The 115,343-nt window shown below is 57.0% G+C and carries 95 protein-coding genes and 2 pseudogenes (2 of these 97 only partly in view); 42 read left to right on the forward strand and 55 right to left on the reverse strand.

Annotated elements, in window-relative coordinates:
* The 5 genes from PspS49_RS13765 to PspS49_RS13785 all read right to left on the reverse strand — a co-directional run.
* A protein-coding gene (locus PspS49_RS13765; protein WP_160039782.1) for an MFS transporter crosses the window boundary here: on the reverse strand, window positions 1-829 show its 5' portion. Its footprint begins 470 nt before the window's first position; only the first 829 of its 1,299 coding nucleotides appear in the window; it begins with the start codon at window positions 827-829; its stop codon lies off the left edge, out of view.
* Between the two features lie 81 nt (window positions 830-910).
* Window positions 911-1,909, reverse strand: coding sequence for a sugar kinase (locus PspS49_RS13770; protein WP_160039784.1), 999 nt, complete (start codon window positions 1,907-1,909; stop codon window positions 911-913).
* A complete protein-coding gene (locus tag PspS49_RS13775) occupies window positions 1,902-2,684 on the reverse strand; it encodes a TIM barrel protein (protein ID WP_127927225.1) in 783 nt (260 codons plus the stop codon). The genes PspS49_RS13770 and PspS49_RS13775 overlap by 8 nt, the downstream gene beginning before the upstream one ends.
* 151 nt (window positions 2,685-2,835) lie before the next feature.
* On the reverse strand, window positions 2,836-3,864 hold the full coding sequence (locus PspS49_RS13780) for a LacI family DNA-binding transcriptional regulator (protein ID WP_127927227.1): 1,029 nt from the start codon (window positions 3,862-3,864) through the stop codon (window positions 2,836-2,838).
* A 141-nt stretch (window positions 3,865-4,005) separates the two neighbouring features.
* Window positions 4,006-4,647 (reverse strand): DUF1345 domain-containing protein, encoded by a 642-nt coding sequence (locus PspS49_RS13785; RefSeq protein WP_034154234.1) that lies wholly within the window; start codon window positions 4,645-4,647, stop codon window positions 4,006-4,008.
* Window positions 4,648-5,024: 377 nt separating this feature from the next.
* Between PspS49_RS13785 and PspS49_RS13790 the strand changes: the two genes are divergently transcribed.
* Complete coding sequence (locus PspS49_RS13790; RefSeq protein ID WP_108227338.1) at window positions 5,025-5,966, forward strand: transposase; 942 nt, start codon at window positions 5,025-5,027, stop codon at window positions 5,964-5,966.
* Window positions 5,967-6,004: 38 nt separating this feature from the next.
* Here PspS49_RS13790 and PspS49_RS13795 read toward each other — a convergent pair whose 3' ends face one another.
* Window positions 6,005-9,103, reverse strand: a complete 3,099-nt coding sequence (locus PspS49_RS13795) for an efflux RND transporter permease subunit (protein WP_150752087.1) — start codon at window positions 9,101-9,103, stop codon at window positions 6,005-6,007.
* 15 nt (window positions 9,104-9,118) lie between these two features.
* On the reverse strand, window positions 9,119-10,276 hold the full coding sequence (locus PspS49_RS13800; protein WP_160039786.1) for an efflux RND transporter periplasmic adaptor subunit: 1,158 nt from the start codon (window positions 10,274-10,276) through the stop codon (window positions 9,119-9,121).
* A 266-nt stretch (window positions 10,277-10,542) separates the two neighbouring features.
* Between PspS49_RS13800 and PspS49_RS13805 the strand changes: the two genes are divergently transcribed.
* From PspS49_RS13805 to PspS49_RS13815, 3 genes are all read left to right on the forward strand, one after another.
* On the forward strand, window positions 10,543-11,244 hold the full coding sequence (locus PspS49_RS13805) for a response regulator transcription factor (RefSeq protein WP_007912171.1): 702 nt from the start codon (window positions 10,543-10,545) through the stop codon (window positions 11,242-11,244).
* Between the two features lie 4 nt (window positions 11,245-11,248).
* Window positions 11,249-12,550, forward strand: a complete 1,302-nt coding sequence (locus tag PspS49_RS13810; RefSeq protein ID WP_150752088.1) for an ATP-binding protein — start codon at window positions 11,249-11,251, stop codon at window positions 12,548-12,550.
* A 161-nt stretch (window positions 12,551-12,711) separates the two neighbouring features.
* Window positions 12,712-14,976: a hypothetical protein gene (locus PspS49_RS13815; protein WP_160039788.1), complete on the forward strand. Its 2,265-nt coding sequence runs from the start codon at window positions 12,712-12,714 to the stop codon at window positions 14,974-14,976.
* A 239-nt stretch (window positions 14,977-15,215) separates the two neighbouring features.
* Here the strand turns inward: PspS49_RS13815 and PspS49_RS13820 are convergent, their stop codons facing one another.
* The 3 genes from PspS49_RS13820 to PspS49_RS13830 all read right to left on the reverse strand — a co-directional run bounded on the left by PspS49_RS13820 (window position 15,216) and on the right by PspS49_RS13830 (window position 17,050).
* Window positions 15,216-15,977 (reverse strand): transcriptional regulator, encoded by a 762-nt coding sequence (locus PspS49_RS13820; RefSeq protein WP_160039790.1) that lies wholly within the window; start codon window positions 15,975-15,977, stop codon window positions 15,216-15,218.
* Complete coding sequence (locus PspS49_RS13825; protein ID WP_238786354.1) at window positions 15,974-16,411, reverse strand: sigma-70 family RNA polymerase sigma factor; 438 nt, start codon at window positions 16,409-16,411, stop codon at window positions 15,974-15,976. Before PspS49_RS13825 ends, PspS49_RS13820 begins: the two co-directional genes overlap by 4 nt.
* Window positions 16,412-16,522: 111 nt before the next feature.
* On the reverse strand, window positions 16,523-17,050 hold the full coding sequence (locus PspS49_RS13830; RefSeq protein ID WP_160039792.1) for a tetratricopeptide repeat protein: 528 nt from the start codon (window positions 17,048-17,050) through the stop codon (window positions 16,523-16,525).
* A 159-nt stretch (window positions 17,051-17,209) separates the two neighbouring features.
* Here PspS49_RS13830 and PspS49_RS13835 point away from each other — a divergent pair, with 159 nt between their 5' ends.
* Window positions 17,210-17,983: a class I SAM-dependent methyltransferase gene (locus PspS49_RS13835; protein WP_160039794.1), complete on the forward strand. Its 774-nt coding sequence runs from the start codon at window positions 17,210-17,212 to the stop codon at window positions 17,981-17,983.
* Between the two features lie 120 nt (window positions 17,984-18,103).
* Here PspS49_RS13835 and PspS49_RS13840 read toward each other — a convergent pair whose 3' ends face one another.
* Window positions 18,104-18,442 carry a DUF2834 domain-containing protein gene (locus tag PspS49_RS13840; protein WP_160039796.1) on the reverse strand — a complete coding sequence of 113 codons (339 nt, stop codon included), beginning with the start codon at window positions 18,440-18,442 and terminating at the stop codon, window positions 18,104-18,106.
* Between the two features lie 249 nt (window positions 18,443-18,691).
* Here PspS49_RS13840 and ilvA point away from each other — a divergent pair.
* Window positions 18,692-19,681: pseudogene (ilvA, locus tag PspS49_RS13845) on the forward strand (threonine ammonia-lyase, biosynthetic); the annotation flags it as partial.
* A gap of 30 nt (window positions 19,682-19,711) precedes the next feature.
* Here ilvA and PspS49_RS13850 read toward each other — a convergent pair.
* Window positions 19,712-20,017 carry an NIPSNAP family protein gene (locus PspS49_RS13850; RefSeq protein ID WP_102901851.1) on the reverse strand — a complete coding sequence of 102 codons (306 nt, stop codon included), beginning with the start codon at window positions 20,015-20,017 and terminating at the stop codon, window positions 19,712-19,714.
* Window positions 20,018-20,039: 22 nt separating this feature from the next.
* Window positions 20,040-20,525: a serine protease inhibitor ecotin gene (gene eco / locus PspS49_RS13855; protein ID WP_150730142.1), complete on the reverse strand. Its 486-nt coding sequence runs from the start codon at window positions 20,523-20,525 to the stop codon at window positions 20,040-20,042.
* A 367-nt stretch (window positions 20,526-20,892) separates the two neighbouring features.
* Here eco and PspS49_RS13860 point away from each other — a divergent pair, with 367 nt between their 5' ends.
* A complete protein-coding gene (locus PspS49_RS13860) occupies window positions 20,893-21,162 on the forward strand; it encodes a DUF1652 domain-containing protein (RefSeq protein ID WP_160039800.1) in 270 nt (89 codons plus the stop codon).
* Here the strand turns inward: PspS49_RS13860 and PspS49_RS13865 are convergent.
* Both PspS49_RS13865 and PspS49_RS13870 read right to left on the reverse strand, forming a co-directional pair.
* Window positions 21,159-21,557: a hypothetical protein gene (locus tag PspS49_RS13865; RefSeq protein ID WP_077573050.1), complete on the reverse strand. Its 399-nt coding sequence runs from the start codon at window positions 21,555-21,557 to the stop codon at window positions 21,159-21,161. The genes PspS49_RS13860 and PspS49_RS13865 overlap by 4 nt on opposite strands.
* An 89-nt stretch (window positions 21,558-21,646) precedes the next feature.
* Window positions 21,647-21,916, reverse strand: coding sequence for a DUF2790 domain-containing protein (locus PspS49_RS13870; RefSeq protein WP_016985200.1), 270 nt, complete (start codon window positions 21,914-21,916; stop codon window positions 21,647-21,649).
* A 495-nt stretch (window positions 21,917-22,411) separates the two neighbouring features.
* Between PspS49_RS13870 and PspS49_RS13875 the strand changes: the two genes are divergently transcribed.
* The gene (locus PspS49_RS13875; protein ID WP_007912147.1) at window positions 22,412-22,708 is read left to right on the forward strand and encodes a hypothetical protein; all 297 of its coding nucleotides are present in this window, start codon (window positions 22,412-22,414) and stop codon (window positions 22,706-22,708) included.
* Window positions 22,709-22,798: 90 nt separating this feature from the next.
* On the opposite strand, the gene PspS49_RS13880 is transcribed toward PspS49_RS13875, so the two are convergent.
* The 6 genes from PspS49_RS13880 to PspS49_RS13905 form a co-directional block, all read right to left on the reverse strand.
* Complete coding sequence (locus PspS49_RS13880) at window positions 22,799-23,197, reverse strand: DUF3304 domain-containing protein (RefSeq protein WP_238786344.1); 399 nt, start codon at window positions 23,195-23,197, stop codon at window positions 22,799-22,801.
* A gap of 252 nt (window positions 23,198-23,449) precedes the next feature.
* The gene (locus PspS49_RS29830; protein ID WP_238786345.1) at window positions 23,450-24,376 is read right to left on the reverse strand and encodes a DUF6708 domain-containing protein; all 927 of its coding nucleotides are present in this window, start codon (window positions 24,374-24,376) and stop codon (window positions 23,450-23,452) included.
* 115 nt (window positions 24,377-24,491) lie between these two features.
* On the reverse strand, window positions 24,492-25,448 hold the full coding sequence (locus PspS49_RS29690; RefSeq protein ID WP_174245059.1) for a hypothetical protein: 957 nt from the start codon (window positions 25,446-25,448) through the stop codon (window positions 24,492-24,494).
* Complete coding sequence (locus PspS49_RS13895) at window positions 25,439-28,153, reverse strand: toxin VasX (protein WP_238786346.1); 2,715 nt, start codon at window positions 28,151-28,153, stop codon at window positions 25,439-25,441. The genes PspS49_RS29690 and PspS49_RS13895 overlap by 10 nt, the downstream gene beginning before the upstream one ends.
* Window positions 28,153-28,725: a DUF4123 domain-containing protein gene (locus tag PspS49_RS13900; RefSeq protein WP_160039802.1), complete on the reverse strand. Its 573-nt coding sequence runs from the start codon at window positions 28,723-28,725 to the stop codon at window positions 28,153-28,155. The genes PspS49_RS13895 and PspS49_RS13900 overlap by 1 nt, the downstream gene beginning before the upstream one ends.
* On the reverse strand, window positions 28,722-30,776 hold the full coding sequence (locus PspS49_RS13905) for a type VI secretion system tip protein VgrG (RefSeq protein ID WP_160039804.1): 2,055 nt from the start codon (window positions 30,774-30,776) through the stop codon (window positions 28,722-28,724). Before PspS49_RS13905 ends, PspS49_RS13900 begins: the two co-directional genes overlap by 4 nt.
* Before the next feature lie 374 nt (window positions 30,777-31,150).
* On the opposite strand from PspS49_RS13905, the gene PspS49_RS13910 reads away from it, so the two are divergent.
* A complete protein-coding gene (locus tag PspS49_RS13910; RefSeq protein ID WP_150751535.1) occupies window positions 31,151-32,452 on the forward strand; it encodes an OprD family porin in 1,302 nt (433 codons plus the stop codon).
* 131 nt (window positions 32,453-32,583) lie between these two features.
* On the opposite strand, the gene PspS49_RS13915 is transcribed toward PspS49_RS13910, so the two are convergent.
* The 13 genes from PspS49_RS13915 to PspS49_RS13975 form a co-directional block, all read right to left on the reverse strand.
* A complete protein-coding gene (locus PspS49_RS13915; protein ID WP_007912129.1) occupies window positions 32,584-33,204 on the reverse strand; it encodes a hypothetical protein in 621 nt (206 codons plus the stop codon).
* 45 nt (window positions 33,205-33,249) lie between these two features.
* Complete coding sequence (locus PspS49_RS13920) at window positions 33,250-34,188, reverse strand: carbohydrate kinase (protein ID WP_160039806.1); 939 nt, start codon at window positions 34,186-34,188, stop codon at window positions 33,250-33,252.
* Window positions 34,189-34,201: 13 nt separating this feature from the next.
* Entirely contained in the window at window positions 34,202-35,698 is a 1,497-nt protein-coding gene (gene xylB, locus PspS49_RS13925; protein ID WP_160039808.1) for a xylulokinase, read from the reverse strand.
* 249 nt (window positions 35,699-35,947) lie between these two features.
* A complete protein-coding gene (locus PspS49_RS13930; RefSeq protein ID WP_160039810.1) occupies window positions 35,948-37,420 on the reverse strand; it encodes a mannitol dehydrogenase family protein in 1,473 nt (490 codons plus the stop codon).
* Between the two features lie 15 nt (window positions 37,421-37,435).
* A complete protein-coding gene (gene ugpC / locus PspS49_RS13935; protein WP_150751530.1) occupies window positions 37,436-38,539 on the reverse strand; it encodes a sn-glycerol-3-phosphate ABC transporter ATP-binding protein UgpC in 1,104 nt (367 codons plus the stop codon).
* Between the two features lie 165 nt (window positions 38,540-38,704).
* Entirely contained in the window at window positions 38,705-39,535 is an 831-nt protein-coding gene (locus PspS49_RS13940; protein WP_160039812.1) for a carbohydrate ABC transporter permease, read from the reverse strand.
* An 8-nt stretch (window positions 39,536-39,543) separates the two neighbouring features.
* Window positions 39,544-40,470, reverse strand: coding sequence for a sugar ABC transporter permease (locus PspS49_RS13945; protein ID WP_095121016.1), 927 nt, complete (start codon window positions 40,468-40,470; stop codon window positions 39,544-39,546).
* A gap of 154 nt (window positions 40,471-40,624) precedes the next feature.
* Window positions 40,625-41,935, reverse strand: coding sequence for a sugar ABC transporter substrate-binding protein (locus PspS49_RS13950; protein WP_127927276.1), 1,311 nt, complete (start codon window positions 41,933-41,935; stop codon window positions 40,625-40,627).
* A gap of 343 nt (window positions 41,936-42,278) precedes the next feature.
* Window positions 42,279-43,184, reverse strand: coding sequence for an AraC family transcriptional regulator (locus PspS49_RS13955; protein WP_127927280.1), 906 nt, complete (start codon window positions 43,182-43,184; stop codon window positions 42,279-42,281).
* Between the two features lie 67 nt (window positions 43,185-43,251).
* Window positions 43,252-44,142, reverse strand: coding sequence for a phospholipase (locus PspS49_RS13960; RefSeq protein ID WP_160039814.1), 891 nt, complete (start codon window positions 44,140-44,142; stop codon window positions 43,252-43,254).
* Window positions 44,143-44,261: 119 nt separating this feature from the next.
* The gene (locus tag PspS49_RS13965; protein ID WP_160039816.1) at window positions 44,262-45,572 is read right to left on the reverse strand and encodes a glycosyltransferase; all 1,311 of its coding nucleotides are present in this window, start codon (window positions 45,570-45,572) and stop codon (window positions 44,262-44,264) included.
* Between the two features lie 127 nt (window positions 45,573-45,699).
* The gene (locus PspS49_RS13970) at window positions 45,700-49,524 is read right to left on the reverse strand and encodes a hypothetical protein (RefSeq protein ID WP_238786347.1); all 3,825 of its coding nucleotides are present in this window, start codon (window positions 49,522-49,524) and stop codon (window positions 45,700-45,702) included.
* A 173-nt stretch (window positions 49,525-49,697) separates the two neighbouring features.
* Complete coding sequence (locus PspS49_RS13975) at window positions 49,698-50,057, reverse strand: response regulator (RefSeq protein WP_160039818.1); 360 nt, start codon at window positions 50,055-50,057, stop codon at window positions 49,698-49,700.
* Between the two features lie 262 nt (window positions 50,058-50,319).
* On the opposite strand from PspS49_RS13975, the gene PspS49_RS13980 reads away from it, so the two are divergent.
* From PspS49_RS13980 to PspS49_RS14000, 5 genes are read left to right on the forward strand one after another with little or no spacing between them, the layout of a single operon-like run.
* Entirely contained in the window at window positions 50,320-53,811 is a 3,492-nt protein-coding gene (locus PspS49_RS13980; RefSeq protein ID WP_150751523.1) for a response regulator, read from the forward strand.
* Window positions 53,811-54,644: a protein-glutamate O-methyltransferase CheR gene (locus tag PspS49_RS13985; RefSeq protein ID WP_127927288.1), complete on the forward strand. Its 834-nt coding sequence runs from the start codon at window positions 53,811-53,813 to the stop codon at window positions 54,642-54,644. Before PspS49_RS13980 ends, PspS49_RS13985 begins: the two co-directional genes overlap by 1 nt.
* Window positions 54,641-55,234: a chemotaxis protein CheB gene (locus PspS49_RS13990; RefSeq protein ID WP_127927289.1), complete on the forward strand. Its 594-nt coding sequence runs from the start codon at window positions 54,641-54,643 to the stop codon at window positions 55,232-55,234. The genes PspS49_RS13985 and PspS49_RS13990 overlap by 4 nt, the downstream gene beginning before the upstream one ends.
* The gene (locus PspS49_RS13995; RefSeq protein WP_127927291.1) at window positions 55,228-56,442 is read left to right on the forward strand and encodes a hybrid sensor histidine kinase/response regulator; all 1,215 of its coding nucleotides are present in this window, start codon (window positions 55,228-55,230) and stop codon (window positions 56,440-56,442) included. Before PspS49_RS13990 ends, PspS49_RS13995 begins: the two co-directional genes overlap by 7 nt.
* A 44-nt stretch (window positions 56,443-56,486) precedes the next feature.
* Window positions 56,487-56,864 carry a response regulator gene (locus tag PspS49_RS14000; RefSeq protein WP_003225116.1) on the forward strand — a complete coding sequence of 126 codons (378 nt, stop codon included), beginning with the start codon at window positions 56,487-56,489 and terminating at the stop codon, window positions 56,862-56,864.
* A 103-nt stretch (window positions 56,865-56,967) separates the two neighbouring features.
* Here the strand turns inward: PspS49_RS14000 and PspS49_RS14005 are convergent, their stop codons facing one another.
* The 3 genes from PspS49_RS14005 to PspS49_RS14015 all read right to left on the reverse strand — a co-directional run bounded on the left by PspS49_RS14005 (window position 56,968) and on the right by PspS49_RS14015 (window position 61,325).
* Window positions 56,968-58,638, reverse strand: coding sequence for an ATP-binding protein (locus PspS49_RS14005; RefSeq protein ID WP_127927293.1), 1,671 nt, complete (start codon window positions 58,636-58,638; stop codon window positions 56,968-56,970).
* Entirely contained in the window at window positions 58,635-60,137 is a 1,503-nt protein-coding gene (locus PspS49_RS14010) for an ATPase domain-containing protein (RefSeq protein ID WP_038367629.1), read from the reverse strand. Before PspS49_RS14010 ends, PspS49_RS14005 begins: the two co-directional genes overlap by 4 nt.
* 132 nt (window positions 60,138-60,269) lie before the next feature.
* Window positions 60,270-61,325, reverse strand: coding sequence for a tetratricopeptide repeat protein (locus PspS49_RS14015; protein WP_160039820.1), 1,056 nt, complete (start codon window positions 61,323-61,325; stop codon window positions 60,270-60,272).
* Window positions 61,326-61,496: 171 nt separating this feature from the next.
* Between PspS49_RS14015 and PspS49_RS14020 the strand changes: the two genes are divergently transcribed.
* From PspS49_RS14020 to PspS49_RS14030, 3 genes are read left to right on the forward strand one after another with little or no spacing between them, the layout of a single operon-like run.
* Complete coding sequence (locus PspS49_RS14020) at window positions 61,497-63,632, forward strand: FUSC family protein (RefSeq protein WP_150774306.1); 2,136 nt, start codon at window positions 61,497-61,499, stop codon at window positions 63,630-63,632.
* Window positions 63,622-63,822 (forward strand): DUF1656 domain-containing protein, encoded by a 201-nt coding sequence (locus PspS49_RS14025; protein WP_016987298.1) that lies wholly within the window; start codon window positions 63,622-63,624, stop codon window positions 63,820-63,822. Before PspS49_RS14020 ends, PspS49_RS14025 begins: the two co-directional genes overlap by 11 nt.
* A 3-nt stretch (window positions 63,823-63,825) precedes the next feature.
* Window positions 63,826-64,809 (forward strand): HlyD family secretion protein, encoded by a 984-nt coding sequence (locus tag PspS49_RS14030; RefSeq protein WP_160039822.1) that lies wholly within the window; start codon window positions 63,826-63,828, stop codon window positions 64,807-64,809.
* Between the two features lie 59 nt (window positions 64,810-64,868).
* Here PspS49_RS14030 and PspS49_RS14035 read toward each other — a convergent pair whose 3' ends face one another.
* From PspS49_RS14035 to PspS49_RS14055, 5 genes are all read right to left on the reverse strand, one after another.
* Window positions 64,869-66,290 (reverse strand): efflux transporter outer membrane subunit, encoded by a 1,422-nt coding sequence (locus tag PspS49_RS14035; RefSeq protein ID WP_150751519.1) that lies wholly within the window; start codon window positions 66,288-66,290, stop codon window positions 64,869-64,871.
* The gene (locus tag PspS49_RS14040) at window positions 66,287-69,466 is read right to left on the reverse strand and encodes an efflux RND transporter permease subunit (RefSeq protein ID WP_160039824.1); all 3,180 of its coding nucleotides are present in this window, start codon (window positions 69,464-69,466) and stop codon (window positions 66,287-66,289) included. Before PspS49_RS14040 ends, PspS49_RS14035 begins: the two co-directional genes overlap by 4 nt.
* 15 nt (window positions 69,467-69,481) lie before the next feature.
* Window positions 69,482-70,735 (reverse strand): multidrug efflux RND transporter periplasmic adaptor subunit MexE, encoded by a 1,254-nt coding sequence (gene mexE / locus PspS49_RS14045; protein ID WP_127927306.1) that lies wholly within the window; start codon window positions 70,733-70,735, stop codon window positions 69,482-69,484.
* Between the two features lie 272 nt (window positions 70,736-71,007).
* The gene (locus PspS49_RS14050) at window positions 71,008-72,747 is read right to left on the reverse strand and encodes a dipeptidase (protein WP_160039826.1); all 1,740 of its coding nucleotides are present in this window, start codon (window positions 72,745-72,747) and stop codon (window positions 71,008-71,010) included.
* 244 nt (window positions 72,748-72,991) lie between these two features.
* Complete coding sequence (locus PspS49_RS14055) at window positions 72,992-73,507, reverse strand: hypothetical protein (RefSeq protein ID WP_160039828.1); 516 nt, start codon at window positions 73,505-73,507, stop codon at window positions 72,992-72,994.
* Window positions 73,508-73,734: 227 nt separating this feature from the next.
* Here PspS49_RS14055 and gcvA point away from each other — a divergent pair, with 227 nt between their 5' ends.
* The 3 genes from gcvA (at window position 73,735) to PspS49_RS14070 (ending at window position 76,334) form a co-directional block, all read left to right on the forward strand.
* Window positions 73,735-74,640 carry a transcriptional regulator GcvA gene (gene gcvA / locus PspS49_RS14060; RefSeq protein WP_160042530.1) on the forward strand — a complete coding sequence of 302 codons (906 nt, stop codon included), beginning with the start codon at window positions 73,735-73,737 and terminating at the stop codon, window positions 74,638-74,640.
* Between the two features lie 74 nt (window positions 74,641-74,714).
* On the forward strand, window positions 74,715-75,542 hold the full coding sequence (locus PspS49_RS14065; protein ID WP_160039830.1) for a DMT family transporter: 828 nt from the start codon (window positions 74,715-74,717) through the stop codon (window positions 75,540-75,542).
* Window positions 75,543-75,572: 30 nt separating this feature from the next.
* Window positions 75,573-76,334 carry an SDR family oxidoreductase gene (locus PspS49_RS14070; protein WP_127927320.1) on the forward strand — a complete coding sequence of 254 codons (762 nt, stop codon included), beginning with the start codon at window positions 75,573-75,575 and terminating at the stop codon, window positions 76,332-76,334.
* 21 nt (window positions 76,335-76,355) lie between these two features.
* On the opposite strand, the gene PspS49_RS14075 is transcribed toward PspS49_RS14070, so the two are convergent.
* On the reverse strand, window positions 76,356-77,324 hold the full coding sequence (locus tag PspS49_RS14075; protein ID WP_127927322.1) for an AraC family transcriptional regulator: 969 nt from the start codon (window positions 77,322-77,324) through the stop codon (window positions 76,356-76,358).
* Window positions 77,325-77,427: 103 nt separating this feature from the next.
* Between PspS49_RS14075 and PspS49_RS14080 the strand changes: the two genes are divergently transcribed.
* The 3 genes and pseudogenes from PspS49_RS14080 to PspS49_RS14085 all read left to right on the forward strand — a co-directional run bounded on the left by PspS49_RS14080 (window position 77,428) and on the right by PspS49_RS14085 (window position 81,039).
* On the forward strand, window positions 77,428-78,678 hold the full coding sequence (locus PspS49_RS14080) for an MFS transporter (RefSeq protein WP_127927324.1): 1,251 nt from the start codon (window positions 77,428-77,430) through the stop codon (window positions 78,676-78,678).
* 24 nt (window positions 78,679-78,702) lie between these two features.
* Window positions 78,703-78,927: pseudogene (locus tag PspS49_RS29835) on the forward strand (hypothetical protein); the annotation flags it as partial.
* Between the two features lie 168 nt (window positions 78,928-79,095).
* On the forward strand, window positions 79,096-81,039 hold the full coding sequence (locus tag PspS49_RS14085) for a methyl-accepting chemotaxis protein (RefSeq protein ID WP_127927326.1): 1,944 nt from the start codon (window positions 79,096-79,098) through the stop codon (window positions 81,037-81,039).
* 392 nt (window positions 81,040-81,431) lie between these two features.
* Here the strand turns inward: PspS49_RS14085 and PspS49_RS14090 are convergent, their stop codons facing one another.
* The 3 genes from PspS49_RS14090 to PspS49_RS29840 form a co-directional block, all read right to left on the reverse strand.
* Window positions 81,432-82,073 (reverse strand): hypothetical protein, encoded by a 642-nt coding sequence (locus PspS49_RS14090; protein ID WP_160039832.1) that lies wholly within the window; start codon window positions 82,071-82,073, stop codon window positions 81,432-81,434.
* Between the two features lie 148 nt (window positions 82,074-82,221).
* Window positions 82,222-82,569 carry a chorismate mutase gene (locus PspS49_RS14095; RefSeq protein WP_058426038.1) on the reverse strand — a complete coding sequence of 116 codons (348 nt, stop codon included), beginning with the start codon at window positions 82,567-82,569 and terminating at the stop codon, window positions 82,222-82,224.
* 88 nt (window positions 82,570-82,657) lie between these two features.
* Window positions 82,658-84,520, reverse strand: a complete 1,863-nt coding sequence (locus tag PspS49_RS29840; RefSeq protein WP_223271419.1) for an NAD(P)-binding domain-containing protein — start codon at window positions 84,518-84,520, stop codon at window positions 82,658-82,660.
* A gap of 119 nt (window positions 84,521-84,639) precedes the next feature.
* On the opposite strand from PspS49_RS29840, the gene PspS49_RS14110 reads away from it, so the two are divergent.
* Entirely contained in the window at window positions 84,640-85,500 is an 861-nt protein-coding gene (locus tag PspS49_RS14110) for a LysR family transcriptional regulator (RefSeq protein WP_056859940.1), read from the forward strand.
* A gap of 1 nt (window position 85,501) precedes the next feature.
* On the opposite strand, the gene PspS49_RS14115 is transcribed toward PspS49_RS14110, so the two are convergent.
* Entirely contained in the window at window positions 85,502-86,914 is a 1,413-nt protein-coding gene (locus PspS49_RS14115) for an MFS transporter (protein WP_223271418.1), read from the reverse strand.
* A gap of 267 nt (window positions 86,915-87,181) precedes the next feature.
* On the opposite strand from PspS49_RS14115, the gene PspS49_RS14120 reads away from it, so the two are divergent.
* A complete protein-coding gene (locus PspS49_RS14120; protein WP_056860326.1) occupies window positions 87,182-87,940 on the forward strand; it encodes an SDR family oxidoreductase in 759 nt (252 codons plus the stop codon).
* Window positions 87,941-88,019: 79 nt separating this feature from the next.
* On the forward strand, window positions 88,020-88,526 hold the full coding sequence (locus PspS49_RS14125) for a nuclear transport factor 2 family protein (protein ID WP_078828237.1): 507 nt from the start codon (window positions 88,020-88,022) through the stop codon (window positions 88,524-88,526).
* A 60-nt stretch (window positions 88,527-88,586) separates the two neighbouring features.
* On the opposite strand, the gene PspS49_RS14130 is transcribed toward PspS49_RS14125, so the two are convergent.
* Window positions 88,587-89,981 (reverse strand): heavy metal sensor histidine kinase, encoded by a 1,395-nt coding sequence (locus PspS49_RS14130; RefSeq protein ID WP_056859942.1) that lies wholly within the window; start codon window positions 89,979-89,981, stop codon window positions 88,587-88,589.
* Window positions 89,954-90,649 carry a heavy metal response regulator transcription factor gene (locus PspS49_RS14135; protein WP_056859943.1) on the reverse strand — a complete coding sequence of 232 codons (696 nt, stop codon included), beginning with the start codon at window positions 90,647-90,649 and terminating at the stop codon, window positions 89,954-89,956. The genes PspS49_RS14130 and PspS49_RS14135 overlap by 28 nt, the downstream gene beginning before the upstream one ends.
* Before the next feature lie 215 nt (window positions 90,650-90,864).
* Between PspS49_RS14135 and PspS49_RS14140 the strand changes: the two genes are divergently transcribed.
* The 4 genes from PspS49_RS14140 to PspS49_RS14155 all read left to right on the forward strand — a co-directional run bounded on the left by PspS49_RS14140 (window position 90,865) and on the right by PspS49_RS14155 (window position 94,278).
* A complete protein-coding gene (locus PspS49_RS14140) occupies window positions 90,865-91,476 on the forward strand; it encodes a hypothetical protein (protein ID WP_056859944.1) in 612 nt (203 codons plus the stop codon).
* Window positions 91,477-91,547: 71 nt separating this feature from the next.
* Complete coding sequence (locus PspS49_RS14145; RefSeq protein ID WP_056859945.1) at window positions 91,548-92,171, forward strand: cytochrome b/b6 domain-containing protein; 624 nt, start codon at window positions 91,548-91,550, stop codon at window positions 92,169-92,171.
* Complete coding sequence (locus PspS49_RS14150) at window positions 92,164-92,934, forward strand: molybdopterin-dependent oxidoreductase (RefSeq protein WP_056859946.1); 771 nt, start codon at window positions 92,164-92,166, stop codon at window positions 92,932-92,934. The genes PspS49_RS14145 and PspS49_RS14150 overlap by 8 nt, the downstream gene beginning before the upstream one ends.
* 951 nt (window positions 92,935-93,885) lie before the next feature.
* Window positions 93,886-94,278, forward strand: a complete 393-nt coding sequence (locus tag PspS49_RS14155) for a RidA family protein (protein WP_056860328.1) — start codon at window positions 93,886-93,888, stop codon at window positions 94,276-94,278.
* A gap of 154 nt (window positions 94,279-94,432) precedes the next feature.
* Here PspS49_RS14155 and PspS49_RS14160 read toward each other — a convergent pair whose 3' ends face one another.
* From PspS49_RS14160 to PspS49_RS14175, 4 genes are all read right to left on the reverse strand, one after another.
* Window positions 94,433-95,374, reverse strand: coding sequence for an AraC family transcriptional regulator (locus PspS49_RS14160; RefSeq protein ID WP_056859947.1), 942 nt, complete (start codon window positions 95,372-95,374; stop codon window positions 94,433-94,435).
* Window positions 95,375-95,400: 26 nt separating this feature from the next.
* On the reverse strand, window positions 95,401-96,234 hold the full coding sequence (locus tag PspS49_RS14165) for an oxidoreductase (protein WP_058426034.1): 834 nt from the start codon (window positions 96,232-96,234) through the stop codon (window positions 95,401-95,403).
* A gap of 974 nt (window positions 96,235-97,208) precedes the next feature.
* Window positions 97,209-98,381, reverse strand: a complete 1,173-nt coding sequence (locus PspS49_RS14170) for an MFS transporter (protein WP_160039834.1) — start codon at window positions 98,379-98,381, stop codon at window positions 97,209-97,211.
* A gap of 179 nt (window positions 98,382-98,560) precedes the next feature.
* Window positions 98,561-99,487 (reverse strand): alpha/beta hydrolase, encoded by a 927-nt coding sequence (locus PspS49_RS14175; RefSeq protein ID WP_174245060.1) that lies wholly within the window; start codon window positions 99,485-99,487, stop codon window positions 98,561-98,563.
* Window positions 99,488-99,608: 121 nt separating this feature from the next.
* On the opposite strand from PspS49_RS14175, the gene PspS49_RS14180 reads away from it, so the two are divergent.
* From PspS49_RS14180 to PspS49_RS14200, 5 genes are all read left to right on the forward strand, one after another.
* Entirely contained in the window at window positions 99,609-100,547 is a 939-nt protein-coding gene (locus tag PspS49_RS14180; RefSeq protein ID WP_027620513.1) for a LysR family transcriptional regulator, read from the forward strand.
* 655 nt (window positions 100,548-101,202) lie between these two features.
* Window positions 101,203-101,973 carry an SDR family NAD(P)-dependent oxidoreductase gene (locus tag PspS49_RS14185; protein ID WP_095129121.1) on the forward strand — a complete coding sequence of 257 codons (771 nt, stop codon included), beginning with the start codon at window positions 101,203-101,205 and terminating at the stop codon, window positions 101,971-101,973.
* Window positions 101,974-102,048: 75 nt separating this feature from the next.
* A complete protein-coding gene (locus PspS49_RS14190; RefSeq protein WP_238786348.1) occupies window positions 102,049-103,140 on the forward strand; it encodes a glycerol dehydrogenase in 1,092 nt (363 codons plus the stop codon).
* A 47-nt stretch (window positions 103,141-103,187) separates the two neighbouring features.
* Window positions 103,188-104,150, forward strand: coding sequence for a cyclase family protein (locus tag PspS49_RS14195; protein WP_027620510.1), 963 nt, complete (start codon window positions 103,188-103,190; stop codon window positions 104,148-104,150).
* Window positions 104,151-104,311: 161 nt separating this feature from the next.
* Window positions 104,312-105,328, forward strand: coding sequence for a substrate-binding domain-containing protein (locus PspS49_RS14200; RefSeq protein WP_007913182.1), 1,017 nt, complete (start codon window positions 104,312-104,314; stop codon window positions 105,326-105,328).
* A gap of 18 nt (window positions 105,329-105,346) precedes the next feature.
* On the opposite strand, the gene PspS49_RS14205 is transcribed toward PspS49_RS14200, so the two are convergent.
* Window positions 105,347-106,294, reverse strand: coding sequence for a nuclear transport factor 2 family protein (locus PspS49_RS14205; protein ID WP_150705639.1), 948 nt, complete (start codon window positions 106,292-106,294; stop codon window positions 105,347-105,349).
* Window positions 106,291-107,295 (reverse strand): LLM class oxidoreductase, encoded by a 1,005-nt coding sequence (locus tag PspS49_RS14210; RefSeq protein WP_027620508.1) that lies wholly within the window; start codon window positions 107,293-107,295, stop codon window positions 106,291-106,293. Before PspS49_RS14210 ends, PspS49_RS14205 begins: the two co-directional genes overlap by 4 nt.
* Before the next feature lie 352 nt (window positions 107,296-107,647).
* Between PspS49_RS14210 and PspS49_RS14215 the strand changes: the two genes are divergently transcribed.
* The 7 genes from PspS49_RS14215 to PspS49_RS14245 form a co-directional block, all read left to right on the forward strand.
* Window positions 107,648-108,184, forward strand: a complete 537-nt coding sequence (locus PspS49_RS14215) for a 2,4'-dihydroxyacetophenone dioxygenase family protein (protein WP_007913179.1) — start codon at window positions 107,648-107,650, stop codon at window positions 108,182-108,184.
* A gap of 84 nt (window positions 108,185-108,268) precedes the next feature.
* Window positions 108,269-109,195, forward strand: coding sequence for a LysR family transcriptional regulator (locus PspS49_RS14220; RefSeq protein ID WP_095129125.1), 927 nt, complete (start codon window positions 108,269-108,271; stop codon window positions 109,193-109,195).
* A gap of 391 nt (window positions 109,196-109,586) precedes the next feature.
* Window positions 109,587-110,975, forward strand: coding sequence for an MFS transporter (locus PspS49_RS14225; protein WP_127927342.1), 1,389 nt, complete (start codon window positions 109,587-109,589; stop codon window positions 110,973-110,975).
* Window positions 110,976-111,040: 65 nt separating this feature from the next.
* On the forward strand, window positions 111,041-112,261 hold the full coding sequence (locus PspS49_RS14230) for an alpha/beta fold hydrolase (protein ID WP_160039838.1): 1,221 nt from the start codon (window positions 111,041-111,043) through the stop codon (window positions 112,259-112,261).
* Between the two features lie 322 nt (window positions 112,262-112,583).
* Window positions 112,584-113,546 carry a 3-hydroxyacyl-CoA dehydrogenase gene (locus tag PspS49_RS14235; RefSeq protein WP_127927346.1) on the forward strand — a complete coding sequence of 321 codons (963 nt, stop codon included), beginning with the start codon at window positions 112,584-112,586 and terminating at the stop codon, window positions 113,544-113,546.
* 50 nt (window positions 113,547-113,596) lie between these two features.
* On the forward strand, window positions 113,597-114,523 hold the full coding sequence (locus tag PspS49_RS14240) for a 3-keto-5-aminohexanoate cleavage protein (RefSeq protein WP_095129129.1): 927 nt from the start codon (window positions 113,597-113,599) through the stop codon (window positions 114,521-114,523).
* Window positions 114,524-114,633: 110 nt separating this feature from the next.
* Window positions 114,634-115,343 carry the 5' portion of an MFS transporter gene (locus tag PspS49_RS14245; protein ID WP_127927349.1) on the forward strand. The gene runs 661 nt beyond the window's last position, so only the first 710 of its 1,371 coding nucleotides appear in the window; it begins with the start codon at window positions 114,634-114,636; its stop codon lies beyond the right edge, outside the window.

Here is a 115,343-nt window from a genome sequence, read left to right on the forward strand (position 1 = left end):
ACGGCAGCGCCGACAGCCATCCGGCCTCGATCATGTCCATTTGCGCGCCGGCCTTAAGGATCGACGGCAGCCACAGCACAAAGCCGTAAACACCGATGCTCCAGCAGAAAAACTGCAGCGCGAGAATGATCACCTTCGGCGAACGGAACGCCTCGGCGTAGTTTTTCACCGCTTTGATGCCGACCTGTTCGGCGGCGAGCGCGCTCTCCAGATCCTGCTTTTCCTGGTCGTTGAGCCACTTGGCCTCGGACGGACGATCATCGGCCAGGCGCCACCAGATAAATGCCCACAGCACGGCTGGCAGGCCTTCGATGATGAACATCCAGCGCCAACTGAAATGCTGCACCAGATAGCCCGAAACCACCGACATCCACAGCATCGTCACCGGGTTGCCGAGAATCAGAAACGTGTTGGCCCGCGAGCGTTCGGCACGGGTGAACCAATGGCACAGATAGACCAGCATGGCTGGCATGACAGCGGCTTCGACCACGCCGAGCATGAAGCGAATGACGATCAGCCAATAGGCGTTGGAGACCACGCCGGTCAACGTGGCGAGACCGCCCCAGAGAATCAGGCTGACGAAAATCAGCTTCTTCACGCTGTGCTTCTGCGCGTAGATCGCACCGGGTACCTGGAAGAAGAAGTAACCGAGGAAGAACAGCGCACCGAGCAGCGACGACAGGCCCGGGGTGATCATCAGGTCTTCGGCCATGCCCGATGCGGCGGCGAAGCCGTAGTTGGCGCGATCGAGATACGCCAGGCTGTAGGTGATGAACACGATCGGCATGATGTACCACCAGCGGCGGGTGGCGAGGGTTGCGGTTTTCATGGGTCTTGCTCCTGAGCTTGTTGTTTTTGTCGCAGCAGGTTCAAACAACTTCTCGTTCCCACGCTCTGCGTGGGAACGCCTCTAAGGACGCTCCGCGTCCTCTGTGACGCGGAGCGTCACGGTATGCATTCCCACGCTGGAGCGTGGGAACGATCGATCAAGTTCTGCCCGGGTCGGCAACCCCTCCATATCCCCGCGACTCTGCACCGCCCGACTGCCAATCCAGTTCGCCCGCTGCACTGCCTCGGCAAAACTCTGATGCTCGAGCAGGGCGCTGATCATCCCCACCGCAAAACCGTCACCGGCACCGACCGTGTCGACCACATTGGCCACCGGCACGCCGGCAACAAAACCCTGATCCAGTTGCGTGCGGTAGTAGGCGCCTTGCGGGCCAAGCTTGATCGCCACCGCTTCGGCACCTTGATCAAGATAAAACGCAGCAATGTCCGCAGGGTCTTCGAAACCAGTCAGCAAACGACCTTCACTCAACCCCGGCAACACCCAATGGGCGAGAGCGGCGAGGCGGTTGATCTCGGTGATCATTTCGCGCTCGCTGGCCCACAGGCTCGGGCGCAGATTGGGATCGAACGACACGCTACGCCCGGCATTGCGCATGCGCGTCATCAGTTCGAAAGACATCTCCCGCGCCGAAGCCGAGAGCGCCGGTGGAATGCCAGTGGCGTGCAGATGCCGAGCACTCAGCAAACTGGCCGTGATCGACTGCGGCGACAGATGACTGGCCGCCGAACCGCGTCGGAAATACTCGACCTGCGGGTCGCTGCCATCGTCGTTGCGCGATTTGAACTGGAAACCGGTCGGGTGCTGTTTATCCACGTCAACGTGGCTGCAATCCAGACCTTCCTTGATCAAGGTCTCGACCACAAAGCGCCCGAGCGAATCATTGCCGACCCGGCTCAGCCACGCGACGTTGAAACCCAGACGCGACAGCCCGATCGCCACGTTGCTGTCAGCCCCGGCGAGGCGTTTATGGAAGAGCTCGACCGCCGCTAGATCACCGGTCTGCTCGGCGACCAGCATCGCCATGGTTTCGCCGAACGAGAGAATATCGATCTCAGACATGAGCAGGCTCCAGACGCGATTGGCCGAGGCGGGCGAGGGCGGCGACGTGCTCGGTGGTCAACTGCACCAGATCATCGCCCTGCAAAGGGTATTCGGCCGCGCGCATAACGCCTTGGGCCATGTGCCGCAGCAGTTGTTCCCACAGGTGCAGGTCACTGACGGCCGGCGGCACCGCGACCAGTTTGCCGTCGGCGCGACGGGCCACCGCTTTGCAATGTACATAGCCGACATGCCGGCCGAGTAAACGCGCGGCGCTGGCAGCAGACTGGTCCTGCCACTGCCAGTTGCCGATGTCGAAGGTCATCTTGATCGGCAGGTTGTGCTGCTCGACGGCGGCGAAGAAGCGCTGAAATGGCTCGATGCGCCCGCCCTGTAAAGTCTGGTCGTTTTCCACCAGCAACTGCACCGGGCTGTGTTTCAAACGTTCGGCCAAAGCTTGCAGATCATTGTTGTCGGTGAAGTAGCCGAGGGAGACTTTCAGCCATTTTGAACCGAACGCTTCGGCCTGTTTCAGCGCGGTGATCAACTCGGGGTTCGGCTGCGCCTGACCGGCCAGCCACAGTTCGGTGGGCGAGGAATAGATGCTTTGCAGGCCCTGCGCCTGAGTGGCCTGAGCCAGTTGCGCTGGGTCTTCACGGGTCAGCAATTCCTCGCGCCATTCGATGCGGTTCGCTCCGGCGGCAGCCAGAACATCGATAAAAGAATCCTGCCCACGCTGGCGCACAAGCTCGGCGCCGTAGCTGGACAGACTGATGGAAACGGCGGGTTTATTCATTGTTATTGACCTCTGAAACCGGTTTCATTTTTGTTCAAAAAAATATCAGACCGTGATGTATTGTTTTTGCGGGCCCCTTCGCGAGCAGGCTCGCTCCCACATTTGGAACGCGGTCACCTGTGGGAGCGAGCCTGCTCGCGAAGGCGTCAGATCAAACACCACCAACCTCAAGGGTCGATCCACGCTCAACCAGCACCGGCGCAAAATCCACCACCCGTGCCACCTCCTCATCCCCACGCAAGCGCTTGAGCAGACACGCAAACGCCCGCGCGCCTATCTCTGCCGTCGGCTGAGCCAGCGCGGTAATCCCGCTGCCCACCAACGGATACCAATCCAGATCATCCAGGGCAATCAGCCCGACATCCTCGAACAACCGCGAGCCCATCGCCCGCAATGCCGTCGTGGCTGCCAACGCCGCCACGCCATTGGCGCAAAACAGCGCTTTCGGACCGTTGCCAGGAGTGTTTAAAAAGGTGCGAAGTTGGCTTTGCAGATCATCGCCGGTTTCCAGTACCGCCCCAGCCAAATCCGAACGCTGGGCAATCTGCGCCTGAAAACTGCTGACCCGCTCGATCCGCGAACTGGTGCCGTCATACGGTTCAGTCACCAACACCAGATCCCGATAGCCACGTTGCTGCAGATGCGTAAGCGCCATCTCGACAGCCTGCGGGTTGTTCAACCCAACCATGTCGCTGTCGAGTCCGTCGACCTTGCGGTCCACCAGCACCAGCGGCATCTCGCGGCGCAGTTCATGCAGTTCGTCACGGTGATGGCCAAGGGTGTTCACGATCAGCCCTTCGATGTTGTACGAGCGCAACAGCGCCAGATGCTGGCGTTCCTGCTCGTCATCGCGATCGGTGTTGCACACCACCAGGCTGTAGCCGTGCGCACGGCAGGCGGTTTCCACCCCGTGCATCACGGCAATCGAATAAGGGTTACGGATATCGGCCACCAGCATGCCGATCAGGCGCGTTCGCCCGCGCTTAAGGCCGCGAGCCATTTGGTTGGGGCGGTAGCCGAGTTCGCTGATGGCATGTTCGATGCGCAAGGCAATGGCATCGGAGAGCAGGGCGCGGTCATCGCCTATGAAACGCGAGACGCTGGCCTTGGACACGCCGGCGCGTTCGGCGACGTCGAGCATGGTCACGCGGCTGCGCTGGGCGGCGGAGAAGTCGTTCACGGTCTGAAACCTTGTTATTGGATTTATAGGTTCAATGTCTGCAAGCAGCGCTGAAACCGGTTTCAGGAAACACCAAAAACAAATCTTCCGTCAAGTGAATGATCGCCTGTCAGCGACTGGCAGCCGACGGGCGGGGCTCCGTCAGCCGAACAAACCGGCAGCGATGTTGATCGAAAAGCCCAGAATCGCGGTGTTGAACACGAAGCCGATCAACGATTGCGCCAAGACGATTTTGCGGATGTCGCGGGTGGCCACGCCGACATCGGCAGTCTGCACGGCCACGCCGATGGTGAACGAGAAGTACAGGAAGTCCCAATAATTGGGAGTGGTCAGCCCTTCGGCGAAGCGCAGCGCCGGTTCCTTGCCATCCCAGGTGTAATACAACCTCGCGTAGTGCACGCAGAAAATCACCCCGATCAGCAGCCACGAACCAATCACCGTCAGCGCGGTGAAACCGTAATGCATGAGCTTGCGCGTGGTTTCCAGGTCCTTGCTGCCGGCCAGTTCGAAGGTGATGGTCGCCAGACTCGCCAGCGCGGCGATGCAGACCACGAACAGCACCAGCCCGGCATTTTCGTCTTCGACTTCAGCGATGCGTTTGACGTCCGGAGCCTTGGCGCGCACGGTCAGCCAGAACATCAGGATCAGGTAGGTCCAGACACCGGCGTTCCAGCCGATGAGGATTTTACTGACGATGGAATCGGCGGGGACGAGGAGTCCGGTGGCGAGGCCGAGGAGGGCGGCGGCAGACAGGCGAGGGTGGGTGCGGGCGAGGAAGCGCATGGGGACTCGATGGGCCAAGGTGGTTCAGACACCTTAGCCCAGCGATGGCAGGTGTGACCACAGCGCTGGATGTTTGCAGAATCCCTGTGGGAGCGAGCCTGCTCGCGAAGGCGTCCGGTCAGTCAACATCGACGTTAAATGTACCGACGCTTTCGCGAGCAGGCTCGCTTGTATGGTAGGACTTGAAGGGAGGAGGAGGGACAAGGCTCGATTCTGACTGTTGACGCAGCACAGACCGTGGGAGATTTCGCCCCTCCTCCTTTCACCCAAGCGCCGATAAAGAATGCATCTGGCTAGACCGACGATAGGAACAAGCCTGCGCCTCTGGGTGAGCCCTTCAAGTGCTCAAACCTTATCCCGGAGGAAATCCTGTGGCAATGCCAGTCGCTCTATCAAATCCGATCGTTGGCGTGGATGTCGCCAAAAATGAACTGGTGATTTATCAGGCCGATAGCGATCTGCTTGAAGCGATTCCCAACACCAAAACATCCATCAAGCAGTGGCTGAAGGCCTTGCTCGGCCCCGTGTCTATTGCCATTGAGGCAACCAACATCTACCACCTGGAATTCGCTGATTTGGCCTATGCGGCCGGTTGCACGATTTACATGGTGGGCGGCTATGAACTCAAACATTACCGCGAAGGCGTGAAGATCCGCGCCAAAACCGACGCCTTGGACGCCAAGTTGCTGGCCCGTTACCTGAAGAACGAAGCCGAGGAGTTGCGCCCCTGGACCCCGCCATCACCGCTGTACCGCCAGCTCCTGAGCCTTTTCCGCCGCCGCGCGGCTTTGGTCCAGGCAAGGGTCGGCCTGGTGCAGAGCTGGTCGAATGAGCCGCTGTTGAAGGCAGCTTTTGCTGAACAAATAAAATCCATGCAGCGGCTTGAAACGATGATCGAAAAGACGATCAACGATCAGCTCAAACAAGCCGGTTTGCTCGGCCAATTGAAGCGTTGCCTGAAAGTTGAGGGCATTGGATTTCTGACCGGAGCGCGCCTGCTCACGGCGTTTCAGCGGGGGGAATTTAGCAACGCGGATGCGTTTATCGCCTTCCTGGGCATGGATTTACGGGTATCGAAATCAGGGCAAAAGGACGGTCGCCGCAGCTTGACCAAGCGCGGAGACCCCGAGGCCCGCCGACTTTTGCACAACGCAGCGATGTCGGCTAGCCGTACGATAGCCTGGAAAGGGTTTTACGAAGCCCAAAGAGCACGGGGTTTCAGCACCACGCAGGCGTTGGTGATGCTGGCTCGCAAACTTGCTCGGGTGGTATTCGCCTTGCTGAAAGGGCAAAGCGAATATCAGACAAAAGTCAGTTGAGGGCTTCCCCTCAACCATAGAATCTCCCACAATTAAGATCAGCGGGGTTTGGTGAAGCGTTGTACGAGTTTCATGACGACCACGAAGAACACGGGCACAAAGATCACCGCCAGCGTCGCGGTGATCATGCCGCCAATCACGCCAGTGCCGATCGCTTGCTGGCTCGCCGAGCTGGCGCCGGTGGCAATGGCCAGTGGCACCACACCGAGAATGAACGCCAGCGACGTCATCACAATCGGCCGCAGACGCAAACGTGCTGCCTGCAACGTCGCATCGATCAGATCGTGACCTTCGTCATACAGGCTTTTGGCGAACTCGATGATCAGGATCGCGTTCTTCGCCGACAGACCGATGATGGTGATCAGGCCGACCTTGAAGAACACGTCGTTGGGCATCCCGCGCAACGTCACCGCCAGTACCGCACCGAGTACGCCCAGCGGCACCACCAGCAACACCGAAGTCGGAATCGACCAACTCTCGTACAGCGCCGCCAGACACAGGAACACCACCAGCAACGACAGCCCAAGCAGGATCGGCGCCTGGTTGCCAGACAAGCGTTCCTGCAACGACAGCCCTGTCCATTCCTGACCCAGACCTTTCGGCCCCTGCGCTACCAGACGTTCGATTTCCGCCATGGCTTCACCGGTACTGTGCCCCGGTGACGGTTCGCCGGAAATCGCGATCGCCGGGTAACCGTTGTAACGGGTCAACTGCGCCGGGCCCTGAATCCAGTTGGCCTGCACAAACGCTGACAGCGGCACCATGTGCCCGGCGTTGTTGCGCACGTGCATTTTCAGCAGATCGGCGACCTGGCTGCGCTGATCACCTTCGGCTTGCACGACAACGCGCTGCATGCGCCCTTGATTGGGGAAATCGTTGATGTAGCTGGAGCCGACGGCAGTGGACAGCACATTGCCGATATCAGCAAACGACACGCCCAAGGCATTCGCCTGTTTACGGTCAACGATCAGTTGCACTTGCGGCGCTTCGGCCAGCGCGCTTTCGCGCACGTTCATCAGCACCGGGCTTTTCTCGGCTGCCGCGAGCAGTTCGCTGCGTGCCTGCATCAGTGTTGCGTGGCCAAGGCCGCCGCGATCCTGCAAGCGGAACTCGAAACCGCTGGACGTACCGAGGCCATCCACGGGCGGTGGCAGTACCGAGAACGCCATGGCGTCCTTGATCTCGCTCAGCGCAATGTTGGCGCGATCGGCAATCGAGCTGGCGGAATCATCACTGCCACGCTGCGACCAGTCCTTCAGCGTCGAAAATGCCAACGCTGCGTTCTGGCCGCTGCCGGAGAAGCTGAAACCGAGAATCACCACACTGTCGCTGATCCCCGGCTCGCCGGCGTTGTGCGCCTCAAGCTGTTCAGCCACGGCCACCGTCCGATTCTTGGTGGCGCCGGGCGGCAGTTGAATGTCGGTGATGGTGTAACCCTGATCTTCCACCGGCAGGAACGAGGAGGGCAGGCGCGCAAAGCACAGGCCCAGCCCGACCAGCAACACGACGTAAATCAGCAGGTAGCGGCCGCTGCGTTTCAGCGCATAGCCGACCCAGCCTTGATAACGATCGGTCAGGTGCTCGAAGCGACGGTTGAACCAGCCGAAGAACCCGGACTTCTCGTGATGCTCACCTTTGGCAATCGGCTTGAGCAATGTTGCGCACAATGCCGGCGTCAAGGTCAGCGCGAGGAATGCCGAGAACAGAATCGACGTGGCCATCGACAGCGAGAACTGCTGGTAAATCACCCCGACCGAGCCTTGCATGAACGCCATCGGAATAAACACCGCGACCAGCACCAGCGTGATGCCGATGATTGCGCCGGTGATTTGCGTCATCGCTTTGCGCGTGGCTTCCTTGGGCGACAAACCCTCGGTGGCCATGATCCGCTCGACGTTTTCCACCACGACAATCGCGTCGTCGACCAGAATGCCGATGGCCAATACCATGCCGAACATGGTCAGCACGTTGATCGAGAAACCCAGCGCGAGCATGGTCGCGAATGTGCCCATCAAGGCCACCGGCACCACTAGCGTCGGGATCAGCGTGTAGCGCACGTTCTGCAGGAACAGGAACATCACCGCAAACACCAGCAGCATCGCTTCGCCCAAGGTGTAAACCACTTTGGTGATGGAGACTTTGACGAATGGCGAGGTGTCGTACGGGATCTTGTATTCCACGCCCGCCGGGAAGTAGCGCGCCAGCTCATCCATCTTCGCCCGCACCAGCGTCGCGGTGTTCAGCGCATTGGCACCGGGCGATAGCTGCACGCCGACGGCGGTGGACGGCTTGCCGTTGAGGCGCGTGCCGAACTGGTATTCCTGACTGCCGATCTCGACCCGCGCGACGTCACCGATGCGCACGGTCGAGCCGTCGCGATTGGCTTTCAGCACGATGTCGGCGAACTCTTGCGGCGTCGACAACTGACCCTTTACCAGAATGGTCGCAGTGATTTCCTGGCTCGACGGATTGGGCAGGTCGCCGATGCTGCCGGCGGAGACCTGAGCGTTCTGCGCGACGATGGCTTCATTGACGTCAGCCGGTGTCAGGTTGAACGCGATCAGCTTCTGCGGATCGATCCAGATGCGCATGGCTCGTTCGGCGCCATACAACTGCGCCTTGCCGACACCGTCCAGACGCTTGATCTCGTTCATCACGTTGCGCGCCAGATAATCACTGAGCGCCACGTCATCGAGCTTGCCGTCACTGGACGTCAGGGTGATCAGCAACAGGAAACCGGACGAAACTTTTTCGACCTGCAAACCTTGCTGATTCACTGCCTGCGGCAGGCGCGACTCGACCACCTTGAGGCGGTTCTGCACGTCGACCTGCGCCAGTTCCGGGTTGGTGCCCGGCTGGAACGTGGCTTTGATCGTCGCGCTGCCGAGGCTGCTTTGCGATTCGAAGTACAGCAGGTGATCGGCGCCGTTAAGCTCTTCCTCGATCAGGCTGACCACGCTTTCATCGACGGTCTGCGCCGAGGCGCCCGGGTACACAGCGTAGATTTCGATCTGCGGCGGGGCGACGTCGGGGTATTGCGCCACCGGCAACTGCGGGATGGCCAGCGCACCGGCCAACAGGATGAACAACGCGACGACCCAGGCAAACACCGGGCGGTCGATAAAGAACTGCGGCATAGAAAAGCGTCCTGCTTACTGACCAGAGGTCTGGGCAAGTGGAAGAGGGGTGTCGTCGATCTGCACGGTTTCGCCGGGACGGGCATGTTGCAGCCCTTCGATGACGATGCGGTCGCCCGGCTTGAGGCCGCCGGTGACGATCCAGCGATTGTTCTGCACCGCGCCCAGTTGCACCGGTTGCTCGGCGACGCGCATTTGCTCGTCGACGGTCAGCACCTGAGCAATGCCGGCGCTGTCGCGCTGCACGGCGCGTTGCGGCACGGTAATACCGTTCTGGATCGTGGCCTGCTCCAGACGCACGCGGATGAAACTGCCCGGCAGCAAGTCGAGATCCGGGTTGGGGAATTCGCTGCGCAGAATGATCTGGCCAGTGCCCGGGTCGACGGTGATGTCGCTGAAGAGCAATTTGCCCGGCTGCGGATACAGGCTGCCGTCATCCTGAATCAGTGTGGCTTTGACCTGATCCTGGCCGACTTCCTGCAGCTGACCGGAACGAAACGCACGGCGCAATTCGTTAAGTTCACGGGTCGACTGGGTGAGGTCGGCGTGAATCGGATTTAGCTGTTGAATCAGTGCCAGCGGCGTGGTTTCGTTTTGCCCGACCAGTGCGCCTTCGGTGACCAGTGCACGACCGACACGGCCGGAAATCGGCGCGGTGACGGTGGCATAACCCAGATTCAGTTTCGCCCGTTCGACGGCCGCCTTGTTGGCTGCAACGTCAGCGGCGGTCTGCCGGGCATTGGCGCGTGCGTTGTCATAGTCCTGACCGCTGATGGCTTTGTCGTCGATCAACTGGGCGTAGCGCTGCTCTTGCAGTTTGGCCTGGAAGGCATTGGCTTCGGCCTTGCGCAGCGCGGCTTCGGCGCTGTCGAGGTCAGCCTTGAACGGTGCCGGGTCGATGCGGAACAGCACGTCGCCCTTTTTCACGTCGCTGCCTTCGCGGAAGGTGCGCTGCAAGACCACGCCGGCCACCCGTGCGCGCACTTCGGCGATGCGTGGCGCGGCGATGCGGCCGCTGAGTTCGCTGCTGATCGTCAGGGGGTGCGCTTCGATCGTCTCGATGCGCACCGTGGCCTGTGGCGTCTGATCCTCTGCCTTCGAGGACGAATCACAGGCGCTCAGCGTCAGCGCCATGGCGATCAGGCCGAGCCCGGCCAGCAGTTTGTTCGACATGTACAACCCCCAATATTGATGCCCGCATCCTACGGGCAGACGCCGAGATTAGCGGTGAAGCTTTGTAGGCGCTGTGTGAAATTGTGTAAGGGTTTTGCTCAGGGATGGGCGAGGGCGTATATCCTTCAGGTCTTGAAATTTATTGCGACAGATAGATAGCTTTCGCGAGCAGGCTCGCTCCCACAGGGGATCGCATTCCAAGTGTGGGAGCGAGCCTGCTCGCGAATGGGCCTTATCGGTCGCCACAGCACTTTCTGGATCACCCCATGCCCAACATCCTCCTGGTCGAAGACGACACCGCCCTCGCCGAATTGATTTCCAGCTACCTGGAGCGCAACGGTTATTCCGTCAGCGTGATCGGCCGTGGCGACCACGTGCGCGAGCGGGCACGGGTCAATCCGCCGGATCTGGTGATCCTCGACCTGATGCTGCCCGGCCTCGATGGCCTGCAAGTCTGCCGCTTGTTGCGCGCCGATTCAGCGACGCTGCCGATCCTGATGCTGACCGCCCGCGACGACAGCCACGATCAGGTGCTGGGCCTGGAAATGGGCGCTGACGATTACGTGACCAAACCGTGCGAGCCACGGGTGTTGCTGGCGCGAGTGCGTACCTTGTTGCGCCGCAGCAGCCTCGGCGAACCACTGACCGCCAATGACCGCATCCTCATGGGCAATCTGTGCATCGACCTGTCCGAGCGCACCGTGACCTGGCGCGATCAACCGGTCGAGCTGTCCAGCGGCGAGTACAACCTGCTCGTGGTCCTGGCCCGCCATGCCGGCGAAGTGTTGAGCCGCGACCAGATCCTGCAGCGCCTGCGCGGTATCGAATTCAACGGCACAGACCGTTCGGTGGACGTGGCGATTTCCAAGCTGCGCCGCAAGTTCGACGACCACGCCGGCGAAGCGCGCAAGATCAAGACCGTGTGGGGCAAGGGCTATCTGTTCAGCCGTTCCGAGTGGGAATGCTGAACTGATGTTTCGCATCCTGTTTCGCCTGTATCTGGTGACGATCGTCTCCTACAGCGCGGCGATTTATCTGGTGCCGGATCTGGTGGTCATGGCGTTTCGCGAGCGTTTCGTCACCTACAACCTCGACTATTCGCGCGGCCTGCAATCGCTGATCACCCGCCAGTTTCACGCCGTGCCGCACGAGCAATGGCCAGCACTGGCGGCGTCGATGGACAAGGATTTCCAGCCGCTGCACATCGTTCTGGCGCGGATCGACGATGCCGAGTTCACCGCGATCGAGCAGCAACGCCTGCGCCGTGGGGAAAACGTCGTGCGCATTGGCGATTGGGGCTGGCGCACGCTGGCGGTGACGCCGCTGGATGACACCACCGCCGTGCAAATGGTCGTGCCGCCGGACCCGATGGACGTCAATCTGTTGTACTGGAGCATCAACGTGCTGATCGGCGCGACGTTGCTGGCCTGCCTGTTGATGTGGCTGCGCCCGCACTGGCGCGATCTGGAGCGCCTCAAAGGCACCGCCGAACGCTTCGGTAAAGGCCATTTGAGCGAACGCACGAAGATTGCCCAGAGTTCCAATATTGGCAGTCTCGCCAATGTCTTCGACACCATGGCCGGTGACATCGAAAACCTGCTCAACCAACAACGCGATTTGCTCAACGCCGTGTCCCATGAACTGCGTACGCCACTGACACGTCTGGATTTTGGCCTGGCGCTGGCGCTGTCCGATGACTTGCCGAGCGCCAGTCGCGAGCGCTTGCTGGGGCTGGTCGCGCACATTCGCGAGCTGGATGAGTTAGTGCTGGAGCTGCTCTCTTACAGCCGTCTGCAGAACCCGGCGCAATTGCCGGAGCAGGTCGAGGTGTCGCTGGACGAGTTCATCGACAGCATTCTGGGCAGTGTTGATGAAGAACTGGAATCGCCGGAAATCGTCATCGACGTGTTGCTGCACGGTCAGCTCGAACGCTTCTCCCTCGATCCACGCCTGACTGCGCGGGCGATCCAGAACCTGCTGCGCAACGCCATGCGCTATTGCGAAAAGCGCATTCAGATTGGCGTGCAGGTCAATGCCGAGGGCTGTGAGATCTGGGTCGATGATGACGGCATCGGTATTCCCGATGATGAGCGGGAGCGAATTTTCGAGCCGTTCTATCGACTGGATCGCAGCCGCGATCGCGCCACCGGCGGGTTTGGCCTGGGCCTGGCGATCAGCCGCCGTGCATTGGAGGCGCAGGGCGGCACGTTGACGGTTGAGTCTTCGCCGTTGGGCGGCGCGCGGTTTCGGCTGTGGTTGCCATCACTCGTCTGATCGAGTGTTGCCCAGCGCTGGCGATCCGATGAATGGTCGCAGTTTCGCTAAATACCTGTCAGATCTGACAGTTGCGGCTGCCAGTGCGGAGGTATCAGATGTCAAGGACAGGTTTCTTGTCCTTTTCAATCACGGATACCTGCACACCAAAGGACTGACTCATGGCCGCACCAACCCTCGAAAAGCCTGTGGTTCCAGGCATGAAGCAACCGGTTTCTACTCCTCAGGCTGCCGAGGCGGGATTGCCTCTGGCGCTGACGTATCTCTACCCCGAAGGCGTCAAAGTGGTCATTGACCCGCCGCCCACTGCGCAGGCGGACGACACACTGGTCCTGCGCCTGAACGGTGATGCAGTTGCCACTAAAGTCATCATGGCGGGCGAGGAAAATCAGCATGCCAGTCTTTACGTGCGTGCAAAGCTTTGGCAAGACGGGCTCAACACGCTTGAGTACGGACTTGAGCGAGCCACTGTCGAGCTGGAAACCTCATATCCGGTGCGGATCTGGTTTCACAGCAAGCGCCCGGGCCTGGTGGATCGGTTTCCGGAGCAGGACGGGCACTCGGAATTGGCGCTGGAGATTGCGCAGTCGATTCGCGATGAAGGCGTGAATGCCAAGCGAGCCCGCGAGGGGGTCGAAGTCGCGTTGTTTTATCCATTGATGAGAGCGTTCGATACGCTGCTGCTCGATTGCAACGACGTAGTGTTGAGCCGTGTCGTGACCCAGGCTGAAGCGGACCTCGGTCAACCGCTGGTGATCACAATTGATGAGGCAACCTTTATCGCGGCGGGAGACAGCCCGGATTTTCGTGTGAGTTACACCGTGCTCGATTGTGTGGGCAATGGCCCGGATACGAACAGTCCAGACTCGGCGAGTCAGTTCCTTTACGTCAACCTCAAGGGCAATTGGTTCGAAGCGCCGATTATCAGTGAGGATCCCGCCGACGCCGAAGATGATCCGGATACCATTGACCTGCAAAAGCTCGATGGCAGGGCCGCCACTGCCCAGGTTTATGTATCTCGCAACTGGTTGAAAGGCGATGAGATCCAATTGCGCGCGCGCTTCCGTGATGCGAAGGGTAGCGAGGAGTCTTTGACACTGACCGAAACAGTGAAGAACACACCATTCATGTACTCGATTCCGGTGCCAAACAAGTATTTTGCTGATGCCGCGGGTGGCGCGGCAGTTTTTTATTTCACGCGGGTGAGTGGCGATATTTCACTGGATCGTTCAGAGGCGATCACCGTCAGTATTGTGGGGGCCGCGACATCAGACCTGCCGCCGCCGACATTGGTCGGCAGTGGCTACGAACTGGATCCGTTCGGTTTTGCAGAGGGCGTCTATGCGCGCGTCGAGTTTACGGATGCGCGCAAGGGCGATATGGCCAGGCTTGTGCTTGATGGCGTTCCAGGGCTTGGTTCGCCGCTTTTTCAACCGGTCAGGTTCAACAACAATCAACGTGCCAACTTCCTGATCAAACCGCAGGTGCTGGCGGCTAATCACGGTAAAACGCTGAAGCTGTCGTGGGAGTTGATACAGGCCGGAGGTACTCGAATGTCAGCCGTACGCAATGTCATCGTGCGGCGCATTGAACCCGCCGACAGGCGTCTGCCAAGCCCCGATATTCCTCAAAGTCTGGGTAATACGCTTGATCTGGGCGCATTTACTGGCCCCGGTCAGGCGACCTGCAAACCTTGGCCGGCAATGGCTGTCGGGCAATTGCGCTGGTTTCGCGTGTATGGCATCGGGCACGATAATTTGCCCTATGAAATTCCGATCGCCCGCGAAGCCCCGGTGACGGAGCCCGAAGTCAATGCCGGCCTGGACAATACCCTTCCTCGAGAACTGCTGCTGAAGTTCAAACCGGGCAGCATGCTATCGGTAGAGTTGATGGTTGCGTTTGCGGGGAACAAGGACGACAGCGACGCAGTGCTGTTCCAAAGGGTTGAGTACGAGGTTCTGAACCTGCCTGCCACGCTGTTGGAAGATTTCGCCCTTGCCCCGGCGCAAGCCGTGAAAAAGGGCGGTGTGATGGAAACCGCAAGCCTGCAGTTCACTTTCGTCTCAGGCGACGGTGAATGCGCAATCATGCCCCGTGACGAAATCGGTGAGTCGTTTGCGGGGCGGATTGACGGCCAGGTATTGAGCATTGGTCGCGATGCCTTCGGCACAGAACCGGTCGTGGTTGAGTTGGAACTCAAGAACGCCTGTACGCGAATCAGCTTCTGGCAGGTGAGTGTCAACTACGAGAACAGCGTTGTAGAGTATTTTTCTGCCGACAAGACATTGCTCGGCAGCAAGAAGCTGGGCTCGTCCTACGGCGTGCCGATGAGTGTGCTGTTTGCTGCGCCTGCAATCAAATCGATCAGGATCAACTGTCCCACTGCCGACTGGTTCTCCGTGGACCGCATCAAAGTTGATTACTGATCAGCCTCTGGGCCATGCCTTGCAGCAGTGATGGCGGGTTGTAACCGATCAGCACCAGGCTTTCGCCTTGACCGACGCGTTTGCGGGCAAGCACGCTCCCACAGGTTAGGTGGTTTTCACAAATTTCGTGTACGACACCAACATTGTGGGAGCGAGCCTGCTCGCGAAAGCGCTGGGTCAGTCGCCATCTTCTGCGCTCGGTGTACGCGATATCGAGACGGCGAAGGTCTGCAGCTTTCTTACGCTTTCAGTAGTTGTGAGCGCAGCAGTCCCGCATGCTGTTGCAGTTCCGGCGCAGAGTTACGTCCGATCAGCATCCACGCGTGCTCACGTTCAGTCCAATACACCACGTTCATCTCTCGACGACGCTCATGGGCCAACGGCTGACTGCCGCTGTTTGAGCGCGTGACACACAGCGCCAGTGGCCCGTGTTTCGCATCCAGATAAACGATCTGCGCAATGGGCACGCCGTCGTACTCAAGCATTTGTGCCCGTTTGAATTCGGCGCCCGGCAACTTCAAAGTGGCTGGCGAAAGATTCAGGCCAAGACGCGTATCGACCGTACGCAGTTGCGCTCGTTGGGAGGCGTCGTCGGTGGGCAGATGATCGAGCGTCTGCGGCACATACAGCGCCATGTAATCGCCCACCAGTGCGCGCCAGTTGTTCGATTGCGTGGCATGCCAGCCGAGGAATAACCGGTCGGCCAACACGCCACCGGCCAACAGCGCAGCGGCGGCGCCACCGATAAACCAGCGGCGATTGAAGCCCGGAGGCTGCGGCGCTGGAATGGCGTCCAGCCGCGCTTGCAGGCGATCCAGCGGTGCCTGTTGCGCCAGTTCGTCATAGGCGTTCTTGTACGGCAGGTTGCTGCGGCTGAGCCATTGCACGCGCAGACTGAGCAACGAGTCTTCGGCAATGGCGCTGTCGAGTTGATGGCGATATTCCTGCTCGAGTTCTCCGTCGAGGTAGGCGACCAGTTGCTCATCCGAAGGTGTGTTCATGAGCGGTCTCCTTCGGTGGGTTTCGGCACTGCCTGCAACGGCGGGTATTCGGCGAGTTTGAGGCGGGCGGTGGCCAGACGGCTCATCACCGTGCCGATCGGCACTTGCAGGATTTCGGCGACTTCGCGGTAGGACAAACCTTCGACATAGGCCAGATAGACGGTTTCGCGCTGGGTTTCGGGGAGCGCATCGACGCGGCGGATCACTTGCGCGGCCATCACGTGAGTCTGCGCGGCGTATTCACCATCGAACGCCAGTTGGCCATCGGCATCCACCTGGCCCGCGCCCTGACGCACGCGACGAGCGCGCACTTCGTTGAGCCAGATCGAATGCAGAATACTCAACAGCCAGCGATCCATGCGCGTGCCGGCCACATATTGAGCCGAACGTTCCAGCGCCCGCACACAGGTAGCCTGCACCAGATCCTCGGCCACATGCCGATTGCGCGACAGCAGCAAACCGTAACGCCACAAGCGCGCCAGATGCTGTCCGAGTTCTGCTCTGAATGGCTGATCGTTGACGATGATGGCGGCCCTTATAAGTGCTCAGGTTTTCGATGAATCGTTGATGGCTTCGGCCAGGTCCTGGTATTCCTCGCAAGACGTGCCGCAAATCGATTGGATCTGCTGCAACTGCTCCTGCGCCAGATCGACGCGACCTTTGATCACATAGGCCTCACCGAGGTATTCGCGCACTTGCGCGTACTGCGGATCGAGTCTCACCGATTGCAGGTAATAACCGATGCCCTCGTCAGTGCGCCCCAGTTTGCGCGTGGCGTAACCGCGATAGTTGAGAGCCTTGGCGGTGCTCGGTTGCTTCAGTGTGTCGAGCAGCGCCAGGGCTTCTTCGTAGCGACCGGCCTTGGCGAGGCGGTAGGCATAATCGGTACGGTCGGCATCCGAAAGAGCTTTGCTGACTTGCATCACACACTTCTGCGTTTTGCTGTCCCAGACCTGGCCTTTCGGGCATTCGGGCTTCTGCACTTCTTCATCACCATTGGCCAAGGCCAACTGGCTGGCCATCGCCGCGACCAGCAGCAACGGGGCGGCGAACATAACGGAACGGATAGTCATGGGCAAGGCTCCACAGGGGCTTATGTTTCACTTTGAACACCACAGGGTGAATTTTTATTCATTGCTTTATCAGTGACTATTCAAGTTCAGCGTAAATTCAAGCGCTATGCTCGGGAGCGTCTGCCGTCGATCCGATGTTTTGCCGTAAGGAGCGTTGCCATGACCGACCACGTCCACCACTCAGCCGCTGTCGGCTACAAAACCGCCGCCGATACCTACGTCAAAGGGCGGCCGGACTATCCGCCGCAGGTCAGTGAGTGGTTGACTGCGACGCTGGGCCTGGATGGGCATAAAACGGTGATCGATCTGGGCGCCGGCACCGGCAAGTTCACCGGACGTCTGGTGGCGACGGGGGCGCAAGTGATCGCCGTTGAACCGGTGGCGCAGATGCTGGAAAAACTGTCTGACGCCTGGCCCGATGTGCTGGCTGTGAGCGGTACGGCGACCGACCTGCCGTTGCCGGACGCTTCAGTGGATGTGGTGATTTGCGCGCAGGCGTTTCACTGGTTCGCCAGTACCGAGGCGCTGAGCGAAATCGCTCGAGTACTCAAGCCGGGTGGCAAGTTGGGGCTGATCTGGAACTTGCGTGATACCGCAGTCAGTTGGGTGCCGAAACTGGATGCCATCGTCAACGCACTGGAAGGGGACACGCCGCGCTATTACACCGGCGCCTGGCGCACAGCGTTTCCGCACCCGGGATTTGAGAAATTGCAGGTTGAACAGTTTCATCATGGTCATACCGGCTCACCGGAAGATGTGATCTTCAACCGCGTGCGCTCCACCAGTTTCATCGCCGCACTGCCGGAGGCGCAGCGGGCAAAGGTCGATGAGCAGATTCGTGCGCTGATTGCCGCCGAGCCTGGGTTACGCGGCAGGGACGTGGTGACGGTGCCTTACGAAACCGCCGCGTTCGTCGCCGTAAAAAAGGGCTGAATGCCACGACATTCCAGTGTAGGAGTGAGCCTGCTCGCGATAGCGGAGTGTCAGTCACCTCATCTTTGGCTGACACTCCGCTATCGCGAGCAGGCTCACTCCTACAGGGGTTTCAGGTGTTCATAGTATCTGGCTGCACTTTGCCACCGCCTTCCGACGTTCGCGAACCCCACGCACCACCAGATACAACAATGGCCCGCTCGACACAAAAACCGCCGTCAGCAACAAATAAGGCAGCACCGACCAGACCGACTGCCCGTGCGACCGGGCATCCTTGACCATCCACACGCCGGCCAGCGTGGCCAGCAGATACAGATCAATCACCACCTGCGCGGTGTCGGGCCGCGACATCAGGCTGATGCCGAAGTCGATCAATGATTGTTCAGTCTGAAGCATCACCGAAACGGTATAACCACTAAACACGAGCAAAGCCGCGAGGGGCATGGCGATAGACATCATGCAATCCTTCCTTGGTGTGATGAGAGAGTCGCCAGACTAACGTCACCACGCAAAATTGGCCATTGACTTGCCACCAGCCTGCAGGCTAATTTCCAGCCCATGACTTCGACTGTATCGCGTTGCCAGCCAATGATTATTACCGCCATTCCTCATTTGGCGGGCTAGCTCACGACTGCAGCACCCAACCCGCCCTAGAGGCGGGTTTTTACTTTCTGTCTCCGGGGTTTTGAAAAATGTCAGGAGACGACCATGCCGCACAGCCCCGATCAGCAAACCCTGCTTGAGCACTACGTGAAAAAGATCCTCGCCGCGCCGGTCTACGACCTCGCGGTGCGCACGCCGTTGCAAGCGGCGCCGGCGTTGTCTGAGGCGCTGGGCAACCGGATTCTGCTCAAGCGCGAAGACCTGCAACCGACTTTCTCCTTCAAGATCCGCGGCGCCTACAACAAACTGGTGCAACTCAGTGACGAGCAAAAGGCGCGTGGGGTAATCACCGCATCGGCCGGCAATCACGCGCAAGGCGTGGCGCTGGCAGCGCGCGAACTGGGGATCGCGGCGACCATCGTCATGCCGGCGACGACGCCGGAACTGAAAGTGCTGGGTGTGCGCAGTCGCGGTGCTGAAGCGTTGCTGCACGGCGAGAGTTTCCCGTTCGCGCTGGCCCATGCGCTGCAACTGGCGGAACAGACCGGATGCACCTTCGTGTCTCCGTTCGATGACCCGGAAGTGATCGCCGGGCAGGGCACTGTGGCGATGGAAATCCTCCGCCAGCATCAAGGCACACTGGATGCGATTTTTATCCCGGTAGGTGGTGGCGGTCTGATCGCCGGCATCGCAGCCTACGTCAAATACCTGCGCCCGGAAGTACGCATCATCGGCGTCGAATCAGAACACTCCGCGTGCCTGAAGGCTTCGCTGGAAGCCGATCAGCGTGTCGTGCTGCCCAATGTCGGCACCTTCGCCGATGGCGTGGCGGTAGCGCAGATCGGCGCGTTCGGGTTTGAGGTTTGCCGCCTTTGCGTCGACGAGGTAATCACCGTCAGCAACGACGACCTCTGCGCGGCGATCAAGAACATTTACGACGATACCCGCTCGATCACCGAGCCTTCCGGCGCTCTGGCCGTTGCAGGGATCAAGCAATACGTAGCGCGAACCGGGGTGCGCGAGCAGACATTCGTGGCGATCGACTCGGGCGCGAATATCAACTTCGACAGCCTGCGCCATGTTGCCGAGCGCGCCGCAGTCTGCAGCGTCTCGGCGTGATGAAGCTTACGGCAGCAATGGGCGCAGGAAGCTGCGCTCGTAGCTGACGATGAACTTCTTCTCGACCAGGCTGGCAACCAGTGCGGTGCTTTCCGGATCGGTCAGCGCGATGTGCCGATAGCTTTCGTAATCCGCCAGCGACGGAAAACTGAACAGGCAATAAGCGATATTATTCGCGCCTTCGGACGGCAGGAAGTAGCCATGATGGGTGCCGCCCAAGCGCTCGACGATGCCGAGCCAGGCCTTCGCGTAGGCCTCGAACTCAGGCAATTGGTACGGATCAATGACATATCGGACGTGGCAGGTAATCAAGCAACGCACTCCTTGTTCGGGTTTATTCCTGCAGGGCTGTCCCGACTTTGTCCGACGCCGACCAGATGCGATAGCGCACTTCGACGTCCGACGGCGCGTACACCACGACCGGCAACTTGCTGTTGTACCGCAGCATGAAACCGTCACCAACGACCGGCACGAATGCGCGTTTCTTCTGGCTGCCGGGCGGGCAGGCCATCATCGTGCTCATCGGCCCGATGACTTTTTCCAGTCGATAGAACGGATAACCCCAACCTTCAAGATTCTTCTCATCGAGAACGCCGCCCAAACGCTGGCGATTGCAGTCCACTTCAAGAGTTTTGCCGGCGAGGATTTCCACCTGGAAGTTTTCTTCCTGCTCTTGCTTGGGCAAGTGAATGACCTGGCGGGTGAACCCGGCTTCAGCCTTCGGGTACGGCGCGACGTCTTCAAGCTTGGCGGCGTGGGCGAGGGTGGACAGGCTGGCGATGAACAGCCCGGTGGTCGCGTAAACGCGGAAAGAACCCATGGAAGCCTCCGTGCGGGTGTAGGGTGGATAACGGGCATTCTTACCGTCATGGGCCGTGATTGCAAACCAGCGTCGAGTTGCAAATTGCAGTACCCGTCGAGGCCATTCTTGCAATTTGCAAGTAGCCAAATACTGGCACCGCCGCCAAGTGCTTGATTTCATGAGGGTGAAAATGAACCGATGAAAGGCACGCTTTATGCGTCTTTTCAGTGCGGCGCACCGGCCTTGGGCGCCTACACTCCAATGGGCATTTCGCAGTACCACCGCTTGTCGCACCAGGGAAACAGCGGGGACACACCCGTGCAGGGGCAGCAACGGTCAGCGTGAATACTTGATTGGCATCTCACAGTAAGGAGAGGGTTTCGCCATGTTTCTGTCTGCCTTGGAACTACGCAATATCATTGAAAGCAGTTTTCTGCCGAAACGCTGCCAGTGCACGCTGTCGCCGGACTTGTCAATGACCGTCAAGGTTTTCGGCGATCATCAGACCGATCAGGTCTATCTGCTGGTCAGTGGCATCGACGCCAGCCATCTCAATGGCTGTCGTGAAATCAACGAACTGATCGCCGGGCTGCGATCGGATCTGAACCAGCAAACTGTGCAACATCACTACAGCCCACGCTCCAGAGTCGTCTAACGCACCGTTTCACCCAGTTCGACCGTCACGCGCCGGGCCTGCACAAAACCAAGGCCCAGCGCGAACTCGACCAGCACCGCGAGCAAAATCCCGGGGCCGGCATGACCGTTCAGCCATTCCGCAAAACCCAGCACCGCCAAACCAAAACAACCGACGATAAACCCGTTGCTCAGCGCATTGCGCCCCAGCGACGGCGGTGCATTGCGCACCAGATAAAACATCACCCCCAACGCCGCAAACAGCACCGCACTGCGCCGCGCGACAAACCCGGCAGCGTCGGAGTACTCGATGCTCCAGATCGCCAGCAGCCTCTCCGGGAAAATGCCCCAGGCCAGTGCCAGCAAAAAACACAACGAACACGTGAAGCCCGACAACGAGCGAAACGACAACTGCATGGCGAATCCTTGCGGCAGTGAGGAGGGCTCCGAGCATAACCGCCGAAACTCCCCACGCCTACCGCAAACCCGCAAATCAGACGTTTCTGTCAGTTCTGGAAGTTGCACGCGTCAGATAATTTCCGGTAGCTGATCTCCTCGGGCTTACCGGCATTGTCGATGTACTTCATATCGGCCGTGACCACCTTGCACAGTTGCGTTGGCGGCTCGGTCAACGACACCACTTTGGCCACATGCAGCGGCATGCCGTACTCATACGGAACGGCTTTGGACGTGGCGGAAGTGTCATTGGCCTGGGCCAGCCCGGCGAACGCGGTGCAGGCGAGGGCGGCGGTGAGCAATAAAGGACGAATGTTCATGAAAGGACTCCCGAGTGACGGTTCTAGCGTTCGGCGTGATGCACCCGAACCTGCCGCACTGGGCAACAGCCAGAATGGCTGAGGGCGTGCGGTTCAGTAGAGTTTTTGACCACGGCGTTAAGGGATGGTTAACCAAGCTGAACGCCGGCTGTCAGGGAGCGGGGTGGTTTTCTTAGGAAGGTTTGGCGAATTCCTACAAAGGCTGGTGCCTTGTCTGCTTTCGGCGGCTGGAGTAGGGCGGTTATTGTCGGTTGCCGCTGCAAAATCAGTGGTTCGGGTTTGGTCACCTGAGAAAAGTTCATTGCATATGTGCCATCATTTGCATCGCTCGGATTTCACGATCCGTGAAGTGCATTGCTGTGGCGGCTGTGTGCAGGACGCCTTCGGGCGAGCTGAGTTTGAACTGTTCTCGGTTGACCAAGCCTGTACACGGCCGCCTCCCACCGTTTGGTCACGGCTATGGCGGTTACCTTCTAATACAGTTGAGTAATCAGAATGCCAATAATTAAACTGCTACAAAACCGCTATCTCCCTCTCAGCAGCAACGTCACCGAAACGCCGACGCTGCTCATCGACACCCAAGCCAACCCGAAAGACATCCTCGAAGCCGCCGTCCAGCGCATCCGCGCCGCCGCCGACCTGCTAGAAACCCTGCATTGCCTGTGCTTCAAGCACGCCGACGTGCAGGACATTCCACACATCACCCATGCGCTTTACCTGCTGACGCAGGATGGCAATGATTTGCTGCAGGTCGCGCAGCAGCAGATGTTGAGTTGGAAGGCGCCGGTTTGATCTCTGTTTGAATTGTCTAGCACTCACGGGCAGAGGCATTTTCTGCCCGTGCTTGATGTTTACAACAGCTAGTTAGAGAAGAGACTCTGCCTAAGGAGCAGGAGCAAACGGGCTGACCAAGTCTGGACTCCATTTTAACTCAACAATATTCCCAGGTAAAAAACGGACGTGCAGAAATTCGTCACTCCGTGTCCGGCGAGGGAGAGGCAATATCAACTCATGGTTTTCTTTCTTCATACCCTGTCTCAACTGTTCGCCTGTCCGGCTGAGAATCCATGAGACACGAACCGTTTTTCCTTCAATTCTCCGGCAGCACATGGTGCCGCCACCGCTCATGGCAGCAAGATTCCCGCCCCAAAAATCGTTGATCCAAAAACTCAAAATTGGACGATCCGTATAGTTTGACGAGGTCAACATGGCGCCGGGCGTACGAAATAGGTCAACTATTTTTGGGGTGGCGTAGCTAAGCAGCAAAGCCAGTACAGCCAAGGCTATTCGCCTTCTTCGCCATGTTCGTTTTCGACGTGCGTCCGCAGCAATATCTATCAAATGACTAAAATTCCAAGGTAAGAGGTTACATTCCGGCTTTATGCCTGGAGAGGACTTCACCGATCGCGAACCGATGAGTCACACTTAAATTTTTCCTGGATTAGAATCAAGAGGGTTGCTTTAACTTGGATTCAGTAAGCTTATGAGGAGGCTGCACATGCCGCTACCAAGCTGAGGATCTCCAACATTTAATCAAACAGTGAGACCACGCTCGCGTTCTAAATCAATCAATTTTGTCGTTGGACCATCCGCTTCCAGTCGTTCAGTCACGACAGTGGGCCAACGGTTACGCGAGCGATGCTTTGCTCTTTCATAAACAAAGTCTTGAATCTTGTTTGATGGGTAGAAGACTATATTGTTTAGTAGCATTAAAAAATCAGTGCCAGTTAAGTAATTGCTTCCATCTCCAGCTTCTTTTTTTTCACGAATGATTTTTCTCCATGCGCCTAAGTATTCAGATTGTTTTAATTTTAGGTCTAACTGGCTTTTTACAAAGTCATCCGATTCGCTATGAGCTCCAGTGTGGTCGAACCATGGGCCGTTGTTCATATAAGAGCGAATGTATTCCCAAAATCCTTTCTGCATTTCTAATGACTTTCCCGCCGGCGTACCAATGCTGACCATAATTTCGTTTTCAGGCTCTCCCAAGCGCTTCATTAATACTTCAAGCGAGGCGTTTCGGATGCTCCCAGAATAAAGGCCAACCATGTCGAACTCGCAAGCTACAGCCTCTATTCCCTTCCAAGGAGTATGATAGAGCTCTCCTTCGTTGTCGAAATAGACTTCCTGTGTTCGTCGGTTGAAAATTATGGGAAGTGGTAAAGAGCGTCTTGTTTCGATGATGATTGGAACAATGAACAACGGTATCCCGAAAAGTAACATCCAGCCCACTCCGTCCCACTTGCCCAGTAAAGCCATCCAAACGCCAATGATGAGTGCGATCAGAGCTGAAACTCCCCCGAGAAGTCCGCTAAGCAAGCCGCGGTTTCGATCACTGCCAGCTTTTAGTGAAAGATAGTGTTCTGTGTGTTCCTCAGTTATAAAAAGCTCAAGTGGTTGCTCTCCCGTAGACTCGTCGTCACTAAGAACTGCGGTAGGAGCATCACCATATTTCGCCATGATTTTTTCATTGCCGTTCTTAAAGCCATGCCATTTCCTTGACTTCGATGGGCGGTAGTGCGTGCCTTCAAGTAAGGAGTAGTAAGCTATTACCTTTCGGTTTCGTGATCATAAGTCAAACAGAAAAACCGCGCTCCCGTTCTAAGTCTATGAGTCTAAGTGTGGGGCCGTCTTGATGTAAGCGTTCTGTAACTATTTTTGGCCATAAGTTTCGTGTTTTTCTCTGTACATAATTGTATGTGAAGTCTTGTATAGCATTGGTTGGAAAAAAAATTAAATGTCCAATAAGCATAAAGGCGTCAGATGCGGTTAAGTAGTTAGAGTGTCCGGATTTGACTTTTTTATCTGTGATCGTTTTTTTCCAGTATCCCAAAAAGTCTGACGGTCTAATATTGCTCGAAAGCGTTTTCTTTATGAATTCATCGGATTCTGCGTGGTTGCCATTTTCATCAAACCATGGGCCATTATTCATGTAGCTGCGAATGTATTCCCAAAACCCTTTTTGCATATCAAGTGTCTTGCCCATTGGGGAACCCAAACTAACCATAAGAGCATTGTCAGGGTCGCCTAGACGTTTTACTAGTATTTCGAGAGAAGCGTTATTTATACCGCCCGTATAAATGCTTGTCATTTGAAATTCACACGCGATAGCTTGAATGTTGTCCCATGGCGTATGATACAAATCACCATTTTGATCAAAATAAACTTCTTTTGTTCTACGATTAAATAATACAGGTAAAGGCAGTGGTTTTCGTGTTTCAAAATAAAACGGAATAAGGAACATGGCCGCGGCAAGGAAAATACAAAGGCCTACAAGATCCCAGCGGCCTTTTATTATCATCATAAATGCCAATGCAATACTTGCGAGAGATCCTACGCCTGCCGCTATACCTGTTATACCTCCTCTATCTGCATCTCCTGCCATCTGTAAGGTTAAGTAATTCTCTGTATGTTCATCGGTGATGAATAGTTCGCATGGAGGTTGTCCGGTGCTCTCGCTGGCTTTCAATACGACGTTCGACGTGTTGCCGTACTTCGACGCTGCTTGGGCGATAAGGTTTTTTAGATCCATGCTATTTCCTTGATATCAATAGGGGGGAGGTTCAAACCCTCTAGAGGTGAATAAGTCAGTTTTCCGGATATGCTATTCAATGCCCGACCCTCGCGATCTACGTGATATACGCGTCTATAGACTGCCGTTTCGGATTCTTTTGAAATTCGCGTGCCCGAGTGGACGTCAAAATCACTACTCGTCCAGATAACTTTTTCACGCTTTCCACCAAGACCAAATATTCCGCCCCAAATCTCCTCTCCCTCAAATTTAACCATATTGGGCGTGAGTTTTTCTTTGCCTGGTAATTTCAGTAGGAGATATGTGCTCTCAATTACGCCCTTGTATGGGTTCATTTCATTTAAACGATAAGCATCAAAACTAATTGGGAAAACAATTTTATAAAATTCATTCATTGTTTTTTTATAGTCCCCGGACCAGTCAGCGGGGCTAATTCCAAATTTAGTTCCCTTTATCCATTTTTCCAAGGGAGTGTCTTGTGTGTATAGTCTTGCAACAATGCCGCCGACAATTAATATGCTGAGCCCTAATGCTTTAAAGCCGATATGAGGGACCTGTGTCACGCCTCGTCCAATCGCGGCAGCGTCTCCAGCAATAACTGCCGCCCGAGCGGCACGTACTGCACGGAATGTTTTTACATAAAGAGAGATATTTGCTGACGAGGCAGCAGTTAGTCCTGCATTGACGCTTGCAGTGTCATAATCACCCGCCTGATATGCCTCAAAAGTGTCTAATCCATATGCGAGTACGTCCACGGCCGCCGTAAGAGTCTGTAGTCCTGCGGCTTTCCAGCCAAAACCTAATGCGTCAGCCAGTGCGACACGTGCTACAGAAGATTCTTTGCCTGATGCGGTTAGTGCTGCCTCCCAGTTAGTTTCCGCGACTTTTTGCCAAATCGCGGCAGACGCGGCCGCCATACCAAAAGCTCCACCTATAGAGCTGAGAATTGTTTTCGCAGAAGGTGTATTCCAAGCATCATTAGCAGCTGATCTGAGATTTAGTGCTGCAAAAATTGCAACGAGGCATTTGATTGGCGCTTTATCTAGTGAGGCCTTGCTTAGGCTTAATAGGTTTGTTAAGTTTGTTTCATTTTTAACTATGTTGGAAACAGAAGGAAGCTTGATTTTTGATGCGTCAGCGCTTGCAGTTGGCGCTAAAGAGTAAAATGGAAGTCCATCTTCTAATGCCATTGAAGAGGAGGATGCACTTTTCTCTAGGGAGTGGGAGGGCGTTGTTTCGAGTAGGTCGCTAATCCACTTCCCGATTTGTCTTGAATTAACCTTTTCGATATTTAATTTTTGTTGGCTGCGGCCAAGTGCAGCGCTCAAATAAATTTTTGATATTTTTTGTTCTGCTGGCGCAGGGTTTTGTAAGTTTGAACCTAGTATTGGTGAAAGTGCTAGTAGTAAAGCTTCTTGTGACTTCGCAGGGTTGTGCGTTGTTAAGTTTTTTGCGGCGTTATTGATTGCGGCTGCTAGAGCTATCGCTTTGCTTGTTTTTACTGAAGCGCTGGCAAGGCCAGGTATATTATCTCTAGCTGCATCTGCGAGATCTACGATAGATTTAATTTCCGCAATTGTTAAGCGCTGACTCAGTCCCAGTAACGCCCACAGCAACCAAGGCTTCCCTGCCCCTTGTTTATCAGGATCAAGCGCTTCACTCAATGCTTTTGCGCTAAGACTGCAACTAGAGGGGCCAAGGCATGCAGAAGCGAAATTTATCTCAAGAGTTGTTCGCGAGTCTGGAATGGTGATGTCGAAGTGACCAGCTGCCGTGTCTAAGGTCGAGGGGCCTTTCGCCTCAAATGTTTTTAACCAGTCATTCCATAAAATAGAAAGACGGCGGCGATCATCATTGTAACGAACCTCTTCAGTATCCAGCTCTTCCCAGGCTGTTTTCAGTTCTTTGTAGCGTGTGATTGAGGGGAGTTGCTCTTTGATTTTGGCATCATTATCAGCAAGAGACTTCAGTGCTCCCGCCATAGCCCAGTCTTCTGAACGTTTTTTACGACGTTGGTCAAAGGCGTCATGCTGAGAACGCAACATAGCAGCCAAATCAATCCAAACCCCCCATGGGTCATCAGCAATAACATAAGCTTGCTGCTCGCACCGCTTCATGTCATCCAACATTGATGACCAATTAGGTTTGTTTTTGGTTTCCGGCACGCAACTCCATTTGAAACCAATAGGCTCCATGTAATCGCCGATGCGCTCATGGATGCTGGCTGCCTTGCCGCTAGCGGGTGCGGCACCAGGAGTGAAGTTTCGCATGACTCTCGTGCGGACTTTGGCTTGATCTTTCGCTGCGGAGAATTGTTTGTCGCTCCACTTGGCGGGAGACCACGAGATCATCGCGGGTGTCCCTGCGGGCAACATCAAGTAAGGTTTGGAGGATGCGTCGAGTACTTTGCCGCCGCGAGAGGTCTCCTTCAGCATCGCTGCTTCAACACTAAACTCAATCAGCTTTTCAGGAGATGATTGCCAAACGTACAACCAACCATTACGTAGTAATCGCGCTGTGTAGTTCAGTGCCTTATCGCGGGTGGAATCGTTGTCATCTCCCAACTCTGGAAACGTTCCATTTACAGGTGGCAAGTCGAACGCGCTGACATCAATGGCGTGAGAAGGTCCAATAGCATAACGCAACGGTACGACCGCGGTAATCAACGGACACGCAGCGGGTTTGATAGTCGGTTTGTCAGTCATTACACCGCCTCCTGCGGAGTGTCTGTATCTGTTGCCAGCGCTTGTAACAAAGGCCAGTCGAGCACAATCTGCGCATCAATGCCGGTATCAGCTGGAGCGCTATCTAGATCAGGGAAGTTGTTGGTCCATGCGAGCTGCACTTTTCCTTCATGACGTAACCAGACGCTTTCAATTCCGAACCAAAAACCAGCCGGCCAGCTTGCTCCTGATAGCCATGCCTGACGCAGTGGTAGACCGTCGGCCAGCCGTAACCAATATTCTTGGCGGTCAGGAGAGTAGATCCGGGTGCGGCGCTGAAGGAGCTTAAAAATTTCAACCATTGGCTTCTGAGTTTGTAGCCATACAGCGTCATTTAAGTTTGCATCGCCTTGCAACCAGTCGTTCCGAGCTGTGCTGTCGCTAAGAGCGTCGAGCAAGATGGGGCCTGCTTCAGCTATCGGGGCGTAAGGAGTGGCTTGCAGTAGTGGCATGAAGCGATGGCCAGGATAATTTTTAGGCAGCCATTTCAACGCGTCATCAAACCTTGCGCCATCTATCAAAAGGAATCCTTGAGAATTCGGAAGCGTGGTCATTGCTTCGCTCCTTTGGCTGCTTTAGCTGCCTCACAAACTTCGCATACCCCGGATCGGGTGCGGCGGAACAAGATATTTTGTTTTATCAATGCCAGAAGCGGTAACCCGGGTTTGTCTGCATCAGCTATTTTTAGTATCCCCGGCAGTAACGGCGCAGCAGGCGTTCCAACCCCTGGCGCACCACCGGTATTGATCTTCACTTCAGCGCCACTGATGGTCACGCCTCCAGCATCGACCTTCACAAAACTCCCACCAGCCTTGGCCGTGAGTTCCATGCCACCCTCAACCACCACCTTGTCGCCGGCGTGGTAGTGAATCTCCGTCCCGGCCTCGACAAACTGCGCAGTCCCGACCTTCACATGCTGAGTCACCGCCACCGTCAAGTGATCATCCGCACGCATTTCGCTAATCCGATCCAGATGCGTAATCCGGTGTTCTTCAACCTTGAATTCGCTCAGCGTGTTGGCTTCGACAGTGTCGTGCCGTTCGTTGCCCACCCGGATCTTCTGGTCGTGCTCGATGTTTTCGTCCCAGTCGCGCTGGGCGTGGATGTAGATCTGCTCGGCGCCTTTCTTGTCTTCGATGCGGAACTCGTTGTAGCCCTTGCCGCCCGGTGAGCTCAGGGTTTTGAAGGTGCTGCGGGTTTTGTTTGCCGGCAGGTCGTAGGGGACGACGTTTTCCTTGTGGTACAGGCAACCGGTGACCAGCGGCTGGTCGGGATCGCCTTCGAGGAAGGTGACGAGGACTTCCATGCCGATGCGCGGGATGGCGATGCCGCCGTACGCTGCGCCGGCCCAGCCGCTGGCGACGCGCATCCAGCAGGTGGTTTTGTCGTTGGACTGACCGTCGCGATCCCAGTGGAATTGCACTTTGATGCGGCCGTACTGGTCGCAGTGGATTTCTTCGCCTGCGGGGCCGGTGACGACCGCGGTCTGGCTGCCGAGGACTTTTGGTTTCGGGTGTTCGAGGGCAGGGCGGTAGTGTGCGTCCCACGGGGTGGCGAGGAAGCTGTTGCGGTAGCCCTGGTGGAAATCGCTTTTGTTGTCGGTGACGTCGCTGGTGACATTTTCGCCGAGGACTTGCGGTTGTTTGCCTTCGTGGAAGACTTCCAGCAGCAGCCACAGGTCGTTCCACTCGGCGCGCGGGTGTTCGGCGAGTGTGAGGAAATGGCCGCTGGTGAGGGTTGGTTCGTCACCTTTGCCTTCGGCGAGTTTGTAGTCGCTGCGATGGCGTTCGAGGGCGCGGGTGGAGAGGAACTTGCCGCGCTCGCGGGTGGTGAAGCGGCCGGGGTAGTCGTAGTCCTCAAGGTCCGGGGCGAACTCGGTTTTGACCGCGCCTTCGGGGAGGATCTTTGGTTTTTCGAAGTCGTAATCGCGGCGGCTGACGCGGGTGGTGCGGGTTTCCAGACGCAGGTTGAAGCGTTTGATCACCGGTTTGTCGGCGGCCATGCCGGAGTCTTGCTGGTAGCTCACCGGTTTCAGCTTGCGGAACACGGTCTGGTCGTCGCCAAACACCAGTTTGTGGCCGCTGCTGCTGTGCTGGAAGTGGAAGTGAATGCCTTCTTCTTCGCACAGGCGCTGGATGAAATGCAGATCGGATTCGTCGTACTGCACGCAGTATTCGCGTTCCGGGTACTCGGCGCCGAGCTGGAAGCTGTAGGCGTCGGCGAGGATGCCGCGATCCTCCAGCACCTGGGCGATGATCTTCGGTACGGTCAGTTGCTGGAAAATCTGCTGATCGTGGTTGTGCCGCAGGTAGGCCAGTTGTGGCACCAGGCTGAGGCTGTAACGGGTCAGGGTTTTGCCGGAGTCGCCTTGCTCGATGCGATAGACCAGACCGTGGATCTTGCCTTCGCCGGTCGGGCCGAAAGTCAGGACGCCGGGCTTGTGCAACAGCTCTTCGAGTTTGAGGTCGGGGCGGGCGCTGACGAGTTCGAGGTCGAAACGGAACGGTTGGTTGAGGGCTTCGCGACCGGTGAAGCTGAGGACTTGCAGGTCGGCGTTGGCGCCTTCAAGCGTGAGGGTAATGTGGGTTGCGTTGGCGTCCAGCATGCCTTGAATTCCGTCCGTTGAATAAGCAGGTGACGGATGATGGAGGATTAAGCGGCCTCGTTCAAGGCACAAAAGCCGTAGGTCTGGCAGGTTTGCGGTATAGGGAAAACCCTTAGATGAGGTGTTTGGCCCAATGAAACCGGGTGTTTAGTGCGAATTGGCGTTGATCGCCGGCAACTTTTCCCACGACCCTGGGTTGAAGAATCCGCAGTCAGATTCAGACTAAAGTCGCCTGTAGCACGTCAAAGCCATCTGCCATCATTGCCGCTCACCCCTGCGTGTTCACTTTCTCCTGGTTCAATTCGACCCGGGACGGGAGCTATTTTTCTGGCTTGTTGCGCGCTTGCGCAAACGCTGCATTGTTGGAGTTTTTCATGCGTCCCCCATTTCCCCTCATCACCCCGCGCCAGTCGTTTGGCTTCGGAGCCGTTGTGCTGTGCGCAGGTTTTACCGCACAGGTTCAGGCCAGCGGATTCTTTGAAGACACCACCGCGAAAATCGAATCGCGCACGGTGTACTTCAACCGCGATTTCCGTGATGGGAGCACCTCGAACGCTCAGGGCGCCTCCAAGCGTGAAGAGTCGGCACAGGGCTTTATTCTCAACCTGCAATCGGGCTATACCGAAGGTACGGTGGGTTTTGGTATCGATGCGCTGGGCATGCTCGGCTTTCAACTCGATTCCAGTCCGGACCGCAGCAACAGCGGCTTGCTGCCTTCCAGCGGCAACGATCCACGCGGCTCGAAAGGCCAATACGCGAAAATGGGCCTGACCGCCAAGGTCAAGGTCTCGGACACGGTGCTGAAGTACGGCGCACTGCTGCCGGATCTGCCGTTGCTGAAATACAACGACGGTCGTTTGCTGCCGACCATGTTCAACGGTGCCATGCTCACTTCTAAAGAGCTGAAAGACCTGACCTTCATGGCCGCGCGTCTGGACAAGTACACCGCGCGTGATTCCACCGATTCGCAAGACATCCGCGTGCACTGCAAGAACAAGCGCTACGCCTGCAACACCACCGCCGACCATTTCGACATGTACGGCTTCGATTACAAGATCAACGATCGCCTGACCGCGCAGTATCACTACGCCGAACTGGAAGACATTTATCGTCAGCACTTTGTCGGGCTGTTGGGTAATCAACCGTTAGCTGGCGGTGTACTTAAAGCGGATCTGCGTGTGCTGAAAAGTGCCGACAGCGGTGATGCCAAGGCCGGTTCCATCGATAACCGCGCGTTGAGCGGCATGTTGTCGTATGCGCACAGCGGTCACACGTTCAGCGCCGGTTGGCAGCGCATGAACGGCGACAACTCGATGCCGTACCTCGATGGCAGCAATCCGTATCTGGTCAACTACGTGCAGGTCAACGACTTCGCCGCTGCGCAGGAACGTTCGTGGCAGTTGCGTTATGACTATGACTTCAAGGCCATTGGTATTAATGGTTTGAGCTTCCTGACCCGTTATGTGAACGGTGACCACATCAAGGTGTTGGGCAGTGATCAGGAAGGCAAGGAGTGGGAACGTGACAGCGAGTTGAAGTATGTGATTCAGACGGGCACGTTCAAGGATGTGAGTCTGCGTTTGAGGAATGCTACGTATCGCACCAATTATGAGAAGTTTGCCCGGGATGTGGATGAGACACGGTTGATTGTGAGTTATAGCTTTTCGGTGTTGTAAGGCGTGGAGTTGTAGCGTCTGATCGACTGCTTTCGCGAGCAGGCTCGCTCCCACATGGGTTCAATGCCGGACACAACATCTGTGTTCACTGAAGATCTATTGTGGGAGCGAGCCTGCTCGCGAAGGCGTCCTTACAACCAATGCCAGAACCGGCTCCAGAACCCCCGATTCAAATCCTCCTTGCACCCGGCATACTGCCGCGCATACACATCCGAACGGTTCTGCACTTTGCGCGCTGTCGGCATCAGCCAGGCTTTGCTCGCGTAGGTCTTGTTGCGGAAGCCGCCCCAGCCTTCGTGGTAGTTGAGGTACTGGTTATAGGCGTCGTACTTGTAGACGCCGTTGATCGAATAGGTTTTGTCCATGTACCAGCCGACAAAGTCGATGGCGTCGTCGAAGTCTTCGCGATCGGCGCCGCTGCGGCCGGTGCTTTTCTGGTAATCGGCCCAGACTTCATCTTTGGCTTGCGCATAACCCGAGGCGGTCGAGACGCGGCCCCACGGGATCACCCAGAGCAAGTATTTGCGCGGGGTCTTGGCGTCGTAGCGGTAGCCGGATTCCTGATACATGATCGCGAAGGGCACCTGAATCGGTACGCCCCAGCGTTTTTGCGTGACTTGCGCAGCGTCGTACCAGTCGCTTTTTTCGCGGAAGATTTCGCAGATGTCTTCCGGCGAGCGGGGCGGCGAGGTGCCGCACCCGCTCAGTAGCGTTGCCAGTGTCAGTAGTCCAAGCGTCTGCCTGTAATTCAAAAGCCGTTATCCCGTCGTGCGCAAAAAGGCCGACAGTTTACGCGCTCAGCTCAATTGATGACGATAGGGCAAATCCGGGCCAGTCTTGCTGCAGGTCAGTGCGGCGGCTTGTACGGCGAACTTGAGCATGGCGTCGATCTGCTCGCGCGCGAGTTGCTGCACGCCTTCGACCGAATCCAGACCGTTCTCGGTCAGCCAGGTGATCAGCGCGGCCTGGAAGGTGTCACCGGCGCCAACGGTATCGGCGATCTTCACTGAGGCCGCCGGCACCGACCAGTTGCCATGCTGGCGGCTGAACACACTGGCGCCGTCGCCGCCGCGGGTGAGGAAGACGACTTGGCAGCGGTGTTCGAGCCAGCCTTCGATCACGCGCTGCGGGTCCTGTTCGGGGTAGAGCAGGCTCAGGTCTTCGTCGCTGACCTTGATCAGATCGGCCAGTGGCACCAGCGTCGCGATGCGTTCGCGCCACAGGTCGATGTTCGGCTCGGGATTGAGGCGTACGTTCGGGTCGAGGGTGATCAGGCGTTTGCCGCTTTCGCGCTGTACCAATGTCAGCAAGGTGTCGCCGATCGGCTGCACCACCAGCGAGAATGAGCCAATGTGCAAGCCGCGCACCTCAGGGCCCAACACCGGCAGATGCGCAAGATTCAGTTGCCGATCGGCACAGCCTTCACCACGAAAGCTGTAGTGCGGCGAGCCATTGGCACCGACGGCGACCATGGCCAGCGTGGTCGGCGCGGCGAAATCCACCAGATAGTCCGGGCGCACACCTTCATCCTGCAGCACTTGCTGCAAGCGGCGGCCAAGGTAGTCGGTGGACAGTCCGCCAAACAGGGCCGAGTCCACACCCAAACGGCGCAAACCGACGGCGACGTTGAACGGCGAGCCGCCAGCAATCGCCTTGAAATTCACTTTCGAGGCCAGTCCGCTGGCGTCGTCTTCGCTGAAGAAATCAAACAGGGCTTCGCCACACACCAAATACATAATTGTTTGCTCTTTATAGGGTTGCGACATGCTGTTGATAGCGTTCATAGGCCTGCTGGAACGCCGCAACGTTGGCGGCAATCGGCAGGGTTTCACTGCTGGAATCGAGTTTCACGCAGCGCTGGCACAGGTCGGAGAGGGTGTCTTCGTGGCCGTTCGACCAGGATTTGCACCACGCCGCTTGAATCGCTGCGCCCAAGGCTGCGGCTTCACTTTGTTCGGTGCAGATCACCGGGGTGTTCATGATGTCGGCGACGATCTGCCGCCACACCGCGCTTTTCGAACCGCCGCCGATCAGGCAAATGCTGCGGCTTTGTAAACCATTGTGGCGGAGTAAATCCAGCCCGTAGCGCAAACCGAAGGTGGTGCCTTCGACGGCCGCGCGGCACAGATTGGCCTGAGTCAGGTTGTCCAGCGTCAAGCCGTGCAGGCTGCCGGTGGCGTGGGGCAGGGCGGGCACCCGTTCACCGTTGAGGAATGGCAGCATGCTCACGCCATCAGCGCCGATGGGTGATTGCGCGACGAGCTGGTTGAATTGCTCCAGGTCCAGATTGAACAGCTCGCGAATCGCGCCGGTGGCGTTGGTCAGGTTCATGGTGCAGATCAGCGGCAACCAGCCGCCACTGGACGAGCAGAAGGTCGCGACCGAGGCGTCCGGGCTGACTTTCGGCACCTCGGAATAGGCGTACACCGTGCCGGAGGAGCCGAGGCTCATGGTGATCGCGCCGGGCTGAATATTGCCGGTGCCGATGGCGCCCATCATGTTGTCGCCGCCACCGCTGGAGACCTGCGCATTGGGGTTGATGCCGAGGTGTTCGGCAATCGCCGGGAGGATGGTGCCGACAGATTGATGTGCATCGATCAGCTCAGGCAGGGCGGCTTGCAGGCGCCCGCTGGCGTCGATGTCGCGCAGCAGTTGCAAGTCCCATTGGCGGGTGCGCACGTTGAAATAGCCGGTGCCGGAAGCGTCGCCGTACTCACTGCACGCGCGGCCGGTGAGCCATAAGTTCAGGTAGTCGTGGGGTAGCAGAATGCGTGCGATGCGTGAGAACACCACGGGGTGCTGTTCTTTGGTCCAGAGCAGTTTCGACACCGTGTAGCCCGGTGCGATGACCACGCCGAGGCGTTCCAGTGAGCCTTTTTCACCGCCCAGATGAGTGAGCAGACGGTCGTTCTCGGCGCTGGTTTCGGTGTCGCACCAGAGCTTGGCCGGACGAAGCACTTCACCTTGGTCGTCGAGCAGGACCAGACCGTGTTGCTGGCCCGAGACGCCGATGCCGAGGATCGACTGGCCATCGACATCCGCCGCCTGCAGTGCGCGGCGGGTGGCGAGGGTGAAGGCTTCCAGCCATTGCTGGGTGTCTTGCTCGCGACGGCCGTTGGCGCCGCTGATCATCGTGTGTGCGGCGGCGCCCTGGCCGAGGACTTGACCGCTGGCGGCGTCGAGGATGATGGCTTTGGTGCCTTGGGTGCCGCAGTCGATGCCTAGGAACAGTTGTTGTGTTGTCATGTGTGAACCCGTTGGGTTGCGGTGAAGATCAAGAGCTTACCCCCTCACCCCAGCCCTCTCCCCCAAGGGGGCGAGGGGGAAAGGGAGCCGATCGGGGGGCTGTTCAAAAGCTGAGTTCGACTCCGGTTCTCTCAAACCAGGGCTGTTCAAATCCTGAGTTCGACTCCGGACGTTCAGGTCGATGTAACTTGCACAAACCACTCGGTCAGTTCCCTCTCCCTCCGGGAGAGGGCTAGGGTGAGGGGCTTTTCAATCCAGAATCCGCTGCAAAGTCCGCGTCACACCTTCTTCACGCAAGCTGTTGCAACACCACTCAAACGCCGCCACAAACGCCGCCGAACGCGGTATCGCCGTGCCGAAAATCTCTTCAACCGCCAACAACCGCTGCGTAATTAAAGCATCGTCCGCCACCAACGCCTGACAAAACGTCGCGCGCGGATCCGGGATCGAATAGCTATCGCCATTCTCATCCACCCCCTTCAAATACAACGCCCACGCAGCGACCACCAGAGCCGCACGCTTGGTCTCCTGCCCATCAGCAATCAAGCGATTGATCGTCGGGATGGTGAACTTGGGAAACTTCGACGAACCGTCCGAACACACCCGCTCCAGCTGATCGGCAATCGCCTGATTGGAAAACCGCGCCACCAATGTGTTTTTGTAATCCGTCAGATCAATGCCAGGCACCGGCGCCAGTTGCGGGGTCACGTCCAGGTCCATATAAGCGCGCATGTAGCGCACGAACAGCGGGTCGTTCATGGTCTCGTGCACAAACCGGTAGCCCTTCAAAAAGCCCAGATACGTCAGCGCGAGGTGGCTGCCGTTGAGCAATTTGATCTTCATTTCTTCGTAGGGCGAAACATCATTGGTGAACTGCACGCCAACCTTTTCCCAGGCCGGGCGACCGTTGCCGAATTTGTCTTCCAGTACCCACTGCACAAACGGTTCGCAGACCACCGGCCAAGCATCGTCGACGCCGTGTTTGTCGGCCAGTTGCAAACGGTGCGCGGTGCTGGTCATGGGGGTGATGCGGTCGACCATGGCGTTGGGGAAACTGACGTTGGCGTCTATCCAGCTGCACAGATTGCTGTTGCGCAGTGTGGCAAAGGCCAGCAGCGCCTTGCGCGTCACGGCGCCGTTGTGCGGCAGGTTATCGCAAGACATTACGGTAAACGCCGGAATGCCCGCTGCCCGGCGCTTTTCCAGGGCTGCACACAAGAAGCCGAACACGGTTTTCGGGTCGTCTGGGTGGGCCAGGTCGTGTTGAATCTGTGGCAGGTGCGCCATGAATTCGCCGTTGCTGTCGTCGATGCAGTAACCGCCCTCGGTGATGGTCAGCGAGACGATGCGGATTTGCGGGTCGGCGAGTTTGTCGATCAACGCCTGGGCGCCGTCCTCGGCCAGCAGCATGTCGCGAATAGCGCCGATCACGCGCACTTCGGTGTCGTCGCTGTCACCGAGTTCGAACAGGGTGAACAGGTAATCCTGCTCCTTGAGGTCGTCGCGTGCGCGGCGGTCCTCAGTGCGCAGGCCGACGCCGCAAATCGCCCAGTCGAGGGCTTCGCCGGTATTCATCAGCGCGTCGGTGTAATACGCCTGATGCGCGCGGTGAAAGCCGCCGACGCCAATGTGGGCGATGCCCTGGCGCGTGTCGCTAAGGTTGTAGGCCGGTAGTTGCACTTCGGCGGCCAGACGATGGAGGTTCTGTTGGTTGAGTTTCATCGGGAATTCTCGAAATCAGGCCGCAGCGCGCAGCGGACGGGTCAACGCGACACCTTCGGCATCGAATAAATGGCAATGAGCAGCATCGAGGTGCAGGCTCAGTTGTTCGCCGTAACGGCTGGCCAGATCCCCGCGCACGCGCATGGTCAGGGCTTCGCCGGCGTTGGTGGTGACGTGGCAGAAAGTGTCGCTGCCCAGGCGTTCGCTGACGTCGGCAGTGACTTGCAGGCTGCAGTCGCCCGGTTGCGCCAGTTCCAGATGTTCCGGGCGAATGCCGAGGGTTACGGCGCTGCCGACACTGAGGTTGGCAGCATTGAAGGGCAGGGTGATGCGCGTGCCGGCGTCCAGCGACACTTCGCAGCTCTGGCCGTCGACGCGGGCGATCTTGCCTTTGAGGAAGCCCATTTTCGGCGTGCCGAGGAACCCCGCGACGAAGAGGTTCGCCGGGTTGTGATACAGGTCCAGTGGCGAGCCGACCTGTTCGATCTTGCCGCCATTGAGTACCACGACTTTGTCGGCCATGGTCATCGCTTCGACCTGATCGTGGGTCACATAGATCATCGTCGCTTGCAGGTCTTTGTGCAGGCGCAGCAGTTCCAGGCGCATCTGCACGCGCAGTGCGGCGTCGAGGTTGGACAGCGGTTCGTCGAAGAGGAAGATTTTCGGATTGCGCACGATCGCGCGGCCGATGGCGACGCGCTGGCGCTGGCCGCCGGAGAGCTGTTTCGGCTTGCGCTCAAGCATCGGCCCGAGTTCGAGAATGCGCGCCGCTTCGCCGACTTTCTTCTCGACTTCGGCTTTCGGTACGCCGGCCAGATCGAGGGCGAAGGACATGTTTTTCTTCACGGTCATGTGCGGGTACAGCGCGTAGGTCTGGAACACCATCGCCAGATCGCGCTTGGCCGGGCTGACTTCGGTGATGTCACGGCCATCGAGTTCGATGGTGCCGTCGCTGACTTCTTCCAGACCGGCAATCAGCCGCAGCAGGGTGGATTTGCCGCAGCCCGACGGGCCGACGAAGACCACGAATTCCTTGTCGTTCACTTCAAGGTCGATGCCTTTGATGATGGAGAAGCCTTCGAAGCCTTTTTGCAGATTCTTGATTTTCAGGTTGGCCATGATGATGGGCCTCCGCAATTTATTATTGGGTTAAACCAGATCGGCTTTTCTGTGGGATCGAGCCTGCTCGCGAATGCGGTGTGTCATTTACCAATGATGGTGACTGACACGGCCTCATCGCGAGCAGGCTCACTCCTACAGGGGAATGTGTTGGGTTCGGGATGTTCATTTCACGGCGCCGAAGGAGAGGCCGCGTACCAGTTGTTTCTGGCTGATCCAGCCGAAGATCAGAATCGGCGCACACGCCAGGGTCGACACCGCCGACAACTTGGCCCAGAACAACCCCTCAGGACTTGAGTACGAAGCAATCAAAGCGGTCAGTGGCGCGGCTTTCGACGAGGTCAGGTTCAGCGACCAGAACGCCTCGTTCCAGCACAGAATCAGCGACAGCAGCACGGTCGAGGCAAGGCCACCCTTGGCGATCGGCAGCAGCACGCGGACCATTTCCTGCCACAGGGTGGCGCCGTCGAGGCGGGCGGCTTCGAGGATGTCTTTGGGGATGTCCTTGAAGTAGGTGTAAACCATCCAGACCACGATCGGCAGGTTGATCAGCGTGTAGATCACGATCAGTGCGATGCGCGTGTCGAGCAGGCCGAAGCTTTTCGCCAGCAGGTAGATCGGCATCAGCACGCCCACCGGTGGCAGCATCTTGGTCGAGAGCATCCACAGCAGCGTGCCTTTGGTGCGCTGGGTTTCGTAGAACGCCATCGAGTACGCCGCCGGTACCGCGATCAACAGACACAAAGCGGTGGCGCTGAAGGAAATCAACACCGAGTTCCAGGCGAAACTGAAGTAATCGCTGCGGTCATTGATGTGCAGGTAGTTCTCCAGTGTCGGCGTGAAGATGAACTGCGGCGGCGTGGCGAACGCATCGATTTCGGTTTTGAAACTGGTCATCACCATCCACAAGATCGGGAAGAAAATCACGATCGCGATGGCCCAGGCCAGGGTGCCGAGCAGCAGGCTTTGCAGCCGGCGGGATTGTTGAAGAGTCATGGCAGGCCTCAGGCTTTGTCAGTCAGGTTTTTGCCGATCATCCGCACCAGAATGATCGCGGCGATGTTGGCGATGACCACGGCAATCAAGCCGCCCGCCGAAGCCATGCCGACGTCGAACTGCACCAGCGCCTGGTTGTAGATCAGGTAGGCGAGGTTGGTCGAGGCGTAGCCGGGGCCGCCGTTGGTGGTGGTGAAAATCTCGGCGAACACCGACAGCAGGAAGATCGTTTCGATCATCACCACCACGGCAATTGGCCGTGCCAGATGCGGCAGGGTCAGGTGCCAGAAGATCGCGATCGGTCCTGCGCCGTCGAGGCGCGCGGCTTCTTTTTGCTCCTGGTCGAGGGACTGCATCGCGGTCATCAGAATCAGGATCGCGAAGGGCAGCCACTGCCACGAGACAATGATGATGATCGACAGCAGCGGGTAGTGCGCAAGCCAGTCCACCGGTTGCGCGCCGAACAGCTTCCAGATGTAGGCGAGGATCCCCGAGACCGGATGGAAAATCAGGTTCTTCCAGATCAGCGCACCGACCGTGGGCATGATGAAGAACGGCGAGATCAGCATGACCCGGACGATGCCGCGACCAAGGAATTCACTGGCCTCCAGCAATGCGCTGATCAACACGCCCAACACCACACTGATCAGCAATACGCTACCCACCAGCAGCAGTGTGTTGGTGGCGCCGGGCATGAAACCCGAGTCGGTCAGGAAATAGCTGAAGTTCTCAAGCCCGACGAATTCGTTTTCGCCGGGGTACAGCAGGTTGTAGCGGATCATCGAGAAGTAGATGGTCATGCCCAGCGGCACGATCATCCACAGCAGCAACAGGGCCACCGAAGGGCTGACCAGAAACCAGCCGGGATTGCGTACGCGGACCTTGCGCGCAGGTTGCGACAGGTCGAGGTGGGCTTTGGCAGTTGAAGTATTCATGGTGATCACAACCGAGTCATACAGACCTATGGAGATCTAATGCAGGAGTGAGCCTGCTCGCGATGGCGGTGTGTCAGTCACCGTCTGTTTCAGATTGAAAACCGCCATCGCGAGCAGGCTCACTCCTACAAAAGGCAGGAGCGAGCTTTGCGGGTTACTTGGGATAACCGGCGCGCTTCATCTCGCGTTCAGTGGTTTGCTGCGCGGCAGCCAGGGCTTGATCCACCGTGGTCTGGCCGATCAGCGCCGCCGAGAACAGCTTGCCCACCTGGGTGCCCACGGCCTGGAATTCAGGAATGGTCACCAGTTGAATGCCGATATAAGGCACTGGTTTCAGCGTCGGTTTGCTCGGGTCAGCCGCTTTCAACGATTCCAGCGTGACCTTGGCGAACGGCGCCGCGCTCATGTAAGCGTCGCTGTAGGTCGAGGCGCGAGTGCCTGGCGGTACGTTGGCAATGCCGTCGGTTTTGGCGACCAGTTCGCCGTACTCTTTGGAAGTCGCCCAGGCGCTGAACTCTTTGGCGGCGTCTTTGGCTTTGGAACTGGTCGGAATCGCCAGCGCCCATGAATACAGCCAGGCCGAGCCTTTGTCGGTCACTTGATGCGGTGCGAAGGTGAAGCCGACGTGATCGGCGACCTTGCTCTGGGTCTTGTCGGTGACGAACGAACCGGCGACGCTGGCATCGACCCACATTGCGCATTTGCCGCTGTTGAACAGCGCGAGGTTTTCGTTGAAACCGTTGCTGGAGGCGCCCGGCGGGCCGGATTTCTTCATGGTGTCGACGTAGAAATTCAGCGCGTTTTTCCACTCGGGGCCACTGAATTCCGGTTTCCACTGCTCATCGAACCAGCGTGCGCCGTAAGCATTGGCGACGGTGGTGATCAGCGCCATGTTCTCGCCCCAACCGGCCTTGCCGCGCAGGCAGATGCCGTACTGCTCTTTGTCTTTGTTGGTGAGTTTTTCGGCGAAGCCGGCGAGCTGCTCCCAGGTCGGCCGCTCGGGCATGGTCAGGCCGGCATCCTTGAACAGGTCGGTGCGGTAATAAGTGATCGAGCTTTCTGCGTAGAACGGCAGGGCGTACAGCGAACCCTTGACTGACAGGCCTTCACGCACCGACGGGAATACGTCGTCGAGGGCGTAACTGGCCGGTAGATCCTTCATCGGTTCCAGCCAACCCTTGGCACCCCACAGTGCCGCTTCGTACATGCCGATGGTCAACACGTCGAACTGACCGCCCTGAGTGGCGATGTCGGTGGTCAGGCGTTGGCGCAGGACGTTTTCTTCCAGCACCACCCAATTGAGCTTGATGTCCGGATGCTCGGTCTCGAAGGTTTTCGAGAGCTTTTGCATGCGGATCATGTCGCTGTTGTTGACGGTGGCGATGGTCAGGGTCTGGGCGCCAAGGCTGACGCTGCTGAGGGTCATGCAGGTGAGGGCAAGCAGAGCTTTTGCAGTGGGTTGCATCGTGCACTCCTTTTCTGCACCCAAAGGGTTACAGAAGGACAGTTATTGTTTTTGTGTCTTCCGACGACTGGAAGAATGTGCACTGATTACAGCCTTCAATCGCAGGGCTGACAAATCATCCCTAACACTTTTATCGATACTTTTTTGCACTGGGCTTTTGTGGGGGCAACGCAGGGCAGGGCTTTGCAGCGGGGAAACGCTATCGAATGCGTACAGGTTTCCGGAGTGGCATCGCAACTTGTAGGAGTGAGCCTGCTCGCGATAGCGGAGTGTCAGCCAACATATCTGCAAGCTGTCACACCGCTATCGCGAGCAGGCTCACTCCTACATGGATCAATGGGTGTCAGTGGTGGTTTTGCTCGGTCAGGCGCTGCACCGCGAGCCGGCGGTAATGCGACGGCGTCATGCCCTTGAGCTGCTGAAAGCGCCGATTGAAATTGGAAATGTTGTTGAAGCCGGATTCAAAGCAAACCTCGGTCACCGGTTTATCACCGTCGGCCAGCAGCTCGCAGGACTTGCTGATACGCAGGCGATTGACGAACTCGATGAAATTGCGCCCGGTGGCCTGTTTGAACACCCGGCTGAAATAGGTCGGCGTCATGCCCAGGTGCTCGGCGACTTCCTCCAGCGAAATGTCCCGGGCGTAGTGACTGAAGATGTAATCGACCGCCCGGTTGGTGCGATCGATATTGTGCTCGTCGGCCAGTTGCGGGGTGTTGGCGCCGGACAACAACTGGAAATCATCGCTGGCCGCGAGCAGTTCCATCAGGATGAAAAAGTGCCCGAGTCGAGTGATGCCTTTGCTGTCGGCGATGCGTTGCATCAGCGTCATGGCCTGGCCAATAGTGCGTTTGCAGCGAAACTCGATGCCGTACTGCGCGCGCTCCAGCAACGGCGCCAGGGTCTTCAGTTCGGCAAACACCTGGTGGCCACTTTCGAACAACTCGTCGGTGAAGTTGACCAGCATGTCGCGCTTTTCTACCACCTCGTCTTCCGCCACCTGACTGATCCAGTTGTGCGGCAGGTTGGGGCCGGTCAGGAACAAGGTCTCGGGGTGAAAATTGCCGATATAGTCACCGATGAATACCTTGCCGGAGCTGGCGACGATCAGGTGCAGTTCGTATTCCTTGTGAAAATGCCAGCGCACCAGCGGGCACGGAAAGCCATGCTGGCGGTAGATGATGGACAACCCGTTGTGGTCATCCATCAACTCGTATGAAGGATCGGTCACGCGCGCGGTTCGGGTCATGGCGAGCTACTTTTTTGTTATCGCCTGCCGATCATGCCTCGTTTATCGGGACTTGCGCCAGCTTCACTCAAACGGTCTGCTCGCGGACGCTGCTTCTGGACTTCTCGATGGCTTTTTCCAGATTGGCCATCTGGCAAAAACGTACAATCTTCGAGTTTTTTATAAAGTCGAAATTGATGATGTTGCACTTTTTAGCCCAGTCGGATCGGGTCGGGTCAAACCAGTTGTCGAGTTCTTCCAGAATTCGCTTAGGACCGCCGCCTAGCGAAAAACTGGTCGCCGACAGCGACCACGGGCGAAGTGTGCTGATGGGCGTGCTCAATACTTTTGTGATGTACACCTGCAGCTCGAGCGGAGTGACAAACCTTTGGTCTATCCACTTGTGGTGGATTTTTCCAAGAATCCGGTGGTCCTCGGTTTCCCAGGTCATGGAGGCTGCCACCATGATTCTCTGCAACGGGCTGATCGCCTTGAGCTGGCCTAGAGTCAGGTGCAGATTGCGGGTAGGGATCATCCGTTCACCCAGATGCTCCAGCATCAATGCCTGAAATTCCGAATGATCGAAGGCGACCTTGTCTTCTCCCAGTTCATGAAAGTCCAGAATGATGAATTCATCGATGTTTCTTTCATAGAAAGCTTTTACGTCACGGACAAGATCTGCAAGCGTACGGGAAGAACGGTAACCGCCATGATGGAAACTGAACCTGGCGAGGCCTTGTGCTTTATTGTCAGACGTCAGGCGTATATCGAGTGCACGGGCGCCGCGATTCAATTGTGAATAAAAGGATACGTCCTGACAGGCAACCCAGTTTTTACCGGGTATCAGCGCGTAACCCGCTTCCCAGTCGCAGCCAGCATTATGGGCACCCGGCAAGCTCAGTTCGAAAAGCGACAAGTTGTCGATTTGCGGCGAATCAGCCATCCATTGATGAGGCTGGAAGTTATCAATATTGTTCATGTTGTACATCCTGCGATTGAAGGCGAAAGTTATAGAAGTTGCGCGCGCAGGATGTTTATAACGGTTGTCGGGTGATCGGCAAAGTTGGCTTTTAATGCAAGTCGTGTAGTAACAGTTATTTATATGTCTGGCGGCTGTTGAGGCTGCCTGTTTTTAACTTCGATCCATTGCGCCATGTACTGAGTACTTTTGTGCGAGTGATGACGGAGCATGCTGCCAATGAAGTTCCTGGCCCTCAGCTTTTGTAAGTTTTGTTGGCAATAACGCAGTTTCTCTATCAGTGCCGGACCATGCACTGACTGCGGGTAGCGTTGATTCAGCAGCGTGTATCCCGCCATGCGGGCTTCCTGCCAACGAGCCTCGTCTTTGTAAAGCGCAACGGCACTGTTGGCAAACTCGATTGCGCTGCTCGTCACAGCGCCGGGCCACGCGTGATCGCCGTGCATGGCTTCTGCTCCGATCGGTGTCGTAACGCTGGGCGTGCCACACAACATGGCGTCGACCAGTTTGCCCTTGATACCGGCACCAAAACGCAACGGTGCCAGGCAAACCCGCGCGGCGGACATGACCTGCAACGCATCTTCGGCCCAATTCATGATATGGAAACCTTCGCCGGCGTTATGCAGCGCGGTGGCTTTGGGCGGCGTGTAGGCGCCGTAAATATGCAGTTGTGCCTGCGGCAACTGTTGGCGAATCAACGGCCAGACCGTGGTTTTCATCCACAACACGGCATCCCAGTTAGGTGCGTGGCGGAAATTGCCGATACTCAAGAAGTGCGCCCGCTCTGCAAAGTTTGCAGGTGCGGCCGCAGGCGGGTCGATCATCAACGGGCACCAGTGCAGCAATTGCCGGGGCAAACCGAACTGTTCGATCAACAATTCGATTTCCACTTCGGAGATCATCAGGTTCAGGTCGCAACGAAACAGCGCGGCAATTTCACGCTTGGCCAGATCGGTCTCGGCCATCAACTCGAACTCGTCGCGCAGGGCCGGAGCAAATACATCACTGAAGTCATTCTGGTCAGGATTGACCTTGAGGCGCGACTTGAGTCGCTGGTGACGAGCGTGGCGCAGGCTCTGCAGGTCCGAAGTTTCCAGCACACGCAGTGCCTGCGGGCAGTGTTTTTCCACGCGCCAGCCGAACTGCTCTTCCATCATGAACTGATCGAACAGCACGATATCCGGCGCCAGTTCACTGATGAACGCATCGAAACTGCTGTTGTTGAGTTCGATCGGCACCTCACGGATACCGAGCGCGGCAAGATCTGCCTTGTGTTCGCCGGGGCCGGCCGGACTGCTGAAGGTGATGTCCCAACCTTGTTGCACAAAGGTCTCGAGGATCTGCATGACATGGCCGCTGGCCGCTGAAGAACGCGGCTCGGGCCAGACGTAACCGATGACCAGGACTTTGGTGGCGGCGGGTTGAATCATGGACAACATTCCTTCACGGCGAACGAGGGGAAAAAAAGGGCGCAATTAAACCACAGGGGTAGGGTATGCGCCCGATTGTCAAAAATATCCCTCAATACCGAAGCTTGGCGTTATGCGTAAACCGCGTTTAGAAATTCGGGTTCGCCAGATTCAGCAGGAGCGGCCCCTTCAGAAATTCCCCTGCTTCTGTACTGTCTATGGCATGCCGGAGGGTGGCAAGGTTAAACACAAAAGTGGCCGGATGGGTCCGGTATTGATCGATGAGTGAGACCGCCACTGCGTAGGATTCGGCATTGATCAATGCAGGGTGATCTCGCACGAATTCCGGCCAGCTGTTGATGGTCTCCTTGAACTCTTTGAAGCCACTAGGTTCCACAAAACCGTAGTGAGGGTTGTACAGATTACCCGGGTCTGCCCGGTGAGCATTTCGAGCGAAGTCCATCAAGCCCACCGCATCATATTCTGCCGGGGTGACACCGGCCTGGACTGCTCCGTAGTAAAAATCAAGCGTGCCTGGCGCACCGTGAGACATTTCGTGGACGAGCACATCGCCCATCCGGGCATCGTCGTACTTGGCCACTTGGTACCATTCATCCAGTTTGTCAGGATAGATCGCAAGGAACTTTGTCAAGCTGTCGTCCAGCTGCGTACCCGCTTCGACACTGGCTTTCCAGTTTCCATAGGTTGTGGTTTTCATCGCGGCGAGTGCATTGGCGTTACGCTGACGAAAAGACATATGGCGTGGGCCCAGCAATCCGAGATCCTTGTGCATTGCCCGCAGATTCTTGCTTACGTAGTTGATGGCTACCTTCGAATCCGTGCCAAATACGTATTTGAAGACAGACCTGATGTCATCGTTTTCGAAATCCGATAGCAGTTGTATTGTGTTGTCCAGTTTATTCTGAGCAAGGGGCGTGGCTCTTTTCAAGTAGGCTTTCGTGTAACTCCAGGGCGTCTTTCGTTTGAATAACCTGAGGAATGAAAACTTCTCTCGCGGCTTGATGTTGTTCAGGGCCGGCCCCCAGGCCTCGCCCCGTAAGTTCAGCGCAAACCATTCATCATTGTGTCGTGTCGCCCAGACCTGAACGAGGTCCTCGGATGCTTGTGCCGGTCGCCAGTCGGCGAGACGAATCGTGTCTGGATCAATCGTCGCGGCCAAGTGGCGTTGGTGGGTAGTGCCCGACCATTTGCGGGCATCGGACAGCACATTTTCCAGCTCGGCGAAACCTTTGTTGAATCCCTTGCGCAACAGTTTTCCACCCTTGAACAGCAGGTCCGGTACGCCGTCCAGTGGGTTGAATACATTATTGACCAACCCCAGACCCACTTTGGCCAGTGCACTGGCTTTGGTGGCAACGGTCATGGTTTTGGCAACGATGCTGATAACCTGAGCAACAGCACCGACAACCAGCAAAATAGTCATCGCAGCTTCCAGCGCACACGCCCCCGCTCCTTGAACTTGTCGCTCCACATCGTCCGAGCTCAAGTCTTCGATACAGGATTTGAACGGCACCACGAAATTAAGAAAGGTATCCAGATCCGCTTCACGTTTTGCGCGCACGGCCTCCAGGCGGGTCTGCCCCCAGCACTCTCTGACCAACTCATCATAGGTAGCGATCGGTCGGTGCTTGAGTACGAAATTCGCCAACGAATCGAATTCGGTTGAGTAGAAACTCTGGTAATAACCCTTGATTTCTTCAGGGGGCGAAGACGCCTGCAACTGACCGATCTTATCGATCACGCCCGAACTGATTTCAATGAGACCGGGCGGTACTCCATGGGTATAACACTCGATATTCGTCGGCAGTGGATGCACTGTTGCTGGCAGCGAGTAGCCAGTCGCGTCGCTGCGTACACTTGTACTCAGCAGGTTTTCTTTTTCAATCAGTGCGGCCAACTGTGGATTTTCGCGACAGGTGCCGTGCAGGGTGAAAAGTTCGTAACAGGTCATTCGGCCTTCGAACTCGCAACAAAGGACTACCCCATAGCGTCCCTTTGACTCTTGTATTTCCTTATGGCTTTCCGTCGGTTTGCGTGAGGTGCTACCCAGGATTGAGTAAAGGGTCGACGATAAGGGATTGGTTGACACACCGGTGGGCGTCTGGAGTTTCGCGACTGAGGGCCTGAGACTGAAAACCGTCACCTTGCCTTTCAGCAAGCGCGTTCTGTCCGCCATGGGCATTGTGCAAAACGCGTGCTTCAAGTGCGTGCCCATTGCCTTCATATGCTTGAGGTAATCGCGATTGAACTGCCGGTGGAACTCGCCGTCAGGCGCGATCAGATTGGGCAGCATGCGGGGAAACGCGGTATAGATGCTTTCTCCGTTTTTCACCTCCCATTCCCTGGTCGCCAGGTCATTGGACATGTGCAATTCCACAGGCGACAGCAAGGCCCGGTCGCCATAGGCATCTACCCACACCACATTGTTCTTCTGATACATGACGTCATGTTCCAGATAGCTGCAGCCTTTGGCGACCTGCTTGAGGATGTCCAGTGAAACACTTCTGCGGGTAGGCAAAGGACGGCCCAGTGTGTCGGCCGTCTCGGCAAGTGTCGCGGCGACCCGGGCGTAAGCCGTGGACGCTTTTTCAAGGGCTCCCGGGATTGATTTCGCTATGTCATCCGGGGTGATGATTTTGTTGAGCACCGCCCAATCAATCACCGCGTCTCCAGCTGCCAGCGCGTCGAGTGTCTTGCCGAATCCGGAAACCGGGCCCGGCTTCGACAGTTGGTGCAGCCGGGTATAAGTCATCGAACGCGTGGATCCCGGCGCGATGGTTTCCTGCACTGCAACAATTCGGCAGAATTCAACCCATTGCGGGGTCCCCAAAGCCAGGGTTGCCGGCAAATCTTTCACCAGAAATTCCGGCGCAGCCTCTGCGAGCAACAAGTGAGCGGCCAACGCTGCATTTCTTTCGGTGATCCGGTGGTGCTGGACGAGGTGCTTTTCGAATGCTGAGTGAACGTCGGCGAATGACAGCTCAAGATGTTCGACGGCGTATAAATCGAAACCTGCCACCTGATTACGCGGCTCTCCCTCACCGATTCGCGGATGAAGATCGAGCAGCAGGGAAGTCAGTATCATCTGCTTTAGCGATTCATCTGATTGCGGCTGATTTTCTTGTGCGCCATACCAGCCCAGATCCCGGACATAAGCTCTGGCCCATCGAAGGGCAATGGGACTGGACACCAGTTTTTCAAGAATCTGTTCAGCTTCCGAGCGTTTGATCGGTGTCGATGGCCTGCCAAAGATGCTGTACGAAAGTTGCTCCAGGAGCGACTGACCCTTCAAGTAACTGGTAATGAGTCTACGGAATTCGTTACGTTGATCCGCAGAAAGTGTGACCGCGTTTTCGACTCCAGACCTGATCATTTCCCAATAGTTACCAGCCAATGGTGCCACTGGAGGCGGTAGTTCCATGAATGTTGTCAGCCTGGAACATTCAGCGGCGGTTTGGGGGATCAGAAAGTCATGGAATTTCAGCCATTGTTCCAGCTCGATTTGTTCGGCCAGGGAAATACTGCCTCCGGCCAGCTCTGCCATTTCAACAAGTGTCAAAAAGTCATCTTTGAGGCTGGGGGCAAGTTTGAAAGCGTTGGCAAACTCCAGGGTTTTTCCCGAGTAACTTGCATGTATTTCACCTTTTGCCGTCACTACAAAATGTGAGTCATCCGGAAGTTTCAACGTGGCCGTGAGTTTTTTGAAGGCCTCTTGCCCACACAGTCTCTGCAGCATTTTCCGGCCAGGTTGCAACGCGCGCTCAAGCGTTGAGCCGGATTCGAGTGTAAGGGTTGCGCCTGCCAGAGAAATAGCTTGCGAAGGACGGGTCGTGTCTTGGCGCTGTTTTAATTTGTGTATGACTTCCAGGCGTTCGGCGTGATCGAGTTGAGTGTGGCGAACAGGATTCAAAAAATCTTCGTGAGTTGCCCAGTTTATGTTCGTAATGTTCATGAGAAATCCATTTTTCTGATGTGCCGGATATCCTCATTTGTTATTTGTTGCGCATCAAGTGATGCTATGTAAGTACATTATTCGACTGTTAATAAAGTTGGGTGTAATGCGGGTCGGAAACGGACAGTGATGCCCCTTCAGTATTGTTTGAAGAGGCACGATGAAAGTTTGTGTTATTCGATAATGCTTTTTACTTTGTCGCGTAACTGATCAATCGAAAACGGCTTGCCGATGACATGCATGTCTTCAGGCACGTCAATGGATTCGGCATAACCACTGGCGAACAAAATCGGCAGGGCGGGGCGCAGTTTGCGTGCTTCGGTTGCCAGTTCACGGCCGTCCATGCCCGGCAGTCCGACATCGGTCATCATCAGATCGATGTGAATTTGAGTGTCTTGCAGAATTTCCAGAGCCTTTTCGCCACCATCAGCCTCAAGCACCGCGAACTCCAACTCCTCCAGCACATCGACAATCAGCATGCGCACGATGTTGTCGTCTTCTACGACCAGGATGGTGGAGGTGGGGGTAGACATATTAAGGCTCTCGAAAGTCAGTTCAGGGTCGCCGGTCGATCAAAAGTGCCGGGCTCTTTCATCAGTAAGTGGCGCAGTGCCACAAGTTCCCCGCCCGAGACAAAAAAGCATAGCCGCAGATGGGGCCGCAAGGATAACTGTTCGGGGGCGCGAACATGCCGGTGAGCGTAGGAATTTGCTGCCAAAAGTGTGAGAAAAATGGATCCATGCCGCCGTTTTGGGGCAAACTGCCTGTTTTTCAACAGTTCGACAAGGCTGCCCCATGTCCTCTCCGTCTACGGTTGATGAGCAACGGTTTCGTAAACTCCTGAGTCGCAACATCAGTCTGCCTTTGGGCGTCGGTGTGCTCAGTGCCGTGTTCTTCGTCTCGCTGATCACTTATCTGCTGTCGGTGATCCAGTGGGTGGAGCACACCGACCGGGTGATCAATAACGCCAATGAAGCGGTAAAGCTCACCGTGGATCTGGAAACCGGCATGCGCGGCTTCCTGCTCAGCGGTGACGAGCACTTCCTCGATCCGTATGAAACCGCCAAACCGCGCATTGCCGTGGCGCTTAACACCTTGCTCGAACTGACCGCCGACAACCCGGTGCAAACCGATCGTCTGCGCCGCCTGCAGGCCTTGCAGACTGAGTGGGCCAATTACGCGCAGTCGATGATCGATCTGCAGCGTTCCAGCGGCGATTATCGGGGCGCGGTCAAGGCCGGACGCGGCAAGCGCCTGACGGACGAAATCCGCAAGCAATTCGAAGATGTCATCGAAACGGAACAGGTTCTGCGCACCACGCGCAATGAAGACGTACGCCGCACGACGATCTGGAGCATCAGCCTGTACTTGCTGTTCATCGCCGGTATCAGTGGCTTGCTCGCCTATATTGGCCGTCGCGATCTGGTCAACCTGTCGACCAACTACAGCGCCAACATGGCCGCACAGCAAGCCAGTGCCGAGCGCCTGGAGCAACAGGCGTGGTTGCGCAATGGTCAGACCGAACTGGCCGAGCAGGTACTGGGGCAACTGACGCTGAATCTGTTGGGGCGCAATATTCTGCAGTTCTGCGCGCAATACCTGGGTACCGCCGTGGCCGCGCTGTATGTGCGTGAAGAGCACGGCGGCCTCAAACGTGTTGCCACCTATGGTTTCTCCCGTGAGCAGGAAGAGCAGGAACAGTCGATCTACAGCGGCGAAGGCATCGTCGGCCAAGTGGCGCAGCAGGCGCGGTTGATTCGTCTGGATTCAGTGCCGGCCGATTACTTCAAGGTCAGTTCCGGCCTGGGTGAAGGCTTGCCGCACAGTGTGATGGTCGTGCCGACCAGTGATGACGACCGCGTCAACGGGGTGATCGAACTGGGTTTCCTGCGCCCGCTGACGGATCGTGATATCGAACTGCTGGAACTGATCGCCGGCAACATCGGCACCTCCATCGAGGCTGCGCGCTACCGTCAGCGTCTGCAGGAAGTGCTGGCCGAAACCCAGCAGCTCAACGAAGAGTTGCAGGTACAGCAGGAAGAGTTGAAAACCGCCAACGAAGAGCTGGAAGAGCAGTCGCGGATTCTCAAGGAATCCCAGGCGCATCTGGAAACCCAGCAAGTCGAACTGGAACAGACCAACGAGCAGCTCGCCGAACAGGCGCAGACCCTGGCCGAGCAACGCGATGCCATGGACCTGAAAAACACCGAACTGAATCAGGCTCAGGTACAGCTCGAAGAACGCGCCGAAGAGTTGCAGCGCTCGAGCAAGTACAAGTCCGAATTCCTCGCCAACATGTCCCACGAACTGCGCACGCCGCTGAACAGTTCGCTGATTCTGGCCAAGCTGCTGGCGGAAAACCCGCAGGAAAACCTCAGCGCCGAGCAGGTCAAGTTTGCCGAGTCGATCTACTCCGCCGGCAACGATCTGCTCAACCTGATCAACGACATTCTGGACATCTCCAAGGTCGAAGCAGGCAAGCTTGAAGTGATTGCGGAGAACACCAGTGTCGCGCGTCTGGCCGATGGTCTGCGCAATGTCTTCGAGCCCTTGGCAGCAGACAAACAGCTGACCTTCAGTGTCGATTTGCAGCCTGGCGCCCCGGGCATGCTGTACACCGACCGCCAGCGTCTGGAGCAGGTGATCAAAAACCTGTTGTCCAACGCCATCAAATTCACCGAAAAGGGCACTGTCAGCCTGACCATCGCCGGTCAGCCGGAAGACCGGATTGCGTTTATCGTGCGCGATTCGGGTATCGGTATTGCCGCCGATCAGCAGGAAAGCATTTTCGAAGCCTTCCGCCAGGCCGACGGCACCACCAACCGCAAATACGGCGGCACCGGTCTGGGCCTGTCGATTTCGCGGGATCTGGCGACCTTGCTCGGTGGTTCGATCAGCGTCAGCAGCGCGCCGGGGCAGGGCAGTGTGTTCACACTGGTGCTGCCACAGCAGTTCGACGAGTCCAGCGACGTACCATTTGCGCCGTTGACCTTTACCCCGCCAGCCACGATGGTTAGCGCGCCACTGGCACCGGTGGTTTCGCCGTTGGCGCCGGTGCACATTCCGCGCTTTGCCGATGATCGCAACAAGGCGCCATTCGCCACGCGTTGCATTCTGGTGGTGGAAGACGAGCCGAACTTTGCGCACATCCTCTACGATCTGGCGCACGAACTCGGTTATCAGTGTCTGGTGGCCCACGGCGCGGACGAGGGTTATGACCTGGCCAAGGAGTTCGTCCCGGATGCAATCCTGCTCGACATGCGCCTGCCGGACCACTCTGGCCTGACCGTATTGCAACGCCTGAAAGAGCACGCCGAAACCCGGCACATTCCGGTGCATGTGATTTCCGTCGAAGACCGCGTTGAAGCGGCCATGCACATGGGCGCGATCGGTTATGCCGTCAAACCGACCACCCGCGAAGAGCTCAAGGACGTGTTTGCCCGTCTCGAAGCCAAGCTGACGCAAAAGGTCAAACGCGTGCTGCTGGTTGAAGATGACGATCTGCAGCGTGAAAGCATTGCGCGGCTGATCGGCGACGAAGACATCGAAATCACCGCCGTCGGTCTTGCGCAGGACGCTTTGGAGCTGCTGCGCACGACGATCTACGACTGCATGGTCATCGACCTGAAATTGCCGGACATGCTTGGCAATGACCTGCTCAAGCGCATGTCCACCGAGGATATTTGCTCGTTCCCGCCGGTCATTGTCTACACCGGGCGCAACCTGACTCGTGATGAAGAGGCTGAGCTGCGCAAGTATTCGCGCTCGATCATTATCAAGGGGGCACGTTCGCCAGAGCGCTTGCTGGACGAGGTCACACTCTTTCTGCACAAAGTCGAATCGCAGTTGTCCCATGAACGGCAGAAGATGCTCAAGACCGCGCGCAGCCGCGACAAGGTCTTCGAGGGTCGCAAGGTGCTGCTGGTGGACGACGATGTGCGCAACATTTTCGCCCTCACCAGCGCCCTGGAGACCAAAGGTGCAGTCGTGGTCATCGGCCGGAACGGGCGTGAGGCGATTGAAAGACTCAATGAAGTCGAGGACATCGATCTGGTGTTGATGGACGTGATGATGCCGGAAATGGACGGTTTTGAAGCCACCATTGAAATCCGCAAGGATCCGCGCTGGCGCAAACTGCCGATCATCGCGGTGACGGCCAAGGCCATGAAGGACGATCAGGAGCGCTGCCTGCAGGCAGGCGCCAATGATTACCTGGCCAAGCCCATCGACCTGGATCGTCTGTTCTCGCTGATTCGCGTGTGGTTACCGAAGATGGAACGCATTTAGTGGAACGCAGTAGTCCAGCCGAACGAAACAGCGAAATTGAGCTGCGCTTGTTGATCGAGGCGATTTACCTCAAGTACAGCTACGATTTTCGCGATTACTCCGGCGCTTCGATCAAGCGCCGGGTGCAACACGCATTGAGCCAGTTCGAATGCGCGACTATTTCCGCCTTGCAGGAAAAAGTCCTGCATGACCCGACAGCGTTCATGCAGTTGCTGCAATTGCTGACGATCCCGGTCAGCGAGATGTTTCGCGATCCGTCGCACTTCCTTGCCATTCGCAGGGAAGTGGTGCCGTTGCTGCGCACCTATCCGTCGATCAAGATCTGGATCGCCGGGTGCAGCACGGGCGAGGAGGTCTATTCGATGGCGATTCTGCTGCGCGAAGAAGGCCTGCTCGATCGCACGATCATCTATGCCACTGACATCAACCCGCGCTCGCTGGACAAGGCCAAGCAGGGGATTTTCTCCATGGAGAATGTTCGCGCGTACACCGCCAACTATCAGCAGGCCGGTGGTCAGCGATCGTTTGCCGACTACTACACGGCAGCGTACGGTTACGCGATTTTCGACAAGAGCCTGTGCGAAAACGTGACCTTCGCCGACCACAGTCTGGCGACCGATAGTGTGTTCTCCGAAACCCAATTGATTTCCTGCCGCAACGTGCTGATCTACTTCAACAAGAAGTTGCAGGATCGAGCGTTCGGGCTGTTCCATGAATCGCTTTGCCATCGCGGTTTTCTGGTGCTCGGCAGCAAAGAGACGCTGGATTTTTCCAGCTATGCCAACCAGTTCGAAGCGCTGGTGAAACAAGAACGGATCTACCGCAAAAAATGAACGAGGCCGTGGATTTACCTCGCGTCGAGGCGATTGTGGTCGGTGCTTCCGCCGGTGGCGTTGAGGCGCTGTTGAGTCTGCTCGTGCCGCTGCGCCGAGGCTATGCATTGCCGATCATTGTTGTTCTGCATCTGCCTGAAGAGCGTCGCAGTCAGTTGGCCGAGGTCTTCGCCCGGCGCGTGGAACTGCCGGTGCACGAGGCTGCCGACAAGCAGGACATCGTTGCCGGCAACGTGTATTTCGCCACGCCGGGTTATCACCTGTCGGTGGAGCAGGATCGCAGCCTTTCGCTGAGTCTTGAGGAACGCGTGCACTATTCCCGGCCTTCGATTGACTACCTGTTTGAATCGGCCGCGGACGCGTACGGTGCATCACTGGCCGCTGTCCTGCTGACCGGTGCCAATCACGATGGCGCGCGCGGGCTGGCCGAAGTCAAACGTTGCGGCGGCTTGACCATTGTCCAGGATCCCGAAGAGGCGCAAGTCGCTACCATGCCGCTGGCTGCACTGAAAATTCAGCAGCCGGATCATGTCCTACCCATTCACGGCATCGGCCGTCTGCTTGTCGAGCTGGAACGAATCGCATGCTGAGTAATATCCAAGCCAAACTGCTGATCGTCGACGATCTGCCGGAGAACCTGCTGGCACTCGAAGCGCTGATCAAGCGTGAAGACCGTACTGTCTACAAAGCGTTGTCGGCGGATGAAGCGCTGTCGTTGCTGCTGCAACACGAATTTGCCATGGCCATTCTCGACGTACAGATGCCGGGCATGAACGGCTTCGAGCTCGCCGAGTTGATGCGCGGTACCGAGAAAACCAAGAACATCCCGATCATTTTTGTCAGCGCCGCTGGCCGTGAACTGAACTACGCGTTCAAGGGTTACGAAAGCGGGGCGGTGGACTTTCTGCACAAACCGCTGGATATCCATGCGGTGAAGAGCAAGGTCAATGTCTTCGTCGACCTGTATCGCCAGAGCAAGGCAATGAAGCAACAGGTCGAAGCGTTGGAGCAGGCCCGTCGCGAACAGGAAGCGTTGTTGCAACAACTGCAAAGCACCCAGTTGGAGCTGGAGCAGGCGGTGCGTATGCGCGATGACTTCATGTCGATCGTTGCCCACGAAGTGCGCACGCCGCTCAATGGTCTGATTCTGGAAACCCAACTGCGCAAGATGCACCTGGCTCGGGACAACGCTGCGGCGTTCACCCTCGACAAGATGCACGCCATGGTCGACCGCGATGAGCGGCAGATCAAAAGCCTGATTCGCCTGATCGAAGACATGCTCGACGTGTCGCGCATTCGCACCGGCAAACTGTCGATCCGGCCGAGCCGTTTCGATCTGGTGCAATTGGTCAGCAACCTGCTGCAAAACTTCGCGCAACAGATTGAAGCTGCCGAAACTGAGGTGTCGTTTACCGCGCCAGCCCCGGTGGAAGGTAACTGGGACGAATTCCGTATCGAGCAGGTGGTGACCAATTTGCTCACCAACGCCCTGCGCTATGGCGGTCGCAGCCCGATTCAGGTGCGAGTTTACCGTGAGGGCGATGAAGCACGGGTCGAGGTGCAGGACCGTGGCATCGGCATCAGCCAGGAGAACCAGAAGCGTATTTTCCAACAGTTCGAACGGGTTTCCGCCAAGACGGTAGTGGCCGGGCTCGGGCTGGGTCTGTTCATTTCCGAGCAGATCGTCGCCGCCCATGGCGGCTCCATCGTCGTCGAGAGTGAAATCAACGAAGGCGCCCAGTTTCGCGTTTGTCTGCCAATCCAGGAAAACGGCACATCCGACGCAACCTCTGATTGACCGTACGGTCGTATCAGCAGCTATTGACCGAACAAAGGCTTCCCATGAGCGTAGATGCACAAGATGTAGTACTCGTCGTCGAGGACGAACCGGTTATCTTGATGGTCCTGACGGATTACCTGTCAGGGCAGGGGTATCGCGTGTTGCAGGCCGAAAACGGCGAGCAGGCGTTCGAGATACTGGCGAGCAAGCCGCATCTGGACATGTTGATCACCGACTTCCGCTTGCCGGGCGGTATCTCCGGCGTGCAGATCGCCGAACCGGCCGTCAAGCTGCGCCCGGACCTGAAGGTGATTTTCATCAGCGGTTATCCGCAGGAAATCCGCGAAACCGGCAGCCCGATCACGCGCAAGGCGCCGATCCTGGAAAAACCGTTCGATCTGGATGTGTTGCAGGAAAAGATTCAGGAATTGCTCGCCTGATATCCGTGTAGGAGCTGCCGCAGGCTGCGATCTTTTGATTTTGTTTTTAACGATCAACATCAAAAGATCGCAGCCTTCGGCAGCTCCTACAGTTTCAGCTGTTTCAGCTTTTGATCATCTCCCGCACCTTGGCGGTCAGCAGATCGAACGTGAACGGTTTGGTGATCATCTGCATTCCTGAATCGAGGAACCCGCCACGCACTGCCGCGTGCTCGGCGTATCCGGTGATGAACAAGACCTTCAAGCCAGGCCGATATTGACGGCCAACCTCGGCCAGTTGCCGGCCGTTCATGCCCGGCAGGCCGACATCACTGATCAGCAGATCGATGCGCTGTGTCGAGTTCAGAATCGGCACGGCGCTGTCGGCATCCCAGGCTTCAACAAAGGCATAACCCAATTCACCGAGCACCGCACAGACCAGCACGCGCACGGCCGGGTCGTCCTCGACGATCAGCACGGTTTCGCCGTCCAGCGCATCCGGAGCCTGTTGAATGTCTGTGTCGGGACTTTCCAGTTCTTCACCGCGAAAACGTGGAAGGTAGAGCCTGACCGTGGTGCCCTCATCGATTTCACTGTCGATCGAGACATGGCCACGTGACTGCTTGCTGAACCCGTAGATCATCGAAAGGCCGAGGCCCGTGCCCTGGCCAATCGGTTTGGTGGTGAAAAACGGATCGAACGCACGGTTGATGACACTCTGCGGCATGCCGCTGCCGTTGTCGGTGACACTGAGCATCACGTAATCACCGGGTTCGAGATTGCTGTAGGCCTCGGTGAATTCGCGCTTGAGCACCTGATTGCTGGTCTCGACCACCAGTTTGCCGCCGTCGGGCATGGCGTCGCGGGCATTGATGACCAGGTTGAGCAGGGCGCTTTCCAGCTGATTGGGGTCAGCCTCGGCGACCCACAGCTTGTCGTTGAGGCGCATGTCCAGTTGAATGCTTTCGTTGAGGCTGCGTTGCAGCAGTTCACCCATGGACAGCACCAGGGTGTTCATCTGCACGGCTTTTGAGTCGAGCGATTGCCGGCGCGAAAACGCCAGCAGACGGTGGGTCAGGCTCGCAGCACGGTTGGCCGACGTCACACCCAGATCGATCAGGCTGTCGAGGTCGTCCAGACGCCCACGGGCCAGGCGCCGACGCAGCAACTCGAGGCTGCCGATGATGCCGGTCAGCATGTTGTTGAAGTCGTGGGCGATACCGCCAGTGAGCTGGCCGACCGCTTCCATTTTCTGCGACTGACGCAGGGCTTCTTCGTTGTGCCGCAGTTGCGCGGTGCGCTCTTCGACCTGCTGCTCAAGGGTTTCCAGCGTCGACTGCAAACGCCGTTCGCTTTCACTGAGATCGACCAGCCGATCGCGGGCTTCGTATTGTCGTCGTCGGCCACGCAGGGCGGCGGACACCATACTGACCAGTGTTGCGGGATGAAACGGGCGTTCAAGGAAGGTCACGTTGCCGAGCAGATCGCTCAGGCGCGAGGAGGGGCCTTGTTCCTGACCGCCGTGGTGGGTCAGCAGCACAATCGGCAGATCCGACCAGGCGGGTTGCTGTTCCAGATGCAGGAACAGCGCTTCCAGTTCCGGCCCGCGCAACGCTTCGGCGGCGACCAGCACCAGACCGGCACCCAGTTCCAGTTCGGTACACAGCGATCCCAGACCCGGGGTGACCAGCCCTTCGTAACCGGCTTCGTTGAGGATCATCAGCGCAATCTGGCTGTCGCGACCCACGGGCGCCAGAATCAGCGCCCGTTCGGCCAGCGGCACTTGAACCGTCACAAGTGCTCTTCCTGCAACAGCGGATTACTCGCGCCGAGGTAGGTGGGCACGCCACGCAGTACGCCCTGAAAGGCTTCCAGCGGTTCACCGATGGTCATGCCTTGGGTGGAAATGCGGTATTCACGAATGGTCGATTCGTGGCTGCCGGTGCGTTTCTTGATGATCGAGATCGCGCGGCGGACTTTGCCCAGTGCTTCGAAGTAGCGCAACAGAATCACCGTGTCAGCCAGATAAGTAATGTCGACCGGCGCCTGCATGTCGCCGACCAGACCATGCTGGGCAACGGTCATGAATGTCGCCGCGCCTTTGCGGTTGAGGTACAGCAGCAGCTCGTGCATGTGCAGGACCAACGCGTTTTCTTCCGGCATTGCCGCCTGATAGCCGTTGATACTGTCGATGACCACGGTTTTGATTTGACCTTCATCGACGCAGCGCCGCACGCGATGGGAGAACTCGCCCGGCGACAGCTCAGCGGCGTCGACCTGTTCGATCAGCAGATTACCGGTAGCCTGCAGAGCCTTGAGGTCGATGCCGATGTTTTTCATCCGCTCGAACAGCAGGCCGAGTTCTTCATCGAAGATAAACAGCGCGGCTTTTTCCCCGCGTAGTACGGCAGCGGCGGCGAAGATCATCGAGATCAGCGATTTACCGGTACCGGCAGGGCCGAGAATCAGCGTACTGGAGCCAGTCTCGATGCCGCCGCCGAGCAGCGCGTCCATTTCCGGGATGCCGCTGGACAGCTGCAAACGCGCATAGTCGCCGCGATGTTCGGCCGCCACCAGCCGTGGGAACACATGCACGCCATCGCCCATGATGGTGAAGTCATGGAAACCGCCGCGATATTTCTGGCCACGGTACTTGACCACTCGCACGCGTCGGCGCTCGGCACCGTAGTTGGGCGTCAGCTCCTCAAGGCGAATCACCCCGTGAGCGACACTGTGCACGGTTTTATCGAGGGATTCGGTGGTGAGGTCGTCGAGCAGCAGTACCGTGGCGTTGTAACGCACGAAGTAATGCTTGATGGCCAGGATCTGCCGGCGATAGCGCAAAGAGCTTTGCGCCAGCAAACGGATTTCCGACAGGCTGTCGAGTACCACACGCGTGGGCTTGAAGCGTTCGACCGCTTCGAAAATCTGCTTGGTGGCTTCGCCCAGTTCCAGGTCAGAGGAATACAGCAGGCTCTGCTGGTGTTCAGCATTGAGCAGGCTTTCCGGGGGGGTCAGCTCGAAGATCTTGATGTTGTCATCCAGCGTCCAGCCGTGGGACAACGCCCCTTGCCTTAGTTCGCGCTCGGTTTCCGAGAGCGTGATGTACAACGAGCGTTCGCCGGCTTTCGCGCCAGCGAGGAGAAAATGCAAAGCGACCGTGGTTTTGCCGGTTCCGGGTTCACCCTCCAGCAGGAAAACATGACCGCGAGACAAGCCACCGGCCAGGATGTCGTCCAGACCTACAATGCCGGTAGCGGCTTTCGCACTGATCAACTCGTTAGAAGTAGACAAAAAATGCCCTCTCATGACTAGGGGAAGCGAGGCCGTCGACTGAATCGAGCGGCCTGATTAACTTGACCCTTTGGCGTGATGGCAGTTCCGAAATTCCTTGCGAGATGTGTCGAGAGAGCTGTCGAAAATGGGTCAGAGGCCTTGTTGCAGCGCCGGATCATCTGGATTGAGCTGCTCTAGCTGAGCCAACAGAATCTGCACATTCTGCAGTTGGCCGCTTTCTTTCCAGTAATTGATCAGCAAGACCCGCGCCTTGCGGTCGGCGGGGTGACGCTGGACGATTTCCTGCAACTGCTTCTGCGCCGCTTCCAGTTCTTCGGCGCTGTGCAGGGTGGTGGCGAGGTCGTAGCGGTAATCCTTGTTGTCGGGCTCAAGCTCGACGGCTTTGGACAAGCCGAGCAGGGCGTATTCGCGCTGATCGTGATGCAACAGCCACAAACCCAAGGCATGTTGCAGATAGGCCGAATCTGGTTGTGCCTTGAGTTGCTGGCCCAGCAATTGCCGGGCGGCATCGCTTTGGCCCTGGCGGTCGAGGACATCGATCTGCATCACCAGTGCCTGCAGATTGCCGGGTTCCAGGCGCAGGGTATTGTCGAGTGCGACCTGGGCCTCTTTGAGTTCAGCGTTGTGGACATGCAGGCGAGCCAGTTGTGCATAGTTGGCGGCGCTTTCGGGCTGTGCCTTGAGGGTCTGTTCCCAGCCATCAATCGCTTGTTGCAGCGGTGCGAAATACAGACCCAGTTCATCCGGCGTCAAGCCGAGCAGGGCGTTGATCGCGGCAAAACGCACGGTTTGATCTTCATCTTCAAGCATCGGCCCGAGCAACAGGCTGCGCTGCCCGCCCGGCACCAGTCCCACCACGCTTTTGATCGCCGCCAGCCGCACGGCGGGGGATTCGTTCTGCAGGTCGGTGTCGGCCAGCTTCAATGCCTGTGGACTCGGGTAGTTAGGCAGCTCGCCATGCAGCCACACGCGGCGCTTGACCGAGATGTCCGGCCGGCCCAGTTGTTGATACAACTGCCGCGCCGCGCCCGGCTCACCCGTGCGCGCGGCATTCAACGCTTCGCTGTAGCCGTGTTTAATCGCGTCGGGAATGACCGGGGAGGTGCTGCGCACGGACAACCAGGCCACGATGATGACAAGCACAAGGCCCAGGCTGATAAACAGGTAGCGGCGAGACTGAGGCATGCAGGTTTCCGAAACAGGCGTACTTGAGCAGAGCGGCAAGCTTCGGTCAGCTCGGCCCACGAGTCAAACCCTGTGCATGCGAATCGCCCTACACGCTGCGTCGACTCTGTTACCCGTCAGGCTTTCGATGCAGTGTCTACGCTTGCAGAAGTCGTTGCGATGAGTGTGCCCATGCAAGCCCTGGTCAATTATTTCAAGGCGGTGATCCATCCGGGTCAGGCCGTCCTGCTGTTTGCCCTGCGAACCATTGCGGCAGGGTTGCTGACATTGTATCTGGCGTTTCTGTTCGACCTCGATCAGCCCAAGTGGTCGATCATGGCGGTGGTCATTGTCAGCCAGCCGCTGGCCGGGATGGCGCTGGCGCGCAGTTTCGGTCAGGTGATCGGCACGACCCTCGGGGCGGCGGTGGCGGTGTTGATCATGGCCATCTTTCCTCAGGCTCCGCTGCCATTCATTACCACCCTGGCGCTCTGGCTGGCGCTGTGCACGGCAGGCGGCACATTGCTGCGCTACACCAGTTCGCAGGCGTTTGTACTCAGCGGATACACCGCTGTGGTGGTGGCGTTGCTGGCGATTCCGGATCAGGACGGCACATTCCTGCTGGCGGTTACCCGCGTCACCGAAACCTTGCTGGCCGTGGCGTGCGTGTGTGTGGTCAGTCTGCTGACGGCCCGCCCGCAAGCTGTGGCCAAGGGTTATTTCGCCAAGGTCGATCAGGTCATCAAACTCGCCGCCAGTCACGCTGCGGCGGTGCTTCGTACCGAAGAAAGCGAGGCTGACTTCCAGCGCCGGCAAATGCAGCTGCTCGGGGAAATCAGCGCACTTGAAGGCTTGCGGCGGCATTTGTATTTCGATGCGCCGCGTTTGCGCAGCGCCAACAATCTGGTGCTGTTGCTCGGCAATCAGTTGATGTTGCTCACCTCGCGGCTGACGGCGTTGCGGCATCAGCGGCAATTGCTTACCGAGCGCTGGGAAGGCGAGCTGCCACTGGAGGTCCAGCGGCTGCGCGCCGAAGAGCTCGCGGTTCTTGATCAATTGGCGGAGCAGGGACGTTCGGTATCGGCCGATGCGCGTCATCGTTTCATCACTCTGCAGAAGCAATTCGATGACCTGGCCTATGAGGCCGAACAATTGACCGAGGACATGAGTGCCACGCTGCGTTCCCTGGCGTGGGCGTTGCGCTGGGAGCAGGCGCGGCTGCTGCAGCAGCTCGAACAGATCCTTGAGTTGAGCGATGCCATTCAGGAGGGGCGAGAAGCCAGTTGCCTCTATCGCGGTCAGGCGAGCCCGCTGCACCTGGATTTCACGCTGGCGTCGATGAACGCCATCCGCGCCTTCACTGCGTTGCTGGTAGCGGGGCTGATCTGGATCGAAACCGCGTGGGACGGCGCCCGTGGCGGGATGATTCTGGTGGGCATCCTCTGCTCGCTGATGGCGACGTTTCCGCGACCATTGCTGGCGGCGCAGAGCTACGCACGGGGGTTGGGATTGGCGTTGCTGGTGTCGGCGCTCTATCAGTTCATGCTGGTGCCCTCGATCAGTGACTTCGAACCGTTGGCGCTGATGATCGCGCCGTTGCTGTATGTCATCGCGGTGGGACTGGCCAGCCCTGCGACGGCCGGCATCGGCATGGGGCTGGGCTTGTCGAGCTTCCTGATGATCGGTCCGCAGAATGTCGGTACCGGGCAGAACACCGCCATTCAATGGTTCGAGTTTGCCGGCGCCTATGTCAGCGCGGCGATGCTGGCGTTGATCGTCTACGCATGGGTTTTTCCGTTCCGCCCGGCGCTGCGCATTCGTCGTTTGTACAACGAAGCGCGCGAACAGGTGTATGCCTTGAGCAAGTTGCCGGCCACCGATGAACAGCAATTTGCCTTTGAAAGCCGCATGGTCGACCGCTTGACCAGCATGCTCGGTCTGCTGCCGGCGGCGAACAGCCGCGCCATGCAGCAACTGTATGAAATCAGCCTGGCATGCGTAGCACTGGGCGTAGCGATGCATCAATTGCGACAACAGGCACAGAACAACGCGCTGCTGACGGACACCTTCACTCAGCGCCTGGCTTCGGCCCTGCGCAAGACCGGGCGTTTTGTGGCCGGGCGGCAGGACGTTCAACTGGCCCCCTTGCTCGACACACTGCACGTATTGGGCGATGAACTGGACGAGTTGCACGTCGCCAGTCATGAGCATGTCTGGTCGCTGTTCCGTATGCGCGTGGCCTTGTTGATCGTCGTGTCATTTCTGCAGCGCCATGGTGAAACCCTCCAGCGTTCTGTCCCGGAAGGAGAAACAGCCCTTGCCCATTGATTTCGAGATCGGCGGCGTCTACCTGCCGCCCATTGCCCAGGCGTTATTGTTGGCCATACCGATATTCATGGTGCTGGACTGGGGGTTGCGGCGCTTGGGCGTACTGCGACTGGTCTGGCATGAAGCGCTGTTCGAAGGCGCCTTGTATGCCTGCGTCTGTGCCACGCTGATTTTGCTGATGGGAGCCTGAGCCTTGAAAGTGTTACTCACTCGCTTGATAACGTTGTCGGTGGTGTTGCTGGCGATCGTGCTTGGCTGGTTTGCCTGGGAGCATTACACCCGCGCACCGTGGACTCGCGATGCCCGGGTGAGGGCGGATGTGGTGACGTTGTCGGCGGATGTCTCCGGGCGCATTGTCAGCCTCGCGGTGCAGGACAACCAGCATGTCGACAAGGGCCAACTGCTGATGGAGATCGACCCGGCGCGTTACCGCCTGGCAGTGGAGCACTCGCGCCGCGAGGTGGAAGTGGCCAAGGCAACGCTGGGTCAGTCGCAAGCGGCGATCGTTGCCAGCGAAGCGTTGCTCAAACAGCGGCAAAGCGAAGAGCGTCGGCGGCGTACGCTCAAGCAGGGTTTCGCGATTTCCGGGGAGGAATGGGAGAAATCCAGTACCGACGTGGCGGTGGCTCAGGCCGACCTGTTACGCAACCAGGCGAATCTCGGCCTGGCCGAGGCCAACGTACAACTGGCGATTGCCGCGCTGACCCAGGCCGAACTGGATTTGCAGCGCACTCGCGTCGAGTCACCGGTCAGTGGCTATGTCACTAACCTGCTGACTCGCGAAGGTGACTACGCAGTGAGTGGCGGCGCGTTGTTGGCGCTGGTTGACAGCGATTCGTTCTACATCAGCGGTTACTTCGAAGAAACCAAACTGCCACGGATCGAGGAGGGCGATCGGGTACGCGTGCAATTGATGAGCGGGGAGTCCTTCGGCGGTACGGTGCAGAGCATTGCCTTCGCCATCGCCGACCGGGAGAACGCGCCGGGCAGCCGGTTACTGGCCAACATCAACCCGAGTTACACGTGGGTAAAACTGGCACAGCGGGTGCCGGTGCGGATCGAGATTGATGGCGACTATGCCGGCAAGGATCGCTTGCGCGCAGGCACCACAGCCACCGTTACCGTCCTGGAAAACAACACTGGAAAAAAGGCACAAAAAAACCCCGCGACCGAATGATACGCGGGGCAAAAAATTTGGTTGGTTGCGGCCAACCAAAGGAGCTCTTTAACAATCGATTACTTGCTGGCCACTGTCTCCGGTTGCCAGCCACCGCCAAGGGCTTTGTAGATCGCGACGATGCCGCGATACAGGTCGACTTCGGCCTGGGCCTGGCTGTCTTCGGCGTTCAGGCGCTCACGCTGGGCGTCGAGCAACACAAGGAAGTCGGTCGTACCTTCGCGATAGCGGATTTCCGCCAGGTCGGCAGCCTTGCGGCTCGATTCGCTCTGACGGATCAGCGAGATCAAGCGTTGCTGACGTTTGCCGTAATCACTGAAAGCGTTTTCCGATTCTTCCAGGGCCAGCAGCACTTGTTGCTCGTAGGTCGCCAAGGCGCCTTCGGCATCGGCATCGGCGCCACGCAAACGGGCGCGCACGCTGCCAAGATCAAATGCTGCCCAAGTGATGCTCGGGCCGAGTGCCCAGGCGTTCGCCGCCGAGGAACCAATCTGCGAACCACGCCCGGCCGTCCAGCCGAGGAAGCCGCTGAGGCTGACCCGTGGGAACAGATCGGCTTTCGCCACGCCGATGCGCGCCGTGGCCGAAGCCAGTTGGCGTTCAGCGCTGAGGATGTCCGGACGACGTTGCAACAGTTCACCCGGATCACCGATTGGCAGAGCCTTGGCAATCGCCGGCAAGTCTTTAGGACTCAGATCGACGGTCAGCTTGTCCGGACGCTCGCCCAAGAGGGTAGCGATACGGTTTTTCTGGCGAACCTGTTCTGCCTGCAATTGCGGCACGCTGGCTTCGACCGAGGCCAGACGCGCATCGGCGCGTTCGACATCGAGCTGATCGCCAACGCCGGCGTCACGCAGGCTGATGGTGATTTTGCGCGACTCCTGCTGGTTGTTCAGGTTGGCCACGGCGATCTTCTCGCGCAGCTGAGCGCCACGCAGTTGACCGTAAGCGTCGACCAGTTCGGCAATCATGGTGACTTGCAGTTGATACAGGTCGGCTTCGGCAGCTTGCTGATCGGCGTCGCTGGCTTCCAGGTTGCGCTGGATGCGGCCGAAAAGGTCCAGCTCCCAGGCCATGTCCAGACCGAGGTCATAGCGTTCGCTATTGACCCGGTTGGTGGTCTGGCCGGGGATTTGCCCCTTGGCCAGATCACTGCTGGCGCGGCTGGTGATGGTCGGCATCGCATCGTTGCTGGCGTCGTCGCGGATCGCCCGGGCGGCTTTCCAGCGGGCGAACGCCACGCGCAGTTCACGGTTGCCTTGCAGCGACTGGGTCACCAACTGGTTGAGGGTTGGATCGTCGAATTGCTGCCACCAGATGCCTTCGAATTTCGAACGGTCGAAGTTCTTTTGCCCGGCGGCGCCGTCGGTGACGGCCGTGATATTGGCCGCCTCCGTGGCAGGGGTCTTGTAGTCGGGGCCGACAGCGCAGGCGCTGAGGGCCAGCACCAGCAGACTCGGCAGGAAGACTTTCAGACTCATTGTTGCGCCTCCAGTTTCAGAGCTTTGGCCGCTTTGCGGGCTTCGCCGCGTTCGACAAAGTTACGGATCAGTACGTAGAACACTGGCGTCAGCAACAGACCGAAGAAGGTCACCCCGAGCATCCCGGAGAACACCGCCACACCCATGGCGTGACGCATCTCGGCACCGGCACCGCTGGAGAACACCAGTGGCACCACACCCATGATGAACGCGAAAGAGGTCATCAGGATCGGCCGCAGACGCAGACGGCAGGCTTCCAGTACCGCGGCGAGCGGGTCGAGGCCTTCTTCCTGTTTGTCCTTGGCGAACTCGACGATCAGAATCGCGTTCTTACACGCCAGTCCGACCAGTACGATCAAGCCGATCTGGGTGAAGATGTTGTTGTCACCGCCGGAGATGATCACACCGGTGATGGCCGACAGCAGGGTCATCGGTACGATCAGGATCACCGCCAGTGGCAGGCTCCAGCTTTCGTATTGAGCGGCAAGTACGAGGAACGCCAGCAATACGCAGAGCGGGAACACGAACAGCGCGGTGTTGCCGGACAGAATCTGCTGGTAGGTCAGGTCGGTCCACTCGTAGGTCATGCCGTTCGGCAGTTCATCTTTCAGCAGTTTCTCGATGGCTTTTTCCGCCTGGCCGGAGCTGTAGCCCGGGGCGGCCGCGCCGTTGATTTCTGCGGTGATGAAGCCGTTGTAGTGCATCACGCGATCCGGGCCCGAGGTGTCGCTGACCTTGATGAAGGTCGCCAGCGGGATCATTTCGCCTTTGTTGTTGCGTACTTTCAGCTGGCCGATCTGGTCGGATTCGAGGCGGAACTGCTGTTCGGCCTGAACGTTGACCTGATAGGTACGCCCGAAGCGGTTGAAGTCGTTGGCATACAGCGAACCCAGGTAGATCTGCAGGGTGTCGAAGATGTCGCTGACGGCCACGCCGTGGGTCTTGGCTTTTTCACGGTCGATGGCGGCATCGACCTGCGGCACGTTCACGGTGTAGCTGGTGAACAGGCCGGCCAGTTCCGGCACGCTGTGGCTCTTGTTGATGATGTTCATGGTTTCTTTGTACAGCTCGTCGTAGCCCAGGTTGCCCCGGTCTTCGATTTGCAGACGGAAACCACCAATGGTGCCCAGACCTTGTACTGGCGGTGGCGGGAAGATCGCCATGTATGCCTCTTGAATGTTCGCGTATTGGCCGTTCAAGGCACCGGCGATTGCACCGGCGGACATGCTCGGGTCTTTACGTTCGTCGAACGGTTTCAGGGTCACGAAGACGATGCCGGCGTTCGGGCTGTTGGTGAAGCCGTTGATCGACAGACCCGGGAACGCTACGGCGCTTTCCACGCCTGGCTGTTTCAGCGCCATGTCGGACATGCGCTTGATCACGTCTTCGGTGCGATCCAGGCTCGAAGCATCCGGCAGTTGCGCGAAGGCCACCAGGTATTGCTTGTCCTGGCCGGGTACGAAACCGGTCGGCGTGCTGGAGAAACCGAAGAAGGTCAGCACCATCAGGCCTGCGTACAACAGCAGGGCGATGCCGCTGCTACGGATAACCCGGCGCACGGTGCCGACGTAGCCATGGCTGGCACGATCGAAGAAACGGTTGAACGGACGGAACAGCCAGCCACCGAAGATCTTGTCGAGCACTTTGGAGAAGCGGTCTTTCGGTGCGTCGTGGCTTTTCAGCAATACAGCGGCCAGTGCTGGCGACAGGGTCAGCGAGTTGAACGCCGAGATCACCGTCGAAATGGCGATGGTCAGTGCGAATTGCTTATAGAACTGCCCGGTGAGACCGGAGATGAAGGCCGCCGGAATGAACACCGCACACAGCACCAGCGCCGTGGCAACGATCGGACCTGTTACTTCACGCATCGCCCGTTTGGTGGCTTCGACCGGTGTCAGTCCGAGTTCGATGTTCCGTTCGACGTTCTCTACCACCACGATGGCGTCGTCCACCACGATACCGATCGCCAGTACCAGGCCGAACAGCGAGAGCGCATTGAGTGAGAAGCCGAACAGGTGCATCACCGCAAACGTACCGATCAACGATACCGGCACCGCCACCAACGGAATGATCGAGGCGCGCCAGGTTTGCAGGAACAGGATCACCACCAGTACCACGAGGATTAGTGCTTCGAAGAGGGTGTGAACCACCGCCTCGATCGAACCACGCACGAAGATCGTCGGGTCATAGACGATGCTGTAGTCCATGCCTTGCGGGAAGTTTTTCTTCAGCTCGTCCATCTTGCCGCGAACATCGTTAGAGATGTCGATGGCATTGGAGCCTGGACGCTGGAAGATCGGGATGGCCACCGCCGGCTGGTTGTCCAGCAACGAACGCAGTGCGTATTGGCTGGAGCCCAGCTCAACGCGAGCGATGTCCTTGAGGCGAGTGATTTCACCGTTGTCGCCTGCGCGAATGACGATGTTCTCGAATTCTTCCTCGCTGACCAGTCGGCCCTGAGTGTTGACCGACAGCTGGAAGCTCTGGGCATTCGGGGCAGGGGGCGCACCCAATTGACCGGCCGCGACCTGACGGTTCTGCTCACGAATGGCGGTGACGACATCGGTTGCAGTCAGATTGCGCGAAGCGGTCTTGTTCGGATCGAGCCAGACACGCAGCGAGTAATCGCCCATACCGAACAGCTGCACGTCACCGACACCGTTCAGACGAGCCAGCTCATCCTTGATGTTGAGGATCGCGTAGTTGGACAGGTAGAGCATGTCGTAGCGCTTGTCCGGCGAGGTCAAGTGCACAACCATGGTCAGGTCGGGCGAAGCCTTGTCGACGGTGATACCGATGCGCGTCACTTCCTCGGGAAGTTTCGGCTCGGTACGAGTCACCCGGTTTTGCACCTGCACCTGCGCATTGTCCAGGTCAGTGCCCAGAGCGAAAGTGATGGTCAGGGTGATCTTGCCGTCGGCGGTCGACTGCGAGGACATGTACAGCATGTTCTCGACGCCGGTGATGGCCTGCTCCAGCGGAGCGGCCACGGTTTCACCGATGACTTTTGGGTTGGCGCCCGGGAAGTTGGCACGCACCACCACGGTCGGTGGTACGACTTCCGGGTATTCGCTGATCGGTAGCTGGAACAGCGAGATCGCACCGGCGATCAGGATCAACAGCGACAGCACCGCTGCGAAGATCGGCCGTGAAATGAAGAATTGGGAAAAATTCATCGGAGTTGTCGTCCCTTAACCGCGTGGGGTCGTAGCAGCCAGCTTCACAACCGAACCGGACGCACCTTTGGCAGGGGCGACTTTGGGCAGGTTGCTGGCTTCCAGCGCTTGACGTTGTTGAGCGAGTGCCGCGATGGTCTGTTCACTGGCCATCGGCACCACTTCTGGGGTGACCGGCGAGCCAGGACGAACCCGTTGCAGACCCTTGACGATGATCGTGTCGTCCTTGTTCAGGCCGTTACGGACGATGCGCAGGCCTTCGATTTTCGGACCCAGTTCGACGGCGCGGTACGCGGTTTTGTTGTCCGCATCCATCACCAGTACGAACTTCTTGCCGAGGTCGGTACCGACGGCTTCGTCGTTGATCAGCATGGCGTTGTAGGTGCCGCTGCCGACCAGTTTCAGCCGTGCATACAGGCCCGGGGTGTAGGTGCCGTCGCGGTTATCGAATACCGCGCGACCCCGGATGGTGCCGGTTTTCGGGTTGACCTGGTTGTCGACGAAGTTCATCTGGCCGAGGTGCGGGTTGCCGTCTTCGTTGGACAGGCCCATGTACACCGGGGTGGTCGCGCCGCGCTGACCGTTACGGGCCAGTTGCGTGTATTTGAGGAACACACGCTCGTCAGCGTCAAAGTAGGCATAAACGCGATCGGTGGACACCACACTGGTCAACGGCGTGGTGTCGGCAGTCACCAGGTTGCCGGCGGTGATCTCGGCACGGCTGACGCGGCCACTGATCGGTGCGGTTACGCGGGTAAAGCTCAGGTTCAGTTTGGCCAGGTCCAGTTGCGCTTGCAGGGCACCGACGGCGGCGCGGGCTTCTTGAGCGGCGCTGGTGCGCGAGTCGGCCAGTTCGGCGGAAATGGCGTTGCTGGCACGCAGACGTTCACCGCGACCGGCTTCGTTTTCGCTGCGGGTGGCGTTGGCGCGGGATTGGGCGACCAGTGCTTCGAGGCGGCGCACCTCGGCCTGGAACGGACGCGGGTCGATCTGGAACAGCAGGTCGCCTTTCTTGACCAGTGCGCCTTCGGTGAAAGCCACCTCGTCAATCTGGCCGGAGACCCGTGGACGGATTTCAACGGTTTCTGGCGCTTCGAGGCGCCCGGTGAATTCGTCCCACTCGTTGACCGGTTGTTCCAGCACCTTGGCCACGCTGACTTTCGCAGCGGGCATAGTGGCGGCAGTCTCCGGAGTCTTGCCGCAGGCGCTCATCACCAGTACGGCCAACATGGCCAATGGGAAGCGCAAATGTTTGAGTGACTGTTCCATGGATGCATCCGCCAATGTATTGAAGATGGGCGGATGATGCTCGGCGAGGTGTGATGGCACGAATCGAATGAAGCAAAGGTAACTATCATTCGGAATGATATAAGAGCCGAACGAGCCCTCTAGCATGCACCTTTCGTTAGGTGGCTATCAATCTCTCTGAGGGCAATTCTCTGTTGCCGGTCGTGCAAAAGTCAGGGGCGAGGCTGCGCGGCGGGGATTATGCGGGGATTAAAAATGCCGAACCCGCCATGGCGGCGGGTTCGACAATACGATCAGAGTTTCGGCAACTGGCCGATGCGGCCGATCATTTCCGTGACGATCTGCAGATCCAGCTGGAATTGCTCCACGGTCTTGAACTCGCCATCGGTGTGACCGGTGTACTTCACATTCGGCATCGCCAGACCGAACTGCACACCGTTCGGCAGTTCATGCACCGAGGTGGCGCCGGCGGAGGTGCCGAACTCGTGTTTCATACCGAGGTTTTCTGTCGAAACCGCCAACAATGCCTTGACCCATTCGCCCTCAGGATTGCGGTACATCGGCTTCGCAATCGAGTAGTCGAGCGCAACCGCTACGTGGGATTTCTTGCTCCACGCCGCCAGTTTCTCAGCGATTTCAGCCTTGAGCTTCTCCGGCGACTTGCCCTTCGGCACGCGCAGGTTGACCGCGAGTTTGAAGGCCTTTTCGTCCATGCCGACGTAGGTCAGCGAAGTCGTCAGCGGCCCCATGAAGGAATCCGAGAAGCCGACACCCAGCTTGTTGCCCAGGTAATCCAGGCCCCAGTTGTCGGCGGCATAACGCGCGGCATCGGTGATGTGGTTGTGCTTGAACGCGACTTTGCCATCAAGGCTATTGATAAAGACCAGCATCCGCGCGACCGGGTTGACCCCGGATTCTGGCTCGGAGGAGTGCGCAGATACGCCAGTCACGGTCAGTTTGACGTCTTTGCCGTCGACCTTGGCGCTGACCTGGAAATCGCCGCCATTGCGCTTGGCAAACTCGTCACCGGCCTTCTGCAGGCTGGCAGCCAGCTCCGCAGGCTTGTCGGTGACCAGGGTGGCGACCGATGCCGACGGAATCTGGTTGGTCGCCAGGCCACCGGTCATCGAGGTGATCTCCGCACCTTTGCCTTCACCTTTGCGCTTGGCAAAGTTGGCCATGACGGTGCCGTAGCCTTTCTCGGCAATCACCACCGGGTAACCACCATCCAGCGCCAGGTTGTAGTTCGGCGTCGGATTGCGTTCGAAGTAGTAAGGGATCGCATCGCCCGTGGTTTCTTCGGTGGTGTCGACCAGCAGCTTGAAGTTGCGCACCAGCGGCAGTTTTTCTTCCTTGATGACTTTCATGGCGTAGAGCGTAACCACGATACCGTTCTTGTCATCCTCGGTGCCGCGACCATACATGCGGTCGCCGATCCGGGTGATCTTGAACGGGTCGAGGCGGGTGCCATCCTTGAGCACCCAGTTTTCCGGCGTCACCGGTACCACGTCGGCGTGCGCATGAATGCCGACGACTTCATCGCCACTGCCGTCGAGGGAAATCTCGTACACACGGTTGTCGATGTTGCGGAATTTCAGATTGAATGACTCGGCAAGACTTTTGATCTTTGCGGCGATCTTGATGAATTCCGGGTTGTCATGCTGTTCGACACCGTCCTTGCGATACGTCGGGATCTCGACCAGTTCGCGCAGGGTCTCGGTGGCGGCAGCGCTGTATTTCGCTCGCGTGTAGAGACCCAACAGACGATAGATTTCGTTCTGCTGCTCGGCCGTCAGGCTCTTGTTATCGAGGTAAGCGCCAATGGCCGGGCCGATGTCGGCGGTTTTCGCCAGATCGCTCTTGCCCAGGCTGCCGAGGAACTGGCGGAAGTCTGTGGCTTTGTCGGCGCTGTAAGTCTTGAGAATTTCAGCGCTCTGCTGCGGGGTGATATTGGCTTGCGCGGGCGCCGTGAACACGGCAAGACCGGCCAGCATCAAGGTGGTGGCCGCCAGTTTTTTGAAAGGGACATTCATTACGAAGGGCATTCCTTTGCAGGGCAGTGAGTAAGGCGTGTCTCAACATTGAGACACATACACTTACAAACTAACACCGTGCCAGAGCCTTGCGGGAGTCCTGAAAGGGGATCTGTCGCACAAAAATGCAAAAGAGGCGCACAAATGAAAAAGCCCGGGGACGGTTTCCGGGCTTTTTTATGGGGGCAATCAACTGACGATCAGAGCTTCGCCAATTCCCTGCGCCAGGTTCAACAAAGGGCGGTTATCTGAAGATCTGTTCAATCATGATCCTGGCCGGGATGAATAGCGTGTTCGTGTAATAGGCCTCATACCCATAGGCAGTTATGCGAACTTTGCACGGGATTGAAGCTTGCGATGTCAGCAACGGTTTGATGGCGTCGTAGTCATTCAAGTCGCGTTGGGTGCCATCCGCATTGGTGTAGTAAAAGATCAGATCGGAGGAAAACTTGTAGTTGGGCCTGGCTTGACTGCTTGCGTTCACTCGCCCTTCGGCTTTTACCGCGATTGGATGCTTGGATGAGAACTCCATGTCTCGGTTCAGAGAGCAGATCAGGGTAGGGCTGAGCTGGTTGGCACTTTCGTAATCATTGAAAGCGTTCTGCAAATCCACAGTGGAGTTGAAGTGTGCCGTGAACAGGTTGGCGGGGCCGAGTTGAAACGACGATAACGTGAGGCCGGCGGGTGGAATACTGGCCGTTTTTACGCAGCCAGTGCAGAGAATAACGCCCAGGTAAATGACCGCGCGGAAGCTGTTCATTGGCCAAAGATACCGTTGATTGAATCAAAAATCAGATCGCAGGCGGACTTCGTTCCTTGCACAGGTTCGAAAAACAACCAGTCAGCAGAAGCACGGTGCTTATCAATGGTTTTATTGATGGTCGGACCTGCCTCGATATTCGAAGTGACGTTTCGAGTGAGTTTGGTTCTATCATGAGCTGGCGTTCATGTAAGCACTTTTCTGATAACTCGCTGGATGCTGCCCTAATGAGAGACCTGCCGCCCACCGCGACCTTGCGCGCATTTGAAGCTGCCACCCGGCACTTGACCTTTACGTCGGCCGCACAAGAGCTACATGTGACTCAAAGCGCGGTCAGTCATCAGCTCAAGCATCTTGAGGCCCTTTGGGGAGTGCAGTTGTTTGAACGTGGCAAGGCGTTACGTCTCACCGCTGCGGGGGCTGCGCTGGCGCCCATCGTGCGCGAGTTTTTCATCAGCCTCGAGGCGACTCTGGGGGATTTGCGCGAGCAAAAAGACAGGGTTCGACTCAGCGTCAGTACCACCTATTCCTTCGCGCTCAAATGGCTGCTGCCACGCTTGCCGCGTCTCTCTCGTCAGCACCCCGAGCTGCTGGTCTCGCTGGACACCACGGATAAAATAATCCACTTCTCTCACGGCCAGGCGGATGTTGCGATCAGACTCGGCAAGGGCGATTACCCCGGTCTGCATTCTGAGTTCCTGTTTGGGGAGCAGGTATTTCCTGTGGCCAGCCCCGAACTGTTGCGGCGCGTCGGAACTCCGCAGAACCCCGCAGAACTGTTGCATTTTCCGCTGCTGACGCGGGATGGTGCCGAACTGGTACCAAAATGGGAGGTGTGGTTTCAAGCCGTCGGGCTGGCTTATCTGCCGCTCAAGGAGAGCGTCAGATTTGGCGATACCAACATGACGGTCGAGGCCGCCTTGCTCGGCCATGGCGTTGCATTGGTGCGCAGCGGGCATGTCGAGAACGAAATCAGCGATGGCCGTTTGGTGCGGCTGTTTGATGTGCCATTCCCATCACCGCTGGCTTACTACTTCGTCTGCCCCAAGGGCATCGAAGCGCAACCGCACATCGTCAGCTTTCGCCAATGGTTGGTCAGCGAGGCACTGAAAGTCCAACGACTGGATGAGTGAGTCATGAGTATCTGTTCATGTTGTGATGAGGAGGCTTCGCTTTAGTCCCGGCGCCGCATTGCCTAAAGTGGCGCATGCCTATTCATCTCATCTTCCTCGTACTTTTCGCCGCGCTCCTGCATGCCAGCTGGAATGCGCTGCTGCGTAGCGGCGCCGATCGGCTGTGGTCGATGACGGTGATGTGCATTGCCATCGCGATCACCAGTGTCGTCGCCGCAGTGTTCATGGTGCCCCCCGCGATTGAGAGCTGGGGCTATGCGGTGCTTTCGGGGTTGCTGCATGTCGGCTACAACCTGTTTCTGGTGCGCAGTTACCGGGTCGGCGACCTGGGGCAGATCTATCCGATTTCCCGTGGGTCGTCGCCGGTGCTGATTACCTTGGGGGCCGCCGTGTTTGCCGGAGAAAGCATCACGCCTGACGTGTTACTCGGTATTGCGCTGGTATCAGGCGGGATTATGTCGCTGGCGTTCAGAGGGCGCAGTCTGTCGGTTCCCAGCCTGCCTTATGCGCTGGGAACGGGCGGCTTTATCGCGGCCTACAGCGTAGTCGACGGCATCGGCGCCAGGCTCTCGGGTGCGCCGCTTGCCTACACCGTGTGGATGTGCGCCCTGTGGGGCGTACTGATGCCAATGGTCTACATCGGCCTGCGCGACACCCGCAGCTTGTTCTCCGTCCGGCCCGGAACAGTGACCGCGTTGGTCGGCGGGCTGGTCTCTTTGCTCGCCTATGGAATGGTCATCTACGCCATGAACGAAGCGCCCTTGGGCGCGGTATCGGCATTGCGCGAAACCAGCGTGCTGTTTGCGGCGTTGATCGGCTATGTGTTTCTCGGCGAGACGCTCACCGCGCGCCGGATACTGGCATGCGTAGTGATCGCCAGCGGCACCCTCATCATTGGCTGATACAGCCCAACGGCTCAGGAGTCATGTTTCATGGTCAACGTCTCGCAGGCACCGCTGATTCTAATCACGGGTGGAAGTCGTGGAGTGGGGGCAGCCACCGCGCGGCTGGCCGCCGCAAGAGGTTATGACGTGGCGATCAGCTACGTTGCCAACGAGTCCGCGGCGCTGGCCGTGGCTGCGGATGTAGAAGCATTGGGGCGCCGGGCGTTGACGATGCGGGCCGACAGTGCGGACCCCCAGCAGGTGGCCGATTTGTTCGCGGCCATCGATCGCACGTTCGGACGTATTGACGTCCTGGTCAATAACGCCGGGATGCTGGCGCCTCAGTCACGTCTGGAAGACCTCGGTTTCGAGCGGATGCAGCGCATCTTTGCGGTCAATGCCATTGGGCCAGTTCTCTGTGCCCAACAGGCGGTGAAGCGTATGTCTTACCGCCACAACGGCCCGGGCGGCGTGGTGATCAATGTGTCTTCGGCCTCGGCGCGCCTCGGCAGCCCCAATGAATATGTCGACTATGCGGCGTCAAAGGGCGCGTTGGAGACGTTCACCATTGGCTTTGCAAAAGAGGTGGCTCGGGAAGGCATACGCGTCAACTGTATTCGCCCCGGACATATCTATACCGACATGCATGCCAGTGGCGGTGAGCCGGGGCGGGTGGATCGTGTCAAGGATTCGATCCCGATGGGGCGGGGCGGACAGCCTGAGGAAGTAGCTCGCGCGATTCTATGGTTGGCGAGCGCGGAGGCATCCTTCGTTACCGGTACATTCCTCGATGTAACGGGGGGCAAATGAGTCAGTGGCACGGATCATCCACTACCTGCGTTCGGCTTGCCTAACCTTGCGACTCAAACCCGGTGTCTTGCCCGTGATGCGCTTGAATGCACGACTGAAAGCGGCCTGGGATGTATAGCCCAAACGCTGCGCTACCTCTTCAATCGGTAGCCTTTCGAGGGTCAGCCACTGGCTTGCAAGCCGCATTCGCAGTTCGGTGACATAGCGCAGCGGGGCCATGCCAATCGTCGCCTGGAAGCGGTCCGCGAAGGCCGAGCGTGAGGAATTGCAGTGCTCTGCCAACTGCGCAACAGTCCAGTCGCGGCCCGGTTGTTGATGGAGCGCAAGCAGTGCACCGGCCAAGCGGGGATCGCGCAAGGCGGCGACCAGGCCAGAAGCATTGCCGCAGGCGCACTCGACCCAGCCGCGAACGACCATGGCCGCCACCACGTCGGCCAAACGCGCGAGGATGCCAGCGAAGCCGACGCGTGCGGCGCTTACCTCGCGTTCCATGGTGGTCAGGATCGGCACCAGCCCGGGGTAACGCTGGCCGCCGGCATCAATCAGCATCAGTCCCGGCATCAGCCGGCCAAGGCCATGGATACTGCCCAGCTCAAACTCCATACAACCACTGAACAGAATAGTGCTCGGAGTGGCGCCGGCATCGGTTCCGGTATCCACCGCGCTGACGGTGTCACCCAAGGGCGCGCCGTCTAGACGGTCGATGTCTTGAACAGGCGCGTCCGGATGGGAAAACAGTTGATGGGCCGCGCCATGGGAAATAAACACGGCGTTGCCGGCAGACAGCGCGTACGTAGTTCCGTCCTCCATCCGCAACACCGCATTGCCGACGGCCATGAAGTGGAACCAGGCGTGCCCAGTTTTTTCCGCGAAGCCCAAACCAAAGGCAGGGCCCGCCTGGATGCGCCGGTATTCAACGCCACGCAGACGCATGCCGCGCAACAGTTCGTTGATGAGGTCCGAGGAAAGAGCAAACTGATCTGCAGGCATAGTTCAGGTGTTTTGGTCAAAAAGTAGAGATTATGGATCATAGATCATCCAAGTTTCGGCGCCTAGACTCCGGGCTCGCCATGAATATCGGGAGATCCGTGCAATGACTGACTGTGTATGTAACACCGTAGCCGACCGCCATTGCGGCGTCGGCGCGGACGTAGAGCCTGCAACCCCCGCGTGGATGGCCGTATTTTCGTTGGCAATGGGTGTGTTCGGGTTACTGACCGCTGAGTACCTTCCGGCCAGTTTGTTGACGCTGATGGCTACCGACCTGGGAGTGTCTGAAGCGCTGGCTGGCCAGGCGGTAACGGTAACCGCCGTGGTGGCGTTGTTCGCTGGCTTGTTGGTGCCAGGCCTGACCCGCGGCATCGACCGACGCTGGGTGTTGTTGGGTTTTTCGACGTTGATGGTCGCCTCCAATCTGTTGGTCGCCGTTTCCTCCAGCTTCGCGGTGCTGTTAGTGATGCGCATCTTGCTGGGCATTGCCCTTGGCGGGTTCTGGAGCATGGCGGCGGCGGTAGCGATGCGCTTGGTGCCGAGTGCCTTGTTGCCCCGGGCGCTGTCGATCATTTTCAGCGGCATCGCCATCGGCACGGTAGTGGCAGTGCCGCTGGGCAGCTATCTGGGTGGGCTGTATGGCTGGCGCAGCGCGTTCTTCGCCGCGGCGGCGGTAGGCATGGTGACCTTGGCTTTCCAGGCGTTCACTCTGCCGCGTCTTGCGCCGCGCCGGCCGGCACGCCTGCGCACTGTGCTCGAGGTGTTGCGGCGCCCAGGCATCGCCATGGGGATGTTCGGTTGTGTGCTGGTGCACAGCGGCCATTTCGCGATGTTTACGTATGTTCGGCCATTCCTTGAAGGGACTACCGGCATCGGCGCGCAAGGGTTGTCACTGATGCTGCTGGGGTTCGGTGTGGCGAACTTCGTCGGCACGCTATTGGCCGGCAGGCTGCTGGAGCACCACCCGCTGGCCACTCTGGTGCTGATGCCCGCGCTGGTCGGCGTTGCAGCACTGGCGTTGGTGCTGTTGCCGGCCTCGGTACTGGGGCAAGCGGTACTGCTGGCAGTCTGGGGCATGGCCTTTGGTGGTGTGCCGGTGGCGTGGTCGAACTGGGTCGCCAGCGCGGTACCTGATCAGGCGGAAAGCGCCGGAGGCATGGTAGTGGCCTCTGTGCAGTCAGCCATCGCCACGGGCGCCGCCGCTGGCGGTGCAATGTTCAGCCTCGGTGGCAGCGCAGGCGTATTCGTAGCGGCAGCCGTGCTGATGCTGCTGGCGGCGTTGCTGATTGCCCTGCGTGTCCGCGTCCCTTCTGCCCATGGCGTTCACCAGGCCAAGTCCGTGCTGCACCTTTGATCCGGCTTGCCAAACCGCCTCGATCCGTCCGTAACCAGGGACGCAGCCGTGTTATCGAGCTGCAAGTGGGGCGAACCGATCCTGTTCCGTTACTGAACTCCCACGCCGCTAATGGGCCAGTTGGATCGGGTCCAACTGGCGCAGAAGCCGGATCCCGAAATCTGGCAGGGTTGGGTCAGTGAAGCGGCGGCCAGGAAAATCGATGCGACGTTTTGGAAGATTTTCCAAGGCAGGGAAGCCTTTCTTTAATCGCAGATAGATTGCGCTGAGTTTGCCGATGTTCGCCGTTCTAAAGTGCGCACCGTCGCGGTCGATAACTCAGAGTACGCATGGGCTCTATCTCCTCATAACAACACATGCGACGTTCACTGCTAGCGTTTCCCCTTGCCAAAACTATAAATATCCGCAGGTGAAGTCATGAATATCAAGCAGAAGCTGACCTGGGCGTTCGCAGCTATCGCGTGCGTCCCGGTCATCTTGGTCGCCGTTTTGGTAGTGCTGAATTTGCGAGAGGGGGCTCAGGCCAATTTTCTCGACAGCAGCGGTCGTGAGATCCGCCAGATCGACAATGGCATGAAGCAGTTTTTCGACGGCATAAGCCAAAACGTCGACTATATAGCCAAGGACCCGCGCGTTGTCGCGGCCAAAGAACTCAAGAGCTACGCGGGTGCCGAAGCCGCGCAAATTCCACTTACTCAGGCCAACAAAGAGCTGCTGGCGATATTTGAGCAGTTCGCCAAAAGTCATCCGAGTACTGCTTACCTGTCCCTGGGTCTGAGCGACGGCGGATACGCCAGTTGGCCGGACGACACCAAGTTGAACAACTACGATCCGCGCGTCCGTCCCTGGTATAAGGCGGCCATCGCCACGCCAGGCGCCACTGTGCGCACGGGTGCCTACTATTGGGCGCCGGACGATGTGACGCTGATCGGCACCGTGCGTACTGTCGCCGACGCCGCCGGGAATATCCTGGGAGTGGTTGGCCTTGATGTATCGCTTAAACAGCTCACTGAACTGGTGCGCAACATCAAGCTGGGCGATAGCGGCTACCTGATGCTGGTGGAAGACAACGGTAACGTGCTGGTAGACGCCAGCGACGCGAAGCACAACTTCAAACCTCTGGCCGACCTGGGTCCCAACTACGCCGAACTAGCCAAGGGAGGCGACGGCGTGACCCAAATCCAGATTGATGGCGTGGCCTACATGGCCAACGTGGTCAGTTCCAAAGACCTGGGCTGGCGCTTTATCGGCCTGATCAAGCGTGATGAAGTGATGGCCGACGTCAGCCGGCTGACCTGGTTGATCGCCGCCATTGCAGCGGCATTGGCGTTGGTGTTCGCGATAGTAGGCGCCAGCTTTGCCAGCGTCATCGTGCGTCCGATTCGCGGCGTGGCCGACGGCCTGCAAGAAATCGCCGAAGGAGAAGGCGACCTGACGCGCCAACTCCAGGTGCAGGGCAAGGACGAAACCGCCAGCCTGGCGGGCTGGTTCAACCAGTTCCTGAGCATGATTGCACAATTGGTGCAACGCATAGGCAGCGCCTCATCTGACCTGCAGACCGCGGCCGCCGAGACTAGCGAAGTGGCCAACAACATGAACCAGGCTGCAGGTCGCCAGCGTGAGGCCGTGGAGTTGGTGAGCACCGCGTTCAACGAAATGGTCGCTACTGCCAACGAAGTTGCACGTTCGTGCAGTGCTGCCGCGTCGAGTGCCGACGAAGGCTACCGCGACGTACATGACGGCCAGCAGCACATCGGCGAAGCCACCGGCAGCGTGCTCAAGCTCAGCGAAGACCTGCAAAAGTCGACCCAGACCATGCAGTTGCTGGAGCAGGACAGCCAGAACATCAACACCATTCTCGATACCATCCGCTCGATTGCCGAGCAGACCAACTTGCTAGCGCTTAATGCGGCGATTGAAGCGGCGCGCGCAGGTGACCAAGGCCGAGGTTTCGCCGTAGTCGCCGACGAAGTCCGCGCCCTGGCTCGCAGGACAGCCGACTCCACCGGCGAGATCGACAGCTTGCTGGGCAATCTCGCCCGCCGCACCCAAGAGGTCACGCAGCAGATGCAAGGCAGCCTGCAAGTGTCCCACGCCAGTGTGGAACGCATTCAGCAGGCGCGTGACAGCTTCGACAAGATCCTTGGCTCGGTGGACTCGATCCGCGACCAGAATACCCAGATCGCCACAGCCGCTGAGGAGCAGCACCAGGTGGCCGAAGAGATCAATCGCCACATCGCGCAGATCCATGCCGATGCCCAACTGGTCGAAGGCTTTGCTCAGTCGTCACAGGCAGGCTCGGGTCGATTGATAGACATTTCCGGTCAGCTGAAAGGCCTGGTGGGTCGTTTCAAATATTAGTATCCCGACCCGAATGAAAACGGAGAGCGTTCACCGTTTTCATTCGGCCGACATACGCAGTTTTATTGCTTCCACTGTTCCGTTGAAACCTCAGGCCGGTCTATCGAATAGCGGAGAGTCCTAGCTCTAGAGACTATCCGGATCCCCAAAAAACATTTTGACTAGGCTCTAGGAAGGCGTTTTCAGGTCGATAATGCTGTTATTTGCCCCCCCTTTTGCCCCCAATCGCATTGAGTGTGCGAGTGATCTTGAATGGTGACCTGCGACTGACTCCAGTATGGCAGTACCTGGTATTCGGTGCACGCAAGCTAAAGCGGCGCTCCCGAGCAACGCAATCAGCGTGAGCGAGGATCTTTATTTGATCCGAAACACACTGGTTTTATGCTTGCCTCTCATTCAGCCCTGATTGTTTCGTGAAATATTTCTGCATAAAGCCGAGCGACGGTCGGTGTGAGGTTGTGTACTGAAGGAATCAGAAAATTTGAGTTGGGGGCGAGTCGTTTTGCGTAGATGACTTCGTAAACCCTGCGAACGATTCCTGGCTCTGTTTCCTCTTGGTCGAAGCCAGGCATTATTCCTACGGCTTTGTAACCCGCATGCTCCAGTGCTTGTTGCATATACGGAGCGCTGGTTGTCGCCATACCATAGATCAAGCCCGCTCCCATGAACCTTCCCATTTTTTCTCCGAGGTCTTGGGCAGCTACGGCCAGTTTGGTTTGTCTATGATGTTTGGCTACCGCGCCCACTCGCCCGAAGATGACATCAGCGCCGTCAATTTTTTCCCACGTTGCTATCGCGACGATTTCATGATTTCGGCGGACCACTATAGCGAACATCGCCCGCTCCAGATCGTCTTCGAGCACCACGTTGTCTTCATAAAATTGCTGGTTCAGAAAAGGGCTCCCTAACCCCACCGTAATGGCGGGAAACCACGTCTGGAAAAAAATTATCGCTACATCGATCTCCTCGCGTTTCAGGTAATCCCATGTGTAGCCAGAGGGTAAAACAGTGAAACTGCGAATCTGATCGATCATTGGCCATTTCATGCGGTTCTGCTCGTCTTGATAGTCTAATTGCCTTTCAGGAATCGGTCGGAGAAAGGGGCTTATTCAGTCGCTTCTCTATCGAGTTGTCTGCGATCTATCAGCAATTGCCGGGCGTCTAGTGAGGGGAGGCGGCGGGTTAGACGGCGGTGTTTTCAGGTTTGAGGACAGCGCCCTCGCAGAGTCCTGGGTTATGCCTGGCCGCAAATTGTCTGTGGCGGTCGACCACTTCACCGATGACAAACTGCATCAGCTTCTGGACGAAGGCCGTATCGAGGTTGGCCTCCTGGGCGAGGGCTGTCAGACGTTCGTATTGATGCTGCTCTCTCTTCTTGTCCACCGCTGGCAATTGATGTCGGGCTTTAAGCAACCCGACCTCATCAGTACAGCGGAACCGTTCAGCAAGCATGTGGATGAGCGCGGCGTCGATATTGTCGATGGTTTGTCTGAATGCCGAGAGTTGACGCGTGATGTCGGAATTGTCCATGGATAACCTCGTGGCAGTTGTTCTAAGGGGCTTGTCTGTACCCTTCCTTGGTCCTTCCATGATTGGACGGAGAACCTGAGCAGGCGCTTTACGCGGGATCGGGCATGTTCAACGATTCCTCCAGCCACTGCATGACTACCTTGAAAGCCGAGTCTGAATTGCGTTCATAGATCAATCCGTGGCCGTTGCCGTGAATACCCAGTGCCGGTAGATCCAGGTGGTGAATGTTGGCACCGGCATTTCGCAGGAAAGGGACAATGCTGGATGCGTAAGAAGCAAACGCTGATGTCTCACCTGTCATCAGCGCTACCGGAACGCCCTGCAATCCGGGAATTTTCAGGGTTGATGGTTCTGCTGTGCGGACTTGCTCCGCCGTCTCGCGAGGCGGATCAAAGGTCAAAGGGGCGGCGGTCAGTCCCCATTCGAGGCTGCCTATACCCGGCGTATGGCCAAATACCGGCCCCATAGGCTCCACTGCCACAATCCCTGCGATCAGGTCGGGTCGACGATCGGCGACCAACCAGCCACTGGGCCCGGAAGCGGAATGCGTAACGATGATGGCCTTACCGATTCTGTCGAGCAGTTCGGCCAGTCGGTCCGCGTCCAGGGTCTGCGAGGCCGCAAGGTCAGCCGGCATGGGGCCGTAAGCTGCAATGAAGGCGTCAAACGCTGCTTCGTCATCCGACTCAAACGGCCACTGCGTTTCTCCACCTCCCTCTGGAAAGTAAACTTCGCGGGCGCGTTCATAGGAGAACGCTGGCCCCATCGGTCCCATGATGTCGGGGTGATACGGCGATCGCCCGTGGCCGGGTCTGTCGACGCGAAAGACTACGAAGCCCGCTTCGAGGAACCGCTGCGCCCATCCCGGGCGACCATCGGGTGTATCCAGCCATTCGGTGCCCTGCAGCGTGCCGCCGTGCACCAGCACCACGGGATAGGCTTGAGTGATGTGCTCAGGGGATTCCCAGGCTACGTACATCGGACCCTTCTGGAAATTTTTACCGTTCTGGGTAACACGGGCGCCGGTCACCCAGAAGTTGCCACGCCGCGTACGTTTTATCGGTGCGCTTCGCCAGGGTTGCTGGGCATGATCGGCTGATTGGGTAAGTGTCTGCGTAGCGAAGACCGACCAGTCCTTGTGCCCGTCTCCCCGGGCAACTGCCGACGTCATTTTCGATCGCACTGCATCCGCAGCAGGCAGTTCCAGGTCCTTGAGACGGCCCGCATCAATAGCCAGATTTATATCCTTGAGGCCAAGAGACAGTTTGAAACCCGGTTCAAAGCTGTTGTTGGCGATGTTCTGCCCATACCGTTGATAACTGGGGCAGGCGAACAGGGTCTGGGTCATGAGGTTGACGAAAATCGAAGGGGTCAGTCCGTGGCGTTGAACGAGTCCGCTTGCTTCGCCCAGCGACTGGATGGCTTGAGTGATCATCATGTTGCCGGCGATTTTCGCGATACACGCGTGTTCAGGCTGATCGCCCAGATACCAGGTTTTTTTCCCGAGCAGGTCAAACAGCGGTTGAACCGTCGAGACAGCTAGCTGCGATCCGGCCGCCAGGATGTTCAACTCGCCGCTCGCGGCCACGGCGGGCACGCCGAAAACCGGTGCCGCGACCAATGCCATGCCGATTGCATCATGCATGCCCTGCAACTCGACCATGAGTGAAGGCGACAAAGTCGACATCACGACATGCACGCAGGCCTTGTCTGCATTTTCCAGAGCAGCGCTGGACAGCAGCACTTCCCTGACGGCGGCATCATCGGCCAGCAGGCTGATGACGACCTCTTGCTGAAAGGCCGAGGACGGGGATTCGAGAACGCTTACTCCTTCGAGATCCATAATCGCAGCGTGACTACGGTTCCATGCCGATACGTGATGGCCGGCCCGGATGAGCAACGGAATGATCGCTCTGGTCATGCTTCCCACACCGATAAAGCCAATCTTCATTTGCAGTCCCTCGGTTGGTGTTTCGACGAAGGTGTATGCAGAGAAGTATGTCGAGCCTGGGATTGCTACGGCACTGCCATTACTGCACTCTCACTGTTCATTTTTGTACGGGGTAGAGTATGGACTGGAGTGATGTGCGGATCTTTCTCGCGATTGCCCGCAGTGGGTCATTGGGCGCTGCTGCCAAGCTGTTGGGTGTTAGCCATCCGACCGTGGGGCGGCGCTTGCAGGTGCTTGAGCAGTCCAGTGGCCAGCCCATTTTCCTGCGTACCACCCAAGGTTTGGTACTGACCGACAGCGGAGAGAAGCTGCTCAGCCTAGCGCAGGAAATGGAGCAGAGTGCGTTGGCCATCGAAAGGCGCCTGGCGGGCGACAGCGCCCAGCCAGAAGGTGTGTTGCGCATTTCTTGCGCTGACTGGTTTGCCTGTTATGTGCTGGCCCCCGTCCTCAGTGAACTGGGGCGACGTTACCCTCTGATTGTGCCTGAGGTTATCGCCGGGCATCGATTGTTTGACCTGGCTCGTCGCGACGCCGATATCGCGTTTCGAATCGTCCCTTTCACCGAACCCGATATTGTTCACCGCAAGCTGATCTCCCTGAGCTATGGGTTATACACGGCCGTCGGATCTGCTGATCCCGAGCCACAGGGCGAGGGGGTTGGTTTGATTACCATGAGTGTTGCCCAGTCTCATTATCCCGATGTGCAGTGGCTGCAGCAGCGTTACCCTCTGGCGCGTACCTTGTTCACCAGTAGCAGCCGCACAGTCCAGGCGCAAATGTGCACGCAGGGGCAGGGCGTTGCCGTATTGCCCCGCGCCTTGGGTGACCAATTAACGGCGCTGCGGTTGATTGATCCGCACGAGCCGCCACCGGGTCGCGACATATGGATGGGCTACCACCAGGACATGCGCCAGATGGACAGCCTTCGTGCTCTTGCCGATCTTGCTTCCATCATGATCGGCAATCAGGCATGCGGTTGACTCACTCTGCTGGGTGCATGGCCGCCGTTTGCGGATCAGTAGCAGGTTGGCGCGTCAGGGTAAGGCTCAATCCCGCGCCTACCGCCAGGCATGCTGCGATGCAGAGTATGGAGACGGTGAAAGCGTGGGTGATGGCAGCCGCGTCCGTATCCGTGCCTAGAAGGGTGTAGAAAATGCCGCCTATTATTGCCACGCTCAGTGACGTGCTGATTTGCAGGGTGGAGCTGGTAATGCCTGCAATCATGCCGGAGTATGCGGGTGCCACACGTCCTGTGATCATGCGCATCAATGTCGGAAGGGCTAATCCTTGTCCGAAACCGATCAGAAACAGAATGACGGCAAGGGGCAGCGCAGCGGGGCTGGCGGACATCGGCGTGTGCGCCACGAGCCAGGCCAAGAGCACAAATCCCAACACTTCAAGCCCCATTCCGACGGGATTGACGTATGCCCCCAGAAAACGCCTGAACTGAGGGGTGGAAAGCGGTCCCAGCAAAAATCCCGCGCCGAAAGGAAGGAAGACGAGGCCTGCATTGAGTGGGCTCGTGTGCAGCGCTCCCTGTAGATAAATGGAAAGCAGCAGGAAAAACACGCCGATCGCGTAAAAGGTGAGGGCGACGAGCAGTGCCCGGGCAAGACCGGGCGCGCGCAGTGCGGCAGGATTCAGCAACGGAGCACCTTGCGCTTGATGCAGGCGGGCTTCGTAGCGCCAGAACAGCCAGGCCAGCAGCGGCACCGCTGCAAGCGACAGCCAGGCCCACAAAGGCCAACCCGATTCACGCCCCTCGATCAGAGGAATGATCAGAGCCGCAAGCGTCACCATCGACAATAGCGTTCCGCCCAGATCCAGCTTGCTTGTCTGTGGTGCGTGGGTTTCCTTGACCACTGGAATGGCGACAAGGATGACCAGTAACGCAATCGGTAAATTCACCAGAAATATCGCCCGCCAGCCCAGGTTCATCAGGTTGAGCGATATCAATATTCCGCCAAGTGCCTGGCCGACTACCGAAGCCAGACCAAAGACCGCGCCATACAGGCTCAGTGCCAAGGGCTTTTCGGAGTCGGGGAATATCGCCTGCACTGATGCGAGTGCCTGAGGTGCCATGATGGCTGCCGTCACGCCTTGCAGCGAACGTCCGGCGATCAACACCCAGGGTGACTCGGCTACACCGCAGATCAGTGAGGCAACGGCAAAGCCAACCAGACCAACGAAGAACATTCTCATGCGGCCATAGATGTCACCCAGCCGTCCACCGGTAATCAGTGTCACGGCATAAAGCGCCGCATACGAGGAGATGATCAACTGTTCGGCGGAGGAGGCCGTGCCTAGCGATTGCTGAATTGAAGGCAGCGCTACGTTGACGATGAAAAAATCCAGCGGCGGTAAAAATGCACCGACCAACAAGATGGTGAACATCAACCAACGCCGCGGTTCCGGGGGGGCGACTTTTGTCTTAGGCATAAGGTCTCCTTCCTGGAACCCTTCGGTTCCAGAATATTCTCGATTGCAGGTCATGCTCTGAATCAGCTGACTCCAATCTAAACGATCAAACCTTCCCTTACGCCTCACATAAATGAACGGCCAATGTTCATTTATGGCAGTGCCGCTCAGCCCCTGACTCCTCTCAAAATGGCCGCACTGTGGTTCCAGTCGAGCCACACAATCGAGACTGAGGAGTCAGATATGTCAGGCAAATTCGCTAATCAGGTTGCAGTCGTCACCGGGGCATCCACAGGGATCGGGTTTGCAATTGCGCAAGGTTTGATTGCCGAGGGAGCCAAGCGTGTTTACATCACGGGTCGTTCTGCAGCCACGCTGGAGGCGGCGGTGGCGAAGCTAGGCGACAGAGTCGTAGCGGTCATTTCCGATGTCGCCAGCCAGGCTGATCTCGATAAACTCAAAGCTACAATTGAGGCGCGCGACGATCAGCTGGACTCAGTGTTTGCCAACGCGGGTATTTGCGAAAAGAACCCGCTGGGCGAGACCACCGAGGCGGCTTATTTCAACATGTTCGACATTAACGTGAAGGGGGTTTTTTTTACCGTTCAAACGTTGATGCCATTGTTGAAAAACGGTGCGTCGATCGTGTTGACGGCCTCTATCTGTTCCAGCAATGGGATGGAAGGACTGAGCCTCTACAACGCATCCAAGGCCGCAGTACGGTCCTTCGCCAGGACTTGGGCCAACGAACTCAAAGGTCGCAAGATTCGAGCGAATGTCCTGAGCCCTGGCTTCACCCGCACGCCTCTGATGGATAACGGCTTGAAGATGAGCGAGAGCGACATTGCCGCGCTGCGCCAACACGTCGAGCAGATCACTCCGCTGGGGTATATGGCCCAACCTGAAGAAATCGCCTCGTCGGCGCTGTTCCTTGCATCTGCCGATGCGAAATATGTCAACGGTGTGGAGCTGATGGTCGACGGCGGCCTGTCGCAGATCTGAACACGTGCTCAACCGTAGCGCAGCCCTCGCGGAGGGCTGCCTTCGTCGCTTATGCGAAGCCTCAGCAGGAAACCCCATCATGAACATGGAACAACTGACCGCCCGACTGGACGCCCTGGAAAGTCGCGCCGCCATCGAGTCGCTGATAAACGCCTACGCCAATGCCTTCGACCGCATCGACGCCTCGCTCCTGAGCGGTATCTGGCACGAAGAATCAACACTGGATCTACCGGGTTTTGGCCAAGCCGGAAACCGTGACGAAATCCTCGCGATGGCGCAAAACAGCTGGCGCCAGATGCCACATATGCATCACTGGATGGCCAACCCGCTGATCGATATTAAGGGTGACAGCGCGGTGGGTACGGTGGCTGCGGATTGCCTGTTTCACGACATTGAAAAAGGCCCGGTGCAAGTCAGCGGGCTGTACCACGACAGGTTTGAACGTCGGGACGGAAGATGGGCGTTCTTGTCACGTCGTTTTGAACTGCACTTTCTTACACCTTTGAAGGACTGGGTACCCGTTGCTGGCGAAGAAAAGTATGCGCCGGTCGAGCACCAGAGCCTGGGCAAGCCCTCAGACAGTTGACCTGCGCGCATGAGTTTCAGTTGGGGGCAGCGAACGACAAGCACTGTCCGCCGACGTCGTTCAAGCTCCAGGGAATGACAGCGAAAAACAGATAACCCCGGGCTTTGGCTGTTCGACACGCACGTGACCTTCATGCAGTTGCATGATTGCCACGACGATGGCGAGGCCAAGGCCGTAGGAGTCAGAGTTCTGGTGGCGAGACGCATCGCCGCGGTAAAAGCGGTCGAAGAGTTTGCCCACGGTTTCATCACTCAGCACAGGCCCTTGGTTCTTCACTTCAATGCGGGCTCCGCCGGGGGTTTCCATCACCCGGATCTGAATCTCGGTGCCCTCGTAGGCATAGCGAACGGCGTTTGCCACCAGGTTGCTCAAGGCTCTGCGCAGCAGCAAAGGGTCAGCGAGCACGTTTCCATCGCCTGTTATCTGTACGGTCATTCGCCGCTCTTCAGCCAAGCCTTCAAAATAGTCGGCAATGCGCTGCGATTCGTCATGCAGCGATAGTTGCTGGCGCTCCACCAGTGCGTGCGCTTCATCGGCGCGCGCAAGGAACAGAATGCTTTCGACGATGCGCGAGATCCGTTCGAGCTCTTCAAGGTTCGAAGCGATCAGTGCCTGATAGTCATCCTCGCTGCGGCGCTGGCGAAGGGCGACCTGGCAATGCCCCATCAGCGACCCCACCGGCGTGCGGATTTCATGGGCAAGGTCAGCGGAAAATTGCGTCAATCGTTGATAACCCCGGGCAAGACGATCGAGCATCGCGTTATAGGCGTCACTCAGCTGTTGCAGTTCAACCGGCGTATCGGAGCTGTCCATACGGCTGTGCAGACGCTCGGGTGTTATCGCTGCCGCATGCGCGGCCATCTTGCGTAACGGACGCAGCCCTCGACGCAGTACCAGGTAACCCAGCAACGCGGTGGCCAGAAACGCAAGGGCAACGGCCAGGTAGATACGTTCGCGATACGCCGCGAGCATAGCCATTTCCTTGCCCATGAGGTGCGCGGCGGTCAGGCGCACTTCACGTCCCCCCGACGTCGTGACGACGGAGGCGGCGCGCAGCATTGTTCCCGAGTCGGTCACGCCGCTACGCAGGTCACTGACGCTCAGCTTTGTATCCTGGCCGATCACGGGCAGTTCAGGCAACGTGACGTTCAGTGGATTTACCTGGATTACCGGTTGCTGTCCGGGCTCTTCAATGATGAAGATGTCGTCTTCGCTGTCGAGCATGTTCTTGAAAATCTGCGGGCTGTCGCGCAGCTTTTCGATGGCGAGCTCGTAGTGCAGCAGCTTGCGAAAATGTTCCAGGCGGCCCATGACCGCATGATCGCTGTACACCAATACCGAGGCTTTCATCGTCTGATACAGATAAACGCCTGCACCGGCCACGGCCAGCATCGCTACCATGGAAAACGCCACGGTCGATCGCAGGGTCAGAGAGGGTTGGCGTCGGGACCGCATGGCCTCACCTCGCAGACATAGCCGATACCGCGAATGGTATGGATCAGCTTGATAGGGTAGGGCTGATCGACCTTGCTGCGCAGGCGCTTGACCGCTACGTCCACCACGTTGGTATCGCTGTCAAAATTCATGTCCCAGACTTCCGAAGCGATCTGTGTCCTGGACAGCACATCGCCTGCCCGGCGCAGAAATAGATGCAGCAGGGCGAACTCCTTGTTGGTCAGCACGATCACCTGCTGCTGGCGTGTAACGCGGCGCCGGACCAGATCCAGCTCGAGGTCGGCGAGGTGGAAATGGTCGGCTTCGCGCACGACACCACGACGCAAGATGGTGCGGATGCGTAACAGCAGTTCAGTAAACGAAAAAGGTTTGACCAAGTAGTCATCGGCGCCCAGTTCCAGGCCGCGAATGCGGTCCTGCAACTGGTCGCGCGCGGTCAGGAACAGCACGGGGACGTCTTGTCTGGCGCGCAAAAGCTCGATGATCTGAAACCCGTCAATCCCGGGCAACATCACGTCCAGCACGATCAGATCGTAGGTCGTATGCAAGGCCATGTGCAGGCCGTCGGCGCCGTGCTGGGTCCAGTCGACGTTGTAACCGGACTCGCCGAGCCCCTTTTTGAGGTACTCACCTGTTTTGGTGTCATCTTCGATTAGCAGGATATGCATCGTGAGGCGCGCTCGGGTCTCTTCATGACAGGATTCAGCCCGCGACATCGGTATCTCGGCTGTGCAGTGTAACGGGATGAGCGGGCGCAGTCGGTTACATTTCTGTCATTCATGGGCAGGGCTGACGAATGACAAAAATGTCATTCGGCGGTCATCGTGACGTCCCGGTCTGCGGTCGAGGATGGCGGCACATCACCCCATGAGGAATCGTCACCATGCAACTAAAAAACGCCTTGTCTACCACATTCGGTTTGTTGATGCTCAGTGCTGCCGTCATTGCTACCGCGGCTGACATGCCGGTGATCAAACCGCTGCGTGGCACGGTGGAAAGCGTCAGCAACAATACGCTGACATTCACTGTCCGCTCCGGCGCCCAGCAGACTATCGGACTGACTGACAAGACCGGTATCAACCGGGTATCGAAGGCCAATATCGAATCGATCAAATCCGACAGCTTCATTGGCTCGGCGGCCATCCCGCAGGCCAACGGAACATTGAAGGCGCTGGAGGTGACGGTTTTTGACGCCAGCCTGAAGGGCAGCGGCGAAGGTCATTATGGCTGGCAGAACGCGGATGGCAGCACAGGCACCATGACCAACGGTACAGTGGGGAAACTGTCCAAAGCTGACGGCCGCACATTGACCGTCAACTACAAGGGTGGCGAGAAACAAATCGTCGTACCGGACGATGTGCCAATTGCCTACGTCGAGCCAGGCAAAGCCGATGAACTGGTCAAAGGTACGAAAATTGTCGTGTTCCCCGCCGCAGATGGAACCACCGCGCGCGGCATTGCAGTTGGCAAGGATGGCTTCCAGCCACCGATGTAATCACCTGAAAAGGCAGGGGCGCTGCCGCTTGGCAACGCTCCGCTACATGGCTGGTTTCGAGGGGGAAACACGTGAGACAGAAAAAGCTTCATCCCTGGCCGGTTCGCCTCACCCACTGGCTCAACGCCGCCTGCATGGTCTGCATGTTCATGAGCGGTTGGGCCATTTACAACGCCTCGCCACTGTTCGGCTTCAGGTTTCCAGTGTCGGTAACCGTGGGCGGGTGGTTGGGTGGGGCGCTGGCCTGGCACTTTGCATTCATGTGGCTGCTGCTGATCAACGGCGCAATCTATGTGCTGTATGGCGTCGTCAGTCGCCATTTCAAACGTGAGTTGCTGCCCATTGGGCTTGTCGCATTGAAGCGTGATTTTACGGACGCTTTGCGCTTCCGGCTCGTGCATGAAAAGGGTGTCTATAACGCTGTGCAGCGCCTGATGTACTGGATGGTGCTGGCAGCAGGCGCACTCGTCGTCATTTCGGGTGTGGCGATCTGGAAACCCATTCAACTTCAAGAGCTGGTCGCGCTACTGGGCGGCTATGACGTCGCTCGCTACGTACATTTTGCGGCGATGGCGGTAATTGCTGCATTCGTCGTGATTCATCTTGGGTTGGTAATGCTGGTACCCAAAACCCTGCTGCCAATGATTTCAGGTGGGGTGCGGTCGCTTGATATCAGGAGAAATGGCCATGACTGAATCCAGAAAAGGAACTGTTCAGCGCGTCAGGCTTGAACCTGCGCAACAGCTTGAGTTGGAGAATATCCAGCGCCGGCATTTCCTTCGTGCCGGCTTGACCGTGGGTGCGATGTCGATGCTGACCGGCTGCAACCTGCAGGACGGCGATCAGGTTGACAAGGTCCTTTGGGCCATGTCGCGCTGGAACGATAGGGTCCAGGCATGGCTGTTCAGCGGACAGAAACTGGCGCCGACCTTCACCCGCGCGCAGATCACTACGCCATTTCCGTTCAACGCATTCTATGGCCAGGACGATATCCCTGAAGTGGACCTCGCCAGTTACTCGCTCGCCGTCTCCGGCCGGGTCAGGGACAAGGCTCCATGGACACTCGAAAGCTTGCGCAAACTGCCGCAACGTAGCGATATCACCCGTTTGATCTGTGTTGAAGGTTGGAGCGCCATAGGACAATGGGGAGGTGTACCGCTCAAAACCTTTCTGGAACACATCGGTGCCGATACCACAGCGAAATTCGTCGGTTTCAAATGTGCTGATCGCTATTACTCCAGTCTGGACATGCCGACGGCCTTGCACCCACAGACACTGCTGGCGCTGGATTACGCTGATGTCGCGTTGCCGCCCGAGTACGGCTATCCGCTGCGGGTTCGAGTACCCACCAAATTGGGCTTCAAAAACCCCAAGCATGTTGTCGAGATTTTCGTGAGCAACGACAACCCGGGCGGGTATTGGGAAGACCAGGGATACAACTGGTTCAGCGGGATCTGATGGCGCAAAAACTGAACAGCCACGCCAGGAATGCTGGCGAGACTCATGACACCAGACCTGATATGAGGCGTCCCCATGACCTATATATCTGCGGTACCGCCAGCTTCATCAGTGTTACCGACTTCAGAAAACAAGAAGCGGGCAACGACCCATAGTGCAGATTTCCAATCCCAATTGCAGGCTCAGTCCAGATCACCTGTGCAGGAGGCGGATACAACCCGCGCTCATCTGTTATCGGAATCGACCACAAACCTGTCATGCCGGCCGGAGATGCGAGCGCTGCTTCAATTGTTGCCATGGCGAAGGAACGCCGACGGTTCTTTCAGCAGACCGGGCCGATCAGTGCCAGGTACGCGAGCCAGTGGCTTGGATATTGCGGACTTCAACTTCCCTGATCGAAACATTCTGGATAGCAGTGAGATTATCAAACACACCTGCGGAAATGAGGAGGGTAGACGGCCCTACTCAAAGTCCTTTGATGAGCGAATCGTGTGTACTTTCAATGGCGAGGAAAGCGAATTCTCTTCTGATGTGATCTGCAAAGAGGGATTGAATGCGTTCGCTACCGCAGTGGCTCTTTCCCCGATAACCCTCACCTGGTTACCGATTGAGATTGTTAGAGCACCGCTACGGTCGCCTGGCGTACGGATTTTTCGCCGTCGCAAGTCCTCTTCAGTCGAGAGCCACCTTCTCGACAAGTCAATTTCAGAGTAAGGGCGTTAAACGGGCGGATCTCGATAGCTCTTTCGCCGCGGGGCTAGTATTTCTATCGAGAAAGCAGCTACGCCAATGCGCGTCTTTATTTATTAGTGGTCTGTCGTTCGCTTACTGGCCGGGGTTTCTAGAGTGGCGAATGCGGTTTTATGAGGCTGAGTCCCAGTGACCCGATTGGACGCCGTTCTGGCACGTGAGTTAGCTTTCGTATCCGTTTATATTTTGGGCTCCACAACCATGACTGATCGTCAGATCATTGTTCCAGATGGCATGAGATTGCTCTGCGAGCATGCTGGTTATGCACCAGCTGTAAAGGTAGGAAAGACTCTTTACTGCGCTGGTCAGGTAGGCCGGACGCCGGAATTATCAGTTATCGAAGACCCAGAGCAGCAGTTTTTGGCAGCTTGGGACAATCTCCGGCTCGTCTTGGAAGCCGGCGGGTGCGAATTTGAAGATGTCGTCGAAATGACAACTTATCACGTCGATATGCACCGCCACATGCCAATTTTTAGACGCGTGAAGGATAAAGTCTTTCCTCGGAGTACTTGTGCATGGACATGCATAGGTGTCGGTGAACTGGCTCGCCCCGGCCTTCTCGTGGAGATCAAATGCATCGCCGTAGAGCGATAGCTTTTCTGATAGGCCCCTGAATATACAAATCCTGGATGGGTGTTTATCTATGCGGCAGCAGATGTGACACTTCACTCGCCCGTTGTGTCGGCAGGCACGCCATCCGCACGTTCCCACGCCTACTGGCGACGGGCAAGACAGGATTGTTTGAAACTCAGTGTGATGACACGAAGGGCGACGGGGTTGTCGGTGCCGGCAACGTATAAGCCTGCTTCATCCGCGCCACCTCCGCTATTGGCGTGCGTCCGAAGAGGCGCTTGAAATCGCGGCTAAATTGCGAAGCACTTTCATAACCCACCAGAAATGCCGACTTGGCCGCTGTCAGGTCGTTACGCAGCATCAGTAATCGCGCTTGATGCAACCGCGTCGACTTGAGGTACTGCATAGGCGAGGAATCGGTCACCTTGCGAAAATGCAGATGAAAGTTAGGCACGCTCATCTGCGCTTCCTGGGCGAGGATTTCTACATCCAGATGCTCGTGGTAACAGCGGTGGATTTTGTGAATGGCGCGCGTCACCTTGCCGAACTGACCCTGCTGGGCGATAGCCGCGCGTAGGGTACCGCCTTGTTCGCCAGTGAGAATGCGGTAGTAGAGTTCGCGCAACATCGCTGGTCCGAGGATTTGCGCGTCGGTGCAGTCGCCCATGACTTCCAGAAAACGCAGGGTCGACTGGCGCAGCGGTTCGTCCATGGGCGAGGCGTACATACCCATAGGCTGAGCCACGCGGATGTTCCATACCTCATCTACCTGCTGAATCAGCTCGCCGGCCAGATTGAAATCCAGACGTATGTACACCGCCAGCATTGGCTCCGCCTCGCTAGCGTCGGTCTCCATTGTAAAAGGCACTGGCACTGACACCACCAGATAATGCTGGGCGTCATAGATGTAAATTTCATCACCCAGATAGCCGCGTTTCTGCCCCTGACAGAGGATGACGATGCCCGGCTCATATAGAACCGGGGTGCGCTTCAGCGGCCGGTTGGAACGCAGAAAACGCACATCATCCAGCGGACTCAGGTTGTAACCCTCCAGCGGTGCAAGCTGGCCCATCAACTGCACCATACGCGCAGTGCTCGGGTCCTTGGATTTCGGCATCGATTGTACGTTCTCCACTTTTATGCTCAGCCGTCCGTGGAACAGCTCAGCGCTTCCCATTGCTCAATACTCTCCGCCGTCCGCTGCAGCTTGTCACGCACCAGAGCCAGGGCGTCGCTGCCCAGCAGCAGTTGAGCCGGCGGATTAGGGCTGGTGATAATAGTCATCATGGCGCGTGCGGCTTTCTGCGGGTCGCCCAGTTGAAGGCCGCTTTTTTCCTCACGGGCTTTTCGCACCGGGTCGAAAGTCGCATCGTAGTCACTGATGCTGCGCGGCGTACGCTGCATCGAACGACCTGCCCAGTCCGTTCGGAAAGACCCCGGCGCCACGGCCGTTACAAAAATATTGAAGGGCGCAAGCTCTTTGTTCAACGTATCAGAGATGCCCTCCAGGGCAAATTTGCTGCCGCAGTAGTAAGCAATACCTGGCATGGTGATATAGCCACCCATGGACGTGATATTGAGGATACGTCCCGCCCGCCGCTGGCGAAAAAAGGGCACAAACGCCTTGGTCATCGCCACCGCGCCGAATACATTGACGTCGAACTGACGGCGCATTTCCTCCAGCGACGACTCCTCGAAAACCCCTTCGTGGCCATAACCCGCGTTGTTAACCAGCACGTCCACCGGGCCATACTGACCCTCAATAGCGGCGACGACGGCGTCGATGGCATTAAAGTGGGTAACGTCCAGCACCACGCCATGGGCTCTCTCAGGCAAGAGCGCCTGGAACGTTGCCAGAGAGGATTCGCTGCGAACAGTGCCGATCACTCGATGGCCCTGAGCGAGAGCTTCCTTAGCCAGGGCCTGGCCAAAGCCGCTACTAACGCCCGTGATAAAAATGGTTTTTTCTGCACGCATGGGGCGCACTCCTGAATATATAAGGTCAGGCTATGCTAGGGCGGAGAGTGGCTGGGAACTATGCCTGATTCGATTTTAGTATTGCCTGATTCTATCGGAGTGCTCGGTGAGCAACCTGAAATCTGCTGGCAAAAAACGAGGCCAAAGGAAGAAAAACGACGGGCTTATTTACCTGCTCTAATGTCTGCTTCGTGTCGCAAGTCGTTTTTCGGTAACGCTGATGTGCATGCGGTCTGGCCGAAGGTGTCGCACCTGCGCTCCAAGGTTTTCGCATTGGCAGTAAAGGCTGCGCGCGCAGTTAATCGCCGAGATCGAACATCAGGTGCCTGAACCATTTATTGACGGGGCGCGGTTGTATTTGCTGGGCCAGAATAAATTGATGGCGATTTCGGTGAGGCAACGGGACTGGCGGGCTTGCAAATGAATGGATCTCCATGCCCATGAAAAGCCAGAAATGCTCAGCTAAACAGCCTGCCAGACGAAGCCTAAAGGCTCTCAGGGGCGCCGAAAAACATTTTGACTTGGCTCTAGGACGGTGCTTCTAGGCTTAGAAAAACCAACTATGCCCCCAGTTTTGCCCCCATTCGCATGCGATCCACGAACAATTGCGAGTGCGCGCCCTGGCGGTGATGCAATGGGGGACTTGATGGCTTTCAGTGTGTCTCTCCACTATGAGGATGAGTAGCGGCTAATCGCTTTCGTTGAGCTTGCAAGGTGTCTAGATAAGCCGGGGCGATTCAGAAGGATTGCAAAGCTAAACACGGTTCCACCACCGTTGAGTCCTGGCTCACCAAGTGACTAAGGTTTGAGTACAAAAAGGGCCCCATGGAGCCCTTTTCATTTGTGCGTTACCGCAGTGTTAGTTCCAGCAGTCATCCGGCTGAGCCCGTGACGCTTGGGTATCGAACTGGAATGTCCCGCGCTAGCCGGCGTTCCTTTAAGGCGCAGGGTAATGTTAAGCAACGGTCTACAACTCAGCTACCATGCTGTTCGTGGCTACGTTCAATTTTCCATCGGACAAACAGCGCCAAAGAAATGAAGCCTGCGCCAACCCAACCTATGGCGTTAACGTCTACGCGATCTATCACCAATCCAGTAATGACTGCACCAATGCCGATGCCTAGATTTATCATTGATACGTTTATGGCGTTGATCAACTGACCAGCGTTCCCAGCCCTTTTCAGCACGTCTATTCCGATAAGCAGGCTGACACCAGCGTGGCTGCTGGCGACGATGATGACGGCGAGTGGTACTGCCCATGTGAGATTGCCAAACATTGACAGGGTGCACATGCCCATGGCCATGGTCACCAAGACCCGTCTGAACATGGGCTCAAGATTGTCCTTCACACGTTTGGATAGGATCAAATTGCTCACAATGTCTGCGACGCCGTAGAGACATAGGATCAGTGTGACGTTCATCTCACCGAAGCCGGTCTCCTTTTCCAGGAAGGTAGACAAGAAGTTGAATACCGAGGCAACGCCAGCAAACATTAAGCATGAACTGACCAAGGTCATTGATACGTCAGGCTTGAAGGCTACACGCAGGGCGTCGCGCAGGTTTTCTTTCTGCCGCGATTCTTCAGTAGGCCTCACCCAAATCCACACGGTTAGCAAAGCCACACAGCTCAGCGCCGTCATCATCCACATCGCCATCCGCCAATTGGTAGCGTCTGCGATGAGCTTGCCGACCGGGACGCCTACGACCGATGCGATCGAGATTCCTACCAAGACTCTACCAATCGCCATGCTTTCATTGCGGCCTTGCGACAGTGACTTCGCGGCCAGAGCGGCATTTGTCCAGAAAACAGCAACACCGATTCCTCCTAGTACGCGACCAATGAGGATGATGTAGTAGTCGCTAAAGACTGCGGAAATCCCGTTCCCGAGAACAAGTGCCACGCACGCGGCGATGAGAAGGGATCGTTTCGAGGCCCGGTGTGTTAGAACACCAATGATTGGCGCGCTGATGCCCATGCCTAAAGCAAAAGCTGTCACCAGCCCACTCGCCGCGCCAATAGTGATGGCCAGCGATGTTGCAATTTCAGGTAGTAAACCTGCGACGATAAATTCAGAGGAGAGCATTACAAATGCAGTGAAGGTCAGCGCATAGACCCTTGGGTTGATCGTGCTGCGGTCTGTTGTCATCGGAAAAACCATCTTCTGAGTTCAGTGGACACGGCCTGCCAAGAAGGGGCGTTTGGTGAAATTTTCTCGGGTTGGGCAGGGCGCTTGCTCAGGCTCTCTGAATAGCCTGATGAAGCTTTTATAGAAGCAGGATGAGCAAAACCGCGACAGCCACAAAGCTATCGCGGTTGTTCTGCGTTTTAGCGGTTGGCGTCGGCCAAGGCAGCCTCGATGAAGCGAACGGAACTCTCCATAGCCTGCTGACCTTCTGGCAGCATGGTGGCGTAGAAGTGCCAGGCGTGGAACATCGCAGGCCATACTTCCAGGTTCACGCGAACCCGGTTATCAGCCAGGTGAGTTGCAAGGCGCATTGCATCACTCAACATCAGCTCGTTCTCGCCGATCTGCACCAAGATTGGTGGAAGACCGGTGACGTCCGCGAACACAGGTGAGGCCAGAGGATGATTGGCCAATGTGTCGCCTAGGAATGCTCTGGCGAGGATGTCCAAGACAGGCTTGGAGTTCAGAGGATCCAGACCTTCACGGTTGCTCATGGAAGCACCGGTGTGTTCAAGGTTCGCCCATGGTGAGATGGAGGAGCCAACCGCAGGCAATGGAAGCCCTTTCGATTTAGCCGCGACCATGACGCTGACAACCATTGCGCCGCCAGCCGACTCACCAGAGAACGCAATTTTGTTAGCCGGGATTTTCTGCTCAAGCAACCATTCGTAAGCGCGTAACGTGTCGTCGATAGATGCTGGAAACTTGTGCTCAGGAGCGAGGCGGTAGTCCGGCATGTACACACGAGCACCGAGCATTTTCGCGTAGTTGCCGCCGATACCGTGGTAGCCGTCTGGACGTCCTACAATGTAGGCGCCGCCGTGGATGTACATCACGACCGCGTCGGTTTTGATCTCGTCCGGAGTAACCAGTGTGCCGGGTACGCCACCCATGTCGACTGCTTCGAATTTAACGCCAGCTGGCGCTGGATTTTGCGCGAGCATTTTTGCGTAAGAGTCGCGGATGTCGCTCATTTTTGTGGTGGTATCGATTCCCTTAAGAACGGGTACCAGATCGCTAAGGCTATTGGCCCAGGTTTGGACGGCTGCTTGGACTTTAGTGTTCATAATGACCTCAATTGATCGTTGGGAGTGGATTAGCTAATTGAGATACTATGCTTAGTATTGGGGAATAGGGTTCCCCATAACAGGTGCTAAGCCGCCCGAACGTTGAGACCACCGAGGCCGTATGGAACTCCATAACCTGAATGACATTGCCGCGTTTGTGAGCTCGGTAAACGCTGGAAGCTTCACTGCGGCGGCAAAACAGCTTGGCCTTACGCGCTCTGCAGTGGGGAAGTCGATAGTCAGGCTTGAGGCTCGTTTACAGGTACGTTTACTGAATCGCACTACGCGAAGTTTAAGCATGACGGATGACGGCCAGGTTCTGTATGAGCGCTGTGTGGGCGTTCTTCAGGATCTGGACGACGTGGAGGATGCCCTTGCGTTTCGTCGTTCGACACCCAGTGGGCGACTGCGGATGAGTCTGCCGGTTGCGCTGGGCAGACTTCATGTCCTTCAGCACATTGAGTGCTGTCTTAAAGATTGGCCCTCCCTGAGCGTGGATATCACCTTTTCTGACAGGCTGGTCGATCTGATCGATGAGGGATTTGATTTGGCCATGCGCATCGGGCCACCGAAGGAAGATTCTCGGTTGTTAACGCGCACTGTGGCCTACCAACAAATGATTACCTGCGCTTCCCCCAAATATTTGGCTGAGCATGCCGAGCCTAAAACGCCGGAGGATTTATCCGAGCACCAGTGCCTGCATTTCGTGAGCGGTGGGAGATTGCTTCCTTGGAATTTTCGCGTGAATGGTAGCTCTGTGTCCGTTACTCATGGTGGAAGGCTACAGATGGACAGTGCTGAGTCATTACACCAGTCAGCAGTAGCTGGCTTGGGTATCGCGACTCTTCCTTCCTACGTGGTGAACGACGATTTGAGGAGCGGCAAGCTTGTTCAATTGCTCGCTGGCTATGCAGAGGCCGCAGAGCCTATTCGGGTGATCTACCCTAGCAAGCGGCACCTCTCTCCGAAAATTCGACTCTTCATCGATAAGCTCGTGGAGGCTTGGTCACCATGCCCACCATGGGAGCAGCATTCTGCGGAAGGCATTCACTCTGCCTGACCCGTGGGCGAAGCCCGCGCGGCTAGTCGATGCCTATCATATGCATCGCGTATTCATCTCACTTGAGCATCGACTCCCAGGCGTGGGCACTGCGCCCGTGTTCCGTGCATCTGCCGAAGGAGCCAGTGCCTCAGAGGCTTAGTGTGCCGGTGTTTTTCACATCCTCAATATGATTGGCGCAGATGCTCATGACTGCGTTTCGTAGGAGCTACTGGCGCTCCTTGCGGGGAAGTGACCGTGCAGACAGCTTGACAGCGGTCAAATATCCGAATAAAAATGAAGCGCTTCATAAATATATCTTTCGAGAATAAATACAAAAAAATAGAGTCGTGAAAATATCATGGATTTTGTTGGCTTATGGCCGCAGGCTATGAGAATGAAACGATTCATATTTGCCGTTTTCCTAGGCAAGTCTGGAGATCATAATGATCACTGCATCATTAGCCTTCGCTCGGTCAACGACGCAGGCTGCCCTCGCCACTCTCTTATCTAAAGTCACAGACCGCTCCGGCACGGGGGCACTGGCTTCGCTACGCAAATCTCCTAAAACCACCCGCCTACATGAGTCCGAAATTTTCGGTCAGCCAGCGCGGCATCGGACGCGTTTGAGCATCACCGCCTCTTGTTTCTGTTTTTTCAGCGCGGGGAATTTGGCATGACGAATCTTCGACATTCAGGACGCACAGTTCTCATTACCGGGGCAGGAGGGGGGATCGGTGCCTCAATTGCCCGGCTGTACTGCGAGGAGGGCGCGCGGGTTGCCTTGGTAGATTTCGACGAACAGTCAGTTTCCGAGCTTTCCCGGCAACTCATTGCTGCCGGACATTTGGTGGCTTGGGCTAAAGCTGACGTATCAGATTTCGCGCAATGCAGTCGAGCCTGTCTTGAGCTTAGTGAGCAGCTCGGCCCGATCGACACCTTGATCAACAATGCAGGCGTGTCACCCAAACATCAGGGCGCACCCGCACCGATTTGGGAAATGGATCCTCTGGAATGGGAAAGGGTCGTCGGCATCAACCTCACTGGCTCGTTCAACCTGGTTAGGGCAATCGCGCCGGGAATGGTTGAGCGCGGCTTTGGAAGAATCGTGAACATGTCTTCCGTCGCCGGCAGCGCCTATTTGCCTATTGTCGCGGCGCATTACAGCGCTACTAAAGCCGCGATTATCGGTTTTACCCGTCACCTGGCAGGTGAGCTCGGGCCCTATGGCATTACTGCAAACGCACTGGCTCCGGGACGCATCGAAACGCCGCTTCTTAAAACCGTTTCTGCGCAAGCGAACCAGGCAGTCGTTGATGAGACACCGTTGGGCCGTCTTGGAACGCCACTTGAGGTAGCTAAAGCAGCATGCTTTTTGACTTCAAACGACAGCGACTTCATCACGGGCCAAGTTGTGGATGTGGCGGGTGGCTGGTTGATGCGCTGATCCATCCGGGCTCGTATTCAACGTAACGATTTATCTCACAGTTTTTCAGCAGCGGGTGATGGCATGGTTCGAACAATGGGTTTTCCTGGCCGATACGAGCAAGGGCCAGGCGCACTAAAACAGCTTGGCAGAATCCTTTCCGATATGGGGCAATCGCGCCCTTTGGTCTTGTGCGACGAGTTTGTCTCGAAGCATCTGTGGCCTGAGGTAGGGAATGCATTGTCAGAGCATGGCTTCGAGGCGAACAGTATCGTTTTTCCCGGTGAATGCACTAAAGCTGCAATTGCGTCTCTCTGTGAGCGATCAGCAGATTACAGGCCAGACACCATCATCGCTTTGGGCGGGGGTAAGACAATTGACACGGCTAAAGGGATGGCTGCTCAGCTTAACGTCCCCATTGTCGTATGCCCGACCATTGCTTCCAGCGACGCCCCAACCAGCCGTTTGATTGTGCTTTACGACGAAGCGCACAAGGTCGTTGGTGTCGAGTACCTGAACATGAACCCCTCTGCAGTAGTCGTGGACACCGAAGTGATTGTCCGTGCGCCTGCAAGGTTTTTCGCCGCAGGCATCGGCGACGCCATCAGTAAAAAGTTTGAGGCGCAACAATGTCAGTCTGCCGGAGGCAATAACTCATTTGGTACTCCAGCGTTGAACACGGCATTGCTGCTAACAGAGGCTGTGTTTAAGACGCTTATGACCTACGGGTACAGCGCTTACCAAGCAGTAGGCCGGCACGAGGTTAATGATGATGTCGAGCGGGTTGTTGAAGGAACCGTCCTTATCAGTGGCGTTGGGTTTGAGAGTGGCGGCTTGTCGTTAGCCCATGCGCTTGTGCGAGGTCTTACGTCAATTCCTGCGATTACTTCCATGCTGCATGGTGAGCTTGTCGCATTCGGGACGCTGGTGCAGATGTCCGTCGAAGAGCGCCCAGACTCAGAGATCCTAGAGGTCGCTCAGCTTCTGAATGATGTGAATCTTCCCGTCACCCTCGACGGCCTTGGCCAGACGTCTGCGTTTACCTCTGAGGAATTGGACATTGTCGTCCAGGCAACACTGGGTGCGGTGTACGCGAAAAATATGGCGCCAGCCCTTACGGCTGAACGACTCATCCGAGGACTCGCTCGTGCCGACGAGCTGGGACAACGATTTGAACGTTTCAACTAACCGCTAAATGCAGCACAGCTAATCCAAGAATAAAAGAGGCTCAGAAAATGACAGACAAGACCGTTCCGCATATTCATGACTTGCTCAAAGACTCCCCTAAGAACTGGGGTAAGTGGGGCCCGGATGATGAGGTAGGCTCACTCAACTACCTTACAGGTATCGAAGTTCTCCAAGGGGTCAAAGAGGTCAAGCAAGGCAAGACATTTACTTTGCAGGTGCGGATGGCAGATCCTGCTGGTGACCCGGTCTGGCCTGGTCGCTCCCAGTCAAAACGCATGAATATCATGGATCGTGGTCACTATAACTGTGGCAAAGGCCCACATTTTCCGGGCTCTTACGAGTTCGCCGACGACGTGATGTTTTTTCATCTTCAAGGGTCAACTCAGTACGACGCCCTTGGGCATGTCTGGTACGACGATCAGATTTGGAATGGCTACAGCGCCGATACCACTATCGGTTCCCTGGCCAAGGCGAGCGTTGCTCCATTGGGTGAAAAAGGCATTGTTGGCCGAGGCATTCTGATCGACATAGCGCGCCACCGTGGTAAAGACGTGCTGGATGCAGGTGAAACGTTCAACCATGAGGATTTAATGGCTGCGGCCCGGGCTCAAGGCGTCTCTATCAACAAGCGCGACATTCTCATCATCCGCACTGGATGGATCGGCTCGTTTTATAAACGCGACCCGGAAGAGTTCTACAAAGACTTTATCGAGCCAGGCCTGACCTACAGCCCTGAGCTGGTGAAGTGGTTTCAGGAGATGGAAATTCCGAACATCGTTACCGACACCATTGCTAACGAAGTCACCGTCGATCCCGTGTCAGGGGTTGCGTTGCCGTTGCACAATGCACTCATGAGGAACTTGGGCATCACTCTCACTGAGATCGCTCAGCTTGATCCTCTCGCTGAGGACTGCGCTGAGGACGGTCAGTGGACGTTTCTCTATACCGCAGCCCCTCTAAAGGTCGTTGGCGGAACCGGAGCTCCTGTGAATCCGATCGTCATTAAATAAGTGTTTTTGCCTGGGGGCAGCAGAAACGCCGCTCTCAGGTTTTTCCCTCCAATTAACGGCTCCCGAACGGCGGGCTGTTGGCTTATCATCCTCTGCGCAAATCGAGGGCGTTCTTCTGATCGTCCTGTCTCCGCGCTACGATCGAGGATGCTGAATCTCCAATGAAAAAAATCGAGAAACCGAAGCTCAAGGATGTGGCTGAATTGGCGGGCGTCTCGATGGGGAGTGCTTCAAGAGCATTGGCTGTCCCGCACTTAGTGAAACCTGCAACGCTGGCCAAAGTACAAGCAGCTGTTCAAGAGCTCGGGTACGTGCGAGACGGGGCCGCGCGTGCTTTGGCATCCAGGCGCACGCACAGCATCGGAGCCGTTTTTCCTACTTTTAACAACCCTGCGTTCGCTGAAGCTGTCCAGGCCCTCCAGTTAAGGCTAACGGAGCTTGGGTATCACCTAATCATTTCTTCCCATGAATACGACCAGGCGCAAGAACTGGTAAACGTAAGGAACATGATTGAGCGGGGCGTCGAAGGCCTACTGTTAGTGGGTACTGAACATAGTCCTGAAATTTATGAAGCACTAACTGCCGCCCAATGCCCATTCATTCTCATGTGGTCGCTAGATGGTGCTCACGACCATCACTGCGTGGGGTTCAGCAATGAGGAGGGTGGTCGATTGATAGCCAAGCACTTGCTTAGCCTTGGTCATCAAAGTATCGCCATGATCAGTGGAGTTGTTTCTAACAACGAACGGGCAAAATACCGTCTGAAAGGAATCACCGCTCAGCTACTCGAGTCAGGGATAGAGCTTTCAAGTGAACGGATAATTGAGCAGCCATTCACGATTGAGGGAGGGCGCGCCGGGCTGCGGATTGCTATGGAGCTTAACCCCAAGCCTACAGCCATTGTCTGCAGCACTGACCTCACCTGTATCGGAGCGTTGGCGGAAGCGCGCTCCAATGGGATCGACGTCCCCAAAGAACTATCAGTCAGCGGGTTCGATGATATCGAGTTCGCGGCTGCCTACGTGCCAGCCCTGACGACCGTCAGGGTGCCGACTTCGAAAATTGGTATCAGCAGCGCCAACAACATCGTTGCGCTGATCGAGGGGCGCCCACTTGCACGCCGCGAGCGCATACAAATCGAACTCGTCGTCCGAGATAGTACGGCGCCACGGCCCTAGAGCGTTTCCAAGAAGGGACTAAACTCTTGGTGCTTCATTGGCATTGAACCAGCCTGGGCGGTACTCGCTCCAGGTCAGTTGCCAGAATCCCTCATGCTTGCGACGAAGCCGCATCCGGTAATGCGCGCCATAGAGAGGCGTGCCATCTTGCGCGTGTGAGTTTCCCGGAATGATTCTGCCGACAATCATTTCCGCTATACCCTTTTCCTCGTCGGACTTGATCTCCAGCACCTCTGCGAAATGCTGCATCCACGGCCAGGGCCGACGAAACTCTTTGAAGGAGCCGATGATCGCGTGGCGCCCTTCAATAAGGCCCATCGGTTGAAAATCACCAGCGGCGTCGTTGGTAAAGCAATGAGCAAGCTGCTGCATGTCAGCCTGATCCAGCGCCCATGAGTAACGAGCGTAGGTTTCAGCAATACACTCCGCACTGGTCACCGAAGCCGTTGAGTCAGGGAAAGCAAGCCATGGCGAATTCAGCTCGCTAACGATGGTCGGGGCTGGGTCGCCAATCCTCCATCCGTCGTCACCTGGTGGAAGCTGCCAGTGAATTGCAAGCGAGTAGTCCCCGGTTACCCAATTTAAGGCAATCAGCACGCTGTCGAGGCGCCAGGTGCCTGCTGTCTTTTTCAGAGAGCCTGTGACAGTCATACCAAATCCGAGCGTGGCCGACTTTGTGGCTTTGCTGATATGGCCATAGGCGTAGAGACTGAAAGTGGCGTCGGTTTCTCCACCACCCACATAGTGATTGGTTGCCTTCACTGAAAAGCCATCAGCCTTGGCACGGTCTTGCTGGAAAGCTCTGACAATCTTGCGTCCACCCTCATGAGCGGACATGTGGCTTGTCACCAACTGGCAATTCTCAGTGAACATATCCCCAACAGAGTCCCAATTACCGCTCTCCCAGGCTTTCAGAAAGGTGGCTATAACGCCCTTGATGGCGGTGCGATCACTTGAGCCGGTCACTGGGTCACCTGCGAGGCAGGTTGGCCTATGGGAAAGTGTGGCAGGACATACTCAGCCATCTCCTCCAGGACATCTGCTGCTGGTCGCTGCAGAGGTTTGATATTCAGTGCCACGTGTGAAACGCCCTCATCCTGTTGCCGTTTCCAGAGCTCCACGAGAGCATTACGCCCGATCCTTATTCCGTTGTAGCCGCGTTCCAGCGGTGTGTTCGGATCCTTCGCCAGATCGAAAAATGTCGCGTAGCCGTATGGTTTTGCGTTGCCGGTCTGGCTGGCAGAACGGAACTCGCGGATGAGGCCGGGCAAACGATTGAAGTCGCTCAGATGCCAAATCCAGGCATCGGCATTATTGGCTATCCACTCAAGCGTCTGACGGGCCCGGCCCACGACAATCATGGGGAGTCGAGGGCCAACTGGCTTGGGTACCATGTCTAGCAAGCCTTCCAGCTGGCCGAAAAGTTTGGTTGAGACGCTTGGGAAGCTGTTTTCAGTGACTGTCTTAATCAGCTCAAAGCCTTCCCGGTATCGTTCTTCTCTCGCTTCGAAATCAATCCCGAATGCTGGATATTCAATTGGGCGATCTCCGCTGGATAGCCCTAGCAAGAAACGACCGCCGGTTAGCTGGTCGACCGAAACGGACTGCTTAGCGACGATCAGTGGTTCACGTAACGGAAGAACGATGCCCGTTGTGCCCAAGGCAATGTTTTTGGTAACAGCAGCCAGATATCCCAGATATACAAACGGGTCGATCATTTGACCAGTATCACCAAAGCTCGGGTCATAGAAGGGCACATCTCTCATCCACAGACTTGCGAATCCAGCCTCGTCCGCGATGCGAGCAAGGCGTTGATGATCCTGCAGCGTGGGAAACGGTGAATTCGGATAGCCCTCCAAGGGCATGATGTATCCGAAGGTGAGGCCTTCGGGCTGAAACACTCGCGAATAGGCCGGATGAGCTGCAAGCTCGGGACTGAGCTCAAGGGAAGGGCTGAGAGAAGTCATTGCTAAACCTCATTATTTCAAGCCGATTACTACTGTGTAAGCGGCTTTCAGATGAACAGGTCTGCATGGTAGTGAAGGTATTGGGGAAAATGTGTCCCCTCTGATGGGGCGCGATCCACTGGTGGCCGCTATCCACTCAATGAAAAATCTGCGGGGTCAATCGCTTGAACTCGTCCGCAGTAGGCGCCTTAGATGAGTCGCGGCCTTCAACGGGATGAGTCTTACGCGCTGTGACGAGTGGTCACAGATGGTGTGAATTTCTGAGTATTCTCCTGTGCGAGAGCATCACCTACTCTCACTCAGCGATTGAAATCCTGGCTCGCTCGCCAGTCACACGTTGAGAGAAATTATAATGAATACGCCCGTTAAACCTGATGAACTTGCCATTCCTTATGCTTTGCCGCAGGTGCCTTTCATGTCTCCAGACATGGTGCATCCAGGCGTTATGACCACTTGGCTCGAAGACGATAATCTCTGGGTGCCGGTCACCAAATCAGTATCTTTCAAACCACTGCTGCTGAGCGTTAGCGGTGGGTACTACATCAACTTGCTCCGAGTTCGGCAGAGCGGGGTTTTGTCTCGTCACCGCCACTCAGGTGCAGTACATGCGATCGTGTTGAAGGGGCGTTGGTACTACCTCGAACACGATTGGGTTGCTGATGAAGGCTCCTTTGCATTCGAGCCGCCAGGGGAGACTCACACTCTGTTCGTCCCTGAAGATGTCGAAGAAATGATTACTTGGTTCCACGTTCAGGGTGGCTACACTTACGTCGACCCACAGGGTGTCGCGGTTGGCTATGAAGACGTTTTCACCAAGCTGGAAGCTGCCCGCAGCCATTACAAAAATTTGGGCTTGCCGGACGATTATATCGAGCAGTTCATTCGCTGATTCTGGTTCAAAAAAGAACGCGCTACGGCGCGTTTTTTTGTGTAGATAAACAGGTAGATTCAGTCGCTTAAGGAGCGTACCGAAATGGATCAATACTCTCAAATGCTAGCCTTCATCTGGTCAACAGAGTGCGGAAGTTTTTCTGCTGCCGCCAGGGCGCATGAGATGACTCCGTCGGCCATCAGTAAATTGATAGCACGGCTAGAGGATCGGCTTCGGGTTCGACTTTTTCAGAGGGGGTCCCGAGTCCTCACTCTGACGGAGGAGGGGGCGGCTTATCTGCGCAGTGCGAAAGCTGTAGTTGAGGCGATGAGTGAAGCTGACTCTCTGGCAGAAGGGCTTCCTTCAAGGGTCAGTGGCACGCTTCGCATCCACACGATGACCTCTTTTGCGAAGCAGCAGATCGTGCCTTGGTTGCCGGAATTCCTCGACACCTATCCCGGTCTTGATGTCGAGATTCAGTTAGGCGCTCAGTTCGTTGACCAGTTCGAACAAGGATTGGACATAGCCATCCATAGCGGGATTCTTCCGAGCTCTTCCAGAATCGCAAAGAAGATAGGCGAATGTGAATGGTTGCTGTGTGCTTCACCTGACTACCTGGAAAAGTATGGAATACCGCAGCAGCCACAAGATCTGATGAATCATCGATGCTTTAATTTCAGTTTTGCCAGCCCTTGGAACAAATGGGCCTTTATCCAAGATGGCCTAGGTGTGACGACCCCTGTGAAGCCTCGAGGATCGTTTACCCAGGGTGAGCTGCTCAGAGATATGGCCAAATCAGGTGCGGGTATAGTCCGCCTTGCGGATTTCCACATTGGAAAAGACATTCAGGACGGATCGCTGGTGCTCCTGCTTGACGAGTACAAAGCGGAGATCCTGGAGCCTATTTACCTGCTTTATTCAGACCGTAAGCATTTGAGTCCTCGCATTCGGGTGTTCATCGAGTTTTTTCAGGAAAAATGGATTGCTCATCCATGGAAAATCGTGAGAGGACTGCCCGGAGCGGTTTGATAGCCACTACGGCTCGGCGCTTACTTTCACTCTACCTCCGCGCAAGCGTGCAACTTTGGCTCCTGCACAAGGGAGCCAATACTCCACCACTCTGATAATTTTCCCTCTTGCTCTGTGCCCAACAGAGATCTCAAAAATTTGAGGCCTGTTCCCCAGTAATTACTTAGTCAAATGCTTCGCTGGCACCTCTCTCATTTTGTGCCACTGACCTGTTCCTGGCGGTCACAGCAGGTGTGCTTTGCCAGCTATATTCAGCCCTGAAATTGAGCCATAACCTCTGTCCATGGTGAGCAGTACGACAAGTGCTGGATCACCTCGGATGTTGAGGCGTATGTGTGCAAAACACCGATCCTCAGCCGGAGAATAAAAATAAATACCCGGAGATATCCCCATGGGATTTGCTCAAGACAAAATCGAAGCATTACCTGCGGTCAATCGTGTGCCAAAAGGTGCAGGTGCAGCCTCCTGGGGTGCGATGGCTCTTTTGTGGCTCGTGTATGCCATGGATGCCAACTCCCGCCAGATGTTCTTTATGGTATTGCCCTCCATCACCAGCGAGTTCAAGACAAGCGCTGAGCTGACTGGACTGCTTGCCGCGTTCATCACGATCGCTACATCTTTGATAGCCGTGCCTTGCATGATTTGGGCTGATAAAGGCGGTCAGGGATGGATGCGAAAATACCGCCATCTGCCAATCGTGATTGCTTACACGCTATTCACCTTTCTGACCGGCCTCAATTTCTTGACAGGCTCGCTTGGAGTGCTTGTTGCGCTGCAAGTGATGTCACACGCATTTGGCGGTGCTGGCGAAGCCATCGAAGTCACTTCCTTGTCTGAGTGGTGGTCGAAGGAGCGCCGTGGTTTCGCCCTGGGACTTCATCACACCGGATACCCTTGGGGCACATTGATCGGTGGCTTGGCGATCAGTGCTCTACTCCACGCTTACGGCCCGGAAAATTGGCGCTTGGCATTCCTGCTGTTCCCTGTACCGATGATCATCATCTTTTCGGTCTACTGGTGGTTCAGTACGAAGAAGCGTTACGAGTCCTTTGTTGAACACGCTCAAGCCGTGGGTGAGACCCCTCCATCAATGGAAGCGGTACAGGGAGTGGTTGAGGTGCCCAAAGGCGCGCTCAAGTCGGCAATGAAAAATCCGAACATCTCCGCTATCGCTCTTATCTCGATGTTCGCGATCGTTGGCTACTTCGGCATCAGCTTCTGGCTACCTCAGTATCTGGCCTTTGTTGCCCATTACAACTTCGCAGAGGCAGCTGCTTACTCGGTGCTCTTCACGATCACCGGTGGTATCGGCCAGATCGTTTGGGGATGGGTTTCAGACCGTGCAGGCCGAAAACTTTGCCTCGTGCTTGTTTTCGCATGGCTTGCGGTGGGCATGTACCTCTTCAAATACTCATCCGTCAGCCTGACTTGGCTTATCGCGATTCAGTTGTTTGCCGGGTTCGCGATGAACGCGCCCTACACGTTGCTGTATGCCATTGCGTTTGATTCTGCGAAGCAAGGCACGACTGGTCTGGCAGGCTCAATCGTCAACGTCGGTATTTACGCCGGTGGCTTTGGGCCATTCGTGATCGGGATGTTCATCGGCGCAGGTGGTGGCTTTGAGCAGGCTGCTGGTTACAACTACGCGCTCTACTTTATCTCCGGTCTCATGGTACTGGCGGCCATCATCACCATTTTCTTCACCCGAGAAACTACCGGCTGGTTCCTTAAGTACGACAAGGCGCTGGTCTCGAAGCACTCTTGCAACATGGGTTTGTAACGAACCGATCGTACCTGCACTTACAAGAAAATCCCCTTGGGGATAGCTAAAGCTAGGAGAAAGTCATGACCCTTATTAAAGATGCCAAATGGTTGAGCCAATTCGCCGACGAGTTAAACGGTGATGCTGATTGGACTGCCGCTGCTCGCTATTTCGATGGACGGATTCAATTCAAGCACAGCACAGCCTTCTCAACGCTTGCGGTTCTCGCCGGTAAGGTCGTTGCGGTTTACCCGGAAGGAAGCCCCTTGGGTGCGGATATCATCGTGTCTGGTGCTGATGATGAGTGGCAGCGCGTTCTTGACGGAAAGATCGACTGGTTTGAAGCGTTGTCCCCAGGGTTGGGCAAACTTGAGCTTGAGGGCAACGTAGTCGCCGCATGGCAGTACGTTGATGTGATGGCCCGCGCGTTTGACGCAATGAAGCGTGTAGGGAAAGCTAATAATAACCCACCAGTCTCTTACTCTCCCGGGCCTAAGCCGTCAGGGAAAGAGACGGTAGGACGGTACATTACCGTTGATGGAATTCGCGTTTATTACGAAGAATCAGGGGAGGGACGTCCACTCGTTTGCTTCCACGCGGCATCACAAGATTCTCTGATGTACAGGCACGTACTGGACGGCCTCTCAGATGAGTTCCGCGTCATTGCAATTGACGCCCCTGGGCACAGCAAATCAGAGCTACCTGAATCAGGTCCATTCCACAGCCTCACTCGCCATGCGGAGTTCAATGAGCACCTTATGGAGGCCTTGGGACTTGAGAACCCCGCCATCATGGGATGCTCGATGGGTGGCAATCTGGTGCTGGAATTGGGGGCACGTCGGCCCGATGCGTACAGCGCGATCATTTCAGCTGAAGGGGCAGATTTTACCCCGACGGTTTCCGAGTTCTTCCTCGATATGTTGCTCATGAATGGGCCAGAGATCATCGGTGCCTGGTCTCGTTCGATGACTGGCAATCGCACTCCACCAGATCGTGCGAGGGAGGTGGTGTGGCAGATCTCGCGCACCACGCCGCAGGTGATGAAAGGTGACCTCACAGGCTATGCGAACTTTGATCAGCGGCAACAAGTTGGAAAGATCAAAGCGCCTGTTTTACTTCTGCGCGGTGACGCGGATTGGTTGGTGTACCAAGAGAAGGTTGAGGAGACAGCATCTCGCATTCCCGGCAGTAAGATCGCCGTGCTCGCAGGTACTGGCCACTATCCAATGACTGAAAACCCACTGGAGTTCTGTGACACGGTACGCGCGTTCCTTCGTGAAGCGGGTCACGGCCACGCAGGCTGAAAGATCTGATTGAGGAGCCCGCTCGTCAGGCGGGCTTTTCTGCGTCTATTTAACGCGAAGGTTCAATCCCGAAAAAAGCCTTTTCTATTCCCGCACAAAAACCTAATGCGCGCCGACCCACTGAGGCTCAGGCCGTTGCGGGAGCTATCTCAACCCTCGAATCCCTTCCATAGCCGATCGTCAGACAATCAGAATTATTTTCTTGTGATCTGTGATCACAGTGGATAGCATCTGTCTCAGAGCGAATAACTGAGCGTCAGCATTGTTCACCAACCGCTCAAACGATTACTCCTAAACATAAATACAAAATTTGGAGAACATCATGCGAAGTACAACTCCATCTGCGACCGAGCGTGGCCCCATTGCAATCGTTGGCGCGGGCCTGATTGGGAGAGCTTGGGCGATTGTTTTTGCTGGAGCAGGACATCCGGTGCGTTTACACGACATGGATCTGCAGACAATGCAGAACAGCCATGCCTACATAGAAGCGAGACTTAACGAGCTCGCAGAATTTGATCTCCTCAATGACGCGCCCCTCACCGTACTTGCACGGATTACGTGTGTTCCCGATTTGGCTGATGCGCTACGTGATGTGGTGCTCGTACAGGAAAACGTTCGGGAAACGGTGGAGGCGAAAATCGACATTTTCAGTCGAATGGATGTGTTGGCGCCCAAGGACGCGATTCTTGCCAGTTCAACTTCATGGTTACCGGCCTCCGAGTTCACTAAAGATCTACCAGGTCGGGGGCGCTGCGTAGTTGCACACCCTACCAACCCACCTTACTTAGTTCCTCTTGTGGAGCTTTGCCCTGCGCCGTGGACCGAATCTGAAGTGATGATTCGAGCGCATGAGATCTACACCGCAGCAGGGCAGAGCCCTGTCGTTCTATCCCGAGAGATCCACGGCTTCTTGTTGAACCGAGTCCAAGCAGCAGTCCTCAACGAATGCTTCAAATTGCATGAGGAAGGCTTTGCTAGCTCTGAGGATATTGATCGGGTACTCAAAGATGGACTCGCCCTCCGCTGGTCATTTATGGGCCCCTTCGAAACCATCGATCTCAACGCCCCTGCCGGCGTATCTGACTATGCCAAACGCTACGGTCAGCAAAATCGCGAAACGATCAATTCCGAAAATGCTTTTGACTGGTCGGAATCAGCAGTCGCCCGAGTACATGACGAGCGCCGCCAAAAACTTGAACTTGAAGGCATTGCATTGCGATCCGCCTGGCGTGACCGCCGCCTTATGGCTCTCGCTGCGCACAAGCGTCAAGCACCAAATTCCTGACGGCATCACTTCATCCTGAACACCAAAATAAAAGTAACCAGGAGGTCACCATGGCTCGTAAAGTCATCATCACTTGCGCGGTCACCGGCGCAATTCATACACCTTCCATGTCCCGTTACCTGCCGGTAACACCAGGTCAAATTGCCGAAGCGGCGATTGGTGCCGCTGAGGCTGGCGCCTCAATTGTTCACCTACATGCTCGTAATCCAATTGATGGCAGTCCCTCTCAGGATCCGGAACTGTTTAAGCAGTTTCTGCCGGCTATCAAAGAGGCTAGCGATGTGGTGATCAACCTGACTACAGGTGGCGCACCGACAATGTCGCTTGAAGATCGACTTCGTCCAGCACATCAGTTCAAACCGGAAGTGGCCTCACTGAACATGGGCACGATGAACATGGGTCTTTACCCAATGCTCAATCGGTTTAAGGAGTTCAAACACGCTTGGGAGGAACCATACCTCGCCGGCAGCCATGACCGCATTTTCAAAAATACATTTACCGACATAGCCCACATCCTCGAGTCATGCAGTGAGAACGGTACCCGTTTTGAAATCGAATGCTATGACATTGGGCATCTCTACACCGCTGCACATTTCATTGATCGTGGCCTCATCAAACCTCCGTTTTTGATCCAATCGGTTTTCGGCATTTTGGGCGGTATCGGCGGTCACCCTGAGGATGTCCTGCATATGCGGCGCACAGCTGATCGTCTCTTCGGAGATGACTATCAGTGGTCGGTTCTTCCTGCAGGAAAGCAGCAGATGAGCATTGGTGCTCAATCAGCCACGCTTGGAGGACACGTGCGTGTGGGTCTTGAAGACTCGCTTTGGGACGGGCCGGGTCAATTGGCAAAAAGCAATGCCGATCAAGTTTCGCGCATGCGCAAAATTCTCGAAGGGCTTTCACTTGAAGTGGCGACACCGTCTGACGCGAGGGAAATCCTGAAGCTAAAAGGTGGCGATAACGTCAATTTTTAAGCGCGGGTATTCATCCCCGTAAAGCCTATCTAGAGGATATTTTGATAACTAATGGTCGCGTCACAACACTCGCGCCTTAGCAATTTATCCTCGTGAGGAGAACATGAATCATGTTAGCTACGACCCATACAAAAACACAAAAGGGACAGTCGCTGAACGCTTTAATGTTTCGAAAACTAATGCCGATGTTAATCTTTGCTTACGTTATAAGCTTTCTAGACAGAACTAACATTTCACTTGCCAAAACACACATGGCAGTAGACTTGGGTATTTCCGCTGCCGCATATGGTTTTGGTGCAGGGCTCTTCTTCCTTACCTATGCACTCATGGAGGTACCCAGTAACTTGATCATGCACCGGGTAGGGGCCCGACTCTGGATCACCAGGATCATGATCACCTGGGGATTGTTATCTGCCGGTATGGCCTTCATTACCGATGAGACTACGTTTTACATTGCCCGCGCGCTACTGGGCGCAGCTGAAGCCGGATTGTTCCCAGGTGTAATGCTCTATTTAACCTATTGGTTTGGTCGTGAGCAAAGGGCACGAGCCAGTGGCTATTTTCTAATCGGGGTTTGTCTCGCGAATATCATCAGCGGGCCGGTTGGCGGGCTGCTGTTAAAGATGGATGGAATCTGGGGTTGGCACGGCTGGCAGTGGCTGTTCTTCTTGGAGGGAATTCCAGCTGTTCTATTCTCCGTCGTGATTTGGCGAAAGCTTCCGGACGGCCCATCTACGGCAAGTTGGCTATCAAAGGAACAAGTCACTGAAGTAGAGCAAGTTCTGAAGAAAGAACATGATGAAGAAATCGCCTCCGGCAA

Origin of the sequence: Pseudomonas sp. S49 (genome assembly GCF_009866785.1) — a bacterium.
Classification (GTDB): Bacteria; Pseudomonadota; Gammaproteobacteria; order Pseudomonadales; family Pseudomonadaceae; genus Aquipseudomonas.

What these genes read in the sequence shown, in the direction of transcription:
- PspS49_RS13770 (WP_160039784.1), bottom strand. Translation starts at nt 1,909, where the DNA reads ATGTCTGAGATCGATATTCTCTCGTTCGGCGAAACCATGGCGATGCTG.
- PspS49_RS13775 (WP_127927225.1), bottom strand. Translation starts at nt 2,684, where the DNA reads ATGAATAAACCCGCCGTTTCCATCAGTCTGTCCAGCTACGGCGCCGAG.
- PspS49_RS13785 (WP_034154234.1), bottom strand. Translation starts at nt 4,647, where the DNA reads ATGCGCTTCCTCGCCCGCACCCACCCTCGCCTGTCTGCCGCCGCCCTC.
- PspS49_RS13790 (WP_108227338.1), top strand. Translation starts at nt 5,025, where the DNA reads ATGCCAGTCGCTCTATCAAATCCGATCGTTGGCGTGGATGTCGCCAAA.
- PspS49_RS13795 (WP_150752087.1), bottom strand. Translation starts at nt 9,103, where the DNA reads ATGCCGCAGTTCTTTATCGACCGCCCGGTGTTTGCCTGGGTCGTCGCG.
- PspS49_RS13800 (WP_160039786.1), bottom strand. Translation starts at nt 10,276, where the DNA reads ATGTCGAACAAACTGCTGGCCGGGCTCGGCCTGATCGCCATGGCGCTG.
- PspS49_RS13805 (WP_007912171.1), top strand. Translation starts at nt 10,543, where the DNA reads ATGCCCAACATCCTCCTGGTCGAAGACGACACCGCCCTCGCCGAATTG.
- PspS49_RS13810 (WP_150752088.1), top strand. Translation starts at nt 11,249, where the DNA reads ATGTTTCGCATCCTGTTTCGCCTGTATCTGGTGACGATCGTCTCCTAC.
- PspS49_RS13815 (WP_160039788.1), top strand. Translation starts at nt 12,712, where the DNA reads ATGGCCGCACCAACCCTCGAAAAGCCTGTGGTTCCAGGCATGAAGCAA.
- PspS49_RS13820 (WP_160039790.1), bottom strand. Translation starts at nt 15,977, where the DNA reads ATGAACACACCTTCGGATGAGCAACTGGTCGCCTACCTCGACGGAGAA.
- PspS49_RS13830 (WP_160039792.1), bottom strand. Translation starts at nt 17,050, where the DNA reads ATGACTATCCGTTCCGTTATGTTCGCCGCCCCGTTGCTGCTGGTCGCG.
- PspS49_RS13835 (WP_160039794.1), top strand. Translation starts at nt 17,210, where the DNA reads ATGACCGACCACGTCCACCACTCAGCCGCTGTCGGCTACAAAACCGCC.
- PspS49_RS13840 (WP_160039796.1), bottom strand. Translation starts at nt 18,442, where the DNA reads ATGATGTCTATCGCCATGCCCCTCGCGGCTTTGCTCGTGTTTAGTGGT.
- eco (WP_150730142.1), bottom strand. Translation starts at nt 20,525, where the DNA reads ATGGGTTCTTTCCGCGTTTACGCGACCACCGGGCTGTTCATCGCCAGC.
- PspS49_RS13860 (WP_160039800.1), top strand. Translation starts at nt 20,893, where the DNA reads ATGTTTCTGTCTGCCTTGGAACTACGCAATATCATTGAAAGCAGTTTT.
- PspS49_RS13865 (WP_077573050.1), bottom strand. Translation starts at nt 21,557, where the DNA reads ATGCAGTTGTCGTTTCGCTCGTTGTCGGGCTTCACGTGTTCGTTGTGT.
- PspS49_RS13870 (WP_016985200.1), bottom strand. Translation starts at nt 21,916, where the DNA reads ATGAACATTCGTCCTTTATTGCTCACCGCCGCCCTCGCCTGCACCGCG.
- PspS49_RS13875 (WP_007912147.1), top strand. Translation starts at nt 22,412, where the DNA reads ATGCCAATAATTAAACTGCTACAAAACCGCTATCTCCCTCTCAGCAGC.
- PspS49_RS29830 (WP_238786345.1), bottom strand. Translation starts at nt 24,376, where the DNA reads ATGGCGAAATATGGTGATGCTCCTACCGCAGTTCTTAGTGACGACGAG.
- PspS49_RS29690 (WP_174245059.1), bottom strand. Translation starts at nt 25,448, where the DNA reads ATGGATCTAAAAAACCTTATCGCCCAAGCAGCGTCGAAGTACGGCAAC.
- PspS49_RS13895 (WP_238786346.1), bottom strand. Translation starts at nt 28,153, where the DNA reads ATGACTGACAAACCGACTATCAAACCCGCTGCGTGTCCGTTGATTACC.
- PspS49_RS13900 (WP_160039802.1), bottom strand. Translation starts at nt 28,725, where the DNA reads ATGACCACGCTTCCGAATTCTCAAGGATTCCTTTTGATAGATGGCGCA.
- PspS49_RS13905 (WP_160039804.1), bottom strand. Translation starts at nt 30,776, where the DNA reads ATGCTGGACGCCAACGCAACCCACATTACCCTCACGCTTGAAGGCGCC.
- PspS49_RS13910 (WP_150751535.1), top strand. Translation starts at nt 31,151, where the DNA reads ATGCGTCCCCCATTTCCCCTCATCACCCCGCGCCAGTCGTTTGGCTTC.
- PspS49_RS13920 (WP_160039806.1), bottom strand. Translation starts at nt 34,188, where the DNA reads ATGTATTTGGTGTGTGGCGAAGCCCTGTTTGATTTCTTCAGCGAAGAC.
- xylB (WP_160039808.1), bottom strand. Translation starts at nt 35,698, where the DNA reads ATGACAACACAACAACTGTTCCTAGGCATCGACTGCGGCACCCAAGGC.
- PspS49_RS13930 (WP_160039810.1), bottom strand. Translation starts at nt 37,420, where the DNA reads ATGAAACTCAACCAACAGAACCTCCATCGTCTGGCCGCCGAAGTGCAA.
- ugpC (WP_150751530.1), bottom strand. Translation starts at nt 38,539, where the DNA reads ATGGCCAACCTGAAAATCAAGAATCTGCAAAAAGGCTTCGAAGGCTTC.
- PspS49_RS13940 (WP_160039812.1), bottom strand. Translation starts at nt 39,535, where the DNA reads ATGACTCTTCAACAATCCCGCCGGCTGCAAAGCCTGCTGCTCGGCACC.
- PspS49_RS13945 (WP_095121016.1), bottom strand. Translation starts at nt 40,470, where the DNA reads ATGAATACTTCAACTGCCAAAGCCCACCTCGACCTGTCGCAACCTGCG.
- PspS49_RS13950 (WP_127927276.1), bottom strand. Translation starts at nt 41,935, where the DNA reads ATGCAACCCACTGCAAAAGCTCTGCTTGCCCTCACCTGCATGACCCTC.
- PspS49_RS13955 (WP_127927280.1), bottom strand. Translation starts at nt 43,184, where the DNA reads ATGACCCGAACCGCGCGCGTGACCGATCCTTCATACGAGTTGATGGAT.
- PspS49_RS13960 (WP_160039814.1), bottom strand. Translation starts at nt 44,142, where the DNA reads ATGAACAATATTGATAACTTCCAGCCTCATCAATGGATGGCTGATTCG.
- PspS49_RS13965 (WP_160039816.1), bottom strand. Translation starts at nt 45,572, where the DNA reads ATGATTCAACCCGCCGCCACCAAAGTCCTGGTCATCGGTTACGTCTGG.
- PspS49_RS13970 (WP_238786347.1), bottom strand. Translation starts at nt 49,524, where the DNA reads ATGAACATTACGAACATAAACTGGGCAACTCACGAAGATTTTTTGAAT.
- PspS49_RS13975 (WP_160039818.1), bottom strand. Translation starts at nt 50,057, where the DNA reads ATGTCTACCCCCACCTCCACCATCCTGGTCGTAGAAGACGACAACATC.
- PspS49_RS13980 (WP_150751523.1), top strand. Translation starts at nt 50,320, where the DNA reads ATGTCCTCTCCGTCTACGGTTGATGAGCAACGGTTTCGTAAACTCCTG.
- PspS49_RS13990 (WP_127927289.1), top strand. Translation starts at nt 54,641, where the DNA reads ATGAACGAGGCCGTGGATTTACCTCGCGTCGAGGCGATTGTGGTCGGT.
- PspS49_RS13995 (WP_127927291.1), top strand. Translation starts at nt 55,228, where the DNA reads ATGCTGAGTAATATCCAAGCCAAACTGCTGATCGTCGACGATCTGCCG.
- PspS49_RS14000 (WP_003225116.1), top strand. Translation starts at nt 56,487, where the DNA reads ATGAGCGTAGATGCACAAGATGTAGTACTCGTCGTCGAGGACGAACCG.
- PspS49_RS14015 (WP_160039820.1), bottom strand. Translation starts at nt 61,325, where the DNA reads ATGCCTCAGTCTCGCCGCTACCTGTTTATCAGCCTGGGCCTTGTGCTT.
- PspS49_RS14020 (WP_150774306.1), top strand. Translation starts at nt 61,497, where the DNA reads ATGCAAGCCCTGGTCAATTATTTCAAGGCGGTGATCCATCCGGGTCAG.
- PspS49_RS14035 (WP_150751519.1), bottom strand. Translation starts at nt 66,290, where the DNA reads ATGAGTCTGAAAGTCTTCCTGCCGAGTCTGCTGGTGCTGGCCCTCAGC.
- PspS49_RS14040 (WP_160039824.1), bottom strand. Translation starts at nt 69,466, where the DNA reads ATGAATTTTTCCCAATTCTTCATTTCACGGCCGATCTTCGCAGCGGTG.
- mexE (WP_127927306.1), bottom strand. Translation starts at nt 70,735, where the DNA reads ATGGAACAGTCACTCAAACATTTGCGCTTCCCATTGGCCATGTTGGCC.
- PspS49_RS14050 (WP_160039826.1), bottom strand. Translation starts at nt 72,747, where the DNA reads ATGAATGTCCCTTTCAAAAAACTGGCGGCCACCACCTTGATGCTGGCC.
- PspS49_RS14055 (WP_160039828.1), bottom strand. Translation starts at nt 73,507, where the DNA reads ATGAACAGCTTCCGCGCGGTCATTTACCTGGGCGTTATTCTCTGCACT.
- gcvA (WP_160042530.1), top strand. Translation starts at nt 73,735, where the DNA reads ATGAGAGACCTGCCGCCCACCGCGACCTTGCGCGCATTTGAAGCTGCC.
- PspS49_RS14065 (WP_160039830.1), top strand. Translation starts at nt 74,715, where the DNA reads ATGCCTATTCATCTCATCTTCCTCGTACTTTTCGCCGCGCTCCTGCAT.
- PspS49_RS14070 (WP_127927320.1), top strand. Translation starts at nt 75,573, where the DNA reads ATGGTCAACGTCTCGCAGGCACCGCTGATTCTAATCACGGGTGGAAGT.
- PspS49_RS14075 (WP_127927322.1), bottom strand. Translation starts at nt 77,324, where the DNA reads ATGCCTGCAGATCAGTTTGCTCTTTCCTCGGACCTCATCAACGAACTG.
- PspS49_RS14080 (WP_127927324.1), top strand. Translation starts at nt 77,428, where the DNA reads ATGACTGACTGTGTATGTAACACCGTAGCCGACCGCCATTGCGGCGTC.
- PspS49_RS14085 (WP_127927326.1), top strand. Translation starts at nt 79,096, where the DNA reads ATGAATATCAAGCAGAAGCTGACCTGGGCGTTCGCAGCTATCGCGTGC.
- PspS49_RS14090 (WP_160039832.1), bottom strand. Translation starts at nt 82,073, where the DNA reads ATGATCGATCAGATTCGCAGTTTCACTGTTTTACCCTCTGGCTACACA.
- PspS49_RS14095 (WP_058426038.1), bottom strand. Translation starts at nt 82,569, where the DNA reads ATGGACAATTCCGACATCACGCGTCAACTCTCGGCATTCAGACAAACC.
- PspS49_RS29840 (WP_223271419.1), bottom strand. Translation starts at nt 84,520, where the DNA reads ATGAAGATTGGCTTTATCGGTGTGGGAAGCATGACCAGAGCGATCATT.
- PspS49_RS14110 (WP_056859940.1), top strand. Translation starts at nt 84,640, where the DNA reads ATGGACTGGAGTGATGTGCGGATCTTTCTCGCGATTGCCCGCAGTGGG.
- PspS49_RS14115 (WP_223271418.1), bottom strand. Translation starts at nt 86,914, where the DNA reads ATGTTCACCATCTTGTTGGTCGGTGCATTTTTACCGCCGCTGGATTTT.
- PspS49_RS14120 (WP_056860326.1), top strand. Translation starts at nt 87,182, where the DNA reads ATGTCAGGCAAATTCGCTAATCAGGTTGCAGTCGTCACCGGGGCATCC.
- PspS49_RS14125 (WP_078828237.1), top strand. Translation starts at nt 88,020, where the DNA reads ATGAACATGGAACAACTGACCGCCCGACTGGACGCCCTGGAAAGTCGC.
- PspS49_RS14130 (WP_056859942.1), bottom strand. Translation starts at nt 89,981, where the DNA reads ATGCGGTCCCGACGCCAACCCTCTCTGACCCTGCGATCGACCGTGGCG.
- PspS49_RS14135 (WP_056859943.1), bottom strand. Translation starts at nt 90,649, where the DNA reads ATGCATATCCTGCTAATCGAAGATGACACCAAAACAGGTGAGTACCTC.
- PspS49_RS14140 (WP_056859944.1), top strand. Translation starts at nt 90,865, where the DNA reads ATGCAACTAAAAAACGCCTTGTCTACCACATTCGGTTTGTTGATGCTC.
- PspS49_RS14150 (WP_056859946.1), top strand. Translation starts at nt 92,164, where the DNA reads ATGACTGAATCCAGAAAAGGAACTGTTCAGCGCGTCAGGCTTGAACCT.
- PspS49_RS14155 (WP_056860328.1), top strand. Translation starts at nt 93,886, where the DNA reads ATGACTGATCGTCAGATCATTGTTCCAGATGGCATGAGATTGCTCTGC.
- PspS49_RS14160 (WP_056859947.1), bottom strand. Translation starts at nt 95,374, where the DNA reads ATGCCGAAATCCAAGGACCCGAGCACTGCGCGTATGGTGCAGTTGATG.
- PspS49_RS14165 (WP_058426034.1), bottom strand. Translation starts at nt 96,234, where the DNA reads ATGCGTGCAGAAAAAACCATTTTTATCACGGGCGTTAGTAGCGGCTTT.
- PspS49_RS14170 (WP_160039834.1), bottom strand. Translation starts at nt 98,381, where the DNA reads ATGACAACAGACCGCAGCACGATCAACCCAAGGGTCTATGCGCTGACC.
- PspS49_RS14175 (WP_174245060.1), bottom strand. Translation starts at nt 99,487, where the DNA reads ATGAACACTAAAGTCCAAGCAGCCGTCCAAACCTGGGCCAATAGCCTT.
- PspS49_RS14180 (WP_027620513.1), top strand. Translation starts at nt 99,609, where the DNA reads ATGGAACTCCATAACCTGAATGACATTGCCGCGTTTGTGAGCTCGGTA.
- PspS49_RS14185 (WP_095129121.1), top strand. Translation starts at nt 101,203, where the DNA reads ATGACGAATCTTCGACATTCAGGACGCACAGTTCTCATTACCGGGGCA.
- PspS49_RS14190 (WP_238786348.1), top strand. Translation starts at nt 102,049, where the DNA reads ATGGGTTTTCCTGGCCGATACGAGCAAGGGCCAGGCGCACTAAAACAG.
- PspS49_RS14195 (WP_027620510.1), top strand. Translation starts at nt 103,188, where the DNA reads ATGACAGACAAGACCGTTCCGCATATTCATGACTTGCTCAAAGACTCC.
- PspS49_RS14200 (WP_007913182.1), top strand. Translation starts at nt 104,312, where the DNA reads ATGAAAAAAATCGAGAAACCGAAGCTCAAGGATGTGGCTGAATTGGCG.
- PspS49_RS14210 (WP_027620508.1), bottom strand. Translation starts at nt 107,295, where the DNA reads ATGACTTCTCTCAGCCCTTCCCTTGAGCTCAGTCCCGAGCTTGCAGCT.
- PspS49_RS14215 (WP_007913179.1), top strand. Translation starts at nt 107,648, where the DNA reads ATGAATACGCCCGTTAAACCTGATGAACTTGCCATTCCTTATGCTTTG.
- PspS49_RS14220 (WP_095129125.1), top strand. Translation starts at nt 108,269, where the DNA reads ATGGATCAATACTCTCAAATGCTAGCCTTCATCTGGTCAACAGAGTGC.
- PspS49_RS14225 (WP_127927342.1), top strand. Translation starts at nt 109,587, where the DNA reads ATGGGATTTGCTCAAGACAAAATCGAAGCATTACCTGCGGTCAATCGT.
- PspS49_RS14230 (WP_160039838.1), top strand. Translation starts at nt 111,041, where the DNA reads ATGACCCTTATTAAAGATGCCAAATGGTTGAGCCAATTCGCCGACGAG.
- PspS49_RS14235 (WP_127927346.1), top strand. Translation starts at nt 112,584, where the DNA reads ATGCGAAGTACAACTCCATCTGCGACCGAGCGTGGCCCCATTGCAATC.
- PspS49_RS14240 (WP_095129129.1), top strand. Translation starts at nt 113,597, where the DNA reads ATGGCTCGTAAAGTCATCATCACTTGCGCGGTCACCGGCGCAATTCAT.